Raw genomic sequence first — 115105 nt, 5'->3', positions numbered from 1 at the left:
CGCAGGGCGAGGTCCACGTCGTGGGTGGCCATCACCACCGTGGTGCCGCCCGCGCGGAGCCGGTCCAGCGTGGCGAGCAGCAGCTCCTGGCCGTCCGGGTCGAGCCCGGCGGTCGGCTCGTCCAGGATCAGCACCCGGGGCCGCATCGCGACCGCCCCGGCGATCGCGGTCCGCTTGCGCTGCCCGTACGACAGCAGATGCGTCGGCCGGTCGGCCAGCGATCCGATGTCCAGCGCGGTGAGCGCCTCGTCGACCCGGGACCGCACCTCCGCGTCCGGCAGGCCCAGATTCAGCGGCCCGAAGGACACGTCCTGGCCCACCGAGGCCGCGAAGAGCTGGTCGTCCGGGTCCTGCACCACCAGCTGCACCGTGGTCCGCAGCCGGGTCAGCCCCTTGCGGTCGTACGCCACCGGCTCACCGCCGAGCGCCAACGTCCCCGCGCGCGGCCGCAGTCCGCCGCTCAGCAGCCGCATCAGCGTGGTCTTGCCGCTGCCGTTGCGGCCCAGCAGCGCCAGCGCCCGCCCCTCGCGCACCGAGAAGTCCAGCCCCCTCAGCACGTCGGGGCCCTCCTCGTAGGCGAAGGCCACACCGCGCAGGGCGACCAGCGCGGCCCCGCTCCCACCCCCGCCGGGTGCCTCCTCCATCGCCCCGCTCACGACAACGGCCCTTCCAGTACGAGGGTGAGGGCCGCCAGCGCCGCGAGCAGCGCGCCGCTCACCGCCGTGAAGGCCACCGAGACGCGGGCCTCGGGCACCAGGACGCGCAGGGTGCCGTCGTAGCCGCGCCCGGCCAGCCCCGACTGGAGCCGCGCGGCCCGGTCGAAGGCCCGCACGAACGCCGTGGCGCCGAGACCGCCGAGCGAACGCCAGGTCGCGGCCCGCGTGGTGTGCCCCAGCCGGGCCGCCTGCGCCTCCCGGACCCGGCGCACCGAGTCCAGCAGCAGGAAACTCATCCGGTACGTCACCAGCGCCACGTCCACCACCGGCGCGGGCACCCCCGCCCGCACCAGCCGGGGCAGCAGGTCCGACATCGGCGTGGTGAACGCGAACAGCAGCACCCCGAGCGAGGCCGCCGAGGTCCGCAGCAGCAGCTCACCGGCGCGCGCCGGCCCGCCCTGCGCCACCGTCAGGAACCCGTCCGGGCCCCCGACCTGGACCAGCAGCGGCAGCGCGCCCGTCACACAGAACCCCAGCGGCACCCGGTACGCCCGCCACAGCCGGCGCCCGGGCACACCCGCCGGTCCGAGCAGCACCGCGAGCGCCGTCACCAGCACCAGCGCGGCGCCCGGCCACGGCGGCAGCGAGATCGCCAGCACGGTCAGGCCGAGACCGAGCACGGCCTTGTCCACGGGGTGGCGGCGGCGCCACCGACTGCTGTGCGCCGCCGCGTCGATCGGCAGCACTCAGTCGCCCCCGGGGGCGTCCCGCAGCGCGGCCGCCGTGCGCTCCTCACCCTGCCGCCGGCCCCGGCGCAGCCCGAAGTAGTACGCCAGCACGCCCGCGCCGAGCGCGGCCTGCACCGCGAACAGCGCCGACTCGATCTCCCCGGACGGCGGTTCGTACAGCGGCGAGAACCACGGCTCGTAGTCCGGCTCGATCTCCGTGATCGCCGTCTCCGCCTCCGCGTCCGCGCCGGCGAACGGCTCCTCCTTGTGGTCGCCGAGCCCCAGCACCAGCGGCAGCACCGCGAGCGCGGCCACGGCGAGCAGCAGCAGGGCGTTGATCTTCGCGTTGCGGCTCATCGGGCCACCGCCTCCGGCTCGTCGGACGTGGTCTTGCCGGACCGGGTCAGCAGGACGCCGAGCCGGGTCAGTTCGCCCTTGCTGGACTGCACCAGCAGCCGCATCACGATCACCGTGAGCAGGCCCTCGCTGACCGCGAGCGGGATCTGCGTGACCGCGAAGATGGACCCGAACTTGCCGAGCGCGCCCAGGAATCCGCTGCCCGGGTCGGGGAAGGCCAGCGCCAGCTGCACGCTGGTCACGCAGTACGTGGAGAGGTCGGCGACGAACGCGGCGAAGAACACGGCGACCATCAGCGGCACGTCGTAGCGGCGCAGCAGCCGGTAGACCGCGTATCCCGCCCAGGGGCCGGCGACGGCCATCGAGAAGACGTTGGCGCCGAGCGTGGTGAGCCCGCCGTGGGCGAGCAGCAGCGCCTGGAAGAGCAGGGTGATGGTGCCCAGCACCGCCATGATCGGCGGCCGGAACAGGATGGCTCCCAGGCCCGTGCCGGTCGGATGGGAGCAGCTCCCGGTGACCGAGGGCAGTTTGAGGGCCGACAGGACGAACGTGAAGGCACCGGAGGCGCCGAGGAGCAGCGTGCTCTCCGGGTGCTCCCTGACCTCACGGGTGAGTGACCGGACTCCGTGGACGACGAACGGCGCGGACGCGACACCCCAGGCGATCGCGTGCGCCGGTGGCAGAAAGCCCTCGGCTATGTGCATGGCTCAGCAGACCCTCTCCAGCACCTCGTGGATGGACGACGCGCCTTGGCCGGTCTCCTGGCTGACGGGTACCGCAGTCCGTGCAACGCCTTCCCGGGTCACGAGGACCCAGTGGCTGCCCGCGAGGGCCGGAGCCGGACTTCCCGATTCACAGTGGCGAGGGCCGCACCGGCATCACACCGGATTTCCCGTTCACCAAGGCGTGGCGACAGTAGTGCTCCCACGGGGGTGGTGACAAGCGGGCCCCGGCCGGCGGCAGTGCGCCCGAAACGCCCCGGGGCTGCGGAAACGCACCTCAGCCGGTCCGGTCGCGTTCCGTGCGCCGGATCACCATGGCGCGGGCCCGCGTGCTGAGCGCGGTCGCGGCGGCCGTGAGGAACACGAAGCTGTAGGCGATCTGGAGCAGCGTCACGATCCGCGCCGACTGCCCGCTCGGGGTGATGTCGCCGTACCCGACCGTGGCGAGCGTGACCACCGTGAAGTAGAGCGCGTCGACGCGGGTGCGCAGGCCGGTGAACTCGCCCGGCTCCTTGGCGAGGGCGTAGTACGTGGCCGAGAAGATGTGCACGGACAGCACGATCAGCAGCGGGAGGACCACACCCGGGTTGGTGTCGAGGCGTTCCGCCAGGACGTGGTGGATCTGCCGGAGCAGCAGCGCGGCCACGACGCCCAGCAGCACCCCGAACAGCACCCAGCTCAGCACGGGCCGCTCCGGGCCCAGCCGATCGAGCGGGAGCAGGAAGTAGGCGACCACCATGGCCACCGCGGCACAGGTCCACACGGTCCAGGACCGGACGGGGTGCCGGGCGTCGGCGGAGGGGGCGCGCGGGCGCCGGGTCACGCCGCGGCCCCGGTCGCCGGCCGTGGCGCGGTCTCCGGTTCCGTGCGCCGCACCAGCTGGGAGACGATGAAGGAGACCACCGACGCGGTGACGATCAGCGGCATCTGGTCGTACGCGTCCCCGCCCGTCAGCAGCACCGCCAGGACCGCGCTGGACAGCGGCAGCCCCGTCACCGCGGCCGCCGCGGCGGCGACGCCCAGCGCGAGCGCCGGGGTCACGCCGAAGCCGGGCAGCCCGGAACAGGCCATCGCCGTCGCCGTGCCCAGCAGCACCGACGGGAAGATCGGACCGCCGCGCAGACTGCCCAGCGCGATGCCCCAGGCCAGCCCCTTGCACGCGACCAGGGCGATCAGCGCGCCCACCGGCCAGGCGTGCGGGTCGGCCGCGAGCTGGGCCAGCGCGGCCTGCCCGGAGAGCGCCGCCTCGGCCGGGGAACGGCCGGTGATCAGCGCGTACGCGGCCACGCACACGCCGACCGCGGTGGCGCAGGCGACCGTGCGCACGGCCGTGTGGCGGCGCGTCCACGACACGGTCCGGTGCCCCAGCTCGCGGGCCAGCGTGATCAGCACGGCGATCAGGGCCGCCGTCGGCACGCCCCACAGGAAGTCGCCCGCGTCCGGGTTGGCGGCCGGCGGCAGGTCGGGCAGGGCGAGCGCGCCGATCTTCAGGCCGGTCCACTGGCCGAACCCGGTGAAGACCAGGGAGCCGGTGGCGCTGGCCAGCAGACAGGGCAGCAGCAGGACGACCATCTGCGCCCCGGCCAGTCCCGCGCCCTCGATGAGCAGCACGGCCGCGGCGACCGGACCGCCGAGGATGGTGGAGATGGCGGCCGTTGACCCCGCCGTCGCGAGGATCGCCCCCGCCCGCTGGTCGCCGCCCGCCCCGGCCCGCCGCACCGCCAGCAGCGCGAGTCCGCTGCCGACCGCCATGAGCGGGGCCTCGGGACCCAGCACCACACCGAGCGGCAGCGTCGCCAGCGCGGCCAGGACCGCGCCCGGCAGCGCCTTGGGCCCCACGGGCGGTCCGCCCAGGCCGTTCACCGGAAGATGCCCGCCGGCGCCCGGCATCCGCGTCACGATCGGCGCGAGGACCAGCCCGGCCAGCACCAGCGCGGGCAACGGCCACCACCAGGGCGGGGTGTCGTAACCCGCGGCCTCGGGCAGCGAGGTCCACACCCAGTGCTGCAACTGGTGCTGGAGGCCGACGAAGAAGAAGCAGGCCAGCGCGATCGGCACCCCCAGCAGTACGCACAGCAGCAACAGCCGCCGGTAGCCGGGGCTCAGCAGCATCTGCCGCAGCGACTGCTCGGCCCGGCCCGGGACGGCGTTCGCCGGCGCCGGCCGACTCGTCACGTGCCCTCCTTCGTCCGCTCCCGCGGGTGCCGCTCAGTTAACGCGAGGGGGCGCGCCGCCGCACGCGCACGCCGGAGCGCCGTTCACCCGTACGGCGGACCCGCGTGGCCGGGGGGCCCGGCGCCCCGCACGCTCGGAACCCCGGCGGCGCCATGCCGGTGCCGGCGGGCCGAGGCCCGTACGGGGGACCCGCAGAAAGGACCGCGCACATGAGCCAGCACGCCGAACCCACTCCCGGCCGCCCGTCCCACGGCGGCGACGGCACCTGGTCCCAGCGCCCCGCCGACCGGCCCGGCGGCTGGGCCGCGGGCGGCGTCGTCTTCGCCGGCGTACTGCTGCTCCTGAACGGAGCCCTCGCCGTCCTCCAGGGCATCGCGGCCATCGCCGAGGACGACGTGTACGCCCGCATCGGCACGTACGTCTACGAGATGAGCCTCACCGGCTGGGGCATCCTCCACGTCGTCCTGGGCGCCCTCGTCCTCGTCACCGGCTACGGCCTGCTCAAGGACATGGCCTGGGCACGGGTCGCGGGCATCGTCATCGCCTCGCTGAGCCTGATCGCGCAGTTCCTGTTCCTGCCGTACGCGCCCGTCTGGTCGGTGATCATGATGGCGATCGACGTGTTCGTCATCTGGGCCCTGGCCAGCCGTCAGGACGCCACCTCCCGGGTATGAGCCTCGCGTACCGTGTCGCAGTTGGGCCGAACGGGTGACTTGACGTAAGAATTGGCTGGTGCAGGCAATAACGGCGAGTGGAATGCGGGGGAGCCGGTGAACAGCCACGACGTCACCGATGAGCAGTGGGAGGGGCTCGCCCAGGTCGTTCCGTTGCGCGGACGCGACGCCTGGCCCTCGGCGGTCGGCCACCGGGCGATGCCCGAGGCGGCGACCGAGCGGCGCCGCCGCTTCGTGGTGCTGAGGGTCAACGTGTTCGCGGACGCGCGCGAGGTCGCCGAGACCCTGATGGCGGGCATCCCCGTCCTGCTGGACCTGACCGGCGCGGAGGGCGATGTCGCCAAGCGCGTCCTCGACTTCAGCACCGGCGTCGTCTTCGGCCTGGCCAGCGGCATGCACCGGGTCGACCGCAACGTCTTCCTGCTGAGCCCGGCGGGCACCGAGGTCAACGGGCTGATGGAGGACGCCGTCGGGGCCCCCGGGGTGTGACGGCGCCGCCCGGCCCTGACGGCGGCGTCCCCCGATCGTAGGAACGCACTCCGGGCAAAACGGTTCGCCCTGCGGCGGAGTCCTACGGTCCGCATATGGCAGCGTCACCCGCGTCGACGGCGTCCGTCGCACCGCCCACCGGCCGGCCCCGCGTCACGGAGCTGCGGCTGTCCGCCTTCGCGGGGCACCGGCGCACGGTGCTGCGGCTCGGGCCGCTCACCCTGCTCGCCGGCCCCAGCGGCTGCGGGAAGACCAGCGCGCTGCGCGCCTACGACGCCCTGGCCCGGCTCGGCGGCGGCGCGGAACTCGGCGCCGTGTTTCCCGACGCCCCGGCCTGCGTGCCCGAACGCGCCCGTCCCGACGCCCAGCGGCGCCGGGGCTTCCGCATCGGCTGCACGGCCGACGGCGCCGAGGGCCCGGTGCACCTGGACGTCGCCGTGCAGGTGGAGCCCGAACTGCGCGTCGTGGGGGAGCGGCTGTCGGCGGACGACGTCGTGCTGCTGGAGACGGCCCTGCGCGACCCCGGCCGGCGTGCCGTGCAGGCCGCCTGGCACACGGCCGGTTCGGCGCCGGTGACGCGCGCCCCGCTGCCGGACGACCGGCTCGGCACCCCGCTGCTGCCGCTGCGGGTGGCCGGCAAGACGGACGGGCAGCGCAGGGTGCTGGCGGCGGCCGAGCAGATGGTGGTCGCCCTGCGCTCCGTCTTCGCCTGCGATCCCCGGCCCGGCCGGATGCGCGAGCCCGTGCCGACCGGCTCCGGGCGCCTGCTCGGCGGCTGCGACAACCTCGCCGACGTGCTGTGGCGCACCCGCACCGAGTGCGCGCGGCGGCACGCCCAGTTCGTCGCGGCGGTGCGCACCGGCTGCGCGGGGCCCGTCGCGGACGTGCTGGCCGAGCCCGTCGTCGGCGGCGTGGTCCGCGCCCTCCTCGACCGGGGCGACGGCGTCCGCACCGGCCTGGGCCGGCTCGGCTACGGCGAACTGCGCTACCTCGCCCTCGCCCTTGTGCTGTTCACCGGGCCCGGGGTGCTGGAGGTCGACCCGGCCGGCGAGGTGCCAGCCGCCCTCCAGACCCTCACCGTCCTCGCCGACGGCTTCGACCGCGGCCTGGACGTGCGCCAGCGCGCCGAACTCCTGCGGCTGGCGGCGCGGATGTGCGACCGCGGGCACATCCGCCTCGTCGGAGCGGTCGCCGATGCCTCGTGGACGGCGGGGACCGATGGCGTCACGGTGGTACACCTGGACCCGTGACCGATCACCCCCAGGACCTCGCCGTACTGCAGCGCAGGCTCGCCGAGTTCGCCGCCGCGCGGCACTGGCAGCCGTACCACACCCCCAAGAACCTCGTCGCGGCGCTCAGCGTCGAGGCCGGCGAACTCGTCGAGATCTTCCAGTGGCTGACCCCCGAGCAGTCGGCCGCCGTCATGGCCGACCCGGACACCGCGCACCGCGTCCGGGACGAGGTCGCCGACGTCCTGGCGTACCTGCTCCAGTTCTGCGAGGTGCTGGACGTCGACCCGCTGGCCGCGCTCGCGGCGAAGATCGAGCGGAACGAGTCGAGGTTCCCCGCCCCGGAAGCGCGGGACGACTGACCGCGGGACCCCCGAGTGCGGAGGAGTCGACCACTCCGTTATCACTCTCCGAAGTCAAAATCCGGCCAGTTATCCAGATGTTGTCCGAAGATTTCCGCCTTCCTCTGGCTTTTCGCCCCACACGCCTTCACTCTGGGTAGTGAACAACGGAGTTCGGGCGGACGCGCCGCGCGCGCGTCGGAAACAGACGGGGGCAGCGCATGGACGCTGTGCGGCTCATCGTGACCAGTGGGCGTGCCCTGGCGGCCGGCGGCGAGGTGCCGGACGTACTGACCGAGGTCTGGCAGGTGCAGGCCCTGGCCCAGGCGATCGGCAGCCGCCTCGCCGTCCACGGCCCACCGGAACTGCGCGGCGAGGCCATCGGCCTGACCGAACTGGCGGGCCGCGGCTGCGGGGTGCTGCACACCCCGGACCTGGGCCCGGGCGAGCTGCGCGCCGCCCAGCTCACCGAGCTGGGCGACGCCCGCCAGACCCTGATGCGCCTCGGCACCCTGCTCGGCGAGACCGGCATAGCCCTCGTGGGCATAGCCTGCGCCGCCGACGACGAGGCCACCTACTGGAGTTGCGTGGAAGCGATCGACGCGGCGGACGAATCCCGCGACCGGGTCCTGGAGATGCTCCGCAAACTCACCGACCGCGACGCCGGGTTGCCCGCGCGGGAGGCCGGCTAGCACCGGGAGAGCCTGACCCCCGCACCCCGGCCGAGCAGGCAGGATGGGACGCATGGATCTCCGCATCTTCACCGAGCCCCAGCAGGGGGCCACCTACGACACCTTGCTCACCGTCGCCAAGGCCACCGAGGACCTCGGCTTCGACGCCTTCTTCCGCTCCGACCACTACCTCCGCATGGGCTCCTCGGACGGCCTGCCCGGCCCGACCGACGCCTGGATCACCCTCGCGGGCCTCGCCCGGGAGACCAGGCGCATCCGTCTCGGCACCCTCATGACCGCGGGCACCTTCCGGCTGCCCGGCGTCCTCGCCATCCAGGTCGCGCAGGTCGACCAGATGTCCGGCGGCCGGATCGAGCTGGGCCTGGGCGCCGGCTGGTTCGAGGAGGAGCACAAGGCGTACGGCATCCCCTTCCCGAAGGAGAAGCTCGGCCGCCTGGAGGAGCAACTGGCCATCGTCACCGGCCTGTGGGCCACCGAGACCGGCAAGACCTTCGACTTCCACGGCAAGTTCTACGACCTCACCGACTCGCCCGCGCTGCCCAAGCCCGCACAGCCGAAGGTGCCCGTCCTCATCGGCGGCCACGGAGCCACGCGCACCCCGCGCCTGGCCGGGCAGTACGCCGACGAGTTCAACATGCCGTTCGCCTCGGTCGAGGACACCGAGCGGCAGTTCGGCCGGGTGCGCGCCGCCGCCGAGGAGGCCGGCCGCGGGGCCGGCGCCCTCACCTACTCCAACGCCCTGGTCGCCTGCGTCGGCAAGGACGACGCCGAGGTGGCCCGCCGTGCCGCCGCGATCGGCCGCGAGGTCGACGAGCTGAAGGCCAACGGCCTGGCGGGCTCCCCGGCCGAGGTCGTCGACAAGATCGGCCGGTACGCCGCCGTCGGCGCCCGGCGGATCTACCTCCAGATCCTGGACCTCGACGACCTGGACCACCTGGAGCTGATCTCCTCCCAGGTGCAGGCGCAGCTGTCCTGACACCCCGCCACCGTCCGCCCCGATAACCGAAGGCGCCGGTCACCCGCCCTGTGCGATGGTGTGACCGTCGTCCTGCCGAGCCCCCGGGATCACCGACCCCGGGGGCTCCGGCACGCACGGCGCCCGTCAGCGTCCACCGGCCGGAGAGGCCCCCAGCATGTTCCTGACCATCACCACCACCGGCACCCCCGAGCACCCCGCGACCGACCTCGGCTTCCTGCTGCACAAGCATCCCGACAAGGCGCAGGCGTTCTCCACCTCCTTCGGCACGGCCCACGTGTTCTACCCGGAGGCGGAGGAGGGCGGCTGCACGGCGGCGCTGCTGCTGGAGGTCGACGCGGTGGCGCTGGTCAGGCGCGGCAAGGGCAAGGGCCACGGCGGCGCCCCCGACGCGGCCCTCGCGCAGTACGTCAACGACCGCCCCTACGCGGCCTCCTCCCTCCTCGCCGTCGCGCTCGGCAACGTCTTCTCCAGCGCGATGCGCGGGGTGTGCCGGGCCCTCCCCGAGCGGGCCGCCCAGCCGCTGCCGCTGCGCGTCGAGGTCCCGGCGGTGCCCGCCCGCGGCGGACCCGGCCTCGTCCGGCGCCTCTTCGAGCCGCTCGGCTGGGCCGTCACCGCCGAGGCCGTGCCGCTCGACACCCGGTTCCCCGAGTGGGGCGACTCGCGCTACGTCCGCCTGGTCCTGGAGTCCGGCACCCGCACCCTCTCCGACGCCCTGCGCCACCTGTACGTCCTGCTGCCGGTGCTCGACGACGCCAAGCACTACTGGGTCTCGCCGGACGAGGTCGACAAGCTGCTGCGGGCCGGCGAGGGCTGGCTGCCCGGCCACCCCGAGCAGAAGCTGATCACCAGCCGGTACCTGTCCCGCCGCTGGTCCCTGACGCGCGAGGCGATGGAGCGGCTGGAGCTGCTGCGGCTCGCGGAGACCGACGACAGCGACGTCGAGGAGATCGACAACGCCGTCGCCGCCGAGACCGAGCAGGAGGACCGGCCCACCCCGCTCGCCGTGCTCCGCCGCGAGGCGATACTCGCCGCGCTGGCCGACCACGCCGCCGCCCGCGTCCTCGACCTCGGCTGCGGCGAGGGCCACCTGGTGCGCGAACTGCTCAAGGAGCCGCGGTTCACCCGGATCACCGGCGTGGACGTGTCGGTGCGCGCGCTCGCCATCGCCGCCCGCCGGCTGGGGCTGGAGCGCATGGGCGAGCGGCAGGCCGCGCGGGTGAACCTCCTCCAGGGCTCCCTCGCCTACACGGACAAGCGGCTCAAGGGCTACGACGCCGCCGTCCTCAGCGAGGTGATCGAACACCTCGACCTGCCCAGGCTGCCCGCCCTGGAGTACGCCGTCTTCGGCGCCGCCCGCCCCGCAACCGTCGTCGTCACCACGCCGAACGTCGAGTACAACGTGCGCTGGGAGACCCTCCCGGCCGGCCACGTCCGCCATCGCGACCACCGCTTCGAGTGGACCCGCGAGGAGTTCCGGACCTGGGCGGCGAAGATCGCCGAACGGCACGGGTACGACGTCGGGTTCCGCCCCGTCGGCCCCGACGACCCCGAGGTGGGCCCGCCCACGCAGATGGCCGTGTTCACCACCAGGACCACGACCGACGTGACCGAGAAGGAGGCGAAGGCCGCGTGAACACCACCGAGACCACCGCGAGGGCCCGGACCCTCCCCGTCACCGACCTCTCCCTCGTCGTCCTGGTCGGCGCCTCCGGCTCCGGCAAGTCCACCTTCGCCCGGCGCCACTTCAAGCCCACCGAGGTCATCTCCTCCGACTTCTGCCGGGGCCTGGTCGCCGACGACGAGAACGACCAGAGCGCCAGCCGGGACGCCTTCGACGTCCTGCACTACATCGTCGGCAAGCGGCTCGCGGCCGGCCGCCGCACCGTCGTCGACGCCACCAACGTGCAGCAGGACGCCCGCCGTCAGCTGATCGACCTGGCCAAGCGGCACGACGTGCTGCCCATCGCGATCGTCCTCGACGTGCCCGAGGAGGTCTGCGCCGAGCGCAACGCCACCCGCACCGACCGCGCCGACATGCCCCGCCGGGTCATCCAGCGCCACACCCGCGAACTCCGCCGGTCCCTGCGCCACCTGGAGCGCGAGGGCTTCCGCAAGGTGCACGTCCTGCGCGGCGCGGCGGAGGCCGAGCACGCCACCGTCGTCACCGAGAAGCGGTACAACGACCTCACCCACCTCACCGGCCCCTTCGACATCGTCGGCGACGTCCACGGCTGCGCCGCCGAACTGGAGGCCCTGCTCGGCAGGCTCGGTTACTCCGACGGCGTCCACCCCGACGGCCGCACCGCCGTCTTCGTCGGCGACCTGGTCGACCGCGGCCCGGACAGCCCCGGCGTCCTGCGCCGCGTGATGTCCATGGTGAAGTCGGGCAACGCGCTGTGCGTCCCGGGCAACCACGAGAACAAGTACGGCCGCCACCTCAAGGGCCGCAAGGTCCAGCACACCCACGGACTCGCCGAGACCGTGGAGCAGATGGCCGGCGAGAGCGAGGAGTTCCGCGCCGAGGTCCGGGAGTTCATCGACGGCCTGGTCAGCCACTACGTCCTCGACGGCGGCCGGCTCGTGGTCTGCCACGCCGGTCTGCCGGAGAAGTACCACGGCCGCACCTCCGGCCGGGTCCGCAGCCACGCCCTCTACGGCGAGACCACCGGCGAGACCGACGAGTTCGGGCTGCCGGTGCGCTACCCGTGGGCCGAGGACTACCGGGGCCGCGCGGCCGTCGTCTACGGCCACACCCCGGTCCCCGAGGCGACCTGGCTCAACAACACCATCTGCCTGGACACCGGCGCCGTCTTCGGCGGCAAGCTCACCGCGCTGCGCTGGCCGGAGCGCGAGCTGGTCGACGTGGCGGCCGAGCGGGTCTGGTACGAGCCGGTGAAGCCGCTGCGCACCGAGGCCCCCGGCGGGCACGACGGCCGGCCGCTCGACCTGGCCGACGTACAGGGCCGCCGGGTGGTGGAGACCCGGCACGCCGGCCGCATCACCGTGCGCGAGGAGAACGGGGCGGCGGCCCTGGAGGTCATGAGCCGCTTCGCCACCGACCCGCGGCTGCTGCCGTACCTCCCGCCGACCATGGCACCCACCGCCACCTCGTCGGTGGAGGGCTACCTGGAGCACCCCGAGGAGGCGTTCGCGCAGTACGCCGCCGACGGCGTGGACCGCGTCGTGTGCGAGGAGAAGCACATGGGTTCGCGGGCGGTGGCGCTGGTGTGCCGCGACGCGGACGCGGCCCGCGCCCGGTTCGGGGTGGACGGGCCCACGGGTTCCCTCTACACCCGTACCGGCCGCCCGTTCCTCGACGACGCGGCCCTGGCCGAGGAGATCCTGGACCGGCTGCGCGCGGCGATCGGCGCGGCCGGGCTGTGGGACGAGCTGTCCACCGACTGGCTGCTCCTCGACGCCGAGCTGATGCCCTGGTCCCTCAAGGCGTCCGGGCTGCTGCGCTCCCAGTACGCCGCCGTGGGCGCGGCCTCCGGCGCGGTGTTCCCGGGCGCGCTGGCCGCGCTGGAGAGTGCCGTCGCGCGCGGCGTCGAGGTCGGCGGGCTCCTCGACCGGCAGCGCGAGCGGTCCGCCGACGCCACCGCCTTCACCGACGCCTACCGCCGCTACTGCTGGCCCACCGACGGCCTGGACGGCGTCCGGTTCGCTCCGTTCCAGATCCTGGCCGCCCAGGGCCGCAGCCTCGCGTCCCTGCCGCACGACGGGCAACTCGCCCTCATCGACCGCCTCGTCGAGCACGACGGCACCGGGCTGCTGCACACCACCCGGCGGCTGTACGTCGACACCGGCGACCCCGAGTCGGTCCGGGCCGGCGTCGACTGGTGGCTGGAGATGACTGGCCGGGGCGGCGAGGGCATGGTCGTCAAGCCCGTCGGCGCCCTGGTGCGCGACCCGGGCGGCCGCCTGGTCCAGCCGGGCATCAAGTGCCGCGGCCGGGAGTACCTGCGGATCATCTACGGCCCCGAGTACACCCGCCCCGACCACCTCGCCCGGCTGCGCGGCCGGTTCCTCGGCCACAAGCGGTCCCTGGCCGTCCGCGAGTACGCCCTCGGCCTGGAGGCGCTGGACCGCCTCGCGGACGGGGAGCCGCTGTGGCGGGTGCACGAGGCGGTGTTCGGGGTGCTGGCGCTGGAGTCGGAGCCGGTGGACCCGCGACTGTGAACCGGATGGCGCGGCGGCGGCGCCGCGTCACCCGGCCTTCGGCCGCACCCCGGCCTCCGGCGCCGGGACCGGGGGACGGTCCCGGGCGGCCGGCCGGCGGGTCAGCACCAGGAGCGGCTGGGTCAGCAGCGTGGTGGCCAGCGCCATCAGGACGAGCACCGTGTAGAGCTGACCGCTCAGCAGTCCCGCCTCCAGGCCGGCGCCCAGGGCGATCAGCTCGGTCAGGCCGCGCGCGCTGAGCAGCACCCCCACCGTGCGCGCCTCGTGCCGGTCCAGTCCGCTCAGCCGGGCCGCCGCCGTACCGCTGCCGACCTTGGTGACGACCGCGAGCACCGTCACCACCAGCAGCGCGGCCCAGCCGCCGCCGGTCATGCCGTCCAGGGCCACGGCCTGCCCCGAGAGCACGAAGAAGAACGGCAGCAGCAGCGAACCGACCTCGTGCAGCGGACGCAGCAGATCCGGGTCGAGGGTGCCGTCCTCCTCTCTCGGGACGACCACCCCGGCGAGCAGCGCACCGAAGATCACGTGCAGCCCCAGGGAGTGCGTCACCCAGGCCGATCCGAGCGCGAAGCCGATGAGCAGCGCCAGCCGCAGCGACGGCTCCAGGCGCGTGCGCCACAGCAGCCGGCGCAGCAGAGGCCGGGCGGCGAGCGCCATCGCGGTGACGAAGCCGGCGGCCAGCGCGGCCCGCCAGGGCCAGCCGAGGGAGGCGTCCGCCGCACCGCCGTTCAGCAACGCGGCCGCCAGCACCGCCCAGCACACCGCGTCCAGCATCCCGGCCGCCGAGACCGCCACCACCCCGGGCACCGAACGCGACAGTCCGTTCTCCCGCACGATCGCGGTCAGCACCGGCACCGCCGTCATCGACAGCGCGATGCCCGCGAAGAGCACGGCGGCGGGGAAGGGCTCCCGGGCCAGGCCCAGCCGGTGCAGCGGGTCCCGGAACAGCAGCGCGCCCACGCACCCCACGGCCATCGGCACCGCGAACGAGGCCAGGGCGACGACCAGCGACGTGCGCGCCCGGTCGCCGAGGACCGCGGGATCCAGCTCGTACCCCACCGCGAACAGGAAGACCACCAGCGAGAACTGCGCGAACCCGGTGAGCGCCGGGCCGATCGCCGCCGGGAACAGGGCCGCGTACACGCCGGGGGCCACGGCGCCGAGCAGCGACGGGCCGAGGGCGATCCCCGCCGCCAGCTGCCCCACGATGCGCGGCTGGCGCAGCCGCCGGGCCAGCAGGCCGCCGGCGTGCGCGGCCACCAGGATCAGCGCCGAGGCTCCCGTGAAGTGGGCGATCATCGCGTCGGGACTCAACCGGACTCCCCCTTGGCACGTGGCCGGGTGCTCCGGCCCTCGCTCCGGTCTACGCGGAATCCCGGCGTCGCCCCGGCGTCGCACGGGTGCACCGCGAGGGCGCACTGTGGCCACGGGCACGCGGAAGCGGGGGGTGAACGCGCCCCCGATTGGTCAGGATGGAGGCATGGGATTCCACGTCGCATCCGAAGCCGGGCGGCTCAGCCGCGTCATCCTGCACCGGCCGGATCTCGAGCTCAAAAGGCTCACCCCCAGCAACAAGGACGCCCTTCTCTTCGACGACGTGCTCTGGGTGCGCCGGGCGCGCGCCGAGCACGACGGGTTCGCGGACGTGCTCCGCGACCGCGGTGTCGCCGTCCACCTCTTCGGCGACCTGCTCACCGAGACCCTGGACGTCCCGGCGGCCCGCCGGCTCGTCCTGGACCGGGTCTTCGACGAGAAGGAGTACGGAGTGCTGGCCACGGACCATCTCCGGGCCGCCTTCGAGAACCTGCCCGCCCACGAACTCGCCGAGGCGCTGGTCGGCGGCATGACCAAACGGGAGTTCCTCCAGGGGCACCCGGAGCCGACCTCCGTGCGCTTCCACGCCATGGAGCTGGACGACTTCCTGCTCGGACCGCTGCCCAACCACCTCTTCACCCGGGACACCTCGGCCTGGATCTACGACGGGGTCTCCATCAACGCCATGCGCTGGCCCGCCCGGCAGCGCGAGACGGTCCACTTCGAGGCGATCTACCGGCACCACCCGCTCTTCCGCGACGAGACCTTCCACCTGTGGTCCGAGGGGCAGGCGGACTACCCCTCGACCATCGAGGGCGGCGACGTCCTCGTCATCGGCAACGGCGCCGTGCTCATCGGCATGAGCGAGCGGACCACGCCCCAGGCCGTCGAGATGCTCGCCCACAAGCTGTTCGCCGCGGGCTCGGCCCGCACCATCGTGGCCCTCGACATGCCCAAGCGGCGTGCCTTCATGCACCTCGACACGGTGATGACGATGGTCGACGGCGACACCTTCACGCAGTACGCCGGGCTGGGCATGCTCCGCTCCTACACGATCGAGCCGGGGACGGGCGAGAAGGAGCTGAAGGTCACCGACCATCCGCCGGAGCACATGCACCGCGCCATCGCCGCCGCGCTCGGGCTGGGGGAGATCCGGGTCCTGACCGCGACGCAGGACGTCCACGCGGCCGAGCGCGAGCAGTGGGACGACGGGTGCAACGTCCTGGCCGTCGAGCCCGGCGTGGTGGTGGCCTACGAGCGCAACGCCACCACCAACACCCACCTGCGCAAGCGGGGCATCGAGGTGATCGAGATCCCGGGCAGCGAGCTGGGCCGGGGCAGGGGCGGTCCGCGGTGCATGAGCTGCCCGGTGGAGCGGGGGCCGGTGTAGCGGCTGTATAGAAATTCATAGGGTCGTATAGACTTCCAGGAGTCAGTCCCGACCCCGCATCTCTGGAGCGCCCCATGGCGACAGTCCCGACCGCCCTCGCCGGCCGCCACTTCCTCAAGGAGCTGGATCTCACCCAGGAGGAGTTCCGCGGTCTGGTCGAGCTGGCCGCGGAGCTGAAGGCGGCGAAGAGGGCGGGGGCCGAGACGCGGTACCTGCGGGGCCGGAACATCGCGCTGATCTTCGAGAAGACCTCGACGCGCACCCGCTGCGCGTTCGAGGTCGCCGCCGCCGACCAGGGTGCCTCGACCACCTACCTCGACCCGGCCGGCTCGCAGATCGGCCACAAGGAGTCCGTGAAGGACACGGCCCGCGTCCTGGGCCGCATGTTCGACGCGATCCAGTACCGGGGCGACAGCCAGGCCAAGGTCGAGGAGCTGGCGGCCTTCGCCGGCGTCCCCGTCTACAACGGCCTGACCGACGACTGGCACCCCACCCAGATGCTCGCCGACGTGCTCACGATGACCGAGCACTCCGGCCGGCCGCTGCCGGAGACCTCCTTCGCCTACCTCGGCGACGCCCGCTTCAACATGGGCAACTCCTACCTGGTCACCGGCGCCCTGCTGGGCATGGACGTGCGGATCGTGGCCCCGCGCGCGTACTGGCCCGCTCAGGAGGTCGTCGACCGGGCGAGGAAGCTGGCCGAGTCCAGCGGGGCGCGGATCACCCTCACCGAGGACGTGTACGAGGGGGTGCGCGGCGCCGGGTTCGTCGTCACCGACGTCTGGGTCTCCATGGGGGAGCCCAAGGAGGTCTGGGCCGAGCGGATCAAGGCCCTCGCGCCCTACGCGGTGACCATGGACGTCCTGCGCGCCACCGGCAACCCGGACGTCAGGTTCCTCCACTGCCTGCCCGCCTTCCACGACCTGGGCACCAAGGTCGGCCAGGAGATCTTCGAGGCCTACGGCCTGGAATCCCTGGAGGTCACGGACGAGGTCTTCGAGTCCGCGCACTCCGTGGTCTTCGACGAGGCGGAGAACCGGCTGCACACGATCAAGGCCGTCCTCGTGGCCACCCTCGCCTGAACAGGCCCTAAGCTGTCCGGCGGTCCCGGAGCCACCCCTTCCGGAGCCCGTCGGCGCGACCACCGTCGCGCCCCCGCACCACCAGAAACGAGCACCACCCGCAATGCCCGCTGCACGCATCAAGTCCCCCCACGCCCTCGTCGCCGAATCCGGCGCCGACCGCGAAGGCCACGGCCTCCGGCGCACGATGGGGCTGTTCCAGCTCGTCTGCTTCGGCGTCGGCGCGATCGTCGGCACCGGCATCTTCGTCGGCCTGTCCGACTCGGTCGCCGAGGCCGGTCCCGCCGTCGTCGTCTCCTTCGTCCTCGCCGCGGTGACCTGCGTCTTCACCGCGTTCGCCTTCGCCGAGCTGGGCGGCGCGATCCCGGTCTCCGGATCCTCGTACTCCTTCGCCTACGCCGGGCTCGGCGAGCGCACCGCCTTCCTCGTCGGCTGGTGCCTGCTCCTGGAGTACGGCGTCTCGGTCTCCGCGGTCGCGGTCGGCTGGAGCCAGTACGTGAACGAGCTGCTCGACAGCGTCCTCGGCGTCCAGCTGCCGCACGCCCTGTCCGCCGGCCCCGGCGACGGCGGCGCGGTCAACCTGCCCGCGGTGATCGTCATCGCCCTGGCCTGCGTCCTGCTGGTGCGCGGCGTGCGGGAGAGCGCCCGGGCCACCGCCGCGATGGCGGTCCTCAAGCTGGCCGTCCTGCTCGCCTTCTGCGCCATCGGCTTCTACGCCTTCAAGGACGGCAACCTCACCCCGTTCTCACCGGCCGGCCTCGGCGGCATCGGCGCCGGCACCACGGCCGCCTTCTTCTCGTACATCGGCTTCGACGCGATCACCACGGCCGGCGAGGAGGCCAAGAACCCGCGCCGGGACATCCCCGTCGCCATCCTGGTCTGCATCGGCCTGGTCACCCTGCTCTACTGCGCGGTCGCCGTGTCCGCGATCGGCGCCGTCGGGGGCGACGCGGTCGGCGACCGGCCCGCCGCGCTCTCCTACGTCGTCAACGAGGTCACGGGCTCCACGGTCGGCGGCGGCGTGGTCGCCTTCGGCGCGGTCGTCGCCATCGCCTCGGTGGTGCTCGCCGTGATGTACGGCCAGACCCGCATCCTGATGTCGATGTCCCGGGACGGGCTGATCCCGCGGGTCTTCGAGAAGGTCTCCCCGCGCACCGCCACCCCGGTCGCCGGCACGCTGATCGTCGGCGCGGTCTTCGCCCTCCCCGCGGCCTTCGCACCGCTGGACGCGGTCGTGAACCTGTGCACCATCGGCACCCTCGCCACCATGGCCGCCGTCAACGTCTCCGTGCTGGCCCTGCGCCGCCGCGAGCCCGGCCTGGCCCGCACCTTCCGGGTGCCGCTGTACCCGGTGACGCCGCTGCTGGGTGTCGGTTTCTGCCTCTACCTGATGTACGAGACGGGCGGCGCCACCTGGCTGCAGTTCGCGGTGTTCCTGGCGGTGGGCCTGCTGGTGTACTCGGCCTACGGGCGCCGGCACTCCCGCCTGGCGCGCGCGGAGGTCACTCCGGAGAGCGACGCGGAGCGGGTACCGCAGGAAGCCTGAACCAGACCGCCTTGCCCGAGCCGGTGGGCCGGTGACCGCAGGACGAGCTGAGGGCGCGGATCAGGAGCAGACCGCGCCCGTGTTCCTGCCACGGGTCGGGCGGCTCCATCCCCGGCCGGGTGAGGTCGGCGGGCGGCACCGGGTCCGGATCGTGCACCTCGACCTGGCAGCCGGTCGGCATCAGCTCCACCACCAGCTCGATCGGCGTCCCGCCCGCGGTGTGCTCGACGGCGTTGGCCACCAGCTCCGCCGTCAGCAGCTCCGCGGTGTCGCCGTCCGCCGTGTGCTCCAGCTCGGCCAGCGCCGTGCGCACCAGGGCGCGGGCCACCGGCACCGCCGCGGCGGAGTGCGGCAGCGCGATGCGCCAGGAGGCGGGAGCTTTGGAGCGATCTTGCACGGCTGGGTCCGTTTCGTGGAGCAGGGCGTCCTGTCCTGCTTTCAACCGTATGAATGGTACGGCGCACCCGTCAGGGCCGTTCGACGGGCACCCCTCGGGACCTTCGGCCCCACGGTGAGGGACGGAAGTATCGCGCCCTCGTGACGACGGTCACGGAACGGTGATAACTTCGAAGGGCCGCGAGACACCACGCTCAGTGAGGCCGTGCCCGCCCTAGGAGGCCCCGCCCGTCATGAGTCCCTTCACCGGCTCCGCCGCTCCCACCCCCCACTGGCGGCACCTGCGCGTCGAGCGCGCCGACGGCGTCGCCACCGTCACCCTCGCCCGCCCCGACAAGCTCAACGCCCTCACCTTCGAGGCCTACGCCGACCTGCGCGACCTGCTCGCGGAGCTGTCCCGGGAGCGGTCCGTCCGCGCCCTGGTCCTGGCCGGCGAGGGCCGCGGCTTCTGCTCCGGCGGCGACGTCGACGAGATCATCGGCGCCACCCTCTCCATGGACACCGCCCGGCTCCTCGACTTCAACCGGATGACGGGCCAGGTCGTGCGCGCCGTACGGGAGTGCCCCTTCCCCGTGATCGCCGCGCTGCACGGCGTCGCCGCCGGGGCAGGCGCGGTCCTCGCCCTGGCCGCCGACTTCCGCGTCGCGGACCCGTCCACGCGCTTCGCCTTCCTCTTCACCCGCGTCGGCCTCTCCGGCGGCGACATGGGCGCCGCCTACCTGCTGCCCCGCGTCGTGGGCCTCGGCCACGCCACCCGGCTGCTGATGCTCGGCGACGCGGTGCGGGCACCCGAGGCCGAGCGCATCGGCCTGATCAGCGAGCTGACGGACGAGGGCCGCGCCGACGAGGCCGCCCGCACCCTCGCCCGCCGCCTCGCCGACGGCCCCGCCCTCGCCCACGCCCAGACCAAGGCCCTCCTCACCGCCGAACTGGACATGCCCCTCGCGGCCGCCGTCGAACTGGACGCCTCCACCCAGGCCCTCCTGATGAACGGCGAGGACTACGCGGAATTCCACGCGGCCTTCACGGAGAAACGCCCCCCGAAGTGGCGAGGGAGGTAGAGATGTTCTCGGCGCAGGGGAGCATGCCAACCCAAGGGGCGCGGGACCGTGCCGATGTGCGGCTCCGCCGCGGGGCGCGACCAGCCCCCACGCACCCGCAGCCGTCCGACAGCCTCAACCACCCCCACCGCATCGCCGTCGTCGGCGGAGGCCCCGGCGGCCTCTACACCGCCGCCCTCCTCAAACGCCTCGCCCCCGACCGCGAGATCACCGTCCACGAACGCAACGCCCCCGACGACACCTTCGGCTTCGGCGTCGTCCTCTCCGACGAGACCCTCGGCGGCATCGAACACGCCGACGCGGACGTCTACGCGGCCCTGAAGGCCCACTTCGTCCGCTGGGACGACATCGACATCGTGCACCGGGGCCACCGCCACACCTCCGGAGGACACCGCTTCGCGGCCCTCGGCCGCCGCCGCCTCCTGGAGATCCTGCACGAGCGCTGCCGCGCCCTCGGCGTCGGGCTCCGCTTCGGCGCCGAGGCCCCGGACCCCGCCGAGCTGGCGCGGACGCACGACCTCGTGGTCGCCGCCGACGGCGTGCACAGCGCCACCCGCGAAGCCTTCCGCGACGTCTTCCGCCCCCACGTCACCGGCCACCGCTGCCGCTACATCTGGCTGGCCGCCGACTTCGCCCTGGACGCCTTCCGCTTCGAGATCGCCGAGACCGAGCACGGCGTGATGCAACTGCACGGCTACCCCTACGCGGCCGACGCCTCCACCGTCATCGTCGAGATGCGCGAGGAGGTCTGGAGGGCGGCCGGTTTCGACGAACTCGGCGAGGAGGAGTCCACCGCCCGCTGCGCCAAGATCTTCGCCGACGCCCTCGGCGGCCGCCCGCTGCGCTCCAACAACTCCGCCTGGACCACCTTCCGCACCGTGGTCAACGAACGCTGGTCGCACGGCAACACCGTCCTGCTCGGCGACGCCGCCCACACCGCGCACTTCTCCATCGGCTCCGGCACGAAGCTCGCCGTCGAGGACGCCCTCGCGCTGGCCGCCTGCCTTGAGGAGCGGCCCTCCCTCGCCGAGGCCCTGGCCGCCTACGAGGAGGAGCGGCGGCCCGTGGTCGCCTCGACCCAGCGCGCGGCCAAGGCCAGCATGGAGTGGTTCGAGGACCTGGCCCGGTACGTGGACCAGCCGCCCCGGCAGTTCGCCTTCAACCTGCTCACCCGCAGCCGCCGGGTCACCCACGACAACCTGCGGCTGCGCGACGCGGGGTTCACCGGCTCCGTGGAGCGCGAGTTCGGCTGCGCGGTCGGCACGCCCCCGATGTTCACCCCGTTCCGGCTGCGCGACCTCACCCTGCGCAACCGCGTCGTGGTCTCCCCGATGGACATGTACTCGGCCGTCGACGGCGTCCCCGGCGACTTCCACCTGGTCCACCTGGGCGCCCGCGCCCTCGGCGGCGCCGGCCTGGTCATGACGGAGATGGTCTGCGTCAGCGCGGAGGGCCGCATCACCCCGGGCTGCGCGGGCCTCTACACCAACCGGCAGGGCGAGGCGTGGCGGCGGATCACCGACTTCGTGCACGCGAGCGCGCCGGGCACCGCGATCGGCGTCCAGCTCGGGCACAGCGGGCGCAAGGGCTCGACCCGGCTGATGTGGGAGGGCATGGACGAGCCGCTGCCCGACGGCAACTGGCCCCTGGTGGCGCCCTCGCCGCTGCCCTACCGGCCGGACGGCCAGACGCCCCGCGAGCTGTCCCGGGCGCAACTGACCGACATCCGCGAGCAGTTCACCTCCGCCGCGGTGCGCGCCGCCCGGGCCGGGTTCGACCTGCTCGAACTGCACTGCGCCCACGGCTACCTGCTCTCCGGCTTCCTCTCCCCGCTCACCAACCGCCGCACCGACGCCTACGGCGGCTCCCCGGAGAAGCGGCTCCGCTTCCCGCTGGAGGTCTTCGACGCCGTACGCGCGGTGTGGCCCGGCGAGCGGCCCATGACCGTGCGCGTCTCCGCCACCGACTGGGCCGAGGGCGGCACCGCGCCGGAGGAGGCCGTGGCGATCGCCCGCGCCTTCGCGGCGCACGGCGTGGACGCCGTCGACGTGTCCACGGGGCAGGTCGTGGCCGACGAACGGCCCGAGTTCGGGCGGTCGTACCAGACGCCGTACGCGGACCGCATCCGCCACGAGGCGGGCGTCCCGGTGATCGCCGTGGGCGCGATCTCCTCCTGGGACGACGTCAACTCGCTGATCCTGGCCGGCCGCGCCGACCTGTGCGCCCTCGCCCGGCCGCACCTCTACGACCCGCACTGGACCCTGCACGCCGCCGCCGAGCAGGGGTACGAGGGGCCGGGTGCCCGCTGGCCGGCGCCGTACCGGGCGGGCAGCCGTCCGCCGCGCACCGGGCGCACCGACGCCCCGCGGCCCCGGCTCACGCTGCACGGCGGGTCTCAGGAGGCGTAGCCCCACGCCTCGCAGACCGGGCGCAGCCGCTCCGGCACCTCGTCCGCCGCGGGCAGCGCCCGGCCCGGCTGGACGGTGCCGGTGCGGATGTTGTCGCGCCAGTCGCCGAGCCCCCTCACCAGCTCGCCGTCGCTCTTCTCGCCGTAGTCGAGCATGGCCGGGGCGTAGTCGACGCCGAGGAACGCGCACAGGCGGCGCATCTCGCGCTCCGGGTCGTCGGTGATGTCCTCGTAGCGCACGGTGAAGCCCTCGGCGTCGGCCGCGCGGGCCTCCTCGACGGCCGTCAGGTACTTCAGCACGTCGGTGACGGCCGTGTCGTACGGCCGCTTGACCGGGTCGGTCTCGTGCCAGGAGCGGGCCGTGGAGACGGGGTGGCGCAGCAGGAAGACGAAGCGGGCGTCGGGCCAGCAGTCCTTCAGGCGCCGGTACATGTAGACGTTGGCCGGGGTCTTCTCGACCACGAAGTCCTTGCCCGAGCCGGTCAGTTCGCGGTGCAGGACGCGGTCCCACAGCAGGTGCTCCAGGTCGCCGCGCGCCAGGCCCAGTTCACCCATCGCCCGCTCGGAGAACCAGTTGGCGCAGGTGACCTCCAGCTTGCCTATGTGCAGTTCGTGCGGGGCGTGCAGCCGCGGGTGGGCGCCCAGCATCATCCGCAGCAGGGTGGAGCCGGAACGGATGGAGGAGATGATGAAGACCGGGCCGCGCACCAGCCGCTCGGCCGGCAGTTCCTCGGGGGACGGACATCGGTAGGGGGCCGCGGGCCGCGCCTCCACCGCCGTCGGTGCGGCGGGCTTCTCCTTCACCGCCCGGGGTGCTCTTCGCACCTGGAGGCCGGTGGTGACGGTCAGGGCCCGGTTCAAGTTGCGCGCGAGACTCATGCGTCCGCACGGTAGGTGAGAAACCTGAGAAGAGGGTCGGAGAAGGCTGAGGGTTCCCTGATCGCGGGAAAGTGTGACGCGGATCACTCCATGGTGTCGGCCGGTCCTCCGAGGGCGGCGAAGCGTGCGCCCGCGTCGCGCAGCCGCTCGTGCAGGGCGCGGAAGACGCCCGCCGAGCGCGTGCCGGGCCAGTCCTCGGGGAGGAGCCGGGCGGGCAGCCCCGGGTCCGTGTAGGGCAGGTGGCGCCAGGAGTCCAGGGCGAGGAGGTAGTCGCGGTAGGCCTCCTCGGGCGGGGTGTCCGGCCGCTGCTCCCAGGCGCGCAGCACGCGCGCGTGGCGGTCGAGGAACGCCTCGTGCTCCTTGGCGATCGCCGCCAGGTCCCACCAGCGCGCCGCGGCCTCGGCGGTCGGCGTGAAGCCCAGGTGCTCGCCGCGGAAGAAGTCCACGTAGGAGTCCAGGTCCAGCCTGCCCAGCGCGTGCCGCGTCTCCTCGTACAGGCGGGCCGGCGCGATCCACACGCCGGGGGCCGCGCTGCCGAAGCCGAGGCCGGCCAGCCGGGAGCGCAGGACGTGCCGCTTCTGCCGCTCCGACTCCGGCACCGAGAACACGGCGAGCACCCAGCCCTCGTCGTCGGGCGGGGCCGCGGCGTAGATCCGCCGGTCCCCGTCGTCCAGCAGCTGACGTGCCTGGGGCGAGAGTTCGTACCCCGCGGCGCCCTCGGCGGTACGGGCGGGCACCAGCAGTCCGCGCCGCTTCAGCCGGGACACCGACGAGCGCACGGAGGGGGCGTCCACCGCGACCGCGCCGAGCAGCCGGATCAGCTCCGCGACGGGCACCGGGCCCGGCGCGAAGCGCCCGTAGGCTCCGTAGAGCGTGACGATGAGGGACCTCGGGGCGTGCTGCGCGTGCTGGTCGTACACGTTGATCATCTTATGTCGTCGGACAGGAGCCGGTACCGCTGGAGCTTCCCGGTCGCCGTGCGCGGCAGCGCGTCCAGGAAGACGATCTCCCGGGGGCACTTGTACGGCGCCAGCTCCTCCCGCAGGAAGGCGCGCAGCGCCTCGGCGTCCCGCGCGGCACCCTCCCTCAGTACGGTGTGCGCCACCACCACCTGACCGCGGCGACCGTCCGGCCGGCCGACCACCGCCGCCTCCACGACGTCCGGATGCCGCAGCAGCGCCTCCTCGACCTCGGGTCCCGCGATGTTGTAGCCGGCCGAGATGATCATGTCGTCCGCGCGGGCCACGTACCGGAAGTAGCCGTCGGGCTCGCGCACATAGGTGTCCCCGGTGATGTTCCAGCCGTCGCGCACGTACTCCCGCTGCCGCGGGTCGGCGAGGTACCGGCAGCCCACCGGACCCCGCACCGCGAGCAGGCCCGGCTCCCCGTCGGGCACCGGCACGCCGGAGGCGTCCTGCACGCGCGCGTGCCAGCCCGGCACCGGCACGCCCGTCGTCCCGGGTCGGATGTCGCCGTCGGCGGCCGAGACGAAGATGTGCAGCAGCTCGGTGGCGCCGATGCCGTTGATGACGCGCAGTCCGGTGCGCTCGTACCAGGCCTGCCAGGTGGCCGCCGGCAGGTTCTCGCCGGCCGAGACGCAGCGCCGCAGGCTCGACACGTCGTGCCCGTCCAGCTCGTCGAGCATCGCGCGGTACGCCGTCGGCGCGGTGAACAGCACCGACACCCGGTGCTCGGCGATCGCCGGCAACAGCTGCCTGGGGCCCGCCTGTTCGAGCAGCAGCGCGCTCGCGCCCGCCCGCAACGGGAAGATCACCAGCCCGCCGAGGCCGAAGGTGAAGCCGAGCGGCGGGCTGCCCGCGAAGACGTCGTCCGCGCGCGGTTTGAGCACGTGCCGGCCGAAGGTGTCGGCGATCGCCAGCACGTCGCGGTGGAAGTGCATGCAGCCCTTGGGCCGGCCGGTGGTGCCCGAGGTGAAGGCGATCAGCGCCACGTCGTCGGCCGCGGTCGGGACGGCCGGGTACGGCGTGCCGGGCGCCGCCTCGGCCGCGCGGGCCAGCAGGTCGCCGGGCGCGTCCCCGCCGTAGGCAGTGATCCGGAGCCCGGGGACCTCCGCCTTGGCCAGGTCGTCGAGGGCCCGCGCGTCGCACAGGGCGTGTCCCACCCGGGCGATCTCGCAGATCGCGGCCAGTTCGTGCGGGCGCTGCTGGGCCAGCACGGTGACCGCCACCGCGCCCGCCTTCAGGACCGCCAGCCAGCAGGCCGCCAGCCAGGGCGTGGTGGGGCCGCGCAGCAGCACCCGGTTGCCCGGCACCACTCCCAGCTCCCCGGTGAGGGTGTGGGCGATCCGGTCGACGCGGTCCCGCAGCAGGCCGTAGCTCCAGGTCTCCCCGTCGGCGGTGCGGAAGGCGGGCCGGTCGTCGGGCGGGCCGGCGAGCAGCTCCGCCGCGCAGTTCAGCCGCGCGGGGTAGCGCAGCTCCGGCAGGTCGAAGTGGAGCCTCGGCCACTGCTCGGGGGGAGGCAGGTGCTCGCGCGCGAAGGTGTCGACGTGGGCGGAGCGGCTCGGTTCCGCGTCGCGCGGAGCTGCCATGGCGGTTCGCCCCCTTTGTCGTGGTGGGCTCGCGCATCGAGCGTATCGTGTTGGTGACGACAGTCAACGGGGCGCGATAACCTCGGGTGGGACCCGACGGCTCGGCGGAGCATGGGGAAGGACCGGCGATGACAGCGTTCTCGCTCGACCCGGCACAGCTCACCTGGTGCGCGGAGCTGCGCGCCCTGGCCGCCGAGCGGCTGCGCCCCCTGGCCGAGAAGGGCGAACCCGGCCGCGTCGACCGCGCCCTCGTCGCCGAACTGGGCGCCCTCGGCCTGATCTCCCGCCTGTTCACCTCGGGCGCGCTCGACCTGTGCCTGATGCGCGAGTCCCTCGCCCACGCCTGCACCGAAGCCGAGACCGCCCTCGCCCTCCAGGGCCTCGGCGCCCACCCGGTGCACACCCACGGCACCGACGCCCAGCGCGACCGCTGGCTGCCCGCGGTCGCCGCCGGCACCGCGGTACCCGCCTTCGCCCTCAGCGAGCCGGACGCGGGCTCGGACGCGGCGGCCCTGACCCTCGCCGCGGCCCCGCTCGCCCCGCGGCACGGACCGGGGGAGCGGGGGAGCCCTCCGGAGCGGACCGGAAGCGACGAGGGCACGTCCCCGTCCGCCGAGTCGGTCTGGGCCACCGGCGCCGAACCGCCCCGCCCCGCCACCGGAAGCGGCTCGGGCATGGACGCGGTGACGCCCGCCGCCGAGGACGACGGCACGGGCGGGCCGGCCCCGGGAGCCGCCGGGAGCGCCGCGCCACGGCCCGCCGCTGGGCGCGGCCCGGGCCCCGACGGGGCGCGGCCCGTCGCCGAGCGCGACGGCGCCGCCGGCTGGCGGCTCACCGGTGAGAAGTGCTGGATCTCCAACGCCCCCGAGGCCGACTTCTACACCGTGTTCGCCCGCACCACCCCCGGCGCCGGCGCCCGCGGCGTCACCGCCTTCCTCGTGCCGGCCGACCGCCCCGGCCTCACCGGCACCCCGCTCGACATGCTCTCGCCGCACCCCGTCGGAGCCCTCGCCTTCGACGGGGTGCCCGTCACCGCCGACGACGTGCTCGGCGAGCCGGACCGCGGCTTCCGGGTCGCGATGGACACCCTCAACCTGTTCCGCCCCAGCGTCGGCGCCTTCGCCGTCGGCATGGCGCAGGCCGCCCTCGACGCCACCGTCGCCCACACCACCGCCCGCGACGCCTTCGGCGGCAAGCTGCGCGACCTCCAGACCGTCGCCCACGAGGTCGCGGAGATGGCCCTGCGCACCGAGACCGCCCGCCTGATGGTGTACGCGGCCGCCACGGCGTACGACCAGTCGGCCGCGGACGTCCCGCGGCGCGCCGCGATGGCCAAGCTCCTCGCCACCGAGACCGCCCAGTACGTCGTCGACAGGGCCGTCCAGCTGCACGGCGCCCGCGCCCTGCGCCGCGGCCACCTCCTCGAACACCTCTACCGCGAGGTACGCGCCCCCCGCGTCTACGAGGGCGCCAGCGAGGTGCAGCGCGGCATCATCGCCAAGGAGCTGTACCGCGCCCACGACGCGACCGCCAAGGAGCCCCGCCCATGACCGCCGAACGGGTGAACCCGCCCGCACTCTCCCCGCCCACCGGCTTCTCCCACGCCGTCGTGGCCACCGGCACCCGCGTCGTGTTCCTGGCCGGCCAGACCGCCCTGGACACCGACGGCAAGGTCACCGGCGACACCCTCCCCGCCCAGTTCGAGCGGGCCCTGGCCAACCTGCTGACCGCGCTGCGGGCCACCGGCGGCACTCCCGCCGACCTCGCCCGCGTCACCGTCTACGCCACTGACGTCGCCGACTACCGCGCCCACGCCGCCGAACTCGGCCGCCTCTGGCACCGGCTGGCCGGCCGCGACTACCCGGCGATGGCCGTCGTCGAGGTCGTACGCCTCTGGGACGAGCGGGCCCTGGTGGAACTCGACGGGTTCGCCGTACTGCCGTAGCGCCCCTGCCGCCGGACGCCGGAGCGCCCTAGAGTTCCGGCATGCCGGACATCCAGCTGAGCGCGGGCACCGTCGAGTACGAGGACACCGGCGGCGAGGGGCCGGTCGTCGTCCTCCTGCACGGCCTCGTCCAGGACGCCACCGTCTGGCGCGGTGTCCTCGCCGACCTGCGCGCCGACCACCGGGTGATCGCACCGACCCTGCCCTACGGCGCCCACCGCCGCCCGCTGTCCCGGCCGCCCACCCCGGACCTGGTCAACGAACTGGTAGCGGAGTTCCTCGACCGCCTCGACCTCACCGGTGTCACCCTCGTCGAGAACGACTGCGGACGCGCCCAGACGGTGGCGGCCCGCCGTCCGGAGCGGCTCGCCCGGCTGGCGCTGGTCGCGTGCGAGGCGTTCGACAACTACCCGCCCGGACTGCCCGGAAAGCTGATCGGCCTCGCCTGCCGGCTGCCCGGCGGCGTGCCGCTCCTGGTCCGCACCCTGGGCCTGCGGCCGCTGCGCCGCCTCCCCGTCGGATTCGGCGCCCTCACCAAGCGCCCCCTGCCGGACGCGGTCGTCGACGGCTGGCTGCGTCCGCTGCGCACCGACCCGGCGGTCCGCCGCGACTTCCGGCACTACAACACCCATGTCCGCCGCGACGAACTCCTGGAGGCGGCACAGGGGTTGCGGCGGTTCGACCGTCCCGCGCTCGTGGTCTGGGCGGTCGAGGACCTGATGATGCCGCGTGCCCACGGCCGCCGCCTGGCCGAACTGCTGCCCCGGGGACGGCTGGTGGAGGTCGAGGGCGCCCGGACGCTGATCCCCGCGGACCAGCCGGAGCTGCTCGCCTCCCTGCTGCGGGAGTTCATCGCCGAGGGGGACTGACCCGGGCCGCGCCCCCGGGCTCAGGCCGCGATCGCCAGGCGCCCGGCCGGCACCCGGCGCGGCGCGACCACCCCGCCGTCGGGCCGCAGTTCACCGGTGTCGTCGAAGACGATCGTGCCGTCGCACAGCAGGTTCCACCCCTGTTCGGGGTGGGCGGCGACGACGTGCGCGACGGCGGCGGGCACCGCGGGGGAGCCGGCGGAGAGGGAGCCGACGGCGGTGGAGTCGGCCGCGGGGACGTCGGCCGCGGGGCAGGAAGACCGGTGGACACACATGACGCACCTCCACGTCGGGAGACCGTCCCGTCGTCGGGACCGTCGCGTGCTCCGACCGTGCGCCCGCCGGGAACCCGTCGCCAAGACCCGGACGGCAAGCGTGACAACACCCGGACAACCCGGCGACGGTTCGGCGACGGCGGCGCCGACGCGGACTCGCCACCGAAGGGGTGACGGTCACCGGCACCGGCCCGTCCGCCCGGTACCAGTGGAGGACCCGAACACCCCCACACCGACCGATCGGGAGGTCCCCCCATGCCCGTACGATCCGCGGTCCTCGCCGCGCTCGCAGGCGCCGCCCTGCTCCTGCCCGCCGCCCCCGCCGCGACGGCGGCCCCCGCCGACAGCCGCCTGGCCGCCGAGTCCGTGTCCGTCGACCCGGCGGGCCGCGTCGCCGCCGACGGCACCGTCACCCTCTCCGGCACCTACCGCTGCTCCGCCGGCACCGGCGCCGTCTTCGTCAGCTCCTCCGTCCGCCAGGGCGACTCGGCGGTCCGCCACGGCATCGGCGGCACCCGAGCGGTCTGCGACGGCCTGGAACACCGCTGGGTCAACACGGCCACGCCCGCCGAGGGCGCCCTCAAGCCGGGAGCGGCCCGCGTCGAGGCCACCCTGATGGAGCTGCGGACCACCAGTGGCCTGCCGCTGCCGAGCTTCCACGCGCGGCAGGAACAGGACGTGACGCTGATCGCGGGCTGACCGGCCCCGCGACCCGAAGCGTTTCGAACAAAAAAGGCGCCCAATTCCGTTGCCGACCGCCCGAGAACGAATTGCGAATTTCGTTCTCCGGCCCACGGCGAGCGGAATTGGGCGCCTTTCGCGAAGGCCGTCCCGCTCCGGAAGGTCAGTGACGCACGGTCACGACCGTTTCTTGGGGCCCGTACCCGGGCGTGGCGCACGCGGGTCGCTCTGCCGCTGCTTGGGCAGGGACACCGCGTCCTGGCCCGCCGCTCCGGACGCGTCGTCGCTCCCCGCGGCCGCCGCCTCGGCGCGCGGCCGGTGGCGCGGCACCGCCCGCCGGGGCGGACGGGTGAGCGTGATCTGCCGGACGACCTGCTGGAAGCAGACCAGCGAGGCAAGACCCGGCAAGGCCGCGGCGGCACCGTCGTTGACCGTGCGGGGCGCCTCGGCGATGCACAGCAGCATCGCGATGGCCGAGAACAGCAGGACGACCGCCCAGGAGTGCACCGCGCGGCGCTGGTGCAGCGCGGAGCGCAGCACCGCCAGCGAGGCCACCAGCCACGGCCCGTAGACCAGCAGCGGCCACCAGGACACGACACTGCCCCGGGTGCGGGCGACGGCTGCCAGCCGCAGCGGCTCGTAGGCCACCATGCCGCCGAACAGGCTGACCGAGGCCGCGATGACGGCGGCCAGCGCCGCCACGAACAGGCTCGCGGCCCGCAGCCGGCTCACCTTCCGGCGGACGCGCCGGTGACTGGTGGGGGGAGCGTCCCTCAGCGGGGGCAGCTCCGCGGTGATCTCCTGGAGGTTGCCCAGTGGCGTGCCCGGCACGGGGGAGATCGCCGAGGCCTCCGTGACGTACGGGACGGCGGGCGGCTGCTGCTCCACCGCGTCCTGGAGCAGGAACGCGAGTTCCTCCGCCGGGTCCCAGCCGGGTTCCGGCGGCACCAGGGTCTCCGGGAAGGGTTCCTCGGGCGCCCGGTGCCGCCCGGTGCCCGTGCTGCCGAACGGGCCGTCCCCGTACGGCGGATGGGGGTGGGTGTAGTCCTCGTGCACGACGCGCCGGTCACTTCGCCCGAGGGCACGTCAGGGAGCCCTGCGTCCGGCCCCAGCGCTCGGCGAGGCCGCTCTCGAGTTCCGCCATGACGTCCAGGAAGCGCTGCAGGACCGGTTCGGTCACCGGGAGGGGAACGGGGTGCCCGGCTCTGGTCGACGTTCCGTCGCGCGGTGACGGACAGTGATCCTTGCCGGGCCTGTAGGTGTACGGGCCGAGCGCCGTCAATTCCCCGTGTTCCTCGGTCATATCCGAAGTAACGTCTGCCTACTCCGTCGGATGCGCGGCAGTCGAGTGAACGATTTCTGCGATACTGGTCCAATCCCGAATTCACACCGGTCCGGTTCCGCGCCCGTACCGGACGGCCGCCGCCGCGCCGCGGAGATCCTGGCCCGACCGGCCCTCGTACCTCCAACTGGCTTGGTGCGCAACGAGGTTGGGTGTGGACGGTGCCGGCCGGGGTAGGCCCACCGGATCACGGTCACGATGCGAAGGACGCCATGAAGATCGGTTTCGCCCTGCCCCAGTTCCACCACCAGGCATCCGACGTCGCGCGGGCCGGCGAGTTCGCCGCCGCCATCGAGGAGGCCGGCGGCGCCAGTCTCTGGGTGGGGGACCGCAACCTCGCCGCCGTCCGCCCCGAGGTGGGGTACGGCGGCCGGGGGAACACCATCCCCGAGGAACTGAACCCCGCCGCCGACCCGTTCGTCCTGCTCGGCGTCGCCGCCGCCGCGACCCGCCGCGTGCTGCTGGGCTCCCACGTCCTGGTCGCCCCGCTCTATCCGCCCGTCCAGCTGGCCAGGTCACTGACGACCATCGACCTGATCAGCGGAGGCCGCCTCCTCCCCGGCTTCGGCGTCGGCTGGTCGCCCGAGGAGTACCGGGCGGCCGGCCTGGACTTCACCCGCCGTGGCGCCCGCATGGAGGAACTGCTCGACGCCCTCGACGCCATCTGGACCAGCGACCCCGCGCGGTACGAGGGTGACCAGCTCTCCGTCCCCGAACACCACGCGCCGCTCAAGCCCGCGCGGCGACCGCGGCCGCCCTTCTACCTCGGCGCGATGTCCGAGCGCGCCCTGCGCCGCGTCGCCCGGCGCGGTGACGGCTGGCTCCCGCTGGTGGTCGTGCCCGGCTACGTCGACGTCGACGGGCTCGTGGCCCAGCGCGCGGCCCTGGACGAACTCGCCCGCGCGGAGGGCCGCGACCCCGCGGCCATCGACACCGTGCTGCGGGTGAACATCGAGGCCGGCACCAGCACGCGGCAGGTCGCGGACGCCATCAGGGACATCCACGACCGCACCGGCATCGAGCACTTCATGGTCGACTCGATGTACGACGTGCACACGGTCGACGGCTCGGTCGAGCACGCCCGGCGGGTCCTCGAACTGGCCGCGAAGGGCTGAACCGGCCGCCGGAACCGCCGGGTCAGCTCTCGCAGACGGCCGTGTCGAGGACCTTGGTCATCTGCGCGTGGGGCGTCCCGAACTGGAACGCCGCGTTGGTCATCGCGGAGGCGTGCCGGCCGTCTTCCGCGACCAAGGTGTACGAGTGGTGGCCCGGCATCATGCCGTTGTGGCCCCAGGCCGTGACACCGCAGGACAGCCGCGTCGAGAAGAGCCCCAGACCGGAACCGGTCTGAGCGGTGTCCTTCATCTCGGCCAGAGATCCCGGGGAGACGAGTTCACCACCGAGCAGCGCCTCGTAGAAGGCCGTGAGGTCCTCCAAGGTGGACACCATCGCCCCGGCGCTGCCGTAGAGGGACGGCTCGACGATCTGGGCACGGGTCCAGACGTATATTCCGCCGAGCCGGGCCCCGTGGTAGCCGGTGACCGCCGGGGAAGGCAGCGCGCGATCCCCCGGGGCGGGGAAGAACGTCCTGGTGAGGCCCAGCGGTTCGATGACGCGGCTCTGAACGGCCGCACGCGCGGGTGCCCCGGTGACCGCTTCGAGGAGCATCCCGAGGATCACGTAGTTGGTGTTGGAGTACGTGGCCTTCGCGCCCGGCGCCGAGACGGGATCGAGGCTCAGCGCCGTCCGCACGACCTCCCGGGGCGTGTACGTGCCGTCGGCGTTGCGCGGAGGCTGGACCGTCACCGGGTCCAGGGGCATGCCGGGGCTGTACGGTGCGATGCCGCTGGTGTGCCGAAGGAGGTGCCGCACGGTGACGCGGGTGCCGTCGTAGCCGTTGCCGGTGACGACGCCGGGCAGGTACGTGTCGATGGGCGTGTCCAGGGCGACCTTGCCCTCGTCGACCAGTTGCAGCACCGCGGTCGCCGTGAAGGTCTTGGTCTGGCTGCCGATGAGGAAGTGCTCGTCGCGCCGGATCGGCCGGTCGGCGCCGTACGTGCCGGTGCCGGCGGAGAGGGTCCAGTCGTCGCCGTCCGCACCCGCGTGGACGGCGGCCCCCGGTCCGGCGGCGGCCTGGAGCGTGCGGAGCGCCGCGAGGGTCGCGGGATGCTCCTCGGCCCGGACCTCGGCGTATGCCGTGCCGCTGTACGCGGTGAGCGTCATCGTCATCGCGCACACGGCGCCGGCGACGGCGGAGAGTCTGGCGCGGTTGCGGTGGGTGGTCATGCGGGTTCTCCCTCGGTGGGTCGGTGGGTCGGTGGGTCGGTGGGTCGGTGCGCGGGCCTGGGGCCCGCGGCGGGCGGGCCCCAGGGACGGACTGTCAGGGACGGACTGTCACGGGGCGGACGGTGACGGGGCGGCTTCGAAGGCCGCGGTCAAGCGCGGTACCCAGTCCGCGAACGCCGGTGCCCAGCAGGCGTAGTTGTGGCCGCCGTCGCAGCCGGGGTCGAGCGACGCGCCGTTCCCGTAGTCGACGAGGCGGCTCGGGACGGCGAGTTGGTCCAGCCGGGACTTGACGGTGTGCGCGGCCTTGGCGGTATAGGTCTCGATGACGTCGTTGTCGCCGGTGTAGAGGGTGATGCCGGTGCCGGCCAGGCGTGCGAGGTTGGCCGGGGCGGCGGGGTCGTACGCCTTCCACACCCGGTCGCCGAAGATCGGGTACGGCGAGCCGAAGATCGCGTCGCTGTCGACGTACGGGCCGTAGTCCGAGCAGGTGCCGGGGGCGGCCGAGCTGATGGCGCACCAGGCGCCCGGCAGGTTCAGTTCCGTGGCCAGGACGACGGCGCGGACCTCCGCCATGCCGAAGTCGAGCCCGCCGGACAGGGCGGCCACGTGGCCGAACAGGTCGGGCCGGGCCTGCGCGTAGTGCAGTGCGCCGCTGCCGCCCATGGAGAGTCCGGACACGGCGCGGTGCGCGCGGTCCGGCACCGTGCGCAGGTTGGCGTCGATGAACGGCACGACCTGCTCCAGGTGGAACGTCTCCCAGTCGGCGGCGCCCAACGCGGTGTTCTGCATGACCCAGTCGGCGTACCAGCCCTTGCGGCCGCCGTCGGGCACCACGGTGATCATGTCGTCGGAGCGCAGGGCGGGTACGGCCGCGGCGTCGTCGACGGTGCCGGGGCCACCGTGCAGGAAGTACGTGACGGGCCAGCGCCGGCCGGGGTCCGCGGCGTAACCGGAGGGCAGGAAGACCCGGATCCGATGAGGCCCGGAGACCTCGGCCGAGGTGACGGTGAGGGTGAAGTCCGTCTCACCGCGGACCACGGCTCCGTCGGTGATCTGGGTGAGGCCGAACCCGTCGCGGAACGCGGGGACCCGAGGCTCGGCGGCGTGGGCCGAGGGCGCCGACAGGGCGCCGAACGCGGCGGCCGCCGAGGCGGCGGCAAGGGCCCGGCGGAAGCGGTGCCGGGCACGGGGTGTCGTGGGAGTCATGGTGGATGCGGTGTCCTTCTCTTCCGTCGGTGTGCGCTGTCCCGGGGCTCCTCCCGGCGTCCCGGTCACCACCGGCAGGCGGCGGGGAGGACCAGCAGGAGCGCCAGAACGATCAGCACCAGGAGGCATGCCGAACCCCCCTTGGGGGCCCTGTCGCCGGTTTCGATCCGTCCTCCCGGGGTGATGCGCGGGTGCTCGGCCGTGTAGTGGGCGGAGTGCCTCCGCCAGGCCTCGGCCTCACGCAGCCACGGGGTCCGGTGGGGGCATTCGCCGCACCAGTAGCGAAACGACATGTCGATACCTGCTCCTGTGTCGTGCACTGCCCGCGCCGGGCCGGCCGTCCGATCCGGCACGACAGTCGGCTCCCCTCCAAGGCGGCGCGGGCAGTGCAGTCGGCAACGACCCTGGCAGCGAGCCGGTGAGCAGGCCATGACATGGGACTGGACATATATGTCAAGGTCGTCCGGATAGACTGCCGCCCCCCCCGACGACCAGGCAGAAGGGCGCCGAAGTGGCTGACGAGCTGGGTCCGTTACTGAGGGAACTGCGGGAGCGGGCGGGGCTGAGCCAGCTGCGGCTGGAGGAGCGTTCCGGCGTCAGCGCGACCCACATCAGCCGCCTGGAGACCGGCAAGTCCCGCAATGTCCGCCGGGACACGGTGAACCGGCTGCTCGACGCGATGGACCCGACCACGGAGGACCGCCGCAGGATGGCCTCGGTCCTCACGGAACTGGACGGCGACCGGCCGGCCGGACCCGGCGGTCCCGACGGCGACCGATCGGCCGGACCCGGTGGAGTCGACGGCGGCCGATCGGCCGGGCCCGGTGGAGTCGACGGCGGCGGGCCGGCCGGCCCCGGCGCGAGTACACCTCCCCCGGCGGAGATCCGGCGGCGTCGGCCGGTCCGCCCCGCGAGCGGACCGCTGTCCGAGGCCGCGGACCAACTGGCCGCCGAGACGCGGCGTCGCTGGCAGCGCGAGGAGGAGCAGCGCCTGGTCCTGGACCCGTACCCGCTCCCGGTGCGCCGGCGCTCCGTGTCCGCCACGATCACCGACCTCGACGCCAACATCCGGCGCCTGCCACCGGGTGCCGTGGCCGCACCACTCGACCTGAGCGGTGACCAGCACGGCATCGGCGACCTGTACCGGGGCATCGGCTCCGGGCGCCTGGTGGTCCTCGGCCAGGCCGGCTCGGGCAAGTCGGTCCTCGCGATGCGGCTCGTCCTCGACCTACTCCAGGACGACGGACGCACCGGAGCCGACCCGGTACCGGTGATCTTCGACATCGGCTCCTGGGACCCGACGGCCCACACCTTGCGCGGCTGGCTGACGGGCCGGCTGCTGCGCGACCATCCGTACCTGGCCGGGGGCTCGTCGCCGGTCGGGGCGGCCGCCGCCGCGCTGGTCGACGACGGTCACATACTCCCGGTGCTGGACGGCTTCGACGAGATGGCCGAGGGGCTGCGGCGCCGGGCGCTGGAGGAGCTGAACCGGACCTCGCTGCCGCTCGTCCTGACCAGCCGCCCGGACGAGTACGCCGCGGCCGTGCGGTCCGCGACGGACGGAACGGTGACGCCGCTGAAGTGGGCCGCCGCGGTCGAGCTGGCGGAGATCACACCGGCCGACCTGCTGGAGTACATGCCGCGCGCCACCCGGTCCCCCCTGGCGGCGGACGGTCCGTGGGACCGGACCCTGAGGGGGCGGACCGACCCGGAGGTGCGGCTCCACCGCGTCCTGAGCACCCCGCTGATGGTGTTCCTGGCCCGCACGGTCTACGGCGAGGGGAAGGTCAGGGACCCGGGGGAGCTGACGGACGGGTCGCGCTTCCCGACGGAGGACTCCCTGCGGCGCCACCTGCTCGCCGCCTTCGTCCCGACGGTCTACCGGCCGCGGGCAGCCGAGGAGCCCACCGCGGACGGCCCGCACCGGGGGCGGCCACCGCAGTGGACGCCGGAGCACGCCCAGCGCTGGCTCGGCCACCTCGCCCGCGACCTGGTCCGCGCCGGGCGGGAGCGGCAGGACATCGCGTGGTGGCGGATCGGCCACTCACTGAGCACGTCGACCCGCGCGCTGGCCGTGGCCGCCGTGTCCGCGCTGTGCGTCGCCCTGCCGGTCTGGCTGGCCGAGGCGCTGATCGCCGTCTTCGGCGAGGTGCGGTTCGTCGCGGCGGTGACGGAGGGTGCCGCACTGGGCCTCGGTGCCGGGATCACGGCCGGTGTGCTGTACGCGGGGATGGCCACCTTCGGCGGCAGCGTCTTCGCCCCCTCGCGCGTGCGACTGCGGCTGCGCCGCGGACCCGGCGCCGGTCGGAGACCGGCCCGTACGTTCGCCGCCCGTTCCGGCGCCATGGTGCTGGCGGGGCTTGCCATGGGCGTCGGCGTCTCCTGCACCCTGACCCTGCAACGAGTCCTCTACCACGACTGGTCGTTCACGTCGGCCGAGGTCCTGCGGGTCCTCGCCACCGACGCGTTGCTGCTGGGGCTGATCTTCGGCATGGCCTTCGGCGCGGTCTTCGGACTGACCGCCATGCTCGAGGCGCCCCTGGACGTGTCCTCGGCCGCCACCCCCGGCAGCCTCCTGGCCGCCAACCGCAGGACGGTCCGCGCCCAGCTGTGCGTGACCGTCCCCGCCCTCGCCCTGGCGATCGCCTTCGGCGGAGGACTGGTCTGCGGCCTCCTCGACCCGCTCCTCGGCCCTCTGGTGTGGCTGCCGCAGGACGCGGTGGTCATCGGCACGGTGGGCGGCATCGGCGGCGGTCTGTCGTACGCGCTCTGCTTCACCGCGTGGGGGCAGTGGCTGATCTTCGTCCGGCTCCTGCTGCCTCTCCAGGGGCGGCTGCCCTGGCGGACCGACGTGTTTCTGCGGGACGCGTACCACCGCGGGGTCCTCCGGCGGACGGGTGCGGTGTACCAGTTCCGCCACGTCCACCTGCAGCACCACTTCGCTCACGCGGGCGACCCCGAAGGGTGACCGTGCCGTCGCCCCGGGTGAGACGCGCGTCTCCCCAGGGTGACGAGAGATGACCGCCGGTGACCGGCTCTGTGAGGGCGCGCACAGGGCCCAGGTCACACCGTGCCGGGGTTAGTAGAAGCCCGACATCCGCTCGGCCGCGCGATGACCGGCCGTCCGGAGGCTCACGCGTCCCTCGCTCCGAAGCGGCGTAGTAGGTCACACACTTGTCGCGGCGCCCGGGCGTTCCGCAAGGTGTTCGGCGTACCGGGGAGCCGAGCGCCGGGACCGGACGGGAAGAGCCCGTCCGCGATCCAGACACCGGCCCTGATGACGCGAAGCCGCGTCCAACGCGGACACCGCGTCGCCGACCCCCCGTCGGCCTCCCCATCACGTCCCCGAATGGAGAGGTACACCCATGCACGCCATCCTGCGCCGTCCCAGTATCCGCAAGTCCGCCGTGGCCTCCCTCGCCGCCGCGGGCGCCGCCGCCGTCACCCTCACCCTCGCCCCGAGCCCGGCGCACGCCGCCGAGCCGGCCAAGGCCTCCACCGCGCAGACGCAGGCCCAGACCGACAAGATCGAGGCCATCGTCAAGGCCGGCAAGAAGAAGCACGGCAACGACCTCGACGGCTGGATCCGCACCGCGCTCGACGTCATGGACGCCAAGAACATCCCGGGCACCTACGAGGGCCTGCACCGCAACATCATGCGCGAGTCGTCCGGCAACCCGAAGGCGCAGAACAACTGGGACGTCAACGCCCAGAACGGCATCCCCTCGAAGGGCCTGCTCCAGACCATCCAGCCCACCTTCGACGCCTTCCACGTCAAGGGCACGAAGGACTCCATCACCGACCCGGTCGCCAACATCGTCGCCGCCTGCAACTACGCGGCCGACAAGTACGGCTCCATGGACAACGTCGACTCCGCCTACTGACCGGCGGACCCACCGACCGCCTGAGCCCCAGGGACAACCGGTCCCACGCGGAGGCCGGCGGGGCCCAGGCAGCACGGCGGGGCCGGAGCGACGACATGTCCCTCCGGCCCCGCCTGCGTCCCTGGTCTCCCGCGTTCTTCCCCGTCGTACGACGTACGTCGCACTCAAGGCACGTATGCCTCAGCAAAGTTGCTTGATCCCACGCTCGTAGACTCGGGGTGTGAGCCCCAGCCAAGAGACGCCCGGCGACAGCTGCTCCGATGGGCCTCGCCGGGAGAAGCCGCACCATCCGGCTCTCGCCGGTACGCGTTCGCGGGACTGTGTGACGTTCGCGGGGACCTTGTGAGTCGGCTGCTGCCCGACGGGGCCACGCCCCCCGGCCAAGGTGCTCGATCGCCGCGTTCCGTGGCCGCGAAGCTGGTCAGGGCTCAGCATCTGCGCGACATCGAGCCCTTGTTCGTCGAGTTGCCGGACGGCCTGTCGGATCCGGCAGTTGAGCTACGGGCCTGCCTTCTAGGGGAGCTGGCGCTGATCGGCTCGGGGGATGGTCGTCGTTCCCTGGAGGCGTATGCCGAAAGGCTGGGTGAGCTGGGGCACCCACTGGCTCGGCTGCCCAGGACGCGACTGGACATCGAGCACCGATTCGCTGTTCGCGTCCGAGGGCTCGGGTCGGTCAAGACCGTGAAGCAGCTCCGGTCGCGCTTCCCCGAGGCTCCCTCGACCGACGGCGGTGCGGTCGTCGGCCGCGGTGCCAGCGATGCTCGAGACGACGGTCGGGCGAACGCGGCCGTCCTACCCTTCCGTGCCGGCGGATGGGCCCGTGAGCCCGAGGCGCGGTTCTTCACGCTGCCGAACCCGCTGAGCCTCGACGACTTCGGCATCTCCTTCATCAAGGAACTGCCCTTGCGCTGCCTGGCGGGTGAGGGCAGCCACCGGGGGAGGGCACTCGCCTGCGTGACGACGGCCGACGATGTCCTCAACGAGCTCTTCACCGCTTCCTACGTCGGCGGGGTCAATGGCCAGGGGCAGGGCGGTGCGTACGCGCGGCTGTATGCCTGGGACAGTTTCTACGCGCTCATGGGGATGCCCACCGGTGTGCCCCTCTTGGAAGCGGTGCGGCGCGCGGCGGATCATCGCTGGTTGCGGTTCATGGCGTTCACGGACTGGTTCCACCACGACACCTCGGACCTGGCTTTCGCAGTGCTCGATCCCACCCGGACTCGGGTCGCGGTGCTGGCGGCGACCGACACCGACGCCCACCGCGACCGTCCCGCATAGCGGGAAGTCGCCCCTGACCTGTTCAGGTCGGGAGGGATCCCGCTTTGCTGTCCTCAGGGCCTTCAGATGTCCCGGAAGATATCGATCTGCGCCCCCACCGAGTTCAGCCGCTCCGCCAGATCCTCGTACCCCCGGTTGATCACGTACACGTTGCGCAGCACCGACGTGCCCTCCGCCGCCATCATCGCCAGCAGGACGACCACCGCCGGGCGCAGGGCCGGTGGGCACATCATCTCGGCGGCGCGCCAGCGGGTGGGGCCCTCGACCAGGACGCGGTGGGGGTCCAGGAGCTGGAGGCGGCCGCCGAGGCGGTTGAGGTCGGTCAGGTAGATGGCGCGGTTGTCGTAGACCCAGTCGTGGATGAGGGTCTGCCCCTGCGCGGAGGCCGCGATGGCCGCGAAGAAGGGGACGTTGTCGATGTTCAGGCCCGGGAAGGGCATGGGGTGGATCTTGTCGATCGGCGCCTCCAGCTTGGAGGGCCGGACGGTGAGGTCCACCAGGCGGGTGCGGCCGTTGTCCGCGAAGTACTCCGGCGTGCGGTCGTGGTCGAGGCCCATCTCCTCCAGGACCGCCAGCTCGATCTCCAGGAACTCGATCGGCACCCGGCGGACGGTCAGTTCGGACTCCGTGACCACCGCGGCGGCCAGCAGGCTCATCGCCTCGACCGGGTCCTCGGAGGGCGAGTAGTCCACGTCGGCGTCGATCACCGGCATGCCGTGCACCGTGAGGGTGGTGGTGCCGATGCCCTCGACGCGGACGCCGAGCGCCTCCAGGAAGAAGCAGAGGTCCTGGACCATGTAGTTGGACGAGGCGTTGCGGATGACCGTGACACCGTCGTGGCGTGCCGCGGCCAGGAGCGCGTTCTCCGTCACCGTGTCGCCGCGCTCGGTCAGCACGATCGGGCGGTCCGGGCGCACCTGACGGTCCACCACCGCGTGGTAGTGGCCCTCGGTCGCCGCGACCTCCAGGCCGAAGCGGCGAAGCGCGATCATGTGCGGCTCGATGGTGCGGGTGCCGAGGTCGCAGCCGCCGGCGTAGGGGAGCCGGAAGCGGTCCATGCGGTGCAGCAGCGGGCCGAGGAACATGATGATCGAGCGGGTGCGCACCGCCGCCTCGGCGTCGATGGCCTCCATGTTCAGCTCGGCCGGCGGCACGATCTCCAGGTCGGTGCCGTCGTTGATCCAACGGGTGCGCACACCGATGGAGTTGAGCACTTCGAGGAGGCGGTAGACCTCCTCGATGCGGGCGACCCGGCGCAGCACCGTGCGCCCCTTGTTGAGCAGTGAGGCGCACAGCAGTGCCACGCAGGCGTTCTTGCTGGTCTTGACGTCGATGGCGCCCGAGAGGCGCCGGCCGCCGACCACTCGCAGATGCATCGGACCCGCGTAGCCCAGGGAGACGATCTCGCTCTCCAGCGCTTCGCCGATCCGGGCGATCATCTCAAGGCTGATGTTCTGGTTGCCGCGCTCGATGCGGTTGACGGCGCTCTGACTGGTGTTGAGCGCCTCCGCGAGCTGTGACTGGGTCCAGCCGCGATGCTGCCGGGCGTCACGGATGAGCTTGCCGATGCGTACGAGGTAGTCGTCTGCCATGAGGTTGAGGCTATCTCAGATATGAGATCGCGCCTCTCGGGGGGTCCATTCGGGTGACGCGACGTCAAGGGCGCCTCAGCGGCGCTTGCTCGTGGTGGTGCGCCGCCACCCGAAAGGTCCGGGCAAATCCATCGATGTCGTACGACGTCCGGTGCTGCTGCGGGTGTGGCGCGGGCCGTTCTTGCCACCGGTGGTGATCGACCACGAGCGCTTGTTGATGTTCAGCCGCACTCCGGGGAGGATCCGGAAGCTCTTGCGGAACGTGAGGGGCATCGTGCCTCCTTCCGAGTAGTGCCGGGGCTCCCCGGCACGCATCGGATACCCCCGTTCGGCGTAGTGATGGCCGCACGGGTCACCCGGGAAGGCGGGCGGTGGGGCGCACGCCACACAGCGCCCGGGCATGACCGGAGCGCCCCCATGTACTAGAGTTATCTCGACATCGAGATATCTGCCGAGGCGCACCGCAGTTCCGCGCCGCCGCCGGCTCGCTGGTAAGGCTTACCTAACTTAGTCCTACCTTAGCGGAAAGGCCAGGGCGGCGTGGCGGCAGGATGCGGTGGTACGCGCACATGAATGAAGGAGACTGTCGTGTCGGCGAACAGCTTCGACGCCCGCAGCACGCTGCAGGTGGGCGACGAGTCGTACGAGATCTTCCGGCTGGACAAGGTCGAGGGCTCCGCGCGCCTTCCCTACAGCCTGAAGGTGCTGCTGGAGAACCTGCTCCGCACCGAGGACGGCGCGAACATCACCGCCGACCACATCCGTGCCCTCGGCGGCTGGGACTCGCAGGCGCAGCCGTCGCAGGAGATCCAGTTCACGCCGGCCCGCGTGATCATGCAGGACTTCACCGGCGTGCCCTGTGTCGTGGACCTCGCCACCATGCGCGAGGCCGTCAAGGAGCTGGGCGGTGACGCGGCGAAGATCAACCCGCTGGCCCCGGCCGAGCTGGTCATCGACCACTCCGTGATCGCCGACAAGTTCGGCACCAACGACGCCTTCAAGCAGAACGTCGACCTGGAGTACGGCCGCAACAAGGAGCGCTACCAGTTCCTGCGCTGGGGCCAGACCGCCTTCGACGAGTTCAAGGTCGTCCCGCCCGGCACCGGCATCGTCCACCAGGTGAACATCGAGCACCTGGCCCGCGTCGTCATGATCCGCGAGGGCAAGGCGTACCCCGACACCCTGGTCGGCACCGACTCGCACACCACCATGGTCAACGGCCTCGGCGTTCTCGGCTGGGGCGTCGGCGGCATCGAGGCCGAGGCCGCGATGCTCGGCCAGCCGGTCTCCATGCTGATCCCGCGCGTCGTCGGCTTCAAGCTCACCGGTGAGCTGCAGCCGGGCACCACCGCCACGGACCTCGTGCTCACCATCACCGAGATGCTCCGCAAGCACGGCGTCGTCGGCAAGTTCGTCGAGTTCTACGGCGAGGGCGTGGCGGCCACCAGCCTCGCCAACCGCGCCACCATCGGCAACATGTCGCCGGAGTTCGGCTCCACCGCCGCGATCTTCCCGATCGACGACGAGACGCTGAACTACATGCGCCTGACCGGCCGCAGCGACCAGCAGGTCGCCCTGGTCGAGGCGTACGCCAAGGAGCAGGGCCTCTGGCTGGACCCGAAGGCCGAGCCGGACTTCTCCGAGAAGCTGGAGCTGGACCTCGCCACGGTCGTCCCCTCCATCGCCGGCCCGAAGCGCCCGCAGGACCGCATCGTCCTCGCGAACGCCGCCGAGCAGTTCAAGCAGGACGTGCGCAACTACGTCGACAGCGTGGACGAGGCGGGCCAGGAGTCCTTCCCGGCCTCCGACGCCCCGGCCGTCGCCAACGGCGTCCCGTCCAACCCGGTCCCGGTCACCGCCCCCGACGGCACCACCTACGAGCTGGACCACGGCGCGGTGACGGTCGCGGCCATCACCTCCTGCACCAACACCTCCAACCCGTACGTCATGGTCGCCGCCGCCCTGGTGGCCAAGAAGGCGGTGGAGAAGGGCCTGACCCGCAAGCCGTGGGTCAAGACCACCCTCGCCCCGGGCTCCAAGGTCGTCACCGACTACTTCGAGAAGTCGGGCCTGACCCCGTACCTCGACAAGGTCGGCTTCAACCTCGTCGGCTACGGCTGCACCACCTGCATCGGCAACTCCGGCCCGCTGCCGGACGAGGTCTCCCAGGCGGTCAACGAGCACGACCTGGCCGTCACCTCGGTGCTCTCCGGCAACCGCAACTTCGAGGGCCGGATCAACCCCGACGTCAAGATGAACTACCTGGCGTCCCCGCCGCTGGTCGTCGCCTACGCCCTCGCCGGCTCCATGAAGGTCGACATCACCAAGGACGCCCTCGGCGCCGACCAGGACGGCAACCCGGTCTTCCTCAAGGACATCTGGCCGACCGAGGCCGAGGTCAACGACGTCGTCGCCAACGCCATCGGCGAGGACATGTTCTCCAAGTCCTACAGCGACGTCTTCGCGGGCGACGCCCAGTGGCAGGCGCTGCCGATCCCGACCGGCGACACCTTCGAGTGGGACACCGAGTCCACCTACGTGCGCAAGCCCCCGTACTTCGAGGGCATGGGCATGGAGCCGGCCCCGGTCGAGGACATCTCCGGCGCCCGCGTGCTGGCCAAGCTGGGCGACTCGGTCACCACCGACCACATCTCCCCGGCCGGTGCGATCAAGGCCGACACCCCGGCCGGCAAGTACCTGACGGAGCACGGCGTCGAGCGCCGCGACTTCAACAGCTACGGCTCGCGCCGCGGCAACCACGAGATCATGATCCGCGGCACCTTCGCCAACATCCGCCTGCGCAACCAGATCGCGCCGGGCACCGAGGGCGGCTACACCCGCGACTTCACGCAGGCTGCGACTGCTGACGCGGCTCCGGTCTCGTTCATCTACGACGCCTCCCGCAACTACATCGAGCAGAACATCCCGCTCGTCGTCCTGGCCGGCAAGGAGTACGGCTCCGGCTCGTCCCGCGACTGGGCCGCCAAGGGCACCGCGCTCCTCGGCGTCAAGGCCGTCATCGCCGAGTCCTACGAGCGCATCCACCGCTCGAACCTCATCGGCATGGGCGTCCTGCCGCTCCAGTTCCCGGAGGGCCGGACCGCGTCCTCTCTCGGCCTCACCGGCGAGGAGTCCTTCTCCGTCTCCGGCGTCACCGAGCTGAACGACGGCACCACCCCGCGCACGGTGAAGGTCACCACCGACACCGGCGTCGAGTTCGACGCGGTCGTCCGCATCGACACCCCGGGTGAGGCGGACTACTACCGCAACGGCGGCATCCTGCAGTACGTGCTGCGCAGCCTGATCCGCAAGTAGGCCGCACCGCACAAAGCCCGAGGGCCGCACCCCCGTCACCGGGAGTGCGGCCCTCGGCCTTCGCGTGCCTCAGAACATCAGGCGGTACGAGTTCCAGCCACCGCTGCCGATCTTCACCGGCGAGCTGAACGGCGCGGAGCCGTTGCCGGTGCCCTTGTACAGGTACAGGGCCCCGCTCTTGTTGCGGGCGACCAGGTCCGTGATGCCGTCGATGTCGATGTCGCCGACCGACACGATGTTGTTGTACGTGTTCCAGCCGCCACCGACACGGGCGCGGGAGGAGAAGGGCGCCTTGTAGTTGCCGGTGCCCTTGTACAGCCACAGGACGCCCGACTTGTCCTTGGCGACGATGTCGGCCTTGCCGTCACCGGTCAGGTCGCCCTTGCCCGTGATGTGGGTGTAGGCGTCCCACCCGCCGCCGACCTTGTAGCGCTGGGTCAGCTTGCCGTTGCCGTACCCGAGGTACAGGTACAGGTTGCCGGAACCGTCGCGGGCGAGCAGGTCGTCGGCGCCGGCACCACCCAGGTTGGCGCCGGAGAACAGCTGGTTGTAGATCTTCCAGCCGTTGCCGACGAAGACGTGCTCCGCGTCGATCCCCCAGTCTCCGTAGTAGAGCTGGCCGCCGGACGTGACCTGCCAGAGGCCGTCCGACTCGCCGTCGGAGTTGTGGTCCACCTGGGTCGCGGCGCGAGCGGTGTCCCAGTCAGAACCGGAGAAGAAGCGGGAGTCCAGGCCGCCCTCGAAGTTGGGCAGGTAACCCCACAGGTCACCGTTGCCGTCCGCACCGAACAGCGGGTTGATCTGGGCATCGCCCGGCAGGGCGGTCGAGCCGAACTTCGACTTCTCCGACGGCTTCACGTCGGCCTGCGGCCGGGTCGCGGTGGGTACCGGCTCGTCGGCGGCGACGGCACTGCTCGCACCCGTCGCCACCAGGGCGGCGGTGAGCGCCGCAGCCGTGGCACGCGCCAGGGCGCGACGCGTGTTCAGGCCAGAGCTTTTGGCCACGTGGGTCCTCCGTTTGGTCATGCCTGAGGGACCGCGGACGGTCGGTCCGCAAGATCCCGGGATACTCCGTGATCCTTACACATGACGTTCACACGTCAACCAGATTTACTGCCGGGGACGAGAGCGGTACAGAACAGGTATGGAAGAGCAACGTGGGGCGTACAACCTTTTGCGGGGTACGCCGGTCACCCGGCGTACCCCGCGACTTCATCCCGTGCTCACCATGGAGTTCAGGACAGCAGCTCCACCTCCGCCAGCGTGTGCTCGCCGTCCAGGACGAGGCGGTACTTCGCGTACGAGCCCGGTGACTTCACCGAGAACGCCCGGGTCTGCCGGTCCCAGGCGAAGGACTCCCCGGAGCGCTGGTCCAGCGTCCGCCAGGTCGTGCCGTCGGCCGAGCCCTGGAGCTTCCAGCCGGCCGGCGCCTTGCCGTGGTCCTTCGCCGAAGTCAGCGTGTACTGGGCCGCCTTCACGCCCTTGCCGGAGACCGGGAGGTCCACCGACGTCACGCTCGCCTCGGTCGCCGAGGTGTTGTCGAACAGGGCGCCCTCACCGGTGACGGCGTCCGTCCGCGGGGTGGGCACCTCGTCGTCCTGGGTGACCGACGGCGGGGCCGCGTCCTTGCCCGTGCCCCACGAGGACGGCCTGGCGCCCATGTCGAACTCCAGGACGCCGCCCTTGGCGATCACCGAGTGGGGGAGCGAAGTGGAGTTCCAGCGCTTGCCGTTGACCTTCAGCCCCTGCACGTAGACGTTCTTCGTGCTGTTCTTGGGGGCCTTGACGACCAGCTTGCGGCCGTTCTCCAGGTGGACCGTCGCCTTGGTGAACTGCGGGGAGCCGATGGCGTACTCGCCGCTGCCCATGACCAGCGGGTAGAAGCCGAGCGAGGAGAAGAGGAACCAGGCCGACTGCTCGCCGTTGTCCTCGTCGCCGTGGTAGCCCTGGCCGATGTCGCTGCCGGTGTACAGGCGCTGGAGCACCTCGCGGACGTTCTTCTGCGTCTTGTACGGCTGCCCGGCCGCGTCGTACATGTACAGGGCGTGGTGGGCGACCTGGTTGGAGTGCCCGTACATGCCCATGCGGACGTCCCGCGCCTCGGTCATCTCGTGGATGACCCCGCCGTAGGAGCCCTTGAACTCCGGGGAGGCCGTCTCGGGGGTGGCGAGGTACTCGTCGAGCTTGTCGCCGAGCCCCTTGCGGCCGCCGTAGAGGTTGGCGAGGCCGCGGCTGTCCTGCGGGGCGGTGAAGGCGTAGCCCCAGCCGTTGGTCTCCGTGTAGTCGTAGCCCCACACGCGCGGGTCGTACTTCTCGGAGTCCACGCGCCAGTTGCCCGCCGCGTCCTTGCCCTGGAAGAAGCCGGCCTTCTGGTCGAAGAGGTTCACGTAGTCCTGGGCGCGGTTGAGGAAGTACGCCGACTCCTCTTTGTACCGCTTCTCGCCGGTCTCCTTGTAGAGCTTCTCGCCCATCTTGGCGATGCCGTAGTCGTTGAGGTAGCCCTCCAGCGCCCACGACAGGCCCTCGTGCGTCTCGGAGCTGGTGTAGCCGAGGAACGGCGAGGTCTCCATGCCCTTGCGGCCCACGCCCGAGGACGGGGGCACCACGGTGGCGTTCTTGACGGCCGCGTCGTAGGCCGCCCTCGCGTCGAAGTCGACGCCCTTGACGTAGGCGTCCGCGAAGGCCACGTCGGAGGAGGTGCCGGTCATCAGGTCCGCGTAGCCGGGGGAGGACCAGCGGGAGGTCCAGCCGCCGTCCTTGTAGTGCTGCACGAAGCCGTCGACCAGCTCACCGGCCTTGGACGGGGTGAGGAAGGAGTACGCGGGCCAGGTGGTCCGGTACGTGTCCCAGAAGCCGTTGTTGACGTAGACCTTGCCGTCGACGATCTTGGCGCCGGTCTCCGTCGGGGTGTCCTCCTTGACCGCCTTGGAGAAGGGGGAGGCGTACTTGTACTTCCCGCCGACCTTCTCGTGGCCGGCGTTCGGGTACAGGTACAGCCGGTAGAGGCTGGAGTACAGCGTGGTCAGCTGGTCCTGCGTGGCGCCCTCGACCTCGACCTTGCCGAGGACCTCGTCCCACTGCTTCTGGGCGTCGCGCTTGACCTTGTCGAAGGAGGCGCGCGCGGGGATCTCCTGGCGCAGGTTGTCCTTCGCCTGCTCGACGCCGATCAGCGAAGTCGCGATGCGCAGCGTCACGGCGCGGTCCTTGCCCGCGTCGAAGCGCAGGTGGCCCTTGACGCCGCTGGAGTCGCCGCCGGTGACCTTGCTGTCGAACTCGCCGTACACGAAGAGGCGGGTGGCACCGGTGGACAGCCCGGACTTGACGTCCGAGTAGCCGGTGAAGGTGCCGTTCTCCTTGTCCAGGGTGAGGCCGGCCTGGTCGGTGACGTTGTCGAAGATCACGCTCGCGTCGTCACCGGGGTAGGTGAAGCGCATCATCGCCGCGTGGTCGGTCGGCGTCATCTCGGCCTTGAGGCCGTTCTCGAACCGCACGCCGTAGTAGTACGGCCGGGCGGTCTCGTTCTCGTGCCGGAAGGCCAGCTCGCGGGCGTCGCGGCCGGTGTCCGGGGTGCCGGACGCGGCCGAGGGCATCACCTGGAAGGTCTGCCGGTCGCCCATCCACGGGCTCGGCTCGTGGCTCGCGCTGAACGCCTGGAGGGTGGGCAGGTTGTCCGCGTTGTTGCCGCGCGCGTACTCGTAGAGCCAGCTGAGCGATCCGGCGTTGGTCACCGGCGTCCAGAAGTTGAAGCCATGCGGTACGGCGGTCGCCGGGAAGTTGTTGCCGCGCGAGAAGCTGCCGCTGGAGTTGGTGCCGCGAGTGGTGAGCGCGTGGTCGGAGAGGTGGGCCTTCGGGCGCTCGTACGCGGCCCGCTCGATCTTCACGTCGTCCAGCCAGCCGCGGAACTTCGCCGGGCCCTTGGGGGAGTCGTACGCCACCAGGATCCGGTCGACGGTCTTGCCGGCCGCGACCGAGCCGATGCCCGACTGGACGCTGTTCCACTGGTTGACGTAGAGGATCTTGGCGTCGCCCTGGCCGCGCGGCGTGAGCGGGAACCCGTGCTGGTCGGTGGCCTTGAGGTCGCTCAGGTGGGTGCCGTCGGTGAAGGCGAGGTCGACGGAGACGTTCGTGGCGTCGTAGTCGAGGTCGCCGTCGGCCATCGACGGGAAGATCTTGTACGACAGCTCGCTGCGGCGGTCGACCTTCACGTTGACGTCGAAGACCTTGTTGTACGAGTACGCCCGGCCGTCGGCGGTGTGCCGGCCCGCGTAGCGCAGGGCGTGCGTGCCGGTGAAGCCCGCGCCCGACTTCGCGGTCGGCGAGCCGGTCGGGCCGCGGTCGACCAGGGAGAGCATGTCCTCGGGGACCGGGGTGTCGCCGCCGCCGGTGGACAGCTGGAAGTCGGCGAGCTGGAGGGCGTCGCCCGCCCCGTTGTTCTTGGTGATCTCCAGCCGGAAGTGCTGGTACTCGGCGGCCTCGGCGAGGTCGTACGTCTTGGTCTGGAAGCGCTCCCCGAAGGACTCGCCGGAGCGGGTGTCCAGGGTCTGCCAGGTCTCGCCGTCCGCCGAGCCCTTCAGCGTCCAGTCCACGGGGTCGCGTTCGTCGTGGTCGTTGGCCGAGGTGAGGGCGTACTTGGCGATCTTCGTCGACTCGTCCAGGTCGAACTCGACCCAGCCCGTCTTCTCGAAGGTGAGCCACTTGGTGCCCGGCTCGCCGTCGACCAGGTTCTCCTTGACCTCGCCGCCGTTCGTGTTCTCGGCGCTGGCCCGCACACCGGTCACGTGGTCGGTGACGTTGCCCGGTATGCCGGTCGTGTACCCGCCGTCCACGCCCGAGGAGCGCTTGCCGCCGTCCGCCCCGGTGTCCACGGTGTTGAGCCAGTCCGGAGCCGGGTCGTCCGCCTCGAACGAGGAGGCGAACTCCCGGTCGGCTCCGGCCGGAGCCTGCGGCAGTGCCACCGCCGCCCCCTGCGACCCCGCCGCCAAGGCGAAGGCGGTCGTCAGCACGACCGCCGGACCCCATCTGTGCCGAACTCTGTATTGCATGTCCTGGCCACCCTCCCTGCGCGTGGGACAACGTTGTCAATTCAGCCGCGCAAGGACCAGTAGGGGTCAAGTGGCATGTGATGTCAAGGGTGTTGGATGTGGCGTTCGGGGCTTATGCCAGGGATTCTTACGGCATGGCGTGCACGGGCCACTCATATTTCCGGGAGGTCTCAACTCGGAAAAGACGTACCGCCAACCTTGCTTTCGATCTTGATCCGCTGGCGGGAAGTGGACTATACCTGTCGGCCACCGGGGGATGCGGGGGGAGCCGCGAAGAGGAACCGCCCAAGCGCCCGAGCAGCACCGTTTTTCCGATGGCAGCACAGCAGTACCAGCGTTTCCTGCACGACCCAGCGTGACCCGATCGCGGTGCCGGGGAGGATCCGGTTCACCGCCTGAGTCCTGGAGAAGGCGAGGACTTGAGCATGGGATCCACTTCCGCCGAGAACAATGGAACGGGCGTCGGCCGCCGCGATCTGATCAAGCGCTCCGCGGCGCTCGGCCTGATCTCCGTACCGGCCATGGGCTTCCTCTCCGCCTGCGCGAGCGGCGGCGGGGACGACCAGGAGAAGGCCCAGGCGGGCGAGAAGTCCGCGAAGAACCCTCTCGCGGTCAACGACAGCGCCAAGATGGAATTCGTCCTCTTCGACGGCGGCTTCGGCAAGGAGTACGCCGAGGACGCCGTGAAGCTGTACGAGAAGGCCTTCCCGAAGGCCGAGGTGAAGTTCTCCGCCACCCAGAAGATCCAGTCGACCCTCCAGCCGCGCTTCAACGGCGGCAACCCGCCCGACCTCGTCGACAACTCCGGCGCCGAGCAGATGGACATGGGCGTCCTGGTCGGCAAGAAGCAGCTCGCCGACCTCACCCCGCTCCTCGACGCCCCGTCCTACGACGACCCGAACAAGAAGGTCCGCGACACGCTGCGCCCCGGCATCGTGGAAATGGGCCAGTTCGACGGCGAACCGGTCTGGATCCTGTACTACGCGTACACGGTCTACGGGAACTGGTACTCGCAGAAGGCGCTCGACTCGCTGGACGCGGAGTACCCGAAGACCTGGGACGAGATGCTCGCGGTCTGCGAGAAGGCCAAGAAGAAGGGCATGGCGGGCTGGACGTACGCGGGCAAGTACCCGTACTACATCCCCTTCTCGATGTCCCCGATGATCGCCAAGGTCGGCGGTGTCGAGGTGCTGGACGCCATCGACAACCTGGAGCCGAACGCCTGGAAGCACCCGGCGGTCAAGACGGTCTTCGAGGCCTGGTACGAGCTGTACAAGAAGGGGTACATCCTCAAGGGCACCCCCGGCCTGGACCACATCCAGTCGCAGACCGCCTGGGCCAAGGGCAAGGCCCTGTTCATCCCCAACGGCTCCTGGGTGGAGAACGAGTCCGCCAAGGTCATCCCCGCCGACTTCGACCTCGCCGTCTCCGCCCCGCCCGGCATCGACGACAGCGACAAGATGCCCTTCGGCACCATGTGGGCCTCCGGCGGCGAGCCCTTCATCGTCCCGGCCAAGGCGGCCAACGGCGCCGGCGGCATGGAGCAGCTGCGCGTCATGCTCAGCGAGGCGTCCTCGAAGAACTTCACCAGCAAGGTGAAGTCGCTCAGCGCCTACAACGGCGGCACCGACGGCATCGAGCTGACCCCGGGCCTCAAGTCCGGCGTGGCGGCGCTGGAGCTGGCCGGCAGCAACGTGGTGAACCCGCGGATGCAGGACTGGTACGTGCAGCTCCAGAAGGAGAAGATCGGCGTCGGCTGCCTGGGCGAGATGATGGCGGGCCGGATGACTCCGGCCGAGACCATCAAGAAGATCCAGGGCTTCGCCGACGACGCCGCCAAGGACTCGTCGATCAAGCACTACAAGCACCAGTGAGGAAGCGTCACCAGGGCCTGTCCGGCGCCGGCGCGCCGGACGGGCCCTGGCGGCGCCACCCGCGCTCAGATCGGGGTCGGTAGCAATGCAGCACGGCAAGTACCGGTTCATCGTGGGGTTCCTCGCGGTACCCCTGGGGCTGTACACGCTCTTCGTGGTCTGGCCGTTCATCCAGTCCATCTACTACTCGTTCACGGACTGGACCGGGCTGAGTCCCGAGTTCAAGATGGTCGGCTTCGACAACTACTCGCGGATGCTCGACGACGACATCTTCTGGAAGTCGTTGTGGCACAGCGTGTTGTTCGCCCTGCTGGTGCCGCTGGTGACGCTCGGCCTGGCGCTCTTCTTCTCCTTCATGATCAACGTGGGCGGGCGGAAGCGGAAGGGCGGCCCGGTGATCACCGGGGTCCGCGGCTCCGGCTTCTACAAGATCGTCTACTTCTTCCCGCAGGTGCTCTCCATCGCGATCGTCGCCCTGCTGTTCCAGTTCGCCTACAACCCGGACAGCGGCGCGGTCAACTCCCTGCTGCGCGGGATCGGCCTGGACTCCGTCCAGCCGCTGTGGCTCGGCGACCCGAACCTCGCGCTGTGGTGCGTGATGGCGGTGCTCGTCTGGTCCACCGTCGGCTTCTTCGTGGTCCTCTTCTCGGCGGGCATGGCCTCCATCCCGGCGGAGCTGTACGAGGCCGCGCTGCTGGACGGGGCGAACCGCTTCACGACCTTCTTCAAGGTCACCCTGCCGCTGCTGTGGGACACCGTGCAGTCCGGCTGGGTCTACATGGGCATCCTCGCCCTCGGCGCCGAGTCCTTCGCGGTCGTGCAGATCATGACGACCGGGCCCGGCGGACCCGACTACTCGACCACCGTGACGGTCCTGTACGTGTACCAGAAGGCGTTCCGGGACGGTCAGGCCGCCTACGCCACCACCATCGGCGTCGCCCTGCTCCTCGTCACGCTGGCCTTCGCGGCCCTCGTGATGAAGCTGGGCCGGCGCGAGCGGCTGGAGTACTGAGCAATGAAGACGACCGAGACCCCCGCCCCCGTGCCGGCCGAGTCCGGCGCGCCCGTCCTGAAGACCGAGGCCGCGCCCGGCGGACTCCGCAAGGGGAAGAAGGAGGGCACCGCCCTCAACGTCTTCTCCCACGGCGTCCTGGTCATCTGGGCGATCATGGTCGGCATGCCGCTGGTGTGGGCGGTGATGACGTCCTTCAAGGACGACGCCTCCATCTTCGGCTCGCCCTGGTCGCTGCCGACCAAGCTGAACTTCGACAACTGGTCGCGGGCCTGGTCCCAGGCGCACATGAGCGACTACTTCCTCAACACCGTCATGGTGGTGGGCGGTTCGCTCGTCGGCACCCTGGTGCTGGGCTCCATGGCGGCCTATGTGCTGGCCCGGTTCGACTTCCCGGGCAACCGGTTCATCTATTACTTGTTCATCGGCGGCATGAGCTTCCCGATCATGCTCGCGCTGGTCCCGCTGTTCTACGTCGTGGACAACATGGGCCTGCTGAACACCATCCACGGGCTGATCCTGGTCTACATCGCCTACTCACTGCCCTTCACGGTGTTCTTCCTGACCGCCTTCTTCCGGACCCTGCCCAGCTCGGTGGCGGAGGCGGCGTTCGTGGACGGGGCCTCGCACACCAGGACGTTCTTCCAGGTCATGCTGCCGATGGCCAAGCCCGGCCTGATCAGCGTGGGGATCTTCAACTTCCTGGGCCAGTGGAACCAGTACATGCTGCCGACCGTGCTCAACACGGACCCGGACAAGCACGTCCTCACCCAGGGCCTGGTACAGCTCGCGGTCAGCCAGGGGTACAAGGGCGACTGGTCGGGCCTGTTCGCGGGCCTGGTGATGGCCATGCTGCCGGTGCTGGCGGCCTACATCATCTTCCAGCGCCAGGTGGTCCAGGGGCTCACGGCGGGCGCCCTGAAGTAGCCCTCCGGCCCTCCGACGTGCCGCCCCCGGCCTCCGGGGGCGGCACGCGCGCGTGAGCGGGCGGACGCCCGCGGAGGACCCGGATGCGGTTCAACCTCTTGACGGGAGGCGACCCGAACGGCTCAGCTTAGAGTTCACTAGTTGGACATGGACGGGGCCTCATCGAAGCGGCCCCGCGCGCAGGAGGTCGTCGTGGAGACTCCGGGGTCGCAGTCGTCGCTGCACCGAGCCAACCTGGAACGGGTCGTACGAGCGGTACGGCTCGCCGGTTCGCTCACGCAGGCGGAGATCGCGAGGACGACGGGCCTGTCCGCGGCGACCGTCTCGAACATCGTCCGGGAGCTGAAGGAGGGCGGGACCGTCGAGGTCACGCCCACGTCGGCGGGCGGCAGGCGGGCCCGCAGCGTCTCGCTGAGCGGGGACGCCGGCATCGTCATCGGCGTGGACTTCGGCCACACCCACCTGCGCGTCGCGATCGGGAACCTGGCCCACCAGGTGCTCGCCGAGGAGTCCGAGCCGCTGGACGTGGACGCCTCCTCGGACCAGGGCTTCGACCGGGCGGAACGGCTGGTGAGCCGCCTGATCGCGGCCACCGGCGTGGACCGCGCCAAGATCGCCGGAGTGGGCCTCGGCGTGCCCGGCCCGATCGACGTGGAGTCCGGGACGCTGGGCTCGACCGCCATCCTGCCCGGCTGGGGCGGCACCCGGCCCGCCGAGGAACTGCGGGGGCGGCTCGGCGTGCCGGTGCACGTGGACAACGACGCCAACCTCGGCGCCCTGGGCGAGCTGGTCTGGGGGAGCGGCCGCGGGGTGCGGGACCTGGCGTACATCAAGGTCGCCAGCGGGGTCGGGGCGGGCCTGGTGATCAACGGCAAGATCTATCGCGGCCCGGGGGGCACGGCGGGAGAAATCGGTCATATCACCCTGGATGAGGCCGGTCCCGTCTGCCGGTGCGGAAACCGGGGTTGCCTGGAGACCTTCGCGGCAGCACGCTATGTGCTTCCGCTCCTCCAGCCCGGCCACGGCCCCGATCTGACGATGGAGGGCGTCGTACGGCTGGCTCGGGACGGTGACCCGGGCTGCCGTCGGGTGATCGCCGACGTCGGCCGCCACATCGGCAGTGGAGTCGCCAACCTCTGCAACCTGCTCAATCCGAGCCGGGTCGTCCTCGGCGGCGATCTCGCCGAGGCCGGTGAACTGGTGCTCGGGCCGATAAGGGAATCCGTCGGGCGGTACGCCATCCCCAGCGCGGCACGTCAACTCTCCGTGCTCCCCGGGGCACTTGGGGGCCGCGCCGAGGTGCTCGGGGCGCTCGCCCTCGCGCTCAGCGAAATGGGCGATTCGACCCTTTTGGACGGAAGTGCGACCGGCGCCCTGCCGGCGGCCACGCCTGCCTTCACTTAGAGCACGGATGGCACCGTTGTCATCTCGTTAAGGATTTACTTCTTGACGTCGCACCTGCGGCCGAGTTGACTTCCAGCCACCTCGGCCGCAACGACGCGGCCTCGTCAGGGAGGTTTGTGAAGTGAACACGCGTATGCGTCGTGCCGCCGTTGCCATCGCCGCCGGTGCCATGGCCGTCTCGCTCGCCGCCTGTGGCAGCGCCAAGGAGTCCAGCGACAACAAGGACTCCGACTCGGCGGCGAAGAAGGGCGACGACATCAAGGTCGGTCTCCTGCTTCCGGAGAACCAGACCGCTCGCTACGAGAAGTTCGACAAGCCCATGATCGAGAAGAAGGTCAAGGAGCTCACGAACAACAAGGGCGAGGTCGTCTACGCCAACGCCAAGCAGGACGCCAGCCTGCAGAACCAGCAGGTCGACACGATGGTGACCAACAAGGTCGACGTGCTGATCCTGGACGCGGTGGACTACAAGGCCATCGCCGGCTCGGTGAAGAAGGCCAAGGACGCCGGCATCAAGGTCGTCGCCTTCGACCGCCTCGCCGAGGGCCCGATCGACGCCTACACCTCGTTCGACAACGTCACCGTCGGCAAGACGCAGGGCGAGGCGCTGCTGAAGGCGCTGGGCGACAAGGCCAAGGACAGCCAGGTCGTCATGATGAACGGCTCGTCCACCGACCCGAACGCCGCCCAGTTCAAGGAGGGCGCCCACTCCGCCCTCGACGGCAAGGTGAAGGTCGGCCGCGAGTACGACACCAAGGAGTGGAAGCCGGAGAACGCCAACGCCAACATGGAGGGCGCCATATCCGCCCTCGGCAAGGACAAGATCGCCGGCGTCTACTCGGCCAACGACGGCATGGCGGGCGGCATCATCACCGCCCTGAAGGCCGCCGGCATCGCCGACATCCCGGTCACCGGCCAGGACGCCGAACTCGCGGGCGTGCAGCGCATCGTCACCGGTGAGCAGTACATGAGCGTCTTCAAGTCGTACCCGAAGGAGGCCGAGGTCGCGGCCGAGATGGCCGTGAAGCTGGCCAAGGGCGAGTCGCTCGACTCCATCGCCAACGACAAGGTCGACAGCGAGTCCGCCAAGGGCGTCCCCGCGGTCATCGTCCCGGTCGTCTCGCTGACCAAGGACAACATCAAGGAGACCGTCATCAAGGACGGCTTCTACACGATCGACGAGATCTGCGCCGGCAAGTACAAGGCCGCCTGCGACAAGATCGGTCTGAAGTAAGCGGATCCCGCGTCCCGAGCTGACTGAGCCGCCCGGGACCGGCCGCCCCAGTTCCTCCGGCGCCCCGCACTCATCAGCCCCGCAAGCTACGCGGGGCGCCGGACGGACCCTCCCCCAACCTTTCTGCACAACCTCCCGCCGGGTCAGGCGGCGAAGGAGATGGTTCACGTGTCCGCTACGCCCGTGCTGGCGTTGCGCGGGGTCTCCAAGCGATTCGGTGCCGTCCAGGCGCTCACCGACGTCGAGCTTGAGGTCCACGCCGGTGAGGTGGTCGCCCTGGTGGGCGACAACGGCGCCGGAAAGTCCACGCTGGTCAAGACGATCGCCGGCGTGCACCCCATCGATGAGGGCGCCATCGAGTGGGACGGCAGGTCCGTCTCGATCAACAGGCCGCACGACGCCCAGAACCTCGGCATCGCGACCGTCTACCAGGACCTCGCGCTGTGCGACAACATCGACGTCGTCGGCAACCTCTACCTGGGCCGGGAGCTGCGCAAGCGCGGCGTCCTGGACGAGGTGGAGATGGAGCGCCGCTCCCGCGAGCTGCTGGACACGCTGTCCATCCGCATCCCCAGCGTGCGCATCCCGATCGCCTCGCTCTCCGGCGGTCAGCGCCAGGTCGTGGCGATCGCCCGCTCCATGCTCGGCGAGCCGAAGCTGGTCATCCTGGACGAGCCCACCGCCGCCCTCGGCGTCGAGCAGACCGCCCAGGTCCTCGACCTCGTGGAGCGGCTGCGCGAGCGCGGCCACGCGGTCATCCTCATCAGCCACAACATGGCCGACGTCAAGGCGGTCGCCGACAAGGTCGCCGTCCTGCGCCTCGGGCGCAACAACGGCATCTTCGAGGTCAAGTCGACCTCCCAGGAAGAGATCATCTCCGCCATCACGGGCGCCACGGAGAACGCCGTGACCCGTCGTGCGGCGCGCACCAATGGGGAGATAAAGAAGTGAGCATCGACAAGACCTCCACGGCCACCGAGGAGAGCTCGGTGGAGAACACCGACGCGGCCCCCGCCGCGGTCGCCGCGGTCGACCCCCGGCTGCTGGTGCGCGAGCAGGGCTTCGCCGGCTACCTCGGCGAGTTCAAGCGGAAGATGAAGGCCGGCGACCTCGGGTCCATCCCGGTCGTCGTGGGCCTGCTGATCATCTGGGCCATCTTCACCAGCCTGAACTCCAACTTCCTCACCGCCGGCAATTTCTCCGACATGTCGGTCGCCATGGTCGGCACCGGCATGATCGCCGTCGGTATCGTCTTCGTCCTGCTGCTCGGCGAGATCGACCTGTCGGTCGGCTCGGTCAGCGGTGTCGCGGGCGCCACCTTCGCGGTGCTCAGCGTCACGCACGGGATGAACGAGATCCTCGCCCTGGTGCTGGCGATCCTCACCGGCACGGCGGCGGGCGCCATCCACGGCTTCGTCTTCGCCCGGATCGGCGTCCCGGCCTTCGCGGTCACCCTGGCAGGCCTGCTGTTCTGGCAGGGCTTCATGCTGCAGATCCTGGGCGACAACGGCACGATCAACCTCGACTCCGAGGGTGTGGTCGTCAAGCTGACCAGCTACTACTTCAGCGACGTGGCCGCCGCCTACGGTCTGGCGATCGTCGTCACCGCCGGGTACTTCCTCAGCGCGTTCTTCGACAACCGCCGCCGCGAGGCCGTCGGGGTGCCGTCCCGGCCGCTGAACGAGATCATCGTGCGCACGGTGCTGCTGGCGGTGCTGGCCTTCGCCGTGGCGATCGTCTTCAACCAGTACAAGGGCCTGCCGCTGGCCGTCGTGATCTTCCTGGCGTTCCTGCTGCTCACGGACTTCGTCCTGCGCCGCACCGCCTACGGCCGGAAGATCTTCGCGCTCGGCGGCAGCGTCGAGGCGTCCCGCCGGGCCGGCATCAACGTCGAGCTGGTGCGGATCTCGGTCTTCGCGATCGCGGGCACCTTCGCCGCGATCGGCGGCCTCTTCGTCGCCTCGAAGATCGCCTCCGCCAATCAGGGCGCGGGCACCGGTGAGTTCCTGATGAACGTCATCGCCGCGGCCGTCATCGGCGGCACGTCCCTCTTCGGCGGCCGCGGCCGCACCTGGGACGCGCTGCTCGGTGTGATGGTCATCATCTCGATCCAGTACGGCCTCGCCCTGGAGGGCATCGCCTCGCCGGTCCAGTACATGATCACCGGTGGCGTGCTGCTGGCGACCGTCGTCATCGACGCGGTCACCCGCAAGACCCAGAAGACGGCGGGCCGCGCCTAGCCGTCACAGGCCCCCTGCGCGGCCCCACGGCCGACGACCGCCCGCCCGCCCGGCTGAGCCCCGGGAGGGCGGGCGGCGCGTCGTGGGGGCCCGTACGGGGGACGGCGCGCGTCGCCGGCCGCGGGCGGGGAAGTCGTAGAACGGTCCGTCGTTGGGTAAGGCCGAACGCGTGACGTACGACGCACCGCCCGGACACGTTCCGCCACGGCGGAACATTAGACTCGGGCAGGCCCGGCAACAGCTCTACTGCAAGGAGGCACGGGTGCCGCTGCTGACCCGCATCACGGGACCGCGCGATCTGGACCGGCTCAGCCTGGAGGAGCTGGGCGGCCTGGCAGAGGAGATCCGCACCTTCCTGGTCGACGCCGTGTCCAAGACCGGCGGCCACCTGGGCCCCAACCTCGGGGTGGTGGAACTCACCCTCGCCCTGCACCGCGTCTTCGACTCGCCGAAGGACAAGGTGCTCTGGGACACCGGACACCAGTCCTACGTGCACAAGCTGCTCACCGGACGCCAGGACTTCTCGAAGCTGAAGATGAAGGGCGGCCTCTCCGGCTACCCCTCGCAGGCCGAGTCCGACCACGACGTCATCGAGAACAGCCACGCCTCCACGGTGCTCGGCTGGGCCGACGGCATCGCCAAGGCCAACCAGGTCCTCGACCGCGACGACCACGTCGTCGCCGTCATCGGCGACGGCGCCCTCACCGGCGGCATGGCCTGGGAGGCGCTGAACAACATCGCCGCCGCCAAGGACCGCCCGCTGGTCATCGTCGTCAACGACAACGAGCGCTCCTACGCGCCCACCATCGGCGGCCTCGCCAATCACCTGGCGACCCTGCGCACCACCGACGGCTACGAGCGCTTCCTGGCCCGCACCAAGGAGGTCCTGGAGCGCACCCCGGTCGTCGGCCGCCCGCTCTACGACACCCTGCACGGCGCCAAGAAGGGCCTGAAGGACTTCATCGCCCCGCAGGGCATGTTCGAGGACCTCGGCCTGAAGTACGTCGGCCCGATCGACGGCCACGACCTGGAGGCCCTGGAGTCCGCCCTCACCCGGGCCAAGCGCTTCGGCGGCCCGGTCATCGTGCACTGCCTCACCGAGAAGGGCCGCGGCTACCAGCCCGCCCTCCAGGACGAGGCGGACCGCTTCCACGCCGTCGGCAAGATCCACCCCGACACCGGCCTGCCCATCTCCACCTCCGGCGCCGACTGGACCAGCGTCTTCGGCGAGGAGATGGTGAAGATCGGCGAGGAGCGCGAGGACGTGGTCGCCATCACGGCCGCCATGCTCCAGCCGGTCGGCCTCGACAAGTTCGCCAAGGCCTTCCCGGACCGGGTCTACGACGTCGGCATCGCCGAGCAGCACGGCGCGGTCTCCGCCGCCGGCCTCGCCCACGGCGGGGTGCACCCGGTCTTCGCGGTGTACGCCACCTTCCTCAACCGCGCCTTCGACCAGGTGCTGATGGACGTGGCCCTGCACAAGTGCGGCGTGACCTTCGTGCTGGACCGCGCCGGCGTCACCGGCACCGACGGCGCCTCCCACAACGGCATGTGGGACATGTCGATCCTCCAGGTCGTCCCGGGCCTGCGCCTCGCCGCCCCGCGCGACGCCGACCAGGTCCGCGCCCAGCTGCGCGAGGCCGTCGCGGTGGACGACGCGCCGACCGTGGTCCGCTTCTCCAAGGGCGCCGTCGGCCCCGCCGTACCCGCCGTCGGCCGCGTCGGCGGCATGGACGTGCTGCGCGCCCCGGGCACCGACACCCCCGACGTGCTCCTGGTCTCGGTCGGCGCCCTCGCGCCGATGTGCCTGGAGGTGGCCGGCCTGCTGGACAAGCAGGGCATCTCCACCACCGTGGTCGACCCGCGCTGGGTCAAGCCCGTCGACGAGGCCATGGCCCCGCTCGCCGAGCGGCACCGCGTCGTCGTCACCGTCGAGGACAACTCCCGCGTCGGCGGTGTCGGCTCCGCCGTCGCCCAGGCGCTGCGCGACGCCGGCGTCGACGTGCCGCTGCGCGACTTCGGCATCCCGCCGCGCTTCCTCGACCACGCCTCCCGCGCCGAGGTCCTGGCCGAGATCGGGCTCACCGCGCCCGACATCGCCCGCCAGGTCACCGGTCTGGTCGCCAAGCTCGACGGCCGCTACGACCGCGCGGACGCCGGTGCGGACGCCGTGGAGGCGGCCCGCGACTGACGGGACGCCAGTGCTGTTGCGCCGATGGGCCGGTCTATCCACTCGTTGCGGTGGTGAAACCGGCCCATCCGCGTGAATCGGCTCACGCCGGGGCATACGCAGTACGCCCCCCTCTCGATCATGTCGGGGACGACAAGCGTCGGAGGTACGCGTGAGCAACAGCAGTCTCTTCAGGACCAAGAAGATCGAGCAGTCGATCCGGGACACGGAGGAACCGGAGCACGCGCTCAAGAAATCCCTGTCCGCGCTCGACCTGACCGTCTTCGGCGTCGGTGTCATCATCGGCACCGGCATCTTCGTACTCACCGGCACGGTCGCCAAGAACAACGCCGGGCCCTCCGTGGCCCTGGCCTTCGTGGTCGCCGGTGTGGTGTGCGGACTCGCCGCGCTCTGCTACGCCGAGTTCGCCTCCACCGTCCCGGTGGCGGGTTCCGCCTACACCTTCTCCTACGCCTCGCTGGGCGAACTGCCGGCCTGGATCATCGGCTGGGACCTGGTCCTGGAGTTCGCGCTCGGCACGGCGGTGGTGGCCGTCGGCTGGTCGGGGTACATCCGTTCGTTCTTCGACAACGCCGGGGTGACCTTCCCGGAGGCCCTGAGCGGCCGGGACGGGGCCGAAGGCTTCGGCTTCGACATCCTGGCCGCCGCCCTGGTGCTGGTCCTCACCGGCATCCTCGTCCTCGGCATGAAGCTCTCGGCGCGGATCACCTCGCTCGTGGTCGCCATCAAGGTGGCCGTCGTCCTCATCGTGATCATCGCGGGCGCCTTCTTCATCAAGGGTTCCAACTACGACCCCTTCGTCCCGAAGTCGCAGCCGGTGGAGGCCGGGGCGGGGCTCGACTCGCCACTGATCCAGCTGATGTTCGGCTGGGCCCCGGCGAACTTCGGCGTCATGGGCATCTTCACCGCGGCCTCGGTCGTCTTCTTCGCCTTCATCGGCTTCGACATCGTCGCCACCGCCGCCGAGGAGACCCGCAACCCGCAGCGCGACATGCCCCGCGGCATCCTCGGCTCCCTGTTCATCTGCACCGCCCTGTACGTCGCCGTCTCGATCGTCGTCACCGGCATGCAGCACTACAGCGAGCTGTCCGTCGACGCCCCGCTCGCCGACGCCTTCAAGTCCACCGGCCACCCCTTCTTCGCCGGCGTGATCAGCTTCGGCGCCGCCGTCGGCCTGACCACGGTGTGCATGATCCTGCTGCTCGGGCAGACCCGGGTCTTCTTCGCGATGAGCCGCGACGGACTGCTCCCGCGCTTCTTCTCCCGCGTCCACCCGAAGTTCCGGACCCCGTACCGGCCGACCATCCTGCTCGGCGTGATCATCGCGATCGTCGCCGGCTTCACCAGCCTGAGCGAGCTGGCCGAGCTGGTGAACATCGGCACGCTGTTCGCGTTCGTCGTCGTCGCGATCAGCGTGGTCATCCTGCGCCGGACCCGTCCGGACCTGCCGCGCGCCTTCCGCACCCCGCTGGTGCCCGCGTTGCCGATCGTGTCGGTGGCCGCCTCGCTCTGGCTGATGCTGAACCTGCCGGCCGAGACCTGGGTCCGGTTCGGCATCTGGATGGCCATCGGCGTCGTCGTGTACTTCCTCTACAGCCGCACCCACAGCCGGCTGGCCCGCGGGGAGGACACCCCCGCCGGCCCCGGCGGCCAGTAGCCGTACGCGTCCCACGCACGGGCCCGGAGGACGCCTCCGGGCCCGCGGTTCGTCGCCGCCGTCACCGCGGACGTACGGCCCGCGGCCCCGCCACCTCCGCGCCCAGCTCCGTCACCCGGCGGCGCAGCTCGCGGTCGGCCGTCACGACCAGGATCGGGCGGTCGCGGGCGGCCCCCGCGACCAGCTCCACCATGTGGTCGTCCCCGCTGCCCGGTGCCGACTCCACCCGTACGCCCGGCACGGACTCCACACCGCGCGCCGCGCCCTCGACCACCAGCACGACCTCCACCGGCCCCGTCCGCCCCGGCACCCCTTCCGCCGCCAGCCGGTCCCGCAGCCGCTCGACGGCCCCGCGCCGGTCCCGCCACCAGCCGTCGGGCACCGAGCCGACGACGTTCGCGGCGTCGACGATCACGAGCGGGGGTGCCGCGCCGTCGACGTCGCGGGACTCGTCCGTGCCCTTCGGACCGCCCGTGTCTTCCATGTCGCCGGTGTCGTCGGTGTCGTCCATGCGGTCAGCGTCGCACGCGCCCGGTGCCCCGGCCGGCACCCGATCGACACGGAGCCGGTGCCCCCGCTTACAGTGATGCGGTGAATGGCGACTGGCTTCTCCTCGGCCGCGACGGCCGCCTCAGCGTGTACCTCCCGACCGGCGACGCCGCGCTGTGGCGCGCCGAGCGCACGCCCGCGGGCGACTGGGAGGCCCCGCGCCGGCTCGGCGGCGACCAGAAACTGCGTCCCGGTCTCGCGGCGGCCCGGGGCGCCAACGGCTACGCCCACCTGGTCGCCTGGCGGCCCACCGGCGCCGACCGCGCGGGGCTCGTGCACACCACGCACTTCCGGCCGCTGCTCGCCCCCCTGGACTGGGAACCGGCCGGCCACCCCAACAAGCAGGGCGACCGCACCGGGACACCGGCGGTCGCGGTCGACGCGCAGGGGCGCGCCCACGTCTTCGTCCGCAACGGGGGCGGCGGCATGAGCATGGTGGCGCAGAAGGAGAAGGGCGGCTGGGATCCCTGGCGCGACCTGAAGGGCCGCGGCGTCCAGGAGGCGCCCGCGGCGGTGACGGCCGAGTCCGGGCTGGTCGAGGTGTACGCGCCCGTCCCCGACGGCATCCAGCACTGGCGCCAGGAGAAGCCGGGGGAGCGGCCGGTGCTCGGGGAGCGCGTCGACGCGGCGGTCCGCCCCGGCACGCTGCGCGCCCTCGCGACCTCCGGCGAGCGCACCACCGTCCTGTACACCGACGACGGCACCGGCGAACTGTGCGCGTGGCGCCCCGGCGGCAAGCCGCTCCCCCTGATGCCCGCCGCCGGACCCGGCCCGGTCTCGGCGGTCCGCTGCGTCATAGACGGCCACGACTGCACGGTGGTCGCCCAGCGCTCCTCGGCGGGCGGCCGGGTCGCCTTCGCCGCCTACCCCTCGGAACTGGAGGAGATGGGCGCCGCCTGGACGGAGTCGGGCCCGGCCCTGCCCAACGACGCGACGGTCTCCCTGGCCCTGGACGCCGACGGCCGCCTGGTCGCCGCGACGCTCTCCCCGTCCACCGGGCAACTCCGGATCACCAGGCGGAAGGACGAGGCGGGGCTGGCGCTGGGGGCTTGGCGGGAGGTCTGAGCGCGTCCCGGCGCTCCGGGAGAGCCGTACACAAGGCCGTCACATCATGTTCGTCGAACGTTCGATCTATGATGGTCCGCGCTCAGCCTCCGCGCAGGACAGACCTGGGGAGGGATGCCAGGTCGGCCGCTTCCGCGGCGGGAGGGGGCAGGTTTCGTCATGGGGACCAGAACGGGGCGCGGCGCGGCCCGCGAAAGACCGGCCGACCGGAGAGCCGCCCCCGAGGCCGGGGCGCCCACCGCGGACGCCGCGCTCGACGGCCGGTGGCTCGTCCTCGGCAAGGACGGCAGGCTCACCGCCTACGCCCGCACCCGCGCCGGGCTGCTGCGCTGGACGGAGACCAGGCCCGGCGGGCCGCACTGGTCCGACCCGCAGCTCGTTCCGGTGCCGGACCTGACCCACCTCTCGGTCGTACAGGGCGCCGACACCTACGTGCACTTCCTGGGGCGGCGGGCCCGCGGGGCCGGCGGGCCGGTCACGGTGGACGTCGTGCACGCCATCCAGTACCAGACCGGTCGTCCGGTCACGGAGTGGCGGTCGTTGGGCAACCCCCACAAGGAGCCGGAGAAGGCCGCGCGCTTCGGCGCGCCGGTGGCGGCGGTGAGCGCGACCGGCCGGGTCCACGTCCTCGTGCGCAACGCCGGTGGCGGACTGATGCTCCGCCGCGAGGCTCCCAGCGGCAGATGGGAACCCTGGCAGGACCTCAAGGGCAGCGGTGTGCGGGACGGTTTCGTCGCGGCCGCGCTCGCCTCCGGGCGCATCGAGGTCCTCGCCGGCAACACGCAGCACGCCCTGCGCTGGCGGCAGTCGGAGGCCGACGGGGACTTTGCCCGCGAGGCGAACATCGCGCTGCGGGTGGCCCCCGGCACCGCCGCGCTGCTGGAGACGGCGCCGGACCGGCCGACGTACTACTGGACGGACGAGGAGAGCGGTCAGCTCGTCGCCCACCGCGTCGGCGGCTGGGTGATCCCCCTCGGCGCGGCCACGGCCGACCGGGTCGCGGTGCTGCGCGCGGCGCTGGACGGGTACGACTGCACGGTGCTCGCCCACCGCGGGCTCGACGGTCACGTCATGTTCGCCGTGTGCGGCACCGAGAACGAGGGGGCCGGCCTCTGGTGGGCGCCGGTCGGGGAGCGGAGCACGGGCGCACCGGCGCTGGCCCTGGACGGCTGCGGCAGGGTCGTCCTCGCGCTGGTCGGACCGGACGGGGCCCTGCGTGTGGCCCGGCAGGCGGCGGGGCCGGGACTGACATTCGACACGGCGGTGCGCGTCTGACGCCCGCCCCGGCGGGGGCGGGCGTCGCCCGTCCCCGGTTCAGGAGGCGGACCCGCCCTTGGCCGGGGACTTCTTGGCCGCGGCGGGAATCTCCTCGTCCCGGCGCAGCGCCTCCCAGAGCTGGTCCGCCTGCGGCCGGGCCGCCACGACCCGGTTGGGGTCCTGGGTGTCGTAGGCCACGGGCAGCATGACGGTCTCCATCGAGGACGGGTCGACGCCGTTGAGGCTGCGTCCGAACTCGGCCAGCGCGGTCAGGGAGGCCAGCTCCGAGTCGGTGGTCAGGGCCGCGGTGAGCTGGTCGGCGATCTTGTACGTCCTGGTGGGGCTGCCCAGCAGGTCCTGACGCTTGATCTCACTGAGCAGGGCGAGCATGAACTGCTGCTGGAGCCCGATGCGTCCGAGGTCGCTGCCGTCGCCGACGCCGTGCCTGGTGCGGACGAAGGCGAGTGACTCCGTGCCGTTCAGCTTGTGCGTGCCGGCGGTCAGGTCGAGGCCGCTGGAGGGGTCGTGGATGTCCTCCTCGACCGTGACGGTGACCCCGCCGATGGCGTCCACGAGGTCCTTGAAGCCGGCGAAGTCGATCTCCACGTAGTGGTCCATGCGGATCCCGGACATCTGCTCCACCGTCTTGACCACGCAGGCCGGACCGGCCTGCGAGTAGATGGAGTTGAACATCACGCGCTTCGCCGAGGCGACCTCGGCGCCGTCCTTGCCGGTGCACGCGGGCCGGGTCACCAGGGTGTCGCGGGGGATGCTCACCGCGACGGCCTCCGTGCGGCCCTGAGGCACGTGCATCACGAGAGCGGTGTCCGAACGGGCCCCGGCGACCTTGCCGGTGCCCAGTCCGGCGTTCTCCCCGGAGCGCGAGTCGGAGCCCAGGACCAGGATGTTCTGCCCCGAGGTGGGCAGCTTCTCCGGCCGGTCGTCACCGATCGCCTCGTTGATGTCGACGCCCTTGAGGTTGCCGTTGAGGTCGCTGTACAGCCAGTAGCCGACGCCTCCCGCGACCAGCACGAACAGCACCAGGCTCAGCGCGATCCAACGCCACACGCGACGCCTGCGGGGAGGTCGGGCCGACCGGCGGCCCGAGGGCGCACGCCTGGACCGGCGAGGGCTGGGCTGCGTCGGAGCATGCGTCATCTTGGACCTCGGTCCTCTCTCGTCAACCGACACGAACGAAGGGCACGAGTGGGGGGAGAGGCCGGGCCCGGCCACGGCGGGGTCGCCGAGCGTTTCCGAACTATAGACCGATTGTCGGACGCCTCGGACGTTACCCCTGGCAACCTGACTGATCCCTGATGTTCAGGTCTATGTCAGGGCGACATGTATTTTCCGTCATATGTGATTGCTGTTGACAGTTATCAGGACTCTTGGTGAAGATGTGCCGGTCCTGTGAACGTTCAAGTTCGCGGTGTGAACGCGTCGGCCGATCGGCCGGCGTCGGATTTGTGGTCGTCCATCGAGCCGGGGGGCACGAGGGCTCATGGCCACCAGCGCTCACTCCGGTGTGCCCGGAGTGAGAGAGGGAGGGTGGCTGTGCTGCTGCCTGCGTCGTTCTTCGAAGGCCAGTGGCGTGACGACCGTATCTGACGTCAGCGGCCCGCGACTGGCCGCGCCGGGCGCCGCCCGGCACGGCACCGCCGGGTCGAGGCGGCCCGCCGCGGCCGCACCCACGACGCTGACGAGTGAGCACGGTGACGTCTACGTCGAACCCGGACTGACCCCGCTGGCGGCCCGTGAGGCCAACCGCTCGGCGCTCGTCACCCTGCTCGACCAGGCGGGCGTCGCCCACTTCGCCGTGCGCGGCACCGCCGACCACGGCACGGTCGTCGGGGTGGCCGAGGAGGACCGGGAACGCGCCCTCCAGGCGTTGTTCCGCGGGCTGGGCCAGTACCCGGGCCACCTGAGCGTCGTCGACCCGGAGGCACCCCGGCCCGCCAAGCCGGTCTCCTCGCGCGACCCCAGGGCCTGGCGCGAGGTCGCCTCCGCGCGGGTGGTCCAGGTCAGCTGGTACCGCACCGACGCGGGCCGCCATCTCCTGCTCGGCCACGAGTACGGCTGTGCCGTCGAGTTCTGGCAGCGCAGCGGCACCCATCTCGTCGCTCCGCGGGCCAACCGCGCGACCTGGGCCGTGGCCGCCGACGGTACCAACGTCATGGGCGCCGCCCGGCTGTTCAGCCGCTTCGTCTCGGACTGGACGCCGCGGCACCTCGCCCCCGCGCTGCCCACCCGGCCCGAGTTCCTGGTGCACTGCGCCGACGACATCGCCTTCGCCGTGGACGCCGTCTACACCTGGGTCGACGGCAATGATCCCGTCTGGCAGCGGCGCAAGGCCCGGGCGAAGGGCGAGGCCTACCACGCCGAGTCGGCGAGTGACGCCCGCTTCATCAGCCGGGACGAACTTCGCTACTCGATCCGCTCGCTCCACATGTTCGCGCCCTGGATCCGGAACATCTACGTCGTCACCGACGACCAGGTCCCGGAGTGGATGCGCGAGGACCTGTTCGGCATCCGCGTCGCCACCCACCGGGAGATCTTCCGCAACCCGGCGGACCTGCCGACCTTCAACTCGCACTCGATCGAGAGCCAGCTCCACCACATCGACGGCCTCGCCGAGCACTTCCTGTACTTCAACGACGACATGTTCATGGGGCGCCCGGTGGCGCCGCACGCCTTCTTCACCCCGAACGGCACGGCCCGGTACTTCCCCTCGCGCAACCGCATCCCCCAGGGGGCGGTCGCCGAGACCGACACCCCGGTGGACGCGGCGTGCAAGAACAACCGCGCGCTGCTGCGTGAACGTTTCGGCAAAGTGATCACGCAGCCCATGGAGCACATCCCCTACGCCCTGCGCCGCTCGGCGATGGAGGAGGCCGAGCGGGAGTTCTCGGAGGCGTGGGCGCGCACCTCGGCCAGCAGGTTCCGCGCGATGACCGACCTGTCGCCGACCTCGTCGTTCGCGCTGTACTACGCCGCGCTGACCGGGCGGGCCCAGCCGGGGTCCATGCCCTTCACCTATCTCCAGCTCGCGGTGCCCGATCTGGCCGAGCGGCTGCAACGGCTGCTCGACGGCCGCGACCAGGACACCTTCTGTCTCAACGACGCCTTTTCGACCCCGGAGGACATCGAAGCGCAGCAAGAGCTGCTGGACGACTTCCTCACCTCCTACTTCCCCACCCCAAGCCCCTTCGAGCGATGAGACGGAGTTCGTGACGTGCCCGATCCGACGTCGCTGAACTCAGCGGTTCACGTCTACAAGCGGTTCGTTCCCCAGCCGGTGCGCTCGGCGGCCGCGAGCACCCTGCCCGCGGGCGTGCGGCGCAAGGTCAAGGGCGGCCTCGTCCGCACCCTGAGCCGTCGCGAGGCCCGTCTGCACCGCAGGGCCCTGCGCCGGGTCCGGCGCGCGGGACTCGGCAACTCCGAACGCCGCACGCAGGCCCCCGACGGAAGGGTCGGTCACGTGCACACCGGACTCACCGTCGACCTGGCCCGGCGGCTGGACCACGACCTGGTGAGCCAGGCCCTCGACGCCGCCGAGGTGCCCTGGTTCGCGGTGCCCGCACTGGACGACCGCCGGATCTGCCTCGCCGTGGAGCAGCGGCACAAGGGCACCGTGCGCCGGGTGCTCCGGGCCCTGATGGAGGCCCACACCGGCTACGTCGTCTCCGTCTCCCCGGCCGCCGGCGACACCCGCGAGACGCCGGGCAGTCACGTGAAGGCCTGGAAGCACTACGGCAGGGCCAAGGTGATCCGCCTGACCTGGCTGCGCACCGACCCCACCGAGCAGCTGTGGACCGGCGAGGACCAGGGCATCGAGATCGAGTTCTGGACGGCCAACACCGACCTGCCCCACGAACGGCTGATCGGCCCCCGCGCGAACCGGGTCCAGCGCGCGGTGCCGGCCGAGGCGGCGGGCATCGAGATCGGCCTGGACCGGCTGTCCGGCTACTGCGACATCGACGGCGACCTGGAGCCGACGATCACGCTGGAGGACTTCGACATCGTCCGGCTGGAGGAGATCTCGTTCCCCGTGGACGCGGTGCTCCTGTGGCAGCACCCGGGCCCCTGGGGGGAGGAACTGCTGCGCGCCGGGCTGCGGTCGCTGCACCAGTACGCCCCGTGGGTCGACGTCGTGCACGTCGTCGCCGAGGCGGAACCGCCGGCCTGGCTCAAGGCGGACGAGCGGCTCAGCGTGGTCCGTGCCGGGCACGGTGCGCAATGGCGGCTCGACCAACTGCCCGACGTCGCCGAACACTTCCTCCTGCTGCGCCCCGGCGCTCTGATCGGCCGCCCCGTGCGCCCCTTCGACTACTTCACCCCCGGCGGCGGGACCCGCCCGCGACGCGGCCCCTGGAACGCGGCCGAGTCGTTCGCCGAGTGGGTGCGGGCCGCCTACTCGGTCACCGGCCGGGTCACCGGCCACGGCTACGCCGCCGGTCCCCAGCCCTACCGCGCCGAGACGCTGACCCGGCTCGCCGAGGCGGGGGCGCACCCGCTCCCTCTCGTGGACGAGCAGACCCTGCCCGCCGTGCCGGGGACCCACCCGATGGACGGCGTGGTCCACCACTTCGGCTACGTCGGCGGCCTCGCCGACCCGTCCGGGGAGGCCTCGGTGGCACTGCACGCGGGCCTGCCGGGCCTCGGCACGCATCTGGAGCGGCTGCTCGTCCGCCGTGACGTGCAGCAGCTCCAGTTCTTCGGCCTGGGCGCCGAGGAGCCGGGCGCCCGAGGCGGAACCGAGGCCGTCCTGCGCTTCCTGCACCAGTACCTCCCCGTCCCCAGCGTCTTCGAGCACCACCGCCCGCAGACCCCGACAGAGCCGGACATCCACTCGTGAGCACAGGCAACCCCGAGGCGTCGGTCGCGGTCGGTGCCTACCGCAGCCTGGTCCCCGCGCAGCTCAGACGCCGCATCGCCCGTCGTGTCCCCCTGCGGCTGCGCACCGTGGTCAAGCACCTTCTCCGCCGGCTGCGCGCGCTCTCCCTGGCGTCCAGGCTCTTCCGGAGCGTGCGGGCCCGCCGGCGCTGGCCCCACCTCTTCCGCGAGACCGAACGGCTCGCCGCACTGGCCGGGCACGAGAACCGGATCGCCCTGGTCCGGCCCACCGTCTCGCCGCTCGGCCTGCGCGAGGCCAACCTCGAACTCGTCGTGACCGCGCTGGAGGAGGCCGGCATCGACTACTTCGCGATCCGCGGCAACTCCGACTTCCGCTCCTGCCTCGCCGTGGCCGCCTCCGACCGCCGGCTGGTGGCCGGGGCGCTGGAGCGCGTGGCCGCACAGAGCCCCGTCTACCTCCGGGCCTGCCGCGGGGAGACGGCGGTGGGCCGAGCGGTGCTGGCCGGTTCCCGCGGCGGCCGGCAACTGGCGCGCCAGGCGTCCGTCCTCCAGGTCGGCATGGTGTGGAGCGATCCCAGCGGCTCGCTGGTGCTCGGGCTGGAGTACAGCTGCGACATCGAGTTCTGGCAGCCGGACGCCGGAAGCCTCACCGCGCCCCGCCCCAACCGGGTCACGGAGGACGTGTCCCTGCACGAGGCCCGCGTCACCGTGCCGGTCAGCCGGCTCACCGGCTTCGCCGCGCTGCACACCCGCCGGACCCGCTCGGTGCGCACCGTCCGGGCCGCCGCCGACGCCCTGCCCGAGGACGTCCGCTTCCCCGTCGACGTCGTCTACACCTGGGTCGACGGCAACGACCCGGCCTGGCAGCGACGCCGCGGCGCCTACGGGGGCGGCTACCACACCGAGTCGGCGAACGCGGCCCGCTACATCAGCCGCGACGAACTCCGCTACTCCCTGCGCGCCCTGGAGCAGAACGCCCCCTGGGTGCGCCACGTCTACCTGGTCACGGACCAGCAGCGGCCGGCCTGGCTCAACGACGGCCATCCGCGCCTGACCGTCGTCGACCACTCCGAGATATTCGACGACCAGGAAGCGCTGCCCACCTTCAACTCCCACGCCATCGAGAGCCGCCTGCACCACATCGAGGACCTCTCCGAGCACTTCCTCTACCTCAACGACGACATGTTCCTCGGCCGTCCCGTCACCCCGCAGGACTTCTTCCTGTCCAACGGCGTCACCCGGACCTTCTTCTCGCCCTCGCAGGTGCCGCGCTGGGACCCCAGCCCCGTGGACCGGCCCGTCGACGCCGCCGGAAAGAACAACCGGCGGCTGCTCCTCGACAACTTCGGCTCGGTCATCGTCCAGAAGCTCCGGCACGCGCCCTACGCCCTGCGCCGCAGTGTGCTCCAGGAGATCGAGGACGAGTACCGAGAGGTGCACCGGCAGACGTCGCGCAGCCGCTTCCGCAGTGCCACCGACATCTCCATCCCGTCGTCGCTCTACCACTACTACGCCTACTTCACCGGCCGGGCGGTGCCGTCCGACATCCGGTTCGCCTACCTGGACCTCGCCAGGCCGGAGGTGCAGCGCAGACTCGGCATCCTGCTCGCGCGCCGGGACCGGCAGGCGTTCTGCATCAACGACACCCTGTCCGACGGCCACGACGTCGACCGCCAGACGGCGATGCTCGGATCCTTCCTCGAGGCCTACTACCCAGTGCCCAGTCCCTTCGAGCGGCGGGAGCGCGATCCCCGGTGAAGATCTCCTTCCTGATCAACAACATCTACGGGATCGGCGGCACCAACCGAACCGTCATCAACCTCGCCGAGGCCCTCTCGGTCCACCACGAGGTGGAGATCGTCTCGGTCTTCCGGCGGGCGAACACCACCAAGTTCGAGATCTCGCCGCGCATCACGGTCCGTGCCCTCGTCGACCTGCGGCCGGGCTCGGCGGACCGCAGCGCCCAGGGAGCGGACGAACCCAGCGAAGTGGTGCCGCGCCAGGAGGAGTTCTACGCGCAGTACAGCCGGTTCACCGACGAGCGCATCATCCGTGAGCTGCGCAGGACCGGTGCCGACGTGGTCGTAGGCACCCGCCCGAGCCTCAACCTCTTCGTCGCCGCCCACACCCGCGAGACCGCGCTGCGCGTGGCACAGGAGCACATGACGCACCTCGCCATCCCGCCGGCCGTGCGGGCCGAGATGGCGCGTGTCTATCCGAGGCTGGACGCGATCACGACGGTGACGGAGGCCGACGCCCGCTCCTTCACGGAGAACACCCCGATACCGGGCATCCCCGTGGTCGGTATCCCCAACAGTGTGCCGCGACCGGCCGTACAGCCCTCCGACTGCACGCGCAAGATCGTGGTGAGCGCCGGCCGCATGCACCACGTCAAGCGCTACGACCTGCTGATCCGTGCCTTCGGCAGCCTGGCCGAGGAGTTCCCCGACTGGCAGCTGCGCATCTACGGCGACGGCGGTGAGGCGGCGAAGCTCCGGGCGCTCGTCACCGAACTCGGCCTGGCCGGAAGGGCGCTGCTCATGGGCGGCTTCTCACCGATCGAGTCCGAGTGGGCCAAGGGATCGATCGCGGCCGTCACCTCCAGCGCCGAGTCGTTCGGCATGACCCTGGTGGAGGCGATGCGCTGCGGCCTGCCCGTGGTCGCCACCGACTGCCCGGTCGGGCCTCGCGAGATCCTCCGCCACGGCGAGGACGGCTTCCTGGTGCCCAACGGCGAGGTGGAGGGGATCGCACTCGGCCTGCGCCGCCTCATGGCCGACGAGATCCTGCGCCGCGACATGGGCGAGGCCGCGCTGCGCAACGCCGCCCGCTACGACCCGGCGGCCGTCGCGGACCGCTACCTGAACCTCTTCGAGGACGCCGCCCGCCGCCGGGCCGCCGCCGTGCGCGGCTACCGTGCCCCGGCCGGGGCACGCCGCGCGGTGGTCCAGGCGACGGTCCCGCCGACGGCCATCGGCGGGGCCACCGTGGACGTCACCACCGACGGCGCCGGCTGGCTGCGGTTCAGCGCCGAGGGGCCGGGAGAGGGCCGCCACCGCTGGCAGTTCGTGCTGCGCCACAAGTCGTCCGACGGCAAGCGGCGCCCCGACCTGCCCGTCCGGACCTCGCGCACCCACCTCGACAACGGCGGCACCCGCTACACCGCGGCGCTCGGCCCCTCGGCACTGGACGAACTCGGAGACGGGCGGTGGCAGGTGACCATGCTGACCGCCAAGTCCAAGCCCGTGCACATGAAGGCGGGCATCCGCGACACGCGCGCGCTCATCGACGCGCGGGCCGACCTCGTCGGCCGCCCGCCGGCCGGCCCGGTCGCGTGGAACCTGCCCTACGCCCACTCCAACGGACGGCTCATGCTGCGCACCGTGGTCCGCGATGACCACGCCGAGTGCACGGGAGTCGACATCGAGGGCGGCGCCATCACGGTGCGGGGCGTGCTGTGCGGAGGCCGCCGGATCGAACCGGGGGCCCTGTTCGTCGTCAGCCGCCGCGGCCGGCACGGCAGGAACCTCACCGTGCCCGTACAGGCCCTGGGTCGGCAGGGGTTCCGCGCCGAGGTGCCGGTGCGCCGGGTCGTGGACGAGCGGCTGGAGCGCTGGGAGGACTGGGACTGGTGGCTGCAGCCCGACCCGTCGGACCGCCGCAAGATACGCGTCTGCCACTTGCTGGAGGACTTCCCGGACGTCAAGGGCGCCTTCGCGTACCCGGCGCTGGCGCTCGTCGGTGACGCCGCCTCGCCGTACGCGGTGATCCACCCGGTCCGGCCCGTGTGGGTCAGGCCCTACTGCTCGGCCTCGGGAGCCATGGCCATGAACGTCGTGGACCGCTAGGAACGGAAGCCAATGAACCGCACCATCTTCGTCCTCGGCGACTCCGTGCCCGCCCCGCGGACGGAACAAGAGGCCCCCATGGCGGGATGGGGCCAGAAGATCGAGGACCTTCTGGTGGGCCCCGTCACCGTGGCCAACTACGCCCGAAGCGCCATGACCACCCGCAAGTACTTCACCGAGCGCTTCCCGGCGATGCTCAACCGGATGAGACGCGGCGACATCGTCCTCATCGGGTTCGGCCGTGTGGACCACATGATCCACAACGGCACGCGGTACGTTCCGGTGGCCGAATACCAGGAGTTCCTGCGGCTGTTCGCACGGTACGTGCACGCCGAGGGAGGCGTGCCGGTCCTGGTGACCCCGTGCGCGCGCCACGCCTTCTCCAGCGGCGGCGAGGTGATCGACACCCTCGGCCCGTACCCCCGGGCCATGCTGGACGTCGCCGGGGAACTCGGCGCCCCGGTGATCGACCTGACGAGCCGGACCATGGAACTCTGGTCCGAGCTGGGCCCGACGCGACTGCGCCAGTACTTCTGCTGGACCGACGCCGGGGAACACCCTCTGCATCCCGACGGAGTCATCGACTCGACGCACCTGAACCACACCGGTGCCTACGAGGTCGCCCGCGTCGTGGTCGCCGGACTGTGCCACCTCGGCGTCCTCGACAAGGCGGACGTCGACGTCGCGGCGCTCATGACACCCCCCACCATGCCGCCGCCCTCCACCGAGTTCACCATCCAGTCGCCCGAGTCGGCGCTCCAGTACGCGCAGCCCGTGGGAGAGCCGCCCAGCGTGTCCAAGCCGGCGGCCGGCACGCTCGCCGGGCCCATGGTGAAGTTCTCCGGTACCGCCCCGCCCGGCACCGACTACGTGCTGTTCTTCGAGCACGGCCGGTACGCCGGAGGCACCCACGTCGGCGGCGCCGGGCAGTGGACGTGGCGCCGTCCGGTGAACTGGGAGGCGGGGGAGCACGCCGTCCAGTGCGTCGGACTGCGCGGGGACGGCTGCTCGCCGGTGCTGGAGCACCGCTTCACCGTACTGACGGAGGTGTCACCGCCCGTCGTGTCGACCCCCGCCGAGGGGGCGTTCTCCGGACCGCGACCGCGCTTCTCCGGGAAGGTCCGGCCGGGCGCCACGAAGGTCGTTCTGCTGGAGCGGGGGCTCCTCGTCGGGGCGACCGGGGTCAACGAGAACGGGGAGTGGGCGTTCAGCCACGCACACTCCTGGCGCCCCGGGACCCACACGGTGGAGGTGATCGCCCTGTTCGGGGCGACCGAGTCGGCGCCGGCCTCCGCCACCTTCACGGTCGTCGGAATTCCCGAGACGAGCCCCATCCGGTCCTTCGGCGCGTCGCGGCACGCGTGCGGGGACGTCTGCGAGCACCGGCCCTTCACCGGCGACTGGTAGCCGGACCACGGGTCCGCCCGGACGGCCGACGGGCCGTACAGGATGATCCCGTACGGCCCGTCGGCGGGTGCGCGGGGAACGCTACGCCGGAACGGAGGCCACCCCGGCCTCCAGGAACCGCTTCCCGTTCACCCGCTCCGACACACCCTCCCGGTCCAGGTACGGCGTGATGCCGCCCAGGTGGAAGGGCCAGCCGGCGCCGGTGATCAGGCAGAGGTCGATGTCCTGGGCCTCGGCGACGACGCCCTCGTCGAGCATCAGGCCGATCTCCTGGGCGACCGCGTCCAGCACCCGCGCCCGCACCTGCTCCTCCGACAGGACGGTGTCGCCCTGCTTGAGGAGCGCGGCGACCTCCGGGTCCAGCTCGGGCTTGCCGCTGTCGTAGACGTAGAAGCCGCGCTTGCCGGCCTCGACGACCGCCTTGAGGTTCGGGGAGACCGTGAAGCGCTCGGGGAAGGCCCCGTTGAGGGTCTCCGAGACGTGCAGGCCGATCGCCGGGCCGACCAGCTCCAGCAGGACCAGCGGGGACATCGGCAGGCCGAGCGGCTCCACCGCCTTCTCCGCGACGGCCACCGGCGTGCCCTCGTCGATGACGTTCTGGATCTCGCCCATGAAGCGGGTCAGGATGCGGTTCACGACGAACGCCGGGGCGTCCTTGACGAGGACCGCGGTCTTCTTCAGCTTCTTCGCGACGCCGAACGCCGTGGCCAGCGAGGCCTCGTCGGTCTGCTCGCCGCGGACGATCTCCAGCAGCGGCAGGATCGCGACCGGGTTGAAGAAGTGGAAGCCGACGACCCGCTCGGGGTGCTTCAGCTTCGACGCCATCTCCGAGACGGAGAGGGAGGAGGTGTTCGTCGCGAGGATCGCGTGCGCCGGGGCGACCGCCTCGACCTCGGCGAAGACCTTCTGCTTGACGCCCATCTCCTCGAAGACGGCCTCGATGACGAAGTCCGCGTCCGCGAAGCCCTCGGCCTTGTCCAGGACGCCGGTGACCAGGGCCTTGAGCCTGTTCGCCTTGTCCTGGTTGATCCGGCCCTTGCCGAGCAGCTTGTCGATCTCGGCGTGGACGTAGCCCACACCCTTGTCGACGCGCTCCTGGTCGATGTCGGTGAGGACGACCGGGACCTCCAGGCGGCGCAGGAAGAGCAGCGCGAGCTGGGAGGCCATCAGGCCGGCGCCGACCACGCCGACCTTGGTGACCGGGCGGGCCAGCGACTTGTCCGGGGCGCCGGCGGGACGCTTGCCGCGCTTCTGCACCAGGTTGAAGGCGTAGATGCCGGAGCGCAGTTCGCCGCCCATGATCAGGTCGGCGAGCGCCCGGTCCTCGGCGTCGAAGCCCTGCTGGAGGTCGCCGTCCTTGGCGTCGGCGATGATGTCGAGGGCGCGGTAGGCGGCCGGGGCGGCGCCGTGCACCTTGCCGTCGGCGATGAAACGGCCCTTCGCGACGGCCTGGTCCCAGGCCTCGCCGCGGTCGATCGCCGGGCGCTCGACCGCGATCTCGCCCTTGAGGACGGCCGCCGTCCAGATCAGCGACTGCTCCAGGAAGTCCGCGCCCTCGAAGATCGCGTCCGCGATGCCCAGCTCGTGCACCTGGGCGCCCTTGAGCTGCTTGTTCTGGTTCAGGCTGTTCTCGATGATCACCGAGACGGCCTTCTCCGCGCCGATCAGGTTCGGCAGCAGGGTGCAGCCGCCCCAGCCGGGGACCAGGCCGAGGAAGACCTCGGGGAGCGAGAACGCGGGGAGGGCCGCGGACACCGTCCGGTAGGAGCAGTGCAGGCCGATCTCCACGCCGCCGCCCATGGAGGCGCCGTTGTAGTACGCGAACGACGGCACGGCCAGCGTCGACAGCCGCTTGAGGACGTCGTGGCCGCCCTTGCCGATGGCCAGCGCGTCCTCGTGCCGCTTCAGCAGCTCGACGCCCTTGAGGTCGGCGCCGACGGCGAAGATGAAGGGCTTGCCGGTGACGCCGACGCCGACGATGTCGCCGTCCGCGGCCTCCTTCTCGACCCGGTCGATCGCGGCGTCGATGTTCGCCAGCGACTGCGGGCCGAGCGTGGTCGGCTTGGTGTGGTCGTGGCCGTTGTCCAGGGTGATCAGGGCGAAGCGCCCGGCGCCCAGGGGGAGGTCGAAGTGGCGTACGTGCGCCTGGGTGACGACCTCGCCGGGGAACAGCTCGGCCGCACCCTTCAGAAGCTCTGCGGTGGTGCTCACTTGTCCCCCTCGAAGTGCGGGTTCTCCCAGATGACGGTCGCGCCCATGCCGAAGCCGACGCACATGGTGGTCAGGCCGTAGCGGACGTGCGGCTGCTCCTCGAACTGGCGGGCCAGCTGCGTCATCAGGCGCACGCCGGAGGAGGCCAGCGGGTGGCCGAAGGCGATGGCGCCGCCGTACTGGTTCACGCGCGCGTCGTCGTCGGCGATGCCGTAGTGCTCCAGGAAGGCGAGGACCTGGACGGCGAAGGCCTCGTTGATCTCGAACAGGCCGATGTCGTCGATCGACAGGCCGGCCTGGGCCAGGGCCTTCTCCGTGGCCGGGATCGGGCCGTAACCCATGACCTCCGGCTCGACGCCCGCGAAGGAGTACGCGACCAGGCGCATCTTGACCGGCAGGTCGTGCTCGCGGGCGAAGTCCTCGCTCGCGATGATCGAGGCGGTGGCGCCGTCGTTCAGACCGGCCGCGTTGCCCGCGGTGACCCGGCCGTGCACGCGGAACGGGGTCTTCAGGCCCGCCAGGTTCTCCAGGGTGGTGCCCGGACGCATCGGCTCGTCGGCGGTGACCAGGCCCCAGCCCGTCTCGCCCGCCTCCGCGTTCGTGCGGCGCACCGAGACCGGCACCAGGTCGGCCTGGATCTGGCCGTTGGCGTACGCCTTGGCGGCCTTCTCCTGCGAGCGCACCGCGTACTCGTCGGCGCGCTGCTTGGTGATGCCCGGGTAGCGGTCGTGCAGGTTCTCCGCGGTCATGCCCATGAAGAGGGCGGACTCGTCGACCAGCTTCTCGGAGACGAACCGCGGGTTGGGGTCGGCGCCCTCGCCCATCGGGTGGCGGCCCATGTGCTCCACACCGCCCGCGATGGCGACGTCGTACGCGCCGAAGGCGACGGAGCCGGCCACGGTGGTGACGGCCGTCAGCGCGCCCGCGCACATGCGGTCGATGGCGTAGCCGGGCACCGACTGGGGCAGCCCGGCGAGGATGCCGGCCATGCGGCCGATGGTGAGGCCCTGGTCGCCGACCTGCGTGGTGGCGGCCACGGCGACCTCGTCGACCTTCTTCGGGTCGAGGCCGGGGTTGCGGCGCAGCAGCTCCCGGATCGCCTTCACGACCAGGTCGTCGGCGCGGGTCTCGTGGTAGACGCCCTTCGGGCCCGCCTTGCCGAACGGGGTGCGGACGCCGTCGACGAAGACGACGTCCCTGACGGTACGAGGCACGATGGCTCTCCTCCAGGGTGCGGGGTGGCACTGCTGCGGCACGCATGCACTGAGCGCGCGCTCAGCCCCATGCTACTTATGAGTAACGTAGCTGCCCAGTCCCCCCGGCGGGAGCGGTGAACGTCACACCATCGGGGGCACCCGGAGGCTCAGCGCGGGTCGGCCGGCGCGGTCAGCGCGGCGACCAGGACCGGCGTCACCTGCTCCACCTGCCAGGGCCGGGCCCCGTGTCCGGCCAGGGCGGCCGCCACCGACGCCGCGTCGGCCACGGCGGGCGGCTCCCAGCAGACCCGGCGCACCGTGTCCGGCGTGATCAGGTTCTCCTGCGGCATCGACAGCTGCTCGGCGAGCGCCGTCACCGCCGCGCGCGCCGCGCTCAGCCGGGCCGCGGCGGCGGGGTCCTTGTCGGCCCACGCGCGCGGCGGCGGGGGACCGGTCACCGGCTGTCCGGGCTGCGGCAGCTGCGACTCGGAGAGCGACTTGGCCCGGTCGACCGAGGCCTGCCACTGCTCCAGCTGGCGGCGGCTGACCCGTCCGAAGCCGTTCAGCGCGGACAGGGCCTGCGCGTCGGCGGGCAGCGCGAGGGCCGCCTCGACGATGGCCGCGTCCCCGAGCACCTTGCCGGGGGAGACGTCCCGGCGCTGCGCGATCCGGTCCCGTGCCTGCCACAGTTCCCGCACGACGGCCAGCTGACGGCGCCGGCGCACCTTGTGCATGCCGGAGGTGCGGCGCCAGGGGTCCTTGCGCGGCTCGGGCGGCGGCGCGGACGCGATCGCGTCGAACTCCTGCCGGGCCCACTCCAGCTTGCCCTGCCGGTCCAGCTCCTTCTCCAGCGCGTCCCGCAGGTCCACGAGGAGTTCGACGTCGAGCGCCGCGTAGCGCAGCCAGGGCTCGGGCAGCGGGCGGGTGGACCAGTCGACGGCCGAGTGGCCCTTCTCCAGGACGAAGCCCAGGACGTTCTCCACCATCGCGCCGAGACCGACCCGCGGGAAACCGGCCAGCCGCCCGGCCAGCTCGGTGTCGAAGATGCGGGTGGGCACCATCCCTATTTCGCGCAGGCACGGCAGGTCCTGGGTGGCCGCGTGCAGTACCCACTCCACGTCCGCGATCGCCGCGCCGAGGCCCGACAGGTCGGGGCATGCCACCGGGTCGATCAGCGCGCTCCCGGCGCCCTCGCGGCGCAGCTGCACCAGGTACGCCCGCTGTCCGTAGCGGTACCCGGAGGCGCGCTCGGCGTCCACGGCGACGGGGCCGTGCCCGGCGGCGAAGGCGGCGGTCACCTCGGCGAGGGCGGCCGCGTCGGCGATCACCGGCGGAATGCCCTCGCGCGGTTCGAGCAAGGGGGTCGGCGCCTGACTCGCAGAAGATCCGGCGTCGTCCGGAGGAGCGCCTCCGGTGGTTCGCAGTGGGCGGTCTGCTGCGGTTTCGTGGGCGTCGGTCACCTGTCAAGACTATCGGTGGATCGGCGGCGCCCGCCGACGGAACGTTCCGTCGGCGGGCGCCGGGGGGTCGTAAACCGGTCAGGCCGGGGCTGGGGTCAGTGGATGATGCCGGTGCGCAGGGCCACGGCGACCATGCCGGCGCGGTCGCCCGTGCCGAGCTTGCGGGCGATGCGGGCGAGGTGGCTCTTGACGGTCAGGGCGGACAGGCCCATGGAGACGCCGATCGCCTTGTTCGACTGGCCCTCCGCGACCAGCCGCAGCACCTCCACCTCGCGGCCGGAGAGTTCGCGGTAGCCGCCCGGGTGGCTCGGGGCACCCGGGGGGCGGCGGTGCAGGCGGGCCGCCGCGGCGCCGATGGGGGCGGCGCCGGGCCGGGTGGGGAGCCCGACGTTGGTGCGGGTGCCGGTGACGACGTAGCCCTTGACGCCGCCCGCGAGGGCGTTGCGCACGGCGCCGATGTCGTCGGCGGCGGAGAGGGCGAGGCCGTTGGGCCAGCCCGCGGCGCGGGTCTCCGACAGCAGGGTCAGGCCGGAGCCGTCGGGGAGGTGGACTTCGGCGACGCAGATGTCGCGGGGGTTGCCGATGCGGGGACGAGCCTCCGCGACGGACGAGGCCTCGATGACGTCGCGCACACCGAGCGCCCACAGGTGGCGGGTGACGGTGGAACGGACGCGCTGGTCGGCCACGACCACCATGGCGGTCGGCTTGTTCGGGCGGTAGGCGACCAGGCTTGCAGGCTGCTCGAGGAGAACGGACACCAGGCCTCCTGGGGGGCGGGGACGGGGCCGGCTCGTGGGGGTGAAGGCGGGACGAACCGTGCTTTCAAGGTCACAGTCGTCTTCGGCACCGAACCCGTTCGCCTTTAGAGAATGATCACGATCTGGTGAGTAACAATCCGAGCAATTCGGACACGCGGTCGATCATTCGAAGATCGAACGGTTTCGCACTTTGTCGATACGCGGCCGAAAGTGGCCGTGTCGACAAAGTGACGGAACCTCCTCCGGGCATGCGTGACCCCCTGGGTGAAGCGGTGCGGGGAAGGGCCGGGTCAGCGCGCCTGCGGGTCGCGGCGCTGCGGCAGCGTCACGACCGACGCGTCGCCGGGCGCGGCCGGCGGCAGGCCGGCGACCTGGGCCAGCAGATCGCACCACGAGGCGAGGTGCGCCGCGGTGTCCGGTACGCCGCCCCGGCCCTCGCGCGGCGTCCAGGACGCCCTGATCTCGATCTGCGAGGCCGGCGGGCGCGCCGAGAGGCCCCCGAAGTAGTGGGAACCGGCGCGCGTGACGGTGCCGCTGGGCTCCCCGTACGTCAGCCCGCGGGCCTGGAGCGCGCCGGTCAGCCAGGACCAGCACACGTCGGGCAGCAGCGGGTCCGCGGCCATCTCGGGCTCCAGCTCGGCGCGGACCAGGGTCACCAGGCGGAAGGTGCCCCGCCAGGCGTCGTGCCCGGCCGGGTCGTGCAGCAGCACCAGCCGGCCGTCCGCCAGGTCCTCGTCGCCGTCGACGACGGCGGCCTCCAGCGCGTACGCGTGCGGGGCGAGCCGCTGCGGCGCGCGCGTCGGCTCCACCTCGATCTGCGGCCGCAGCCGCGCGACCCGCAGGGCGTCGACGGCGGCCGTGAAGGCCGGCGGTGCCGTACTCCCCTTGTCCCGGGCCTCCCCCTCGGCTCCCTTCGCCTCGTCCATTCCGCCAGCGCCGTCCGACAGTCGTCCCTGAGCCGCAGCCATGCGGGGAACATTAAGGGGAACGGCGCCCGGCTGCAGGGAGGGACACCCGCGTGCGGGCGCGATGTCCGGATCACGCGGTACCGCGAGGGTGCGCGGGAGCCGCCCCACCCGCGGTCCGGGAGCCCGTCCGGGCCGTGGGAGACTTGCGGGTGTGAGTGCCAACCAGGGCCCCGCGGGCCAGCAGCCGACCGCCACGTACGACTCCGCGTTCCTCCGGGCCTGCCGGCGCGAGCCGGTGCCGCACACGCCGGTGTGGTTCATGCGGCAGGCCGGGCGCTCGCTGCCGGAGTACCTGAAGGTGCGCGAGGGCATCCCGATGCTCGAGTCCTGCATGCGGCCGGAACTGGTCACCGAGATCACGCTCCAGCCGGTCCGCCGGCACGGCGTGGACGCCGCCATCTACTTCAGCGACATCGTGGTCCCGCTGAAGGCCATCGGCATCGACCTCGACATCAAGCCGGGCGTCGGCCCCGTCGTGGAGAACCCGATCCGCACCCGCGCGGACCTGGACCGGCTGCGCGAGCTGACCCCCGAGGACGTCACCTACGTCAGCGAGGCCATCGGCCTGCTCACCCGCGAGCTGGGCGCCACCCCGCTGATCGGCTTCGCCGGGGCCCCGTTCACCCTCGCGAGCTACCTCGTGGAGGGCGGCCCGTCCCGCAACCACGAGCACACCAAGGCCCTCATGTACGGCGACCCGCAGCTGTGGGCCGACCTCCTGGACCGGCTCTCCGGCATCACCGCCGCGTTCCTGAAGGTGCAGATCGAGGCGGGCGCGAGCGCCGTGCAGCTCTTCGACTCCTGGGTGGGCGCCCTCTCGCCCGCGGACTACCGCCGCTCGGTGCTGCCCGCCTCCCGCAAGGTCTTCGACGCGGTCGCCGGGTACGGCGTGCCGCGCATCCACTTCGGCGTCGGCACCGGCGAACTGCTCGGGCCGATGGGCGAGGCCGGCGCGGACGTCGTCGGCGTCGACTGGCGCGTGCCGATGGACGAGGCGGCCCGCCGGGTCGGCCCCGGCAAGGCGCTCCAGGGCAATCTGGACCCCGCCGTCCTCTTCTCCACCCCGCAGGCCGTGGAGGCGAAGGCGGCCGAGGTCCTGGAGGCGGCGGCGGGCCTGGAGGGCCACGTCTTCAACCTGGGCCACGGCGTCCTGCCCACCACCGACCCCGACGCGCTGACCCGCCTCGTGGAGTACGTCCACACGCGCACCGCCCGCTGACCCCCCGCCCGCCCGACGGCGTTCAGGAAGGGCTCACCGCCGTCTCCGCGTCCGCCGCGCCCTCCAGTACGGCCGCGGCGACCAGCGGGAACAGCAGCTCGCCCGCAGCCGCAAGCCGGCGCACCGGCACGACCCGGCGCAGCGCCCCCGGCGCCAGCGTGGCCAGCGCCTGCCGGGCCGCGGGACGCGCGAGGTCCGGGAAGCCGCCGAGGTCGCGGGTCACCACGCCCAGGGCGTAGGCGGTGGTCCACACCTCGGCGAGCAGCACGTCGCTGACCCGCTCGTGGATCAACTCCCGGTGCGGAACGCCCTCCAGCGCCCGGCGCAGCGCCGCGACGACCCGCTCGCGCCCGATGCCCCGCTCCAGCAGCGCCTCCTCGGCCGGCACCCGGCGCCAGCCGCCGGGGCTCGCCGGGTCGCGCAGGTGGACCACGGCCAGCTGCTCCCACCAGCAGAAGTACGGCACCGCGCGCATCGCGGGCAGCACGGTGCCGCCGGGATCGCCGGCCGGGGCGAGGCAGGCGGCGCTGCGCGGGCCCATCACGTCGTTGCCGACGAGGCTGGGCGGGTTGGCGTGGTCGACCGGGCCGGCCACCGGGACGACGCGGTCGACGTCGTGGAGGTAGTCGAGCAGGGTGACGTCGTCGGTCGCGTCGGGTGCGGCCTTCGCGGCGGCGTACTCCTCGAACCCCCGGGCCAGCGAGGCGGGCAGCACCAGCGCGACGGACGGCAGGTAGTCGTCGACCACGGGAGCCCAGGCGTGGCCGAGCAGCGCCGCGGCCCGGACCGCGTTGGCGGTGCGCGAACCCCACTCGGTGAAGAGGCTGATGGCGTCCCGCGGCCGGGCGGCGGCCAGCGCGGCGACGGTGTCCGCGAAGTCCGGGGAGAGCACGGCGTCGTCCTGGAGCACCAGGTGGTGGGTGGCGTCGGGGGAGACGGACCGCCAGGCCAGGCGGGCGGTCCGCAGCGCCGACGGCGGGCCCAGCGGTTCCGGGTCGGTGACGACCCGCGCGGCGAGGGCGGGATGCGCCTCGCCCAGTACCTCGGCCGCCGCCCGCCGCCGCGGGTGGGCCATGATCACGGTGGACAGGCGGGGGCCGGAACGGTGCGGTGTCATCCTCGGGTCCTTCTCGCGGGCTTCGGGGGGGGCGGGGCGAGGACGGCAGCGGGACCGGCGAGCGGATCGCCCGTGCACGTCGGTGCCCCGGGCCGGGCGCGGGCCGCCGTCCGGTGGTACGGGGGCGGCGCCCGCTGCTTCAACGGCCCTTCGACGGCGGCGCGGTGTGGGGTCCCGTCACCGTGGACCGGTGAGGATCTCGGCGGCGGCCGTCCCGGACGCCGCGCTCGCGCCGTGGGTGAAGACGTGGGCCGTCCCGCCGGTGGTGGTGCCCGGCAGGCCCATCTCGACCACGATCGCGTCGGGGCGGGCGCTGGTCAGGCCGGTCACCGCCCGGCTCATCCAGGGGTGCCGGGCGGCGTCGCGGGCGACGACCACCAGGGGGCGTCCCACGGCGGGTGCGAGCGCGCGCTCCTCCAGCACGGCCGGTCCCTCGCGCAGCTCCTCGGCGCGCAGCCGCACCGACGTCGTCCCGGGCAGCCGCTCGCGCAGCGGGGCGGCCACTCCCCACGGGGTCTCGCTGCCGATCGCCATGTTGGTCACCGGGGCCAGCTCGACGACGTGCGGGGCGGCGGTCAGCGGCAGCGCCTCGCGTGCCGCCCCGGTCACCCGGACGGCGCGGCGGGCGGCGAGGTGGCCGATCCCGTCGGCCGCCGCGTCGCTGCCGCCCGCCGCGCCCCCGGCATCCTCCGCCGTCGCCCGCAGCGCCGCCGACCAGCCGGCGAACTCCCTTACCCGGCCCGCCGCCTCGGCCAGCCGCTCCTCGGGCAGCTCACCGGCGGCGACCGCGGCGGCCAGCGCCTTCACCAGCAGCTCGGTGGTGGCCTCCTCGGCGCTCTCGCCGCCCACGCAGATCGCGTCCACCCCGGCGGCCACGGCCTTCACGGTCGCTCCGTCGATGCCGTACCGGCGGGTGACGGCGCCCATCTCGATGGCGTCGCTCACCACCAGTCCGTCGAAGCCCAGTTCGCCGCGGAGCAGGTCCCGCAGGATGGTCCGGCTGAGGGTGGCCGGCAGGTCGGGGTCGTAGGCGGGTACGAGCAGGTGGCCGCTCATCACCGCGCGCACCCCGGCCGCGAGGGCCGCCCGGAACGGGGGCAGCGCCTGGGCCGCGATCTCGTCCCGTCCGGCGCCGTAGGCCGGCAGGTCGTGGTGCGAGTCGACGGCGACGTCCCCGTGGCCGGGGAAGTGCTTGGCGCAGGCGGCGACGCCGGAGGACTGGAGGCCCCGGACCCACGCGGCGGTGTGCCGGGAGACCACGTCGGGGCCGGAGCCGAAGGAGCGCACGCCGATGATCGGGTTGTCCGGGTTGGAGTTGACGTCCGCGCTCGGCGCGTAGTCCAGGCTCACCCCGGCGGCGCGCAACTCCCGGCCCAGGTCGGCGGCGACGGCCTCGGTCAGCTCCGGGTCGTCGACCGTGCCGAGCGCGAGGTTGCCGGGCCGGGACGATCCGGTGGCCGACTCGATGCGGGTGACGTCGCCCGCCTCCTCGTCGATCGCGACGATCAGGTCCGGGTTCTCCGCGCGCAGCCGCGCGGTGAGCCGGGCGACCTGCTCGGCGGAGACGATGTTCCGCGAGAAGAGCACCACCGAGGCCAGGCCGTCACCGATGTCGCGGAGCACCCAGTCGGGCGCCTCGGTGCCGACGAAACCCGGCTGGAGGACGGAGAGCGCGAGCCTGCGCAGCTCGCCGTTGTGCTTGCTGGAGGCCATCGGACGCGCCTTTCGGTGACGAATCTTGGTATAGACCAAGGAGGTGCGCGTTCAGGTTAACCAGACGTGTCAAGAGGGCTGTCACCGAACTCGGAAGTAACAACTGACCTCGTCGGAGCGGGTGTTGACACTCTCCCTTGGTCTAGTCCATTGTGAGGCGCAAGTTCGGCAAGGGACACATGGGACACCAGTTTCCGCGCCGGGCTCCTGCCGCGGCCGGGCTGCGAAGACCGCCCGCGACGCCTCCCGTACGACGACTTCCGTGACGACCACCCCGGACGAGACGACCATCCCGGACGAGGGCGCGGACCGGGCCACCCCCTGAACCGGGCGAGCCCCGTCCGTCCGAGCCGCCCTCGTCGCCCCGCTCCGCCCTCCGGACGCGAGCGGGCCCCGCTGCCCCCACCGACCTCATGTGCGACGGCCCGACCTCCGTCGCACACACCGCCGTTGCCCGCACGGTGCGACGGCGAGGATCTGGAGCACCACATGGCGACGCCCGATTCCTTTCTCCACCGAGCCCCGTCGGACATCCCCTACTTCAGCGCGGACGCCGACACCTACCTGGCCCGCACCCAGCTGCGCGACCTGGAGAAGACCCGCCCGCTGCGGGTGCTCTCCGAGGACGACTTCGCGCACTGGCAGACGTACGGCTACGTCGTGGTCAAGGAGGCGATACCCGCCTCGTCCGCGCGCCGGCTGCTCGACTTCGCCTGGGAGTTCCAGGGCCTCGACCCGGACCGCCCCGACACCTGGTACCAGGAGCGCGAGTTCCGCTCCGACCTCGACCGCGAACTGCACATCTACGGCTTCGTCGAGGCCTACCAGCACCAGCTCATCTGGGACAGCAGGCAGGCCCAGCGGGTGTACGACGCCTTCGTGGACGTGTGGGACTGCGAGGAGCTGTGGGTCACCCTGGACCGGCTCAACCTCAACCCGCCCAACACCGGCAACCGCGACCGCGCCCTCATCGACAAGCCCGACCGCGGCTTCGACATCGAGCTGCACTGGGACGTCGACACCACCCTCGGCGTCCTGCCGCAGCGGGTGCAGGGCATCATCGCCCTCAACGACACCAAGCCCGACCACGGCGGCTTCCAGTGCTGCCCCGAGCTGTTCCGCCGCTTCGACCGCTGGAAGGCGCTCCAGCCCGAGGGCCGCGACCCGATCAGGCCCGCGATCGACCGCGAGGACATGCCCGTCGTACGGCCCGACCTGGAGGCCGGCGACCTGCTCATCTGGAACGGCCTGCTCGCCCACGGAGTGGCGCCCAACGTCTCCGGCGACGGCGTGCGCGCCGTCCAGTACCTCTCGATGATGCCCGCGCTGGAGAGCCACCGCCGGCTGCGCGACTCCCGCGTCGACTCCTGGCGCAACCTCACCACGCCCGACTGGAACGCCACCCTCCTCGGCGACGCCCACCGCCACGAGTCCGAGCGCTACGGGGCCGCCGAACTGACCGAACTCGGCGCGAAGCTGCTGGGCCTGACGTCCTGGCACGGCGGCGACGCCGGCACGGACCGGGCGAGCGACGAGTCCACCGGGGACGCGGCATGCGCAGCATCTGCCTGACCCTCCCCACCAACCGGCACTGCCCGGACACCATCGCGGCACTCGGCGAGGAGGCGGCGTACGCGGCCGACCACTTCGACGTCGACGTGCACCTCCTGGTCCTGGACTCCAGCGCGCCCGAGGACCGCGCCGCCCACGCCGAGGCCCTGCGGCGACTGGCCCCGCACCCCCGGATCACGGCCCACCACCTCGACGAGGACGTCCAGCGCGACTTCCTGGAGCGGGTCACGGCACGCTCCGGCAGCGCCAAGCCCGAGCTGCTCCTCGACCTCATGCTGCCCGACGGCGTGTCCTACGGCGCCTGCACCAACCGCGCCTTCCTGGTCGCGGCGGCCCTCGGCTGCGAGTCCGTCCACCGCAGGGACTCCGACAGCCGCTACCAGAGCGTGGACGGCGACACCGTCTTCCCCGTCCACCACGAGCTGCTGTCCCTCGGCAGGCGCGCCGCCGACGCGGAGCCCGGCGTCACCGAGTCCGACCTCGCCGACGGCCCGCGCGAGCGGCGGGTCGCCATGGTGGGTGGCTCCTTCGTGGGCGAACTCTCCGTCGACATCGCCCGGATACGCGACGCAGACCCCGGCGTCTACCACGACGTGGTCTCCCTGTGGGCGCCGGAGGACTGGACCCCGGAGCGGAAACGGGACCTGGTCGAGGAGTCCTTCGCGGGCGCCGGCACCGAGCCCTTCACGGCGGACCACTCGCTGCTGACCGTGGTGGACCCGATGCGGGTCGACATGTGCAACATCGCCTTCCACGGCGAGACGGTCGGCGAGCGCGTACCGCTGCCGCCCGCCCGCGACACCATCGGCAGCGACTACTTCCTCATCCACCTCGTGCACGACGCCCGGCTGCCCGGCGTGCTGCACAACCGCCACATCGTCAACTACTACACCGGTGAACGGCGGACCGGCCCGGGCTTCCTCGCCTACCAGACCCGCTTCGCCAAGTTCCTGCTGTCGATGCTGTACTTCCACTTCGTCTACGACCGCATGGCCGAGGCCGGCGACACGCTCCTGGACGAGCACGGCCGGGCCCGCCCCGCCGCCGTGGCCGCCCTCGCCCGCGAGAGCACCGGCCTGGACACCGCGGAGAACGTCCGCAGGCTCGACGCCCTCGACACCGCCTACCGGCGCCTGGGCGGCCCGTACGCCGACTTCGCCGACCTGCTGGCCGGCCGGCGCGAACGGCTCCTCGACGAGGCGCGCGGCGACATGGCGGACTTCGCCCTGCTGACCGAGGCATGGCAGGGGCTGGTCGCCGCCGCCAAGACCACGCCCCCGGTCCGGCCGCCGGCGGCGTCGCGGTGAGCGCCGTCGCCGGCCCCGCGCCGGGCGCGCTCCTCGGCGCGCCCCTGGCCGCCGCGCTCGCCGCCGCCACCGAGGACCGGATCGTCTACGACCTGGCCGGCATCGAGGAGCGGCACGACACCCTGCGCCGGGAACTGCCCGGCGTCGAGGTGCGGTTCGCGATGAAGGCCTGCCCGCTCGACGAGGTGCTCACCGCCCTCGCCCGGCGCGGGGCGGGCGCCGACGCGGCCGGCCCCGGCGAGGTCGAGCAGGCGCTGCGGGCCGGGGTGCCGGTCGCCCGGATCCACTACGGCAACACCGTGAAGTCCGACCGGAACATCGCCGACGCCCACCGGCTCGGCATCCGCACCTTCGCCACCGACAGCGTCCAGGACGTCGCCGCGCTGGCCGTCCACGCCCCGGGCGCCCGCGTCTTCTGCCGGGTGGCGACCGCGGGCACGGGCGCCGTGTGGGGACTCAGCGACAAGTTCGGCTGCTCGCCCGACGACGCCGTCCGCGTCATGGAGCACGCGCGGGACGCGGGCCTGGTCCCGGCCGGCCTGTCCGTGCACGTCGGCTCCCAGCAGATGACCGGCGAGGCCTGGCACGCCGCCGTCGAGGACCTGGGCGAGGTCCTGCGCCGCCTGGACCGGCGCGGCATCCGCGTCGACCACGTCAACCTCGGCGGCGGACTGCCCGCCCTCGGCTACCGCGACCGGCGCGGCACCCCCCTCGACCCACCCCTGGACAAGATCTTCGCGGTGATCCGGGAGGGCACCGACGAACTCCGGCGGATCCACGGCGGACCGCTGGACTTCGTCATCGAACCCGGCCGCCACCTCGTCGCCGACCACGGCGCCATCCGCGCGCACGTCGCCCGCCTCACCGAGCGCCGGGGAGCCGACGGCGAACGGCGGCACTGGCTCTACCTGAGCTGCGGCAAGTTCAACGGCCTCTACGAGATGGACGGCCTCCAGTACAGGCTCGTCTTCCCGACCCACTCCGGCGGCCCCACCGTTCGCGCCGTCGTCGCCGGACCCACCTGCGACAGCGACGACGCCTACTCCCACGAGGAGGGACTGGTGCCCGTCCCGGCGGCCCTGGCCTCGGGCGACCCGGTCTGGATCCTCTCCTCGGGCGCCTACGCGACCAGCTACACGACCGTGGGCTTCAACGGCTTCGCCCCGCTCCCGCACACCTGGGCGGACCGCGCCGGAGAGGGCCGGCGCCGATGACCGACACCGTGCGCGTACGTCCCCTCGCCGACCGGGACTGGGACGCCGTCGTCGCGCTGGAGCGGGACGCCTACACCGGGCTCGGCCTCTCGGAGGGCCGGGCCGCGCTGGAGTCACGGGCCGCCGCGTCGCCGGACACCTGCTTCGTCGTGGACGTCGGCGCCCGCACCGCCGGGTACCTCCTGGCCCTGCCGTACCCGCCGCACCGCTACCCCGACCTGGCACGGGCGGAGGAGGCCGCGACGGCGTTCCCGGCCGGCAACCTCCACCTGCACGACATCGTCGTGGCGCCGGGCCTGCGCCGCAGGGGGCTGGCCCGCCACCTCCTGCACCACCTGACCGGCACCGCCCGCAGCCGCGGCGACGAGCGAATCTCCCTGGTCGCCGTGGGCGGCACCGAGCGGTTCTGGTCGGCGCGCGGCTTCACGGCCGAACCGGGGGTGGTGCCCGAGGGCGCCTACGGCGGCGCGGCCGTCTACATGTCCAAGCCGGTCCCGGCCCACTCCGCCGGTCCGTCCCACTCCCCGGCACCGTCCCTGCGCGAAGTGAGCTGATGCGCGTGTCCCGTCTCCACGACCCCTTCCTGCGCGGCCAGTTGGCGATCGCCGCGCTGTTCCTCTCCCTCGGCTTCCAGTACGCCACCTGGGCCGCCCGGATCCCGGCGATCAAGGCCGACCTGGACCTGAGCGCGGCCGAGGTGGGGGTGCTCCTGATGGCCGCCGGGGTCGGCGCGGCGGTGTCCTTCCCGGCGGTGGCGTGGCTGATGCGCCGCCTCGGCTCGCGGCGGCTCGGCCTCCTCTCCCAGCTCGGCCTCGCCCTGCTGCTGCTCGCGCTCGCGGCGGCCCCCAACTACCCGGTGGCCCTGCTCGTGATGTGCGCCGACGGCGTCCTGGTCGGCTGCCTGAACGTCGCCATGAACGCGCAGGGCTCCGCCCTGGAGACACGGCACGAACGCAACACCATGGCGAAGCTCCACGCGACCTTCTCCGCTGGATCGCTGCTCGCCGCCCTGCTCGCCTCCGGCATGACCGCCGCGACCGGCTCCGTCGCCGCGCACTTCGGCGTGGCCGTCGCCCTCCTCGCCGCCCTGGGCGCCTTGGCCCGGACGGGGCTCCTCGACGACGAGGCCCCGGCGGCCGCGGCCGGCGTCGCCGGCACGGAAGCAGCCGGCGAGAAGCCGGTCCGCCGCCGCTGGACCCTCCCCTCCACCCTGACCCTGTGGATGTGCTGCGCCATGGTCTTCGGCACGGTCGCCGAGGGCGCCATGAACGACTGGTCCGCCCTCTACCTCGAGGACGTCGCCGAGGCGTCGGCCGAACTGGCCCCGCTGGGCATCGCGGTGGTCTCCGGGATGATGGTCGTCGCCCGCCTCTTCGCCGACGGCTGGCGGGCCCGCTGGGGCGACGGCCGGGTCGTGCTGCTGGGCAGCGCGGTCGCCGCCACCGGCCTCGCCCTCGCCCTGGTCAGCGGCGGTGTCGCCCCGGCCCTCGCGGGCTTCGCCTGCATGGGCCTCGGCATCGCCGCGGTGACCCCCTGCGTCTACGCCGCCGCCGCCCGCCAGGGCTCGGACGCGCTGACCCTGGTCGCCGCCATGGGCACCACCGGCCTGCTCGCCGGACCGCCGCTCATCGGCTTCATCGCCGGCGCGAGCAGCCTCGCCTGGGGCATGGGCGCCGTCGCCGCGTCCGCGGGCGCCGTCGCCCTGTGCAGCACCCGCATCCGCTGGACCCCGGCACCGGCCGTGCCGGACGAGGCCGCCACCCCCGCCTGACCGAGCGCCCTGCCCCGCCCGCCCCTTGAACGCCCCCGGCCGCGTGTACGTATGCCCTCACAACCGCCCGCGGCCCGGGGAAGGCGGACGCGGGGACGACGTGAGGATCAGGCGATGAACGAACGGCTCACACCGGCGCCGGCGATGCACGCCCTGCCCGACGGGGAGGCCGAGGTCGCCCTCGTGCTGCGCCTGCCCTGGGAGGACGTGGCCAGGCTCGGCCAGGAGGCCGGGCGGCTGGCCGCGCAGATGCAGCGTCCGGTGACGCTGGACGAGGCGGTCAGCCACCGGCTGCGCTCCGCGCGTCCCGCGGCGACACACGCCAGGCCGGCCGGTGAACAGCCGCCCGCGGTGTCCGCGTCGGCAGCCGCCCCGGCCTCGGTGTCGTCACTGCCCGCCCGGCCCCCGGCCGAACAGGCCCGACAGGCCATCGACCGGATCAACGGCACCGCCTAGCCCCGCGGCGCCGGAGTCAGCCGCGCTGCTCCTCCACCACCCGCGCGGTCTTGCGCGCGGCGACCAGGACGGGGTCCCACACCGGGGAGAAGGGCGGCGCGTACCCCAGGTCCAGGGCCGTCATCCGGTCCACCGTCATCCCGGCCGTGAGGGCCACCGCGGCGATGTCGACGCGCTTGCCCGCGCCCTCGCGGCCGACGATCTGCACGCCGAGCAGCCGCCCGGTGCGCCGCTCGGCCAGCATCTTCACGGTCATGGGGGAGGAGTCGGGGTAGTACCCGGCGCGGCTGGTGGACTCGATCGTCGCGGTCACGAACCGCAGCCCCGCCCGCAGCGCGTCCTTCTCGCGCAGTCCGGTGCGCGCGATCTCCAGGTCGCAGACCTTGCTGACCGCCGTGCCCACCACGCCGGGGAAGGTGGCGTAACCCCCGCCCGCGTTGGTGCCGATGACCTGGCCGTGCTTGTTGGCGTGCGTGCCCAGCGGGATGTGCCGCCGCTGCCCGGAGACCAGGTCGAGCACCTCCACGCAGTCCCCGCCCGCCCAGATGTCCTCGTGCCCCCGGACCCGCATGCCGAGGTCGGTGAGCAGCCCGCCGTGCTCGCCGAGCGGCAGCCCCGCGGCCCGGGCGAGCGCGGTCTCGGGGCGCACGCCGATGCCGAGCACCACCACGTCCGCCGGGTACTCGGCGTCCTCGGTGGCCACCGCCCGGACCCGGCCGTCGTCCCCGGTGAGCACCTTGGTGACCTCGGCGTCGTTCACCATGGTGATGCCGAGGCCCTCCATGGCCTCGTGCACCATGCGGCCCATGTCCGGGTCCAGCGTCGACATCGGCTCCCGGCCGCGGTTGACGACCGTCACCTCGTAGCCGCGGTTGATCAGCGCCTCGGCCATCTCCACGCCGATGTACCCGGCACCGACGACCACCGCGCGCCGGCCACGGGTGCCGGTGAGCGTGTCGAGCAGCGCCTGACCGTCGTCCAGGGTCTGCACCCCGTGCACGCCGGGCGCGTCGACGCCCGGCAGCTCGGGGCGGATCGGCCGCGCACCGGTGGCGATCACGAGCTTGTCGTACGGCGTCCAGGACTCCGCCCCGGAATCGAGGTCTCGCGCGCGCACCCGCCGGCCGGCCACGTCGATCTGGGTGACCTCGGTGCGCATCCGCAGGTCGATGTCCCGGGCGCGGTGCTCCTCGGGCGTGCGGGCGATCAGCTCGTCCCGGCCGGCCACGTCGCCGCCGACCCAGTAGGGGATGCCGCACGCCGAGTACGAGCTGAAGTGGCCGCGCTCGAACGCCACGATCTCCAGTTCGTCCGGGCCCCTCAGCCGACGGGCCTGCGACGCCGCGGACATCCCCGCGGCGTCACCGCCGATCACGACCAGTCGCTCTCTCGTACCGCCCGCAGCACTCATGTTCATGCGAACACGCTACGCGGACGGGGCATTTCAGTCCCGCGCGCCCGGCTCCTCCCCGCGCGCCACGGGGGCCGCCACCGGTGCCGTACGGCGCGGCAGCCTGGGCCGCACCACCCGCAGCCACACCAGCACCAGCAGCGCCGCCACGACGGCGAACGGCAGCACCGCGCCGAGGGCCACCGCCAGCCAGCGCAGCATCGTCACGAAGGCGTCCCAGCCGGCGGCCAGCGCGTCCGTGAACCCGGGGTCGTCGTCCTCGGCGGCCTCGTCGGCCGGCGTCTCGGACAGGGAGAGGGTGATGGTGGCCAGGCTGGTGCGGTCCTTCAGGGAAGCCTGCTGGGCCAGCAGCGCCTCCAGTTCGGTCTGCCGGGAACTCAGCTCGCCCTCCAGCGTCACCACGTCGCTCAGCTTCGTCGCCCGGTCCATCAGCTCCCGCACCCGGGCCACGCTGGCCCGCTGCGACTTGATCCGGCTCTCCACGTCGACGACCTGGTCGGTGACGTCCTGCGCCTTCGCGCCCCGGTGCAGCAGCTTCCCGGCACCCTCCAGGCCGTCGAGGACGTCCTGGTAGGCGTCGACGGGCACGCGCAGCTCCAGCCGGGTGCGTTCGCGGCCGTCCTCGTCCCGGCTGGTGTCCTCGTCGCCCACGTAGCCGCCCGCGTTCTCGACGGTGGCGCGGGCCTCGGCCAGGGCCTTCGGCACGTCCTCGACCTGGACGGTCAGCGCGGCGGTGCGGATGATGTGGGTCGCGGCGGCCTTCGGCGGCGCGGTCGCCCTGGCACCGGAGGCCTCGCCGCCCGCCGCGCCCGGCCGGTCGTCGGCCGCCGGGGGAGCGGCCTCCTTGGCCGCGCCGGCCGCGCTGTCCGCGCCGGAGTCACCGCCCCCGGAGCTGCATCCGGTCAGCGCGAGAGCCCCGGCCATCAGGACGGCGGCAAGCGCCGGAAGCGGTCGTGGGAAGGATGATGTGCGCACAGGGACCCCCGGGATCGTCGGCAGGACTGACGCTCCTACGACGCGGGGACCGGCCCGCGGGTCGGCGCGGAACGGTCCCGAACAGGTCACGGTACGGACTCGCGCGCCCCGGACACGACCCCGGCCCGGCGTCGGCCTCGTTGGGGGCGGTCTGAGACGCTGGGCCCATGTGCGCAAGCGAGACCCCCGCGGGGCCGGCTCCCGCGGACCCGGGACACGTCGTCGTAATCGGAGCCGGCATCGCCGGACTGGCCGCCGCCCACCGGCTGCTGGAGAACGGCGCCCGGGTGACCGTGCTGGAGGCGTCCGACCGCGTCGGCGGCAAGCTGCTGCCCGGGGAGATCGCCGGTGTCCGCGTCGACCTCGGCGCCGAGTCGATGCTGGCCCGCCGGCCCGAGGCCGTCGGCCTGGCCCGCGCCGTCGGTCTCGCCGGCCGGCTCCAGCCGCCGGCCACCGCGTCGGCCTCCCTGTGGACCCGCGGCGTGCTGCGCCCCATGCCCAAGGGCCACGTCATGGGCGTCCCCGGCACCGCCGCCGCCCTGGCCGGCGTCCTCTCCGAGGAGGGCCTCGCCCGCATCGGGCGCGACGCCGACCTGCCCCGCACCGACGTCGGCGACGACGTCGCGGTGGGGGAGTACGTCGCCGCCCGCCTCGGCCGCGAGGTCGTCGACCGCCTCGTCGAACCCCTACTAGGCGGGGTCTACGCGGGCGACGCCTACCGGATCTCGCTGCGCTCCGCCGTGCCCCAGCTCTTCGAGGCCGCCCGCGACCACACCTCCCTCACCGAGGCGGTGCGCGCCCTCCAGGGGCGGACCGCGACCTCCCCGCCGAGCGGCCCGGTGTTCATGGGCATCGAGGGCGGCGTCGGCACCCTCCCCCTCGCCGTCGCCGACTCGGTCCGCGCGCGGGGCGGCGAGATCCTCACCGGCGAGCCCGTCACGGAGCTGCGCCGCACCGCGCCCGAGGGCTGGCGCCTCGTCGCCGGCGGCCGGGAGCTGCAGGCCGACGCCGTCGTCGTCGCCCTGCCCGCCGGCCCCGCCGCCGGTCTGCTGCGCGCCGAGGCCCCCGCCGCCGCCGCGGAGCTGGCCGCGGTGGAGTACGCCTCGATGGCCCTGATCACCCTGGCCTACCGCGGCTCGGACGCCGCCGCCCTGCCCGAGGGCAGCGGATTCCTCGTACCGCCGGTCGACGGACACACCATCAAGGCGTCCACCTTCGCCTCCCGCAAGTGGGGCTGGATCGCCGGCGACGACCCCGGCCTGGTCGTCCTGCGCACCTCCGTCGGGCGCTACGGCGAGACCGAGATCCTCGGCCGCGACGACGCCGCCCTCGTCGCCGCCTCCCGGCACGACCTGGCCGAAGCCACCGGACTGACCGCCGAGCCCGTCGCCACCCGGGTCACCCGCTGGCAGGACGGCCTGCCCCAGTACCCCGTCGGCCACCACGCGCGCGTGGCCCGCGTCCGCGCGCACGTCGCGAAGCTCCCGGGCCTCGCGGTGTGCGGCGCGGCGTACGACGGCGTCGGCATCCCGGCGAGCATCGCGAGCGCCCACGCGGCCGCCGACCGGCTCACGGGGCACCCGGTGCCCGGCCGGTTCGGCGGGGCGGGAGAATAGGGACCATGAGTGACGACGCCTCCACCCCCGCCGCCGAGCGGATCCCCAACAAGGGCAAGCTGGCCAAGGACCTGAACGAGGTCATCCGCTACACCCTCTGGTCCGTCTTCAAGCTCAAGGACGCGCTCCCCGAGGACCGCGCCGGGTACGCCGACGAGGTCCAGGAGCTGTTCGACCAGCTCGCCGCCAAGGACGTGACCGTGCGCGGCACGTACGACCTGTCCGGTCTGCGCGCCGACGCGGACCTCATGATCTGGTGGCACGCGGAAACCGCCGACCAGCTCCAGGAGGCGTACAACCTCTTCCGCCGCACGCAGCTGGGCCGCGCGCTGGAGCCGGTGTGGTCGAACATGGCGCTGCACCGCCCCGCCGAGTTCAACCGCTCGCACATTCCGGCCTTCCTCGCCGACGAGACGCCCCGCGACTACATCAGCGTCTACCCGTTCGTGCGCTCCTACGACTGGTACCTGCTGCCCGACGAGGACCGCCGCCGCATGCTCGCCGACCACGGCAAGATGGCCCGCGGCTACCCGGACGTGCGCGCCAACACGGTCGCCTCCTTCTCGCTCGGCGACTACGAGTGGATCCTCGCCTTCGAGGCCGACGAGCTGTACCGCATCGTCGACCTCATGCGTCACCTGCGCGCCTCCGAGGCCCGCATGCACGTCCGCGAGGAGGTCCCGTTCTACACGGGGCGCCGCAAGGACGTCGCCGAGCTGGTGGCCGGGCTGGCCTGATCAGTCCGCCGGCCGGGGCTCCGGGCGCGGGGCGCACGACGCGTCCCGCGCCGGGAGCCGGCCCGCCAGCAGATACGCCTCCAGGTGGCCGTTGACGCAGGAGTTCGGGCCGCCCGCGATGCCGTGCGTGCCCGCGTCCCGCTCGGTCACCAGGACCGAGCCCGACAGCCTCCGCCGCAGCTCCAGCGCGCCCTCGTAGGGCGTGGCCGCGTCCCGCTCGGCGGCCAGGATCAGCGTCGGCGGCAGCTCGCCCGGCCCGGTGCGCACGTCGAGGGGCCGCTGCCGGGGCACCCGCCAGTAGGCGCACGGCAGGTTGGTCCACACGTTGTCCCAGGTCTCGAAGGGCGCCCGGCGCGCCAGCCGCGTGTTGTCCCGGTCCCAGACCCGGAAGTCGGCCGGCCAGGGCGCGTCGTTGCACTCGACCGCGGTGTACACGGCGTTGGCGTTCTCCGCGCCCTTAGCGCCCTCCTCGGTCCGCGTCCCCGCCTGGTCGACCAGCGGCTGCGGATCGCCCTTCAGATAGGCCGACAGCGCCTGCGCGCGGTGCGGCCAGAAGTCGTCGTAGTACCCGGCCCGCAGGAACGCGCCCTGCAACTGCGCGGGCCCCACCGTCCCGCCGGCCGGCTCCGCCGCGAGGCGCGCGCTCGCCTCCTCGTAGCTGTTCTGCACCCGCCTCGGCGTGTCGCCCAGCCCGTACACGGCGTCGTGCTGCGCGATCCACTCCTTGAAGTCGTCCCAGCGGTCCTCGAAAGCCTCCGACTGTTCGAGGTTGTTGCGGTACCACACCAGCTCGGGGTCCGGGTTCACCACCGAGTCGAACACCATCCGCCGCACACGGGACGGGAACAGCTCCGCGTACAGGGCCCCCAGGTAGGTGCCGTACGACGCGCCCATGAACGTCAGCCGCTTTTCGCCCAGCGCCGCGCGGACGACCTCCAGGTCGCGGGCGTTGTTGAGGGAGTGGTAGTGCCGCAGCGTGGCTCCGGCGCGGTCGGCGCAGCCCCGCGCGTACGCCTCGGCCTCGGCGGCGCGCTCCCTCTTGAAGGCGTCGGAGGGCCGTGCCGGCGCCGGGCGCGGCCCCTTGAAGAAGTCGCCGGGGTCCTGGCAGGACAGCGGCGCGGAGGGGGCGACCCCGCGCGGGGCGTACCCGACGAGGTCGTAGGCCGCCGCGATCCGCTTCCACTCGGGCACCAGGCCCACCATCGGGAAGTACAGGCCCGAGCCCCCCGGACCGCCCGGGTTGTAGAGGAGCGCGCCCTGCCGGGGCACCGTGCGCCCTGCGTCGCCGGGGTCCTTGCGGGTGGCCCGGATCCGGCTGACGGTGAGCCGGAGCTGCTTCCCGTCCGGGTGCGCGTAGTCCAGGGGGACGCCGACCGTGCCGCAGCGCATGCCGCCCGGCAGCTCCTCCGCCTTGGGGCACCTGCCGAACTTGACCCCGGCCGCCGCCGCGCGCCCCGCGGCCACCGCGGTGCCGCGCGCCTCGGCGGCACCCGGGGCGGTCGGCGCCGCGTGGACGGGGCCGGTCGTGGCGAGGGTGGTCAGCAGCAAGGACCCGGCGGCCGAGTAGAGGGCGGCAGCTCGCATCGCGTATCCCTTCGGTGGCACGGGAGTGACACAAGGGATGGTTGGTTCGCCCGCCGGGCAGGGCAAGGACCGGCCCCGGGTGTCGGCGCCGAGTGCCTCCGCACGCCCCCCGCGCGCGGGTTCGCGGGGCGGCGGGTCAGATCCCGCGCTCCCGGTACCCGTCGAGGTAGGCCTCCCGGTGGGCGAAGGCGGCCCGCAGGTCCGGTTCGCCGACCGCGTGCACGCCGCGCACGGCGACGGAGGTGAGGTAGGTGCGCTCGTCGGCGGTGCCGTCGGCGTGCTGGACGAGGGTGCCGATCAGCCGCTGCCCCGCCGGGGAGGCCCAGCGGGAGTACGGGTGGATCTCCATCCGCGTGATGGCGAGGCAGCCCAGGGTCAGGGCGAGCGGCAGGGCGAACCACAGGGCGATCAGCGCGCGCGGCTCGTGGGCCGGCAGCGGCAGGGCCAGGGCGGCCGCCGCCAGCCCGCACACGGCCGCCGCGGCGACCCGCACCCGGCGCACCCCGGCCGCCACGCCGCCGGCGCCGTCGTCCGGGACGGCGAGCCCCGCGCCGACCAGCCGGTCGGCCAGGCCGCGCACCGCGTCGGCGGTGGCGGCGGCGGCCCGGACCGGGGCTATGCGGGACTGCCCCTCGGGTCCTATCGCTCCTATGACCGACCGCTCCATGTCGTCCCGGCCGCAGGGGTCCACCACCGTCGCCCACCCCGTGTGCGCGAGCAGCAGCCGGCGCTGGCGGGCCATCGAGACCAGCGTCAGGTCCGCCACCCGCCGCGGGCCGCCGGACAGGAACGCCGCCTCGTAGAGCGTCAGCGCGTGCTCCCGCGCGGGGGCACGCGGGTCGACGGCCGCCGCGCGGACGGCGGCCAGGCACAGCCGCAGGCACGCGAGGCCGGCGACGGCCCAGGCCGACAGGAGGAAAAGGACCCAGAACATGCCGTACTTCTATGCCAAAGGCTTTCGCCGGCGCCATGCCCTGTTCACATTTCGGGACGCAGTGTTGTGGGTATGTGACGTTCCGTTTGGCGTTGTCCGGGACCGGCCGGGACCGGGTCAGCGGCCCAGCAGGACCCGCCTGGTCGCACGCGCCCACCGCGCCCCCGGCCGCCTCGAACGCGGCGCCGGCCCCGAGCGCTCCAGCCACCACTCCCGCAACTCCCGCCGCACTCCGGCGTCCTGGGCCGCGGGCCCGTCGTCCGCGTCGAGCAGCCGCTCCGCGAAGTCGAGGGCGTCGCGCCGGTAGCCGCCGGTCATGGGAGAGCCCTGCGCGTGGGCGAGGAACGCGGGGCGGTACGCCGGGCCGAGTATCACCGGCAGTTCGGGAGCCACCTTCGCGACGATGTCCGCCCGCTTCGCCGCGAGCGCCCGTGCCTGGACGCCGAGCCGCACCCGGTCGAACCCCTCGGGCGCCGGCGCCCCCGCGACCAGCGCGGACAGCAGCGCGGTCTGCGCCAGACCGAGCCGCGTCCGCGCCCCGTGGCCGGCCTCGGTCCGCTCGGGCCCGGCCGCCGGCGCCGCGGGACCGGTCCGGCCGGCGTCCGCCGCGTCCCGGGTCCGGGCCGCCGCCCGCCCGCGCGCGACCGCGCCCCGGATCGACTCCACCTCGGCCGCCAGCTCCCCGGCCCCGGGGAAGTCCTCGTCCCGCTCCAGCAGGACGCCGGGCGGCGCCATGCGCGAGGCGAGGTCGGCGAGGATGTCCAGCACCGGCGGCGGAACGGGATGGGCGTGGCTGTCGTGCCATACGCCGTCCCGCTCGAAGCCGCCCGCGACATGGACGTAGGCGATGGCCTCCAGGGGCAGTTCGCCGAGCGCCCGCGCCGGGTCGGCCCCGAGGTTCACGTGGTTGGTGTGCAGGTTCGCCACGTCGATCAGCAGCCGCACGCCGGTCCGGTCGGCCAGCTCGTACAGGAACTGCCCCTCCGTCATCTCCTCGCCGGGCCAGGCGACGAGCGCGGCGATGTTCTCCACGGCCAGCGGCACGGGCAGCGCGTCCTGCGCGATGCGCACGTTCTCGCACAGCACGTCGAGGGCGTCCCGGGTGCGCGGTACGGGCAGCAGGTGCCCGGCCTCCAGGTGCGGGGAGGCGGTCGGCGGGCCGCCCGCCCGGACGAACGCGATGTGCTCGGTCACCAGCGGCGACCCCAGCACCTCCGCCCGCTCGGCCAGCGCCCTGAGCCGTCCGGCGTCCGGGCGTTCGGCACCGCCGAGGCCGAGCGAGACGCCGTGCGGCACGACGGTGACCCCGCGCTCGCGCAGCCGCAGCAGCGAGTCGGGCAGATGCCCGGGGCAGAGGTTCTCGGACACGGCCTCGACCCAGTCGATGCCGGGCATCCGCTCCACGGTGTCCGCGATCTCCGGACGCCATCCGATGCCGGTTCCCAGTCGCATGGACGCCCCTCCCTCCCCGTCGGTATGACGGGGGTATGACCCGTGCGGCACGCAGCGAATCGCGCGGGGGCGTCTTCAGAGGAACATCTGAGGTTCGGGACGGACCCGGCCCTCAGCGCAGGTCGAGCCGCATCAGGACGCGCGGGTGCCCGGCCAGCACGGACGTGGTGTCGGCGGCGTGGACGAAGCCGGCCCGCTCGAAGTTCCCGCGGAGCCCGGCGTACGCCATGGTCAGGTCGACCCGGGCGTCCCCGTTGTCGAGGGGGTACGCCTCGATCGCCGGGGCGCCGTGCGAGCGGGCGAAGTCCACCGCCCCGGCGATGAGGGCGTGCGAGACGCCCTGCTTGCGGTGCCCGGGGCGGACCCGGACGCACCACAACGACCAGACCGGCAGATCGTCCACGTGCGGGATCTTGCGGTTGCGTGCGAAGGAGGTGTCCGCGCGCGGCGCCACCGCGGCCCAGCCGACCGGCTCCCCGCCGTCGTACGCGAGCACCCCCGGGGGCGGCTCGGACCGGCACAGCTCGGCGACGCGGGCACCGCGGGCGGGACCGCGCAGCTCGGTGTTGACCTTCGAGGGGAGCCGGTAGCTCAGACACCAGCAGACGTTGGCGTCGGGCGACTTGGGGCCGAGCACCGCGCGGACGTCCTCGAAGACGGAGGCGGGGCGCACGTCGATGCTCATGCCCCCACGATGGCACGCGCCGCTGACGGACGCCTCCGTAATCGAGAGCCGGCCCTAGCCCCGGCGCAGTGCCGGATGGTCGGCGACCACGGTGCACGAGCCCGGGGCGATCTCCGTGAAACCGGCGTCCCGGACCACCGGCAGGCCGCTCGTGGTGAGGCCCTCCCAGCGGGCGGGGTCGGCGGTGCGCACCGACAGGGGGTAGCCGGCGTCACGCCACGCCGCCCGCGCGCCCGCGTCCAGCTCCCACCAGGCCAGCTGGGCGCCGTGCCCGGCCTGGGCCATGGCCTTGCCCGCCGACATGTCCAGGCCGGGGTTCATCCAGAGCACCGGTGCGCCCGGGTCGGCCGCGCCCGGCGGTTCGGGGTCGTCGAGGTCGGTGCCGGAGACCTGGAGGCGGGCCAGGTCCTTCGGCCAGCCGTCCAGAGGCACCGGCGGGAAGACCCGGACCTCCGCGGATCCGCCCTCGACCGTGACGCCGGGCAGCGCCTCGGCCCGCCGCCACTCGGCGCCGCGCGCCCGGCGCACCACCTTGCGGATGCGCGCGTCCTGCCAGTCCCGCACCGCCCCCGCCCACTCGCCGTCACCGGCCGACCGCTCGTCGCCGAGCAGCACCAGGACCGCCCGGGCCGCGGTCTCCAGCGCGTCGGTACGGGCCGGCGGGGCCGTCCGCTCGATGCGCACGACCAGCGGCAGGACGAACTGCGGCGCGAGGTCGCGGTCGCCCGGCTCGGGGCGGAAGGGGCTGTCGGGGACGGGCGTCGTCGCTTCGTTGCTCACGCCCCCAGTCTGCCAACCCCGCGGGTCAGCCCGAACAGGCCGTCCGCTGGGCCTCCTGCCACTCGCAGACCGGGCAGAGGGTGACCCCCTTGTACGACTCCGGGTACTCCGTCGGTTCCCGGCACAGCACGCACTCCGCGTAGGGCGGCCCGTCGGCCTTGGGCGGCCGGGCCGCGTCGATCAGGCAGTAGTCGTCCGGTCCCTGCTCGTCGTCGCCGCTCATGTCTCCAGCGTAGGCGCGTCACGCCCGGCCGTTCGCGGCGCCGATCAGTTCCGAGACCTTCACGAAGCGGTAGCCCCGCTCGCGCAGCGCGGGCACGATCGTCCGGACCGCCCGCTCGGTCACCGGGGCGGCGCTGCGCGTGCAGTGCATGACCACCACCGATCCCGGCTTCGCCCCGTCCAGCACCTCGCGGGCCACGGCGTCGGCGTCCGTCGCGAAGGCGTCGCCGCTCACCACGTCCCACTGCACGGCGGTGACGCCGGCCGCGGTCAGCTCCTTCAGCGCCGCCCGGTCGTAGCAGCCGCCCGGGAAGCGGAAGTACGGCATCGCGTCCGGCACCCCGGCCTTGCGGAAGGCCGTGTAGGCCCGCTCCAGGTCCGAGCGCATCCGCTCCCGGGACACGGTGGGCAGTCCGTAGCAGTCGTCGGTGTAGGCGTAGTGGCTGTAGGAGTGGTTGGCGATCTCGAACCGGGGGTCACGCCCGATGGACCGGGCCTCGTCCGGGTACTCCTCGGCCCACCGCCCGGTCATGAACACCGTGGCCGGTACCTCCAGCCGCCGCAGTGTCGAGATCAGCCCGGGGTTGTCGAAGCGTTCCCCCGAGGCGGCCCTGGGCCCCTGGTCGGCGGTCATGTCGGCGTCGAAGGTGAGCGCGACGGTCTTGCCCGCGGTGCGCGGCCCGTGCTCGAAGACCGGGGTCAGGCCGGCGGGGCCGGGCGCGAGCGTCGGGGGCCGGGAGGGAGCCGGCTTCGCGGGGGCGGCGGAGGGCGTGCCGGACGCCGGCCGCGGCGCCTGCGCGGGCCCGGAGGTCCCGCAGGCGGCGAGGGCGGCGCCCAGCACGCAGAGGGCGGCGGCACGTCGTACGAGAGTGATCACCGTACGAACGTATGAGTGTGTTGTTCTGTTTGTACGACTATGGGGCGCGACGTGCCCCGAGGGTCACCCTCCCGGGCCTACCGGCGCCAGGGGCCCGTGACCGCGAACGTGGTGCCGGGCGTGTAGCAGTTGACGTACATCGTGTCGCCGTCGGGGGAGAAGGTGACCCCCGCGAACTCGCCCCACTCCGGCTCCTGAGGCGTCCCGATGTTCTGGGCGCCCCGCGCCATCGCGTACACCTCGCCGCGCCGGGTCACGCCGAAGACGTGCTGGGCGCCCCCGCCGTCCTCGCACACCATGAGCCCGCCGCTGGGTGCCAGGCAGATGTTGTCCGGGGACTCGCCCGGCAGTTGCACGTCGGTGTCCGGACCGAAGACGATCACCAGGGTCAGACGGCGCCGTTCGGGGTCGTAGCGCCAGATCTGCCCGTAGTGGTCGGCGGCCGATCCCTCGTCGCTGTGGGCGAAGGACGACACGAAGTACACGCACTCCCCGCCCCAGTAGCAGCCCTCCAGCTTCTGCGCGTGGGTGATGCCGCCCCGGCCGAAGTCCTGGAAGCGGATGGGCGTCCCGGCGGCCAGCGGGTCGGGCACGTCCACCCACTCGACGCCGTCGAAGGCGGCGCCCGTCTCCTGGATCGAGGAGAGGTCGGGCACGCCCGGGACCCGCATCGCCTGGAGCCTGCCGCCCGCCCGCAGCGAACCCCTGCCGCCGAGCGGCTTCCGGGGCAGGAAACGGTAGAAGAGCCCGAACGGCCGCTCGAAGGCGTCCTCCGTCTCGTACACGACGCCGCGCCGGGGATCGACGGCGATCGCCTCGTGCTGGAAGCGGCCCATCGCGGTCAGCGGCACCGCGCCGGTGCGGTGCGGGTCGGCCGGGTCGACCTCGAAGATGAAGCCGTGGTCCTTGGTGTAGCCGTTGGTGCCGGCCTTGTCCTCGGTCTCCTCGCAGGTCAGCCAGGTGTGCCAGGGCGTGGGGCCGCCCGCGCAGTTGACCGCGGTGCCGGCGATCGCGACCCGCTCGGACAGCACGCGGTTGCGGGAGTCCAGCGTCAGCGCCGTACAGCCGCCCTTGCCCTCGGGGTCGTAGGTCAGGCCCTCGACCGTCGGGACCGGGACGCGGCCGTCGGCGCGGTTCTCGTGGTTGCGGACCAGATGGACGCCGCCGCTGCGGGCGGGGAAGGCGGACATCCCGTCGTGGTTGGACGGCACCGGGCCCTCGCCCGAGCGCAGCCGGTCGCCCTCGCGGGACAGCACCCGGTAGCGGAAGCCCCGGGGCAGGTCGAGCAGGCCGTCGGGGTCGGGGACCAGGGGCCCGTAGCCGGTGTGGCCCAGGGACTGCGCGGCGGCGGTGCCGGCGAAGAGTTCGGAGAGCGCTCCGGTGAAGGCGATGCCCGCGCCCAGGGCGCCCGTGCGGGCGAGTACCTGGCGGCGGGTCGCCTCGTTGCTGGACATGGTCATGGGGGGAAACCTTCCTGCTGGCGGACAGGACTGTGACCCGCCGTGTCTATCACCTGCGCGGAGTCCCGGGAACCACGCGCGTAGCACGTGTCACTGCTCCACGGGGTGCTCCTGGGCCTTCTCCAGGAACCTCAGCAGCTCCACCGGGAAGGGCAGCACGAGGGTCGAGTTCTTCTCCGCGGCCACCGCCACGACCGTCTGGAGCAGACGCAGTTGCAGGGCCGCGGGGGTCTCGGACATCTCCCGCGCCGCCTCCGCGAGAACCTTGGAGGCCTGCAGTTCGGCGTCGGCGTTGATGACCCGGGCCCGGCGCTCCCGGTCGGCCTCGGCCTGCCGGGCCATCGAGCGCTTCATGGTGTCCGGCAGGGACACGTCCTTGATCTCGACCCGGTCGATCTGCACGCCCCAGCCGACCGCCGGGCTGTCGATCATCAGCTCTAGGCCCTGGTTCAGCTTCTCGCGGTCGGAGAGCAGGTCGTCGAGATCGCTCTTGCCGATGATCGAGCGCAGTGACGTCTGCGCCATCTGCGAGACGGCGAACCGGTAGTCCTCGACCCGGACCAGCGCGCTCGCCGCGTCGATCACCTTGAAGTACACCACCGCGTCCACCCGCACGGTGACGTTGTCACGGGTGATGCCCTCCTGGGCGGGCACCGGCAGCGTGACGATCTGCATGTTCACCTTGTGCAGCCGGTCCACGACCGGCACCACCAGGGTGAACCCGGGTTCGCGCACCTCGCCGGCGAGCCGCCCGAGGCGGAAGACGACCCCCCGCTCGTACTGCTTGACGACCCGCGCCGCCGAGGCGACGTAGACCACCCCGGCACTGCCGACGGCGGCGGCCGCGGTCAGGAGCTCCTGGAGCATGACGGCCTCCTCACGCAGCGGTCCTCGCACAGAGGTCCGATTCGTCTGCTCCTGCCACGATATTCCCGATGCCCGGCCCGGGGCCATGGCCCCGGGCCGGGCATCCGCGGAGGTGCGGCCGTGCGGGCGCCGCTAGACCGACACCGCCTTCGGCGGATCCGTGACCTTCACCGGGTCCGTGCCGGCGGCGCTGTGCCGTTCGGCCCAGTTCTCCAGGGCCGTGCGGCAGGCGTGGTCCAGGTGGTGCAGTCCGGACAGGTCCAGCTCGACCGGCCGGTCCTGCGGCAGCGACTCCAGGCTCTCCAGGATCTTCGGCAGCCGCAGGAAGGTCGCGTTGCCCGACAGATGGGCCTGGACCGGTCCCGCGCCCTTGTCGACGATCTCCAGCTTGAGGTGCGAGGCCTCCCAGGCGGTCTTGGCCACGGACAGGGCCAGGCCGATCAGCACGCCCTCGAACATGTTCACCGCGACGATCGACACGGCCGTGACCACCAGGATCAGCGCCTCGCCCCGGTGGCCCCGCCACAGCGCCACGACGCCGCGGAACGGGATCAGCTTCCACCCCGCGTGCACCAGGATGCCGGCCAGCGCGGGCAGCGGGATCAGCGCCAGCGCGGACGGCAGCAGCGCGGCGAACAGCAGCAGCCACACGCCGTGCAGCACCCGCGACGCCTTGGTGCGCGCCCCGGCGCTGACGTTGGCGGAGCTGCGCACGATGACCGCCGTCATCGGCAGCGCGCCGAGCACCCCGCACACCGTGTTGCCGGCGCCCTGGGCCATCAGCTCCTTGTTGTACTCGGTGCGCGGCCCGTCGTGCAGGCGGTCCACCGCCGCGGCGCTGAACAGGCTCTCCGCCGACGCGATCAGGGTGAAGGCGACGATGGTGCCGAGCAGTCCGACGTCGGCGAGCCCGCCGAAGGCGTCGGCGCCGGGCGGCTGGACGGAGTCCAGCAGGCCGTTGACCTCGACCGTCGCCACCGAGAGGCCGAGGACCGCCGTGACGGTCGTGGCCAGGACGACCGCGGCCAGCGCGCCGGGCACGGTCTGCGCCCGCTTCGGCAGCCGCTTCCACAGCACCATCACGGCGACGGTGCCGGCGCCGAGGGCGAGCGAGGTGAGCGCCTGGGAGCTGCCCACCGCGTCGGCGGCGGCACCGGGCAGCCCGGTGATCTTGTCGAGGCCCGAGGCGGGCGCGTCGAGACCGGCCGCCGAGTAGAGCTGGCCCGCGATGAGCACGAGGCCGATCCCGGCCAGCATGCCCTCGACGACCGACAGGGAGATGGCCCGGAACCAGCGCCCCAGCCGCAGGGCGCCCATCGCGAGCTGGATGAGGCCGCAGGCCAGCACGATCACGCCGAGCGCCGGCAGGCCGTACTGGTCGACCGCGCCGAAGACGAGCACGGTCAGGCCGGCGGCCGGGCCGGACACCTGGAGGCTGCTGCCCGGCAGGAGTCCGGTGACCAGGCCGCCCACGATGCCGGTGACCAGGCCGAGTTCGGCCGGGACGCCGGAGGCGACGGCCACGCCCACGCACAGCGGGAGCGCGACCAGGAACACGACGAGCGAGGACGTGAAGTCCTGCCGCAGATGGGGGAACTTGGATATCCACGTCATGCCGGCGCTCACAGCGTCTCGAACGCGTCGGTGTCCGCGTCGTGTTGGCGTACGGCACCGGTGTGGACCTCGTAGTACCAGCCGTGCAGCCGCAGCCGTCCCTCCGTCAGGCGCCGCTCCACGCAGGGGTGGGAGCGCAGGCGCAGCAGCTGCGTCAGGACGTGGTTCTGCACGGCTTGTGCGACGGCCGGGTCGGTGGCGTCGCAGGGCTTCGGCTCGTCGGCGGCGTACGCCAGCCAGTCGCGCACGGCCGGTACGGCGGTCAGGTCGTCGCCGCGTACCAGGGCGCCGACGGCGCCGCAGTGCGAGTGGCCGCAGACCACGATGTCGCTCACGCCGAGCACCGTGACGGCGTACTCGATGGTGGCGGCCTCGCCGGAGGGGTGGCCGGTGCCGTGGACGGGGACGATGCTGCCCGCGGTGCGCAGCTCGAAGAGCCGGCCCGGGCGGGCGCCCGTGATCAGGGCGGGGACGACCCGGGAGTCGGAGCAGGTGATGAACAGTACTTCGGGCGACTGGCCTTCGGCGTGCCCGGCGAACTCCTCAGGGCGCTGTCCGAACCGGCGGGCGTTGTCGATGAGGGGTTGCATGATGCGGGTTTCCTCCTGGCGCGCAGTGGGGGCGCGTCGGACGGGTGGGGCAGAGGTGGGGGATGTGCCGGCCGCCCCTCAGCAGCGGAAGACCTGAAGTGCCGCCGGGGAGTGGTCCGTCGGGGGTCTCGACCCGCCGTCGGCCGCGCGGCCGGGCGCCGCCGTGACCGGCGGGACCGCGGGGCGCGGACGGGCGAGCGGGCCCGCGGGGGCCTCGGACTGGGGCGCGCCGGTGGTGCGGTGCCGGTCGCGGAGGGGAGCGGGGCCGTGGGGGTTGCCGGAGCGGCCGTGGTCGTGGCAGGTGGCCCGCTCTTCGTGCGACGCCGTGCCGGAGAGGGTGGTTCCGGGGTGGGCGTTGGCCATGGCATCACGGCCCGTATGCGCGAATGCGAAGGACGCGGCCGGAGCGAAGAGGAGGAGGGCGAGCAGGACGGCGGCCGGGAACGGAATGCGCGCCCGCGCCGTCGCTTCGCGCAACATGCGCCCCCCTCCAGGCGATTCACGCCTTCGATGTGTCCAGGTGCATGGTCGGTGCACGGTCATCGCTTGGTCAACGCATGGTCAATGCGTGGTCAAGAAACACGTTAACCCTGCAAAGAGCTTTGCAGGGTTAACGTAGCGTTACGAGCTGAAGAGAGCCTGAAAATCGCGGGTGGGTTGGCGCGATCGGGCCGCTCCTAGGGGGCTTCGACCAGGTGCGCGGCGTCCCGGGCCAGCGCGGTGAGCCGGGAGATCGCCCGGAAGTACTTCTTGCGGTAGCCGCCCTTCAGCATGTCCTCACCGAAGAGCTGGTCGAAGGGCAGCCCGGAGGCGAGGACGGGCACCTCGCGGTCGTAGAGCCGGTCCGCGAGCACGACCAGGCGCAGCGCCGTCGACTGGTCCGGCACCGGGCGCACCCCGGTGAGGCACACCGCGGCGAGGTCGTCGGTGAGGGCGCCGTAGCGGCTGGGGTGGACGCGGGCGAGGTGGTCGAGGAGCGCGCCGAAGTCGTCGAGCGAGGCGCCCGCGGTGGCCCGCGCCGCCCGGGTGACCTGCTCGTCGGTGTGCGGCGCCGGGGCCTCCGGCAGGCCGCGGTGGCGGTAGTCCTCGCCGTCGATGCGCAGGGTGCGGAAGTGGGCGGACAGGCCCTGGATCTCGCGCAGGAAGTCCACCGCCGCGAAGCGTCCCTCGCCGAGCTTGCCGGGCAGGGTGTTCGAGGTGGCGGCGAGCGCCACGCCGGCCTCGACCAGCCGGGCGAGCAGGCTGGAGACCAGGACGGTGTCGCCGGGGTCGTCCAGCTCGAACTCGTCGATGCACAGGAGGCGGTGCCCGGAGAGGGTCCGCACGGTCTGCTGGAAGCCGAGGGCGCCGACGAGGTTGGTCAGCTCGACGAAGGTGCCGAAGGCCTTCCGGGAGGGTTCGGCGGGGGTGGCGTGCCACAGGGACGCCAGCAGGTGGGTCTTGCCGACGCCGTAACCGCCGTCGAGGTAGACGCCGCGGGGGCCGGCCGGCGTCTTCGGCGCCCTGCTCCGCCCGAACCCGAGGAAGCCGCGCCGGCCGCCCGACGCGCCGGGGTCCGTGCCCAGCCCGGTGGCGAACTCCTCCAGGACCCGTACGGCCTCGTGCTGGCTGGGCTGGTCCGGGTCCGGCACGTAGGTCCCGAACCGGACCGAGTCGAACCGCGGCGGCGGCACCATCTCGGCGACCAGGCGGTCGGCGGGCACATGCGGTTCACGGGCGCACAGGGACAGGGGATCGGCCCCGGCTATCGGGGTGGACCCGGGACCGGCGGCGGAGGAGGAGGGCGACACGGTGGTCCATGGTAGGCCCTGCACACCGGCCGCCGGGGCACGCGCCGGGCTGCCCGCCCGCGCCGGGGCCGGGGCGCGAGCGGCCCGGGACCGGAGTGACCGCGGCCCCGCGTGTCCGCCCCCGTGGCCCGTGGAACACTGCACCGCATGCGACGTCTGTTCCCTGTGATCGACCCGACGGCCGGCTCCGGCCCGGACCCCGACGGGGGTGACCGGGAGTGGAGCCTGGCCGAGCTGGCGCAGGCCTACGCCTATCCCGCGCCGGACGGGCCGCGCGGGGCGTGGCTGCGGGCCAACATGGTGTCCACCCTCGACGGCGCCGCCCAGCACGACGGGCGCTCCCAGCCCATCTCCAGCGCGGCCGACATGCGCGTCTTCGGCACCCTGCGCGCCCTGGCCGACGTGGTGGTCGCCGGCGCCGAGACCGTACGGCAGGAGGGCTACCGGCCCGCACGCGCGCGTGCGGAGTTCGCCGAGGCGCGGCGGGCGGCCGGGCAATCGCCGGTGCCGGCGGTGGCGGTGGTCAGCGCGAGTCTGGAGCTGGACTTCTCCCTGCCGCTGTTCACCTCCCCGCTGGTCCCCACCCTGGTCCTGACCGGGGCCGCGGCGCCCCAGGACCGCGTCACGGCCGCCGAGAAGGCGGGCGCGCGGGTCGTGATCGCCGGAGACGGCACGGGCGTCGACCCCGCCCGGGCCGTGCGCGCCCTCGCCGGCCTCGGACACACCCGGCTGCTGACCGAGGGCGGCCCGCGGCTGCTGGGCCAGTTCGTGGCCGCCGGTGTCCTCGACGAGCTGTGTCTGACCGTCTCCCCGATGCTCACCGCGGGTGACGCCCAGCGGATCGCGGGCGGGCCCCCGCTGACCGTGCCCCGGCGGTTCGCACTGGCGTCCCTCCTGGAGGAGGAAGGTTTCCTCTTCAGCCGGTACCGGCGCGACTAGGGCCCGTCCCGGGCAGGCGACGGCGACCGGACACGGGTTCGGTCGGTACCGTCCCTCCGGGAATCGGCGGAACCTCTCGTTCCGTTTAGTCCGCGCCGGGCACACTGATTCCGGCAGTACCCGTGCGATCACGGGGCAGGATGGTTTCCGCAGGGTCCGGTACGGCCTACGGAGGGTGGGCCCGCAAGGGGCCCTCGAAGGAGAAGGGGCGCCTGGTGTTCACAAGCGTTTTGATGATCGAGAAGGCCCTGACGTCCGCCGACGTGGAGTTCGTCACCACCTTGCACGGCGAGGAGAGTGTCGCCTTCCACGTGCTGCTCCAGCCGCGCGGCGATCAGGCCGACAGGCTGCTGAGAGCGATCGACGACGTCGCCCTCGGCGAACTGGACGACGCCGTCCGTGAGGGTGAGACGCCCGAGGGCGACGACGCGCAGAGCGTCGGCCGGCGGGCCCTGGAGGTCTCCCTCACCGCCCTGCGCGCCTCCGGCGCCGAGGCCGAGGGCCGGCTGATCGAGGACCACCCGCTGGACGAGCTGAAGTCCCTGGTCCTGGAGATCGGCGCCGACGAGGTGATCGTCCTCACGGACCCGCACTACGTGGAGGAGTTCTTCCACCGCGACTGGGCCTCCCGGGCCCGGCACAAGGTCGGCGTACCCGTCCTGAAACTGTTCTCCCACAGCAAGGCATAGGCTGGTGCCGCGCCCCCGCCCAGGGGGCGCGCCCACCAGCAGACCACCGCCGCACCCTGGGGAGAACAGCGCATGGCACCCGGCCTTCCTACCGCCATGGACCGACCGCACTTCATCGGCATCGGCGGCGCCGGAATGTCGGGCATCGCCAAGATCCTCGCCCAGCGCGGCGCCCGGGTGGCGGGCAGCGACGCCAAGGACTCCGAGACCGCCGCGGCCCTGCGCGCCCTGGGCGCGACCGTCCGTATCGGGCACGCCGCCGAGCACCTCGACGACGACGCGAGCTGCGTCGTCGTGTCCTCCGCGATCCGCCCGGACAACCCGGAGCTGGCCCGCGCCGCCGAGCTGGGCGTCCCGGTCGTGCACCGCTCCGACGCGCTCGCCGCGCTGATGAACGGCCTGCGCCCGATCGCGGTCGCCGGCACCCACGGCAAGACCACGACCACGTCGATGCTGGCGGTCTCCCTGACCGAGCTGGGCCTCGGCCCGTCCTACGCCATCGGCGGCGACCTGGACGCCCCCGGCTCCAACGCCCTGCACGGCGAGGGCGAGATCTTCGTCGCCGAGGCCGACGAGAGCGACCGCAGCTTCCACAAGTACGCCCCCGAGGTCGCCATCGTCCTCAACGTCGAGCTGGACCACCACGCCAACTACGCCTCGATGGACGAGATCTACGAGTCCTTCGAGACCTTCGCCGACCGGATCGTCCCCGGCGGCACCCTGGTGATCGCGGCCGACCAGCAGGGCGCCCGGGAGCTGACCCGGCGCCTGGCGGGCAAGGTGCGGACCGTCACCTACGGGGAGTCCGAGGACGCCGACGTGCGCATCCTGTCGGTCGTCCCGCAGGGCCTGAAGAGCGAGGTCACGGTGGTGCTGGACGGCACGGAGCTGACCTTCGCGGTCTCCGTCCCCGGCCGCCACTACGCCCACAACGCCGTCGCCGCCCTCGCCGCGGGCGCCGCCCTCGGCATCCCCGCCGCCGAGCTGGCCCCCGCCCTGGCCGCCTACACCGGCGTCAAGCGGCGGCTCCAGCTCAAGGGCGAGGCGGCCGGTGTCCAGGTCGTCGACTCCTACGCGCACCACCCCACCGAGATGACGGCCGACCTGGAGGCGATGCGCGCCGCGGTCGGCGACGCCCGCATCCTGGTCCTCTTCCAGCCGCACCTCTTCTCCCGCACCCAGGAGCTGGGCAAGGAGATGGGCCAGGCCCTGGCCCTGGCGGACGCCTCGGTCGTCCTGGACATCTACCCGGCCCGCGAGGACCCGATCCCGGGCATCACCAGCGACCTGATCATCGAGGCCGCCCGGGCCGCCGGCGCCGACGTCACCCCGGTCCACGACAAGGCCGGGGCGCCCGCGGTGGTCGCGGGAATGGCGAAGGCCGGTGATCTCGTTCTCACCATGGGCGCGGGCGACGTCACCGACCTCGGACCGCGCATCCTGGACCAGCTGTCGAGCACCGGAAAGTAAGGGGCTGAGGACTCATGTCGTACGACGTCGAGAAGCCGGACGAGCAGTGGCGCGCGGAGCTGGCCCCGGCCGAGTACGCCGTGCTGCGCCAGGCCGGCACCGAACCGGCCTTCACCGGTGAGTACACCGACACCAAGACCGAGGGCGTCTACTCCTGCCGGGCCTGCGGCGCGGACCTGTTCACCTCCACCACCAAGTTCGAGTCGCACTGCGGCTGGCCGTCCTTCTTCGACCCGAAGGACACCGACGCGGTCGAGCTGATCGAGGACCGCTCGCACGGGATGGTCCGCACCGAGGTGCGCTGCGCCCGCTGCGGCTCGCACCTCGGGCACGTCTTCCAGGGCGAGGGTTACCCGACCCCGACCGACCAGCGGTACTGCATCAACAGCATCTCGCTGCGGCTCACGCCCGCCGAGGACTGAGTCACCGGGCGGCGGACGCGTCACGGGCGGCCGGGAGCGTCACGGTGAACACCGTCGCGCCCGGCTCGCCGTCCACCTCGACCGTGCCGCCGTGCGCGCGCACCAGCGAGGCGGCGACGGACAGGCCCAGCCCGCTGCCGCCCCGGTCGCGGCTGCGGGCCTTGTCGACGCGGTAGAAGCGGTCGAAGATCCGTTCCCGGTCCGCCGCCGGGATGCCCGGCCCCGCGTCGGCCACCGCCACCCGGGCCGCGTCCGCCCCGCCGGAGACGGTGACCGTCACCGCCGTGCCGGGCGGGGTGTGCACGGCCGCGTTGGTCAGCAGGTTGTCGATCACCTGCCGGATCCGCTGCGGGTCGAGCCGCAGTTTCACCACCGCACCGCCCGTGCGCACCGTCAGCGGATGGTCCGGACGGCCGGCGCGGAAGGCGTCCGCGGCCTGCCGCACCAGCTCCGTCAGATCCGTCTCCCGGCACCGCAGCGGCGCCTCCACCTCGTCCGCGTCCAGCCGGGCGAGCAGCAGCAGGTCGTCGAGGAGCACCCCCATCCGGGCCGCCTCCGCCCGCAGCCGGGCCAGGTGCCGCTCCCGTTCCGCGGGCTCGTTGGCCGCCGCGTACTGGAACAGGTCGGCGTATCCCCGCACCGACATCAGCGGAGTGCGCAGCTCGTGCGAGGCGTCGGCGACGAACCGGCGCAGCCGCCGCTCCGCCTCGGCCCGCACCGCCAGCGACGCGTCGATGTGCTCCAGCATCGTGTTGAACGCCGTCCGCAGCTCCGCCACCTCCTGCCCGCCGTCCCGGCCGCCGTCCCGCAGCGTCAGCCGGGCCGCCGACTCGGTCAGGTCGTGCGAGGCGATGCCGTGCGCCGTGCTCGCCATGTCGCTCAGCGGCTTCAGCCCGCGCCGCAGCATCCGCCGCCCGAGCACCACCAGGGCCAGCAGCGCCAGCCCGAAGGCCACGACCTGCACCGTGACCAGCCGGTCGACGGTGTCCTCGACGTCCCCCAGGGGCGCCGCGCTGACCAGCACCACACCGGGCTCCACCTCGCAGGCGCGCAGCAGGTAGGGGCCGTGCCCGCCGATCCGCACGGTGCGGGTGAGGTCCTCCTCGGAGCGGGCCATCGTCCGCGCCAGGTCGGTCAGGGCCCGGCTGTCGGCCGGCACCTCGGCGGGCGTACGCAGGTCGGCCGAACCGGCCGAGACGTCGTACACGGCCGTGTACCAGCCGTAGTACGGCTTGCGCCGGACCGTGCCGTGCGCCGCCGCGTCCTTGGACTGCACGATCTGCACCAGCTTCATCTGGTCGGCGAGCTGCCGCTCCAGGTAGTCCCTCATGTACGCCGTCAGTACGGTGCCGACCACGGCGAACACCACCAGCGACAGCACCCCGAGCCCCAGCGCCAGCCGCGTCCCGAGCCGCAGCCCCCGGTAGGCGCGCCACCCACGCCGTATCACCCGGACGTCTCCCGGATCGCGTACCCGAAGCCCCGCACCGTCCGGATCAGCGGCTCACCCGTGTCGTCCAGCTTGCGCCGCAGCCGGCTGACGACCAGCTCGACGACGTTGGACCGGCCGCCGAAGCCGTACTCCCAGACGTGGTCGAGGATCTGCGCCTTCGTCAGCACGGACGGCGACCTGCGCATCAGATAGCGCAGCACCTCGAACTCCGTCGGCGTCAGCGACAGCCGCCGCCCGCCGCGGCGCACCTCGCGCGTGTCCTCGTCCACCTCCAGGTCCGCCACCCGCAGCACCGACCGCGGGGACCCCGGCCCGGCGCTGCGCCGCAGCACGGTCCGCAGCCGGGCCATCAGCTCCTCCACCGCGAAGGGCTTGACCAGGTAGTCGTCGCCGCCCCGGGTCAGCCCCGCCACCCGGTCGGCCACACCGTCGCGTGCCGTCAGGAACACCACCGGCACCGTCGCGCCCGCGCCGCGCAGCCGGTCCAGGACGCCGAAG

At 72.8% G+C, this 115105-nt stretch carries 97 protein-coding genes and 1 riboswitch (2 of these 98 only partly in view); of the genes, 51 read left to right on the top strand and 46 right to left on the bottom strand.

What is annotated here, in order from left to right; all coding sequences use genetic code 11:
• From IE108_RS22990 to IE108_RS22965, 6 genes are all read right to left on the bottom strand, one after another.
• Positions 1-644, bottom strand: the 5' portion of a protein-coding gene (locus tag IE108_RS22990) for an ATP-binding cassette domain-containing protein (protein ID WP_064730269.1). 211 nt of this gene lie to the left of the window's left edge; the window shows 644 of its 855 coding nt (coding positions 1-644); its start codon is at positions 642-644; the stop codon falls past the left edge of the window.
• Positions 645-652: 8 nt separating this feature from the next.
• Positions 653-1402, bottom strand: coding sequence for a cobalt ECF transporter T component CbiQ (gene cbiQ / locus IE108_RS22985; protein ID WP_064730270.1), 750 nt, complete (start codon positions 1400-1402; stop codon positions 653-655).
• Positions 1403-1741, bottom strand: a complete 339-nt coding sequence (locus tag IE108_RS22980) for an energy-coupling factor ABC transporter substrate-binding protein (protein WP_064730271.1) — start codon at positions 1739-1741, stop codon at positions 1403-1405.
• The gene (locus IE108_RS22975) at positions 1738-2445 is read right to left on the bottom strand and encodes an energy-coupling factor ABC transporter permease (protein WP_064730272.1); all 708 of its coding nucleotides are present in this window, start codon (positions 2443-2445) and stop codon (positions 1738-1740) included. The genes IE108_RS22980 and IE108_RS22975 overlap by 4 nt, the downstream gene beginning before the upstream one ends.
• 30 nt (positions 2446-2475) lie before the next feature.
• A riboswitch (cobalamin riboswitch) is annotated at positions 2476-2660 on the bottom strand.
• Between the two features lie 80 nt (positions 2661-2740).
• Complete coding sequence (locus IE108_RS22970) at positions 2741-3202, bottom strand: potassium channel family protein (RefSeq protein ID WP_064732006.1); 462 nt, start codon at positions 3200-3202, stop codon at positions 2741-2743.
• Positions 3203-3282: 80 nt separating this feature from the next.
• Complete coding sequence (locus tag IE108_RS22965) at positions 3283-4575, bottom strand: chloride channel protein (RefSeq protein WP_064732005.1); 1293 nt, start codon at positions 4573-4575, stop codon at positions 3283-3285.
• 272 nt (positions 4576-4847) lie between these two features.
• Between IE108_RS22965 and IE108_RS22960 the strand changes: the two genes are divergently transcribed.
• From IE108_RS22960 to IE108_RS22925, 8 genes are all read left to right on the top strand, one after another.
• Complete coding sequence (locus IE108_RS22960; protein WP_064730273.1) at positions 4848-5312, top strand: DUF7144 family membrane protein; 465 nt, start codon at positions 4848-4850, stop codon at positions 5310-5312.
• 96 nt (positions 5313-5408) lie between these two features.
• Positions 5409-5801, top strand: coding sequence for a cell division protein SepF (locus tag IE108_RS22955; RefSeq protein ID WP_064730274.1), 393 nt, complete (start codon positions 5409-5411; stop codon positions 5799-5801).
• Between the two features lie 95 nt (positions 5802-5896).
• On the top strand, positions 5897-7051 hold the full coding sequence (locus IE108_RS22950) for an AAA family ATPase (RefSeq protein ID WP_064730275.1): 1155 nt from the start codon (positions 5897-5899) through the stop codon (positions 7049-7051).
• Positions 7048-7392 carry a nucleotide pyrophosphohydrolase gene (locus IE108_RS22945; protein ID WP_064730276.1) on the top strand — a complete coding sequence of 115 codons (345 nt, stop codon included), beginning with the start codon at positions 7048-7050 and terminating at the stop codon, positions 7390-7392. The genes IE108_RS22950 and IE108_RS22945 overlap by 4 nt, the downstream gene beginning before the upstream one ends.
• Positions 7393-7592: 200 nt before the next feature.
• The gene (locus IE108_RS22940) at positions 7593-8063 is read left to right on the top strand and encodes a DUF6099 family protein (RefSeq protein WP_064730277.1); all 471 of its coding nucleotides are present in this window, start codon (positions 7593-7595) and stop codon (positions 8061-8063) included.
• Between the two features lie 52 nt (positions 8064-8115).
• Entirely contained in the window at positions 8116-9039 is a 924-nt protein-coding gene (locus IE108_RS22935) for an LLM class F420-dependent oxidoreductase (protein ID WP_064730278.1), read from the top strand.
• Positions 9040-9196: 157 nt separating this feature from the next.
• Positions 9197-10675, top strand: a complete 1479-nt coding sequence (locus IE108_RS22930; RefSeq protein ID WP_064730279.1) for a 3' terminal RNA ribose 2'-O-methyltransferase Hen1 — start codon at positions 9197-9199, stop codon at positions 10673-10675.
• On the top strand, positions 10672-13221 hold the full coding sequence (locus IE108_RS22925; protein ID WP_064730280.1) for a polynucleotide kinase-phosphatase: 2550 nt from the start codon (positions 10672-10674) through the stop codon (positions 13219-13221). The genes IE108_RS22930 and IE108_RS22925 overlap by 4 nt, the downstream gene beginning before the upstream one ends.
• A 27-nt stretch (positions 13222-13248) precedes the next feature.
• Here IE108_RS22925 and IE108_RS22920 read toward each other — a convergent pair whose 3' ends face one another.
• A complete protein-coding gene (locus IE108_RS22920; RefSeq protein ID WP_064730281.1) occupies positions 13249-14535 on the bottom strand; it encodes a cation:proton antiporter in 1287 nt (428 codons plus the stop codon).
• Between the two features lie 166 nt (positions 14536-14701).
• Here IE108_RS22920 and IE108_RS22915 point away from each other — a divergent pair, with 166 nt between their 5' ends.
• The 3 genes from IE108_RS22915 to IE108_RS22905 all read left to right on the top strand — a co-directional run bounded on the left by IE108_RS22915 (position 14702) and on the right by IE108_RS22905 (position 18553).
• Positions 14702-15925, top strand: coding sequence for an arginine deiminase (locus IE108_RS22915; RefSeq protein ID WP_064730282.1), 1224 nt, complete (start codon positions 14702-14704; stop codon positions 15923-15925).
• 74 nt (positions 15926-15999) lie between these two features.
• Positions 16000-17007, top strand: coding sequence for an ornithine carbamoyltransferase (argF, locus tag IE108_RS22910; protein WP_064730283.1), 1008 nt, complete (start codon positions 16000-16002; stop codon positions 17005-17007).
• 103 nt (positions 17008-17110) lie between these two features.
• Positions 17111-18553: an amino acid permease gene (locus tag IE108_RS22905; RefSeq protein WP_064730284.1), complete on the top strand. Its 1443-nt coding sequence runs from the start codon at positions 17111-17113 to the stop codon at positions 18551-18553.
• Here the strand turns inward: IE108_RS22905 and IE108_RS22900 are convergent.
• Complete coding sequence (locus IE108_RS22900) at positions 18510-18995, bottom strand: ATP-binding protein (protein ID WP_064730285.1); 486 nt, start codon at positions 18993-18995, stop codon at positions 18510-18512. The two genes, IE108_RS22905 and IE108_RS22900, sit on opposite strands and share 44 nt — an antisense overlap.
• A 187-nt stretch (positions 18996-19182) precedes the next feature.
• Between IE108_RS22900 and IE108_RS22895 the strand changes: the two genes are divergently transcribed.
• On the top strand, positions 19183-20010 hold the full coding sequence (locus IE108_RS22895; RefSeq protein ID WP_064730286.1) for an enoyl-CoA hydratase family protein: 828 nt from the start codon (positions 19183-19185) through the stop codon (positions 20008-20010).
• A gap of 2 nt (positions 20011-20012) precedes the next feature.
• Positions 20013-22418 carry a bifunctional salicylyl-CoA 5-hydroxylase/oxidoreductase gene (locus tag IE108_RS22890; protein WP_064730287.1) on the top strand — a complete coding sequence of 802 codons (2406 nt, stop codon included), beginning with the start codon at positions 20013-20015 and terminating at the stop codon, positions 22416-22418.
• On the opposite strand, the gene IE108_RS22885 is transcribed toward IE108_RS22890, so the two are convergent.
• The 3 genes from IE108_RS22885 to IE108_RS22875 all read right to left on the bottom strand — a co-directional run bounded on the left by IE108_RS22885 (position 22406) and on the right by IE108_RS22875 (position 25907).
• Positions 22406-23296 carry a sulfotransferase family protein gene (locus tag IE108_RS22885; protein WP_064730288.1) on the bottom strand — a complete coding sequence of 297 codons (891 nt, stop codon included), beginning with the start codon at positions 23294-23296 and terminating at the stop codon, positions 22406-22408. The two genes, IE108_RS22890 and IE108_RS22885, sit on opposite strands and share 13 nt — an antisense overlap.
• Positions 23297-23379: 83 nt before the next feature.
• Positions 23380-24225, bottom strand: a complete 846-nt coding sequence (locus IE108_RS22880; protein WP_064730289.1) for a PaaX family transcriptional regulator — start codon at positions 24223-24225, stop codon at positions 23380-23382.
• Positions 24222-25907 (bottom strand): AMP-binding protein, encoded by a 1686-nt coding sequence (locus IE108_RS22875; RefSeq protein ID WP_189397755.1) that lies wholly within the window; start codon positions 25905-25907, stop codon positions 24222-24224. Before IE108_RS22875 ends, IE108_RS22880 begins: the two co-directional genes overlap by 4 nt.
• Positions 25908-25972: 65 nt before the next feature.
• On the opposite strand from IE108_RS22875, the gene IE108_RS22870 reads away from it, so the two are divergent.
• The 3 genes from IE108_RS22870 to IE108_RS22860 are packed head-to-tail and all read left to right on the top strand — an operon-like array spanning position 25973 to position 28658.
• Positions 25973-27394, top strand: a complete 1422-nt coding sequence (locus IE108_RS22870; RefSeq protein ID WP_064730291.1) for an acyl-CoA dehydrogenase family protein — start codon at positions 25973-25975, stop codon at positions 27392-27394.
• A complete protein-coding gene (locus tag IE108_RS22865; protein WP_064730292.1) occupies positions 27391-27789 on the top strand; it encodes a RidA family protein in 399 nt (132 codons plus the stop codon). Before IE108_RS22870 ends, IE108_RS22865 begins: the two co-directional genes overlap by 4 nt.
• Positions 27790-27830: 41 nt before the next feature.
• The gene (locus IE108_RS22860) at positions 27831-28658 is read left to right on the top strand and encodes an alpha/beta fold hydrolase (protein WP_064730293.1); all 828 of its coding nucleotides are present in this window, start codon (positions 27831-27833) and stop codon (positions 28656-28658) included.
• A 20-nt stretch (positions 28659-28678) separates the two neighbouring features.
• Here the strand turns inward: IE108_RS22860 and IE108_RS22855 are convergent, their stop codons facing one another.
• Positions 28679-28933 (bottom strand): DUF5999 family protein, encoded by a 255-nt coding sequence (locus IE108_RS22855; protein ID WP_064730294.1) that lies wholly within the window; start codon positions 28931-28933, stop codon positions 28679-28681.
• A 255-nt stretch (positions 28934-29188) separates the two neighbouring features.
• Between IE108_RS22855 and IE108_RS22850 the strand changes: the two genes are divergently transcribed.
• Positions 29189-29632: a DUF6299 family protein gene (locus tag IE108_RS22850; RefSeq protein WP_064730295.1), complete on the top strand. Its 444-nt coding sequence runs from the start codon at positions 29189-29191 to the stop codon at positions 29630-29632.
• Between the two features lie 159 nt (positions 29633-29791).
• On the opposite strand, the gene IE108_RS22845 is transcribed toward IE108_RS22850, so the two are convergent.
• Positions 29792-30670 carry a hypothetical protein gene (locus IE108_RS22845; protein ID WP_064730296.1) on the bottom strand — a complete coding sequence of 293 codons (879 nt, stop codon included), beginning with the start codon at positions 30668-30670 and terminating at the stop codon, positions 29792-29794.
• A 498-nt stretch (positions 30671-31168) separates the two neighbouring features.
• Between IE108_RS22845 and IE108_RS22835 the strand changes: the two genes are divergently transcribed.
• On the top strand, positions 31169-32071 hold the full coding sequence (locus tag IE108_RS22835) for a TIGR03619 family F420-dependent LLM class oxidoreductase (RefSeq protein ID WP_064730298.1): 903 nt from the start codon (positions 31169-31171) through the stop codon (positions 32069-32071).
• Between the two features lie 22 nt (positions 32072-32093).
• Here IE108_RS22835 and IE108_RS22830 read toward each other — a convergent pair whose 3' ends face one another.
• The 3 genes from IE108_RS22830 to IE108_RS22820 form a co-directional block, all read right to left on the bottom strand.
• The gene (locus IE108_RS22830; RefSeq protein ID WP_064730299.1) at positions 32094-33242 is read right to left on the bottom strand and encodes a serine hydrolase domain-containing protein; all 1149 of its coding nucleotides are present in this window, start codon (positions 33240-33242) and stop codon (positions 32094-32096) included.
• Positions 33243-33350: 108 nt separating this feature from the next.
• Positions 33351-34448, bottom strand: a complete 1098-nt coding sequence (locus IE108_RS22825; protein ID WP_064730300.1) for an alpha/beta hydrolase — start codon at positions 34446-34448, stop codon at positions 33351-33353.
• A gap of 65 nt (positions 34449-34513) precedes the next feature.
• Complete coding sequence (locus IE108_RS22820; RefSeq protein WP_064730301.1) at positions 34514-34741, bottom strand: hypothetical protein; 228 nt, start codon at positions 34739-34741, stop codon at positions 34514-34516.
• A 218-nt stretch (positions 34742-34959) separates the two neighbouring features.
• Between IE108_RS22820 and IE108_RS22815 the strand changes: the two genes are divergently transcribed.
• The 3 genes from IE108_RS22815 to IE108_RS22805 all read left to right on the top strand — a co-directional run bounded on the left by IE108_RS22815 (position 34960) and on the right by IE108_RS22805 (position 39610).
• Positions 34960-37416: a helix-turn-helix domain-containing protein gene (locus tag IE108_RS22815; protein ID WP_064730302.1), complete on the top strand. Its 2457-nt coding sequence runs from the start codon at positions 34960-34962 to the stop codon at positions 37414-37416.
• 397 nt (positions 37417-37813) lie between these two features.
• Complete coding sequence (locus IE108_RS22810; RefSeq protein WP_064730303.1) at positions 37814-38332, top strand: transglycosylase SLT domain-containing protein; 519 nt, start codon at positions 37814-37816, stop codon at positions 38330-38332.
• Between the two features lie 405 nt (positions 38333-38737).
• A complete protein-coding gene (locus IE108_RS22805) occupies positions 38738-39610 on the top strand; it encodes a DUF6183 family protein (protein ID WP_064730304.1) in 873 nt (290 codons plus the stop codon).
• Positions 39611-39672: 62 nt separating this feature from the next.
• Here IE108_RS22805 and IE108_RS22800 read toward each other — a convergent pair whose 3' ends face one another.
• Both IE108_RS22800 and IE108_RS22795 read right to left on the bottom strand, forming a co-directional pair.
• Positions 39673-41202, bottom strand: a complete 1530-nt coding sequence (locus tag IE108_RS22800) for a helix-turn-helix domain-containing protein (RefSeq protein WP_064730305.1) — start codon at positions 41200-41202, stop codon at positions 39673-39675.
• A gap of 75 nt (positions 41203-41277) precedes the next feature.
• Positions 41278-41475: a DUF4236 domain-containing protein gene (locus IE108_RS22795; protein ID WP_079030465.1), complete on the bottom strand. Its 198-nt coding sequence runs from the start codon at positions 41473-41475 to the stop codon at positions 41278-41280.
• A gap of 315 nt (positions 41476-41790) precedes the next feature.
• Here IE108_RS22795 and acnA point away from each other — a divergent pair, with 315 nt between their 5' ends.
• Entirely contained in the window at positions 41791-44517 is a 2727-nt protein-coding gene (gene acnA, locus IE108_RS22790; protein WP_064730306.1) for an aconitate hydratase AcnA, read from the top strand.
• Positions 44518-44586: 69 nt separating this feature from the next.
• On the opposite strand, the gene IE108_RS22785 is transcribed toward acnA, so the two are convergent.
• Together IE108_RS22785 and IE108_RS22780 are read right to left on the bottom strand one after the other, a co-directional pair.
• Positions 44587-45522, bottom strand: a complete 936-nt coding sequence (locus tag IE108_RS22785) for an FG-GAP repeat domain-containing protein (RefSeq protein ID WP_229852286.1) — start codon at positions 45520-45522, stop codon at positions 44587-44589.
• Between the two features lie 230 nt (positions 45523-45752).
• Positions 45753-49559 carry a GH92 family glycosyl hydrolase gene (locus IE108_RS22780; protein ID WP_189397742.1) on the bottom strand — a complete coding sequence of 1269 codons (3807 nt, stop codon included), beginning with the start codon at positions 49557-49559 and terminating at the stop codon, positions 45753-45755.
• 425 nt (positions 49560-49984) lie between these two features.
• Between IE108_RS22780 and ngcE the strand changes: the two genes are divergently transcribed.
• The 9 genes from ngcE to IE108_RS22735 all read left to right on the top strand — a co-directional run bounded on the left by ngcE (position 49985) and on the right by IE108_RS22735 (position 62098).
• Positions 49985-51433 (top strand): N-acetylglucosamine/diacetylchitobiose ABC transporter substrate-binding protein, encoded by a 1449-nt coding sequence (gene ngcE, locus IE108_RS22775; RefSeq protein ID WP_064730308.1) that lies wholly within the window; start codon positions 49985-49987, stop codon positions 51431-51433.
• Positions 51434-51518: 85 nt separating this feature from the next.
• Positions 51519-52445, top strand: coding sequence for a carbohydrate ABC transporter permease (locus tag IE108_RS22770; protein ID WP_064730309.1), 927 nt, complete (start codon positions 51519-51521; stop codon positions 52443-52445).
• Between the two features lie 3 nt (positions 52446-52448).
• Positions 52449-53372 carry a carbohydrate ABC transporter permease gene (locus IE108_RS22765; RefSeq protein WP_064730310.1) on the top strand — a complete coding sequence of 308 codons (924 nt, stop codon included), beginning with the start codon at positions 52449-52451 and terminating at the stop codon, positions 53370-53372.
• A 192-nt stretch (positions 53373-53564) separates the two neighbouring features.
• Positions 53565-54776: an ROK family transcriptional regulator gene (locus IE108_RS22760; protein WP_064730311.1), complete on the top strand. Its 1212-nt coding sequence runs from the start codon at positions 53565-53567 to the stop codon at positions 54774-54776.
• Positions 54777-54909: 133 nt separating this feature from the next.
• Positions 54910-56010, top strand: a complete 1101-nt coding sequence (locus IE108_RS22755; RefSeq protein ID WP_064730312.1) for an ABC transporter substrate-binding protein — start codon at positions 54910-54912, stop codon at positions 56008-56010.
• A 159-nt stretch (positions 56011-56169) separates the two neighbouring features.
• Positions 56170-56961, top strand: a complete 792-nt coding sequence (locus IE108_RS22750; RefSeq protein ID WP_064730313.1) for an ATP-binding cassette domain-containing protein — start codon at positions 56170-56172, stop codon at positions 56959-56961.
• Entirely contained in the window at positions 56958-58250 is a 1293-nt protein-coding gene (locus tag IE108_RS22745; RefSeq protein ID WP_064730314.1) for a sugar ABC transporter permease, read from the top strand. Before IE108_RS22750 ends, IE108_RS22745 begins: the two co-directional genes overlap by 4 nt.
• A gap of 262 nt (positions 58251-58512) precedes the next feature.
• Entirely contained in the window at positions 58513-60441 is a 1929-nt protein-coding gene (gene dxs / locus IE108_RS22740) for a 1-deoxy-D-xylulose-5-phosphate synthase (protein WP_064730315.1), read from the top strand.
• A 151-nt stretch (positions 60442-60592) separates the two neighbouring features.
• The gene (locus IE108_RS22735) at positions 60593-62098 is read left to right on the top strand and encodes an amino acid permease (protein ID WP_064730316.1); all 1506 of its coding nucleotides are present in this window, start codon (positions 60593-60595) and stop codon (positions 62096-62098) included.
• A gap of 61 nt (positions 62099-62159) precedes the next feature.
• Here the strand turns inward: IE108_RS22735 and IE108_RS22730 are convergent, their stop codons facing one another.
• The gene (locus IE108_RS22730) at positions 62160-62582 is read right to left on the bottom strand and encodes a PIN domain-containing protein (RefSeq protein WP_064732008.1); all 423 of its coding nucleotides are present in this window, start codon (positions 62580-62582) and stop codon (positions 62160-62162) included.
• Positions 62583-62689: 107 nt separating this feature from the next.
• Between IE108_RS22730 and IE108_RS22725 the strand changes: the two genes are divergently transcribed.
• Positions 62690-63712, top strand: coding sequence for a DUF8189 domain-containing protein (locus IE108_RS22725; RefSeq protein ID WP_064730317.1), 1023 nt, complete (start codon positions 62690-62692; stop codon positions 63710-63712).
• A gap of 159 nt (positions 63713-63871) precedes the next feature.
• Positions 63872-64987, top strand: coding sequence for a PLL family lectin (locus IE108_RS22720; protein ID WP_064730318.1), 1116 nt, complete (start codon positions 63872-63874; stop codon positions 64985-64987).
• A gap of 39 nt (positions 64988-65026) precedes the next feature.
• Here IE108_RS22720 and IE108_RS22715 read toward each other — a convergent pair whose 3' ends face one another.
• Positions 65027-66127, bottom strand: a complete 1101-nt coding sequence (locus tag IE108_RS22715) for an LCP family protein (RefSeq protein WP_064730319.1) — start codon at positions 66125-66127, stop codon at positions 65027-65029.
• A gap of 433 nt (positions 66128-66560) precedes the next feature.
• Here IE108_RS22715 and IE108_RS22710 point away from each other — a divergent pair, with 433 nt between their 5' ends.
• From IE108_RS22710 to IE108_RS22690, 5 genes are read left to right on the top strand one after another with little or no spacing between them, the layout of a single operon-like run.
• Positions 66561-68186, top strand: a complete 1626-nt coding sequence (locus IE108_RS22710; protein WP_064730320.1) for a stealth family protein — start codon at positions 66561-66563, stop codon at positions 68184-68186.
• 15 nt (positions 68187-68201) lie between these two features.
• Positions 68202-69824, top strand: coding sequence for a sugar phosphotransferase (locus IE108_RS22705; protein ID WP_064730321.1), 1623 nt, complete (start codon positions 68202-68204; stop codon positions 69822-69824).
• Complete coding sequence (locus IE108_RS22700; RefSeq protein ID WP_064730322.1) at positions 69821-71581, top strand: stealth family protein; 1761 nt, start codon at positions 69821-69823, stop codon at positions 71579-71581. Before IE108_RS22705 ends, IE108_RS22700 begins: the two co-directional genes overlap by 4 nt.
• On the top strand, positions 71578-73671 hold the full coding sequence (locus tag IE108_RS22695; RefSeq protein WP_064730323.1) for a glycosyltransferase family 4 protein: 2094 nt from the start codon (positions 71578-71580) through the stop codon (positions 73669-73671). Before IE108_RS22700 ends, IE108_RS22695 begins: the two co-directional genes overlap by 4 nt.
• 12 nt (positions 73672-73683) lie before the next feature.
• Positions 73684-75078: a GDSL-type esterase/lipase family protein gene (locus tag IE108_RS22690; protein WP_064730324.1), complete on the top strand. Its 1395-nt coding sequence runs from the start codon at positions 73684-73686 to the stop codon at positions 75076-75078.
• Positions 75079-75159: 81 nt separating this feature from the next.
• Here the strand turns inward: IE108_RS22690 and IE108_RS22685 are convergent, their stop codons facing one another.
• The 5 genes from IE108_RS22685 to IE108_RS22665 form a co-directional block, all read right to left on the bottom strand.
• On the bottom strand, positions 75160-77289 hold the full coding sequence (locus IE108_RS22685) for a 3-hydroxyacyl-CoA dehydrogenase NAD-binding domain-containing protein (RefSeq protein WP_064730325.1): 2130 nt from the start codon (positions 77287-77289) through the stop codon (positions 75160-75162).
• Positions 77286-78503 carry a thiolase family protein gene (locus IE108_RS22680; RefSeq protein ID WP_064730326.1) on the bottom strand — a complete coding sequence of 406 codons (1218 nt, stop codon included), beginning with the start codon at positions 78501-78503 and terminating at the stop codon, positions 77286-77288. The genes IE108_RS22685 and IE108_RS22680 overlap by 4 nt, the downstream gene beginning before the upstream one ends.
• 149 nt (positions 78504-78652) lie before the next feature.
• Positions 78653-79945, bottom strand: coding sequence for a ribonuclease D (locus IE108_RS22675; protein WP_079163693.1), 1293 nt, complete (start codon positions 79943-79945; stop codon positions 78653-78655).
• A 95-nt stretch (positions 79946-80040) separates the two neighbouring features.
• Positions 80041-80703: a helix-turn-helix transcriptional regulator gene (locus tag IE108_RS22670; RefSeq protein ID WP_059298226.1), complete on the bottom strand. Its 663-nt coding sequence runs from the start codon at positions 80701-80703 to the stop codon at positions 80041-80043.
• Positions 80704-80993: 290 nt separating this feature from the next.
• The gene (locus tag IE108_RS22665; RefSeq protein ID WP_079163694.1) at positions 80994-81671 is read right to left on the bottom strand and encodes a DUF3000 domain-containing protein; all 678 of its coding nucleotides are present in this window, start codon (positions 81669-81671) and stop codon (positions 80994-80996) included.
• A 151-nt stretch (positions 81672-81822) separates the two neighbouring features.
• Between IE108_RS22665 and hemE the strand changes: the two genes are divergently transcribed.
• Positions 81823-82890 (top strand): uroporphyrinogen decarboxylase, encoded by a 1068-nt coding sequence (hemE, locus tag IE108_RS22660; protein ID WP_064730329.1) that lies wholly within the window; start codon positions 81823-81825, stop codon positions 82888-82890.
• Between the two features lie 22 nt (positions 82891-82912).
• Here the strand turns inward: hemE and IE108_RS22655 are convergent, their stop codons facing one another.
• On the bottom strand, positions 82913-84007 hold the full coding sequence (locus IE108_RS22655; RefSeq protein WP_064730330.1) for a hypothetical protein: 1095 nt from the start codon (positions 84005-84007) through the stop codon (positions 82913-82915).
• Between the two features lie 177 nt (positions 84008-84184).
• A complete protein-coding gene (locus IE108_RS22650) occupies positions 84185-85720 on the bottom strand; it encodes a glycoside hydrolase family 3 protein (RefSeq protein ID WP_064730331.1) in 1536 nt (511 codons plus the stop codon).
• A gap of 489 nt (positions 85721-86209) precedes the next feature.
• On the opposite strand from IE108_RS22650, the gene IE108_RS22645 reads away from it, so the two are divergent.
• From IE108_RS22645 to IE108_RS22620, 6 genes are all read left to right on the top strand, one after another.
• The gene (locus tag IE108_RS22645) at positions 86210-87292 is read left to right on the top strand and encodes a phytanoyl-CoA dioxygenase family protein (RefSeq protein WP_064730332.1); all 1083 of its coding nucleotides are present in this window, start codon (positions 86210-86212) and stop codon (positions 87290-87292) included.
• Complete coding sequence (locus IE108_RS22640) at positions 87274-88599, top strand: DUF6271 family protein (protein ID WP_064730333.1); 1326 nt, start codon at positions 87274-87276, stop codon at positions 88597-88599. Before IE108_RS22645 ends, IE108_RS22640 begins: the two co-directional genes overlap by 19 nt.
• Positions 88596-89813: a type III PLP-dependent enzyme gene (locus tag IE108_RS22635; RefSeq protein WP_064732009.1), complete on the top strand. Its 1218-nt coding sequence runs from the start codon at positions 88596-88598 to the stop codon at positions 89811-89813. Before IE108_RS22640 ends, IE108_RS22635 begins: the two co-directional genes overlap by 4 nt.
• The gene (locus IE108_RS22630; protein WP_107420307.1) at positions 89810-90367 is read left to right on the top strand and encodes a GNAT family N-acetyltransferase; all 558 of its coding nucleotides are present in this window, start codon (positions 89810-89812) and stop codon (positions 90365-90367) included. The genes IE108_RS22635 and IE108_RS22630 overlap by 4 nt, the downstream gene beginning before the upstream one ends.
• A complete protein-coding gene (locus IE108_RS22625; protein WP_189397740.1) occupies positions 90367-91584 on the top strand; it encodes an MFS transporter in 1218 nt (405 codons plus the stop codon). The genes IE108_RS22630 and IE108_RS22625 overlap by 1 nt, the downstream gene beginning before the upstream one ends.
• 114 nt (positions 91585-91698) lie before the next feature.
• Positions 91699-92040: a hypothetical protein gene (locus IE108_RS22620; RefSeq protein WP_064730334.1), complete on the top strand. Its 342-nt coding sequence runs from the start codon at positions 91699-91701 to the stop codon at positions 92038-92040.
• A 16-nt stretch (positions 92041-92056) separates the two neighbouring features.
• Here the strand turns inward: IE108_RS22620 and IE108_RS22615 are convergent, their stop codons facing one another.
• Positions 92057-93457, bottom strand: a complete 1401-nt coding sequence (locus tag IE108_RS22615; RefSeq protein WP_064730335.1) for an FAD-dependent oxidoreductase — start codon at positions 93455-93457, stop codon at positions 92057-92059.
• Between the two features lie 27 nt (positions 93458-93484).
• Complete coding sequence (locus IE108_RS22610) at positions 93485-94375, bottom strand: DUF4349 domain-containing protein (protein WP_079163696.1); 891 nt, start codon at positions 94373-94375, stop codon at positions 93485-93487.
• A gap of 218 nt (positions 94376-94593) precedes the next feature.
• Here IE108_RS22610 and hemG point away from each other — a divergent pair, with 218 nt between their 5' ends.
• Positions 94594-96042 (top strand): protoporphyrinogen oxidase, encoded by a 1449-nt coding sequence (gene hemG, locus IE108_RS22605; protein ID WP_064730337.1) that lies wholly within the window; start codon positions 94594-94596, stop codon positions 96040-96042.
• Positions 96043-96047: 5 nt separating this feature from the next.
• Positions 96048-96779: a hydrogen peroxide-dependent heme synthase gene (gene hemQ / locus IE108_RS22600; protein ID WP_064730338.1), complete on the top strand. Its 732-nt coding sequence runs from the start codon at positions 96048-96050 to the stop codon at positions 96777-96779.
• Here the strand turns inward: hemQ and IE108_RS22595 are convergent, their stop codons facing one another.
• The 13 genes from IE108_RS22595 to zapE all read right to left on the bottom strand — a co-directional run bounded on the left by IE108_RS22595 (position 96780) and on the right by zapE (position 109634).
• The gene (locus IE108_RS22595; protein WP_064730339.1) at positions 96780-98363 is read right to left on the bottom strand and encodes an alpha/beta hydrolase; all 1584 of its coding nucleotides are present in this window, start codon (positions 98361-98363) and stop codon (positions 96780-96782) included. It abuts the gene before it with no gap.
• Positions 98364-98499: 136 nt separating this feature from the next.
• Positions 98500-99297, bottom strand: a complete 798-nt coding sequence (locus IE108_RS22590; RefSeq protein WP_064730340.1) for a TIGR04222 domain-containing membrane protein — start codon at positions 99295-99297, stop codon at positions 98500-98502.
• 117 nt (positions 99298-99414) lie between these two features.
• Positions 99415-100749: an MbnB/TglH/ChrH family RiPP precursor modification enzyme gene (locus IE108_RS22585; protein WP_064730341.1), complete on the bottom strand. Its 1335-nt coding sequence runs from the start codon at positions 100747-100749 to the stop codon at positions 99415-99417.
• A gap of 112 nt (positions 100750-100861) precedes the next feature.
• Complete coding sequence (locus IE108_RS22580) at positions 100862-101434, bottom strand: GNAT family N-acetyltransferase (RefSeq protein ID WP_064730342.1); 573 nt, start codon at positions 101432-101434, stop codon at positions 100862-100864.
• 54 nt (positions 101435-101488) lie between these two features.
• Positions 101489-102214: a peptidyl-tRNA hydrolase gene (locus tag IE108_RS22575; RefSeq protein WP_064730343.1), complete on the bottom strand. Its 726-nt coding sequence runs from the start codon at positions 102212-102214 to the stop codon at positions 101489-101491.
• 25 nt (positions 102215-102239) lie between these two features.
• Positions 102240-102437, bottom strand: a complete 198-nt coding sequence (locus IE108_RS22570; protein WP_064730344.1) for a hypothetical protein — start codon at positions 102435-102437, stop codon at positions 102240-102242.
• Positions 102438-102455: 18 nt separating this feature from the next.
• Complete coding sequence (locus tag IE108_RS22565; protein WP_064730345.1) at positions 102456-103313, bottom strand: polysaccharide deacetylase family protein; 858 nt, start codon at positions 103311-103313, stop codon at positions 102456-102458.
• Positions 103314-103390: 77 nt separating this feature from the next.
• On the bottom strand, positions 103391-104773 hold the full coding sequence (locus IE108_RS22560; protein ID WP_064730346.1) for a PhoX family protein: 1383 nt from the start codon (positions 104771-104773) through the stop codon (positions 103391-103393).
• 90 nt (positions 104774-104863) lie between these two features.
• Positions 104864-105640, bottom strand: coding sequence for a slipin family protein (locus tag IE108_RS22555; RefSeq protein ID WP_064730347.1), 777 nt, complete (start codon positions 105638-105640; stop codon positions 104864-104866).
• Between the two features lie 132 nt (positions 105641-105772).
• Positions 105773-107254, bottom strand: a complete 1482-nt coding sequence (locus IE108_RS22550) for a SulP family inorganic anion transporter (RefSeq protein WP_064732012.1) — start codon at positions 107252-107254, stop codon at positions 105773-105775.
• A gap of 8 nt (positions 107255-107262) precedes the next feature.
• On the bottom strand, positions 107263-107844 hold the full coding sequence (locus tag IE108_RS22545) for a carbonic anhydrase (protein ID WP_064730348.1): 582 nt from the start codon (positions 107842-107844) through the stop codon (positions 107263-107265).
• Between the two features lie 78 nt (positions 107845-107922).
• Positions 107923-108324, bottom strand: coding sequence for a hypothetical protein (locus IE108_RS22540; RefSeq protein ID WP_064730349.1), 402 nt, complete (start codon positions 108322-108324; stop codon positions 107923-107925).
• 197 nt (positions 108325-108521) lie between these two features.
• Positions 108522-109634 carry a cell division protein ZapE gene (gene zapE / locus IE108_RS22535; RefSeq protein WP_064730350.1) on the bottom strand — a complete coding sequence of 371 codons (1113 nt, stop codon included), beginning with the start codon at positions 109632-109634 and terminating at the stop codon, positions 108522-108524.
• 147 nt (positions 109635-109781) lie between these two features.
• On the opposite strand from zapE, the gene IE108_RS22530 reads away from it, so the two are divergent.
• From IE108_RS22530 to msrB, 4 genes are all read left to right on the top strand, one after another.
• Positions 109782-110573, top strand: coding sequence for a pyrimidine reductase family protein (locus tag IE108_RS22530; protein WP_064730351.1), 792 nt, complete (start codon positions 109782-109784; stop codon positions 110571-110573).
• Positions 110574-110788: 215 nt separating this feature from the next.
• Complete coding sequence (locus tag IE108_RS22525; RefSeq protein WP_181849494.1) at positions 110789-111262, top strand: indole-3-glycerol phosphate synthase; 474 nt, start codon at positions 110789-110791, stop codon at positions 111260-111262.
• A 72-nt stretch (positions 111263-111334) separates the two neighbouring features.
• A complete protein-coding gene (gene murC / locus IE108_RS22520; RefSeq protein ID WP_064730353.1) occupies positions 111335-112732 on the top strand; it encodes a UDP-N-acetylmuramate--L-alanine ligase in 1398 nt (465 codons plus the stop codon).
• 14 nt (positions 112733-112746) lie between these two features.
• On the top strand, positions 112747-113154 hold the full coding sequence (gene msrB / locus IE108_RS22515) for a peptide-methionine (R)-S-oxide reductase MsrB (RefSeq protein ID WP_064730354.1): 408 nt from the start codon (positions 112747-112749) through the stop codon (positions 113152-113154).
• A 1-nt stretch (position 113155) separates the two neighbouring features.
• Here msrB and IE108_RS22510 read toward each other — a convergent pair whose 3' ends face one another.
• The gene (locus tag IE108_RS22510; protein ID WP_064730355.1) at positions 113156-114604 is read right to left on the bottom strand and encodes a sensor histidine kinase; all 1449 of its coding nucleotides are present in this window, start codon (positions 114602-114604) and stop codon (positions 113156-113158) included.
• Positions 114601-115105, bottom strand: partial view of a response regulator transcription factor gene (locus tag IE108_RS22505; RefSeq protein ID WP_064732013.1) — the 3' portion only. 185 nt of this gene lie beyond the right edge of the window; only the last 505 of its 690 coding nucleotides appear in the window; its start codon lies off the right edge, out of view; its stop codon occupies positions 114601-114603. Before IE108_RS22505 ends, IE108_RS22510 begins: the two co-directional genes overlap by 4 nt.

It is taken from the genome of Streptomyces parvulus, assembly GCF_014648855.1.
GTDB lineage: Bacteria > Actinomycetota > Actinomycetes > Streptomycetales > Streptomycetaceae > Streptomyces > Streptomyces parvulus.
This window is presented reverse-complemented; position numbering and strand designations above follow the sequence as displayed.

Bases quoted from the DNA above. Each gene is read 5' to 3' on its own strand.
- IE108_RS22980 (WP_064730271.1), bottom strand. From the start codon at position 1,741: ATGAGCCGCAACGCGAAGATCAACGCCCTGCTGCTGCTCGCCGTGGCC.
- IE108_RS22975 (WP_064730272.1), bottom strand. From the start codon at position 2,445: ATGCACATAGCCGAGGGCTTTCTGCCACCGGCGCACGCGATCGCCTGG.
- IE108_RS22970 (WP_064732006.1), bottom strand. From the start codon at position 3,202: ATGGTGGTCGCCTACTTCCTGCTCCCGCTCGATCGGCTGGGCCCGGAG.
- IE108_RS22965 (WP_064732005.1), bottom strand. From the start codon at position 4,575: ATGCTGCTGAGCCCCGGCTACCGGCGGCTGTTGCTGCTGTGCGTACTG.
- IE108_RS22960 (WP_064730273.1), top strand. From the start codon at position 4,848: ATGAGCCAGCACGCCGAACCCACTCCCGGCCGCCCGTCCCACGGCGGC.
- IE108_RS22950 (WP_064730275.1), top strand. From the start codon at position 5,897: ATGGCAGCGTCACCCGCGTCGACGGCGTCCGTCGCACCGCCCACCGGC.
- IE108_RS22940 (WP_064730277.1), top strand. From the start codon at position 7,593: ATGGACGCTGTGCGGCTCATCGTGACCAGTGGGCGTGCCCTGGCGGCC.
- IE108_RS22935 (WP_064730278.1), top strand. From the start codon at position 8,116: ATGGATCTCCGCATCTTCACCGAGCCCCAGCAGGGGGCCACCTACGAC.
- IE108_RS22930 (WP_064730279.1), top strand. From the start codon at position 9,197: ATGTTCCTGACCATCACCACCACCGGCACCCCCGAGCACCCCGCGACC.
- IE108_RS22915 (WP_064730282.1), top strand. From the start codon at position 14,702: ATGGGATTCCACGTCGCATCCGAAGCCGGGCGGCTCAGCCGCGTCATC.
- argF (WP_064730283.1), top strand. From the start codon at position 16,000: ATGGCGACAGTCCCGACCGCCCTCGCCGGCCGCCACTTCCTCAAGGAG.
- IE108_RS22905 (WP_064730284.1), top strand. From the start codon at position 17,111: ATGCCCGCTGCACGCATCAAGTCCCCCCACGCCCTCGTCGCCGAATCC.
- IE108_RS22895 (WP_064730286.1), top strand. From the start codon at position 19,183: ATGAGTCCCTTCACCGGCTCCGCCGCTCCCACCCCCCACTGGCGGCAC.
- IE108_RS22890 (WP_064730287.1), top strand. From the start codon at position 20,013: ATGTTCTCGGCGCAGGGGAGCATGCCAACCCAAGGGGCGCGGGACCGT.
- IE108_RS22885 (WP_064730288.1), bottom strand. From the start codon at position 23,296: ATGAGTCTCGCGCGCAACTTGAACCGGGCCCTGACCGTCACCACCGGC.
- IE108_RS22880 (WP_064730289.1), bottom strand. From the start codon at position 24,225: ATGATCAACGTGTACGACCAGCACGCGCAGCACGCCCCGAGGTCCCTC.
- IE108_RS22870 (WP_064730291.1), top strand. From the start codon at position 25,973: ATGACAGCGTTCTCGCTCGACCCGGCACAGCTCACCTGGTGCGCGGAG.
- IE108_RS22865 (WP_064730292.1), top strand. From the start codon at position 27,391: ATGACCGCCGAACGGGTGAACCCGCCCGCACTCTCCCCGCCCACCGGC.
- IE108_RS22860 (WP_064730293.1), top strand. From the start codon at position 27,831: ATGCCGGACATCCAGCTGAGCGCGGGCACCGTCGAGTACGAGGACACC.
- IE108_RS22855 (WP_064730294.1), bottom strand. From the start codon at position 28,933: ATGTGTGTCCACCGGTCTTCCTGCCCCGCGGCCGACGTCCCCGCGGCC.
- IE108_RS22850 (WP_064730295.1), top strand. From the start codon at position 29,189: ATGCCCGTACGATCCGCGGTCCTCGCCGCGCTCGCAGGCGCCGCCCTG.
- IE108_RS22835 (WP_064730298.1), top strand. From the start codon at position 31,169: ATGAAGATCGGTTTCGCCCTGCCCCAGTTCCACCACCAGGCATCCGAC.
- IE108_RS22830 (WP_064730299.1), bottom strand. From the start codon at position 33,242: ATGACCACCCACCGCAACCGCGCCAGACTCTCCGCCGTCGCCGGCGCC.
- IE108_RS22825 (WP_064730300.1), bottom strand. From the start codon at position 34,448: ATGACTCCCACGACACCCCGTGCCCGGCACCGCTTCCGCCGGGCCCTT.
- IE108_RS22820 (WP_064730301.1), bottom strand. From the start codon at position 34,741: ATGTCGTTTCGCTACTGGTGCGGCGAATGCCCCCACCGGACCCCGTGG.
- IE108_RS22810 (WP_064730303.1), top strand. From the start codon at position 37,814: ATGCACGCCATCCTGCGCCGTCCCAGTATCCGCAAGTCCGCCGTGGCC.
- IE108_RS22800 (WP_064730305.1), bottom strand. From the start codon at position 41,202: ATGGCAGACGACTACCTCGTACGCATCGGCAAGCTCATCCGTGACGCC.
- IE108_RS22795 (WP_079030465.1), bottom strand. From the start codon at position 41,475: ATGCCCCTCACGTTCCGCAAGAGCTTCCGGATCCTCCCCGGAGTGCGG.
- IE108_RS22780 (WP_189397742.1), bottom strand. From the start codon at position 49,559: ATGCAATACAGAGTTCGGCACAGATGGGGTCCGGCGGTCGTGCTGACG.
- ngcE (WP_064730308.1), top strand. From the start codon at position 49,985: ATGGGATCCACTTCCGCCGAGAACAATGGAACGGGCGTCGGCCGCCGC.
- IE108_RS22770 (WP_064730309.1), top strand. From the start codon at position 51,519: ATGCAGCACGGCAAGTACCGGTTCATCGTGGGGTTCCTCGCGGTACCC.
- IE108_RS22765 (WP_064730310.1), top strand. From the start codon at position 52,449: ATGAAGACGACCGAGACCCCCGCCCCCGTGCCGGCCGAGTCCGGCGCG.
- IE108_RS22755 (WP_064730312.1), top strand. From the start codon at position 54,910: ATGCGTCGTGCCGCCGTTGCCATCGCCGCCGGTGCCATGGCCGTCTCG.
- IE108_RS22750 (WP_064730313.1), top strand. From the start codon at position 56,170: ATGGTTCACGTGTCCGCTACGCCCGTGCTGGCGTTGCGCGGGGTCTCC.
- IE108_RS22730 (WP_064732008.1), bottom strand. From the start codon at position 62,582: ATGGAAGACACGGGCGGTCCGAAGGGCACGGACGAGTCCCGCGACGTC.
- IE108_RS22720 (WP_064730318.1), top strand. From the start codon at position 63,872: ATGGGGACCAGAACGGGGCGCGGCGCGGCCCGCGAAAGACCGGCCGAC.
- IE108_RS22715 (WP_064730319.1), bottom strand. From the start codon at position 66,127: ATGACGCATGCTCCGACGCAGCCCAGCCCTCGCCGGTCCAGGCGTGCG.
- IE108_RS22690 (WP_064730324.1), top strand. From the start codon at position 73,684: ATGAACCGCACCATCTTCGTCCTCGGCGACTCCGTGCCCGCCCCGCGG.
- IE108_RS22665 (WP_079163694.1), bottom strand. From the start codon at position 81,671: ATGGCTGCGGCTCAGGGACGACTGTCGGACGGCGCTGGCGGAATGGAC.
- IE108_RS22655 (WP_064730330.1), bottom strand. From the start codon at position 84,007: ATGACACCGCACCGTTCCGGCCCCCGCCTGTCCACCGTGATCATGGCC.
- IE108_RS22650 (WP_064730331.1), bottom strand. From the start codon at position 85,720: ATGGCCTCCAGCAAGCACAACGGCGAGCTGCGCAGGCTCGCGCTCTCC.
- IE108_RS22645 (WP_064730332.1), top strand. From the start codon at position 86,210: ATGGCGACGCCCGATTCCTTTCTCCACCGAGCCCCGTCGGACATCCCC.
- IE108_RS22640 (WP_064730333.1), top strand. From the start codon at position 87,274: ATGCGCAGCATCTGCCTGACCCTCCCCACCAACCGGCACTGCCCGGAC.
- IE108_RS22630 (WP_107420307.1), top strand. From the start codon at position 89,810: ATGACCGACACCGTGCGCGTACGTCCCCTCGCCGACCGGGACTGGGAC.
- IE108_RS22625 (WP_189397740.1), top strand. From the start codon at position 90,367: ATGCGCGTGTCCCGTCTCCACGACCCCTTCCTGCGCGGCCAGTTGGCG.
- IE108_RS22620 (WP_064730334.1), top strand. From the start codon at position 91,699: ATGAACGAACGGCTCACACCGGCGCCGGCGATGCACGCCCTGCCCGAC.
- IE108_RS22615 (WP_064730335.1), bottom strand. From the start codon at position 93,457: ATGAACATGAGTGCTGCGGGCGGTACGAGAGAGCGACTGGTCGTGATC.
- IE108_RS22610 (WP_079163696.1), bottom strand. From the start codon at position 94,375: ATGGCCGGGGCTCTCGCGCTGACCGGATGCAGCTCCGGGGGCGGTGAC.
- hemG (WP_064730337.1), top strand. From the start codon at position 94,594: ATGTGCGCAAGCGAGACCCCCGCGGGGCCGGCTCCCGCGGACCCGGGA.
- hemQ (WP_064730338.1), top strand. From the start codon at position 96,048: ATGAGTGACGACGCCTCCACCCCCGCCGCCGAGCGGATCCCCAACAAG.
- IE108_RS22595 (WP_064730339.1), bottom strand. From the start codon at position 98,363: ATGCGAGCTGCCGCCCTCTACTCGGCCGCCGGGTCCTTGCTGCTGACC.
- IE108_RS22590 (WP_064730340.1), bottom strand. From the start codon at position 99,297: ATGTTCTGGGTCCTTTTCCTCCTGTCGGCCTGGGCCGTCGCCGGCCTC.
- IE108_RS22585 (WP_064730341.1), bottom strand. From the start codon at position 100,749: ATGCGACTGGGAACCGGCATCGGATGGCGTCCGGAGATCGCGGACACC.
- IE108_RS22580 (WP_064730342.1), bottom strand. From the start codon at position 101,434: ATGAGCATCGACGTGCGCCCCGCCTCCGTCTTCGAGGACGTCCGCGCG.
- IE108_RS22570 (WP_064730344.1), bottom strand. From the start codon at position 102,437: ATGAGCGGCGACGACGAGCAGGGACCGGACGACTACTGCCTGATCGAC.
- IE108_RS22560 (WP_064730346.1), bottom strand. From the start codon at position 104,773: ATGACCATGTCCAGCAACGAGGCGACCCGCCGCCAGGTACTCGCCCGC.
- IE108_RS22555 (WP_064730347.1), bottom strand. From the start codon at position 105,640: ATGCTCCAGGAGCTCCTGACCGCGGCCGCCGCCGTCGGCAGTGCCGGG.
- IE108_RS22550 (WP_064732012.1), bottom strand. From the start codon at position 107,254: ATGACGTGGATATCCAAGTTCCCCCATCTGCGGCAGGACTTCACGTCC.
- IE108_RS22545 (WP_064730348.1), bottom strand. From the start codon at position 107,844: ATGCAACCCCTCATCGACAACGCCCGCCGGTTCGGACAGCGCCCTGAG.
- IE108_RS22540 (WP_064730349.1), bottom strand. From the start codon at position 108,324: ATGTTGCGCGAAGCGACGGCGCGGGCGCGCATTCCGTTCCCGGCCGCC.
- IE108_RS22530 (WP_064730351.1), top strand. From the start codon at position 109,782: ATGCGACGTCTGTTCCCTGTGATCGACCCGACGGCCGGCTCCGGCCCG.
- murC (WP_064730353.1), top strand. From the start codon at position 111,335: ATGGCACCCGGCCTTCCTACCGCCATGGACCGACCGCACTTCATCGGC.
- msrB (WP_064730354.1), top strand. From the start codon at position 112,747: ATGTCGTACGACGTCGAGAAGCCGGACGAGCAGTGGCGCGCGGAGCTG.